Source organism: Bradyrhizobium sp. 521_C7_N1_3 (assembly GCF_052075975.1).
Lineage (GTDB): Bacteria > Pseudomonadota > Alphaproteobacteria > Rhizobiales > Xanthobacteraceae > Bradyrhizobium > Bradyrhizobium japonicum.
This window is the reverse complement of the sequence record NZ_CP197232.1, coordinates 6,307,963-6,418,858: the sequence shown is the minus strand read 5'-3', so window position 1 is coordinate 6,418,858 and position 110,896 is coordinate 6,307,963. Positions and strand designations below refer to the sequence as shown.

115 protein-coding genes, 1 tRNA gene and 1 pseudogene (2 of these 117 running past the window's edge) are annotated in these 110,896 nt (G+C 64.6%); 62 read left to right on the top strand and 55 right to left on the bottom strand.

Annotation, left to right across the window (positions count from 1 at the left end; genetic code table 11):
- The 3 genes from AB7008_RS30105 to AB7008_RS30095 form a co-directional block, all read right to left on the bottom strand.
- Positions 1-211, bottom strand: partial view of an MFS transporter gene (locus tag AB7008_RS30105; RefSeq protein ID WP_441259975.1) — the start only. The gene continues 1,076 nt to the left of window position 1, outside the view; the window shows 211 of its 1,287 coding nt (coding positions 1-211); the start codon lies at positions 209-211; its stop codon lies off the left edge, out of view.
- A 68-nt stretch (positions 212-279) separates the two neighbouring features.
- On the bottom strand, positions 280-720 hold the full coding sequence (locus AB7008_RS30100; protein WP_304490203.1) for an EamA family transporter: 441 nt from the start codon (positions 718-720) through the stop codon (positions 280-282).
- Positions 721-730: 10 nt separating this feature from the next.
- Positions 731-3,208, bottom strand: coding sequence for a PAS domain S-box protein (locus AB7008_RS30095; RefSeq protein WP_304490202.1), 2,478 nt, complete (start codon positions 3,206-3,208; stop codon positions 731-733).
- Positions 3,209-3,422: 214 nt separating this feature from the next.
- On the opposite strand from AB7008_RS30095, the gene AB7008_RS30090 reads away from it, so the two are divergent.
- The 4 genes from AB7008_RS30090 to AB7008_RS30075 all read left to right on the top strand — a co-directional run bounded on the left by AB7008_RS30090 (position 3,423) and on the right by AB7008_RS30075 (position 8,006).
- Positions 3,423-4,493: a zinc-binding metallopeptidase family protein gene (locus AB7008_RS30090; RefSeq protein WP_212099136.1), complete on the top strand. Its 1,071-nt coding sequence runs from the start codon at positions 3,423-3,425 to the stop codon at positions 4,491-4,493.
- Between the two features lie 176 nt (positions 4,494-4,669).
- Positions 4,670-6,685: an acetyl-CoA carboxylase biotin carboxylase subunit gene (locus AB7008_RS30085; RefSeq protein ID WP_304490201.1), complete on the top strand. Its 2,016-nt coding sequence runs from the start codon at positions 4,670-4,672 to the stop codon at positions 6,683-6,685.
- Between the two features lie 158 nt (positions 6,686-6,843).
- Positions 6,844-7,710, top strand: a complete 867-nt coding sequence (locus AB7008_RS30080) for an isocitrate lyase/PEP mutase family protein (RefSeq protein WP_441259974.1) — start codon at positions 6,844-6,846, stop codon at positions 7,708-7,710.
- Positions 7,707-8,006 carry an acylphosphatase gene (locus AB7008_RS30075; RefSeq protein WP_014494616.1) on the top strand — a complete coding sequence of 100 codons (300 nt, stop codon included), beginning with the start codon at positions 7,707-7,709 and terminating at the stop codon, positions 8,004-8,006. Before AB7008_RS30080 ends, AB7008_RS30075 begins: the two co-directional genes overlap by 4 nt.
- 137 nt (positions 8,007-8,143) lie before the next feature.
- Here the strand turns inward: AB7008_RS30075 and AB7008_RS30070 are convergent, their stop codons facing one another.
- Positions 8,144-9,664 carry a PAS domain-containing sensor histidine kinase gene (locus tag AB7008_RS30070; RefSeq protein WP_028154974.1) on the bottom strand — a complete coding sequence of 507 codons (1,521 nt, stop codon included), beginning with the start codon at positions 9,662-9,664 and terminating at the stop codon, positions 8,144-8,146.
- Between the two features lie 151 nt (positions 9,665-9,815).
- On the opposite strand from AB7008_RS30070, the gene AB7008_RS30065 reads away from it, so the two are divergent.
- From AB7008_RS30065 to AB7008_RS30055, 3 genes are read left to right on the top strand one after another with little or no spacing between them, the layout of a single operon-like run.
- Complete coding sequence (locus AB7008_RS30065; protein ID WP_028153219.1) at positions 9,816-10,373, top strand: GbsR/MarR family transcriptional regulator; 558 nt, start codon at positions 9,816-9,818, stop codon at positions 10,371-10,373.
- A gap of 16 nt (positions 10,374-10,389) precedes the next feature.
- Positions 10,390-11,055: a DUF4166 domain-containing protein gene (locus tag AB7008_RS30060; protein ID WP_304490198.1), complete on the top strand. Its 666-nt coding sequence runs from the start codon at positions 10,390-10,392 to the stop codon at positions 11,053-11,055.
- Positions 11,052-12,488 (top strand): TIGR01777 family oxidoreductase, encoded by a 1,437-nt coding sequence (locus AB7008_RS30055; RefSeq protein WP_441259973.1) that lies wholly within the window; start codon positions 11,052-11,054, stop codon positions 12,486-12,488. The genes AB7008_RS30060 and AB7008_RS30055 overlap by 4 nt, the downstream gene beginning before the upstream one ends.
- 415 nt (positions 12,489-12,903) lie before the next feature.
- On the opposite strand, the gene AB7008_RS30050 is transcribed toward AB7008_RS30055, so the two are convergent.
- On the bottom strand, positions 12,904-13,761 hold the full coding sequence (locus tag AB7008_RS30050) for a LysR family transcriptional regulator (protein ID WP_441259972.1): 858 nt from the start codon (positions 13,759-13,761) through the stop codon (positions 12,904-12,906).
- A gap of 113 nt (positions 13,762-13,874) precedes the next feature.
- Here AB7008_RS30050 and AB7008_RS30045 point away from each other — a divergent pair, with 113 nt between their 5' ends.
- Entirely contained in the window at positions 13,875-14,297 is a 423-nt protein-coding gene (locus AB7008_RS30045) for a tautomerase family protein (RefSeq protein ID WP_028154980.1), read from the top strand.
- A gap of 44 nt (positions 14,298-14,341) precedes the next feature.
- Here the strand turns inward: AB7008_RS30045 and AB7008_RS30040 are convergent, their stop codons facing one another.
- Positions 14,342-15,055: a DNA helicase gene (locus tag AB7008_RS30040; protein ID WP_441259971.1), complete on the bottom strand. Its 714-nt coding sequence runs from the start codon at positions 15,053-15,055 to the stop codon at positions 14,342-14,344.
- Between the two features lie 200 nt (positions 15,056-15,255).
- The gene (lipB, locus tag AB7008_RS30035; protein WP_441259970.1) at positions 15,256-15,993 is read right to left on the bottom strand and encodes a lipoyl(octanoyl) transferase LipB; all 738 of its coding nucleotides are present in this window, start codon (positions 15,991-15,993) and stop codon (positions 15,256-15,258) included.
- An 80-nt stretch (positions 15,994-16,073) separates the two neighbouring features.
- Here lipB and AB7008_RS30030 point away from each other — a divergent pair, with 80 nt between their 5' ends.
- Positions 16,074-16,316 carry a FliM/FliN family flagellar motor switch protein gene (locus AB7008_RS30030; RefSeq protein ID WP_028154983.1) on the top strand — a complete coding sequence of 81 codons (243 nt, stop codon included), beginning with the start codon at positions 16,074-16,076 and terminating at the stop codon, positions 16,314-16,316.
- Between the two features lie 239 nt (positions 16,317-16,555).
- Positions 16,556-16,640: transfer RNA gene (locus AB7008_RS30025), tRNA-Leu, on the top strand.
- A gap of 23 nt (positions 16,641-16,663) precedes the next feature.
- Here the strand turns inward: AB7008_RS30025 and AB7008_RS30020 are convergent.
- Positions 16,664-17,026 carry a hypothetical protein gene (locus AB7008_RS30020; RefSeq protein WP_441259969.1) on the bottom strand — a complete coding sequence of 121 codons (363 nt, stop codon included), beginning with the start codon at positions 17,024-17,026 and terminating at the stop codon, positions 16,664-16,666.
- A gap of 159 nt (positions 17,027-17,185) precedes the next feature.
- On the opposite strand from AB7008_RS30020, the pseudogene AB7008_RS30015 reads away from it, so the two are divergent.
- The 6 genes and pseudogenes from AB7008_RS30015 to AB7008_RS29990 form a co-directional block, all read left to right on the top strand.
- Positions 17,186-17,332: pseudogene (locus AB7008_RS30015) on the top strand (amino acid ABC transporter substrate-binding protein); the annotation flags it as partial.
- A gap of 187 nt (positions 17,333-17,519) precedes the next feature.
- Positions 17,520-19,154 carry an L-lactate permease gene (locus AB7008_RS30010; RefSeq protein WP_304490193.1) on the top strand — a complete coding sequence of 545 codons (1,635 nt, stop codon included), beginning with the start codon at positions 17,520-17,522 and terminating at the stop codon, positions 19,152-19,154.
- Positions 19,155-19,166: 12 nt separating this feature from the next.
- A complete protein-coding gene (locus AB7008_RS30005) occupies positions 19,167-19,388 on the top strand; it encodes a hypothetical protein (RefSeq protein WP_014497171.1) in 222 nt (73 codons plus the stop codon).
- A gap of 101 nt (positions 19,389-19,489) precedes the next feature.
- The gene (gene ggt, locus AB7008_RS30000) at positions 19,490-21,148 is read left to right on the top strand and encodes a gamma-glutamyltransferase (protein ID WP_441259968.1); all 1,659 of its coding nucleotides are present in this window, start codon (positions 19,490-19,492) and stop codon (positions 21,146-21,148) included.
- Between the two features lie 143 nt (positions 21,149-21,291).
- The gene (locus tag AB7008_RS29995; RefSeq protein WP_441259967.1) at positions 21,292-23,106 is read left to right on the top strand and encodes an SLC13 family permease; all 1,815 of its coding nucleotides are present in this window, start codon (positions 21,292-21,294) and stop codon (positions 23,104-23,106) included.
- A 52-nt stretch (positions 23,107-23,158) separates the two neighbouring features.
- A complete protein-coding gene (locus AB7008_RS29990; protein WP_304490190.1) occupies positions 23,159-23,395 on the top strand; it encodes a hypothetical protein in 237 nt (78 codons plus the stop codon).
- Between the two features lie 761 nt (positions 23,396-24,156).
- Here AB7008_RS29990 and AB7008_RS29985 read toward each other — a convergent pair.
- The 5 genes from AB7008_RS29985 to AB7008_RS29965 all read right to left on the bottom strand — a co-directional run bounded on the left by AB7008_RS29985 (position 24,157) and on the right by AB7008_RS29965 (position 27,755).
- Positions 24,157-24,978, bottom strand: coding sequence for a DUF2182 domain-containing protein (locus tag AB7008_RS29985; RefSeq protein ID WP_304490189.1), 822 nt, complete (start codon positions 24,976-24,978; stop codon positions 24,157-24,159).
- A gap of 43 nt (positions 24,979-25,021) precedes the next feature.
- The gene (locus AB7008_RS29980; RefSeq protein ID WP_304490188.1) at positions 25,022-25,651 is read right to left on the bottom strand and encodes a DUF1326 domain-containing protein; all 630 of its coding nucleotides are present in this window, start codon (positions 25,649-25,651) and stop codon (positions 25,022-25,024) included.
- 224 nt (positions 25,652-25,875) lie between these two features.
- Positions 25,876-26,061, bottom strand: coding sequence for a hypothetical protein (locus AB7008_RS29975; RefSeq protein WP_304494328.1), 186 nt, complete (start codon positions 26,059-26,061; stop codon positions 25,876-25,878).
- On the bottom strand, positions 26,058-27,272 hold the full coding sequence (zigA, locus tag AB7008_RS29970; RefSeq protein ID WP_441259966.1) for a zinc metallochaperone GTPase ZigA: 1,215 nt from the start codon (positions 27,270-27,272) through the stop codon (positions 26,058-26,060). Before zigA ends, AB7008_RS29975 begins: the two co-directional genes overlap by 4 nt.
- A gap of 225 nt (positions 27,273-27,497) precedes the next feature.
- The gene (locus AB7008_RS29965) at positions 27,498-27,755 is read right to left on the bottom strand and encodes a hypothetical protein (protein ID WP_174770120.1); all 258 of its coding nucleotides are present in this window, start codon (positions 27,753-27,755) and stop codon (positions 27,498-27,500) included.
- A gap of 215 nt (positions 27,756-27,970) precedes the next feature.
- Between AB7008_RS29965 and AB7008_RS29960 the strand changes: the two genes are divergently transcribed.
- Positions 27,971-28,345 (top strand): hypothetical protein, encoded by a 375-nt coding sequence (locus AB7008_RS29960; protein WP_014494631.1) that lies wholly within the window; start codon positions 27,971-27,973, stop codon positions 28,343-28,345.
- 3 nt (positions 28,346-28,348) lie between these two features.
- Here AB7008_RS29960 and AB7008_RS29955 read toward each other — a convergent pair whose 3' ends face one another.
- Positions 28,349-29,674 carry a polysaccharide deacetylase family protein gene (locus AB7008_RS29955; RefSeq protein ID WP_304490186.1) on the bottom strand — a complete coding sequence of 442 codons (1,326 nt, stop codon included), beginning with the start codon at positions 29,672-29,674 and terminating at the stop codon, positions 28,349-28,351.
- Between the two features lie 161 nt (positions 29,675-29,835).
- The gene (locus tag AB7008_RS29950) at positions 29,836-30,642 is read right to left on the bottom strand and encodes a polysaccharide deacetylase family protein (RefSeq protein WP_304490185.1); all 807 of its coding nucleotides are present in this window, start codon (positions 30,640-30,642) and stop codon (positions 29,836-29,838) included.
- Positions 30,643-30,724: 82 nt separating this feature from the next.
- On the opposite strand from AB7008_RS29950, the gene mgtE reads away from it, so the two are divergent.
- The 4 genes from mgtE (at position 30,725) to AB7008_RS29930 (ending at position 34,707) form a co-directional block, all read left to right on the top strand.
- Complete coding sequence (gene mgtE, locus AB7008_RS29945; protein WP_212099170.1) at positions 30,725-32,146, top strand: magnesium transporter; 1,422 nt, start codon at positions 30,725-30,727, stop codon at positions 32,144-32,146.
- A gap of 222 nt (positions 32,147-32,368) precedes the next feature.
- Positions 32,369-32,704 carry a helix-turn-helix domain-containing protein gene (locus AB7008_RS29940; RefSeq protein ID WP_304490184.1) on the top strand — a complete coding sequence of 112 codons (336 nt, stop codon included), beginning with the start codon at positions 32,369-32,371 and terminating at the stop codon, positions 32,702-32,704.
- Between the two features lie 145 nt (positions 32,705-32,849).
- Entirely contained in the window at positions 32,850-33,668 is an 819-nt protein-coding gene (locus AB7008_RS29935; protein WP_304490183.1) for an aldo/keto reductase, read from the top strand.
- 49 nt (positions 33,669-33,717) lie between these two features.
- Complete coding sequence (locus tag AB7008_RS29930) at positions 33,718-34,707, top strand: hypothetical protein (protein ID WP_304490182.1); 990 nt, start codon at positions 33,718-33,720, stop codon at positions 34,705-34,707.
- Positions 34,708-34,960: 253 nt separating this feature from the next.
- Here the strand turns inward: AB7008_RS29930 and AB7008_RS29925 are convergent, their stop codons facing one another.
- Complete coding sequence (locus tag AB7008_RS29925; protein WP_304490181.1) at positions 34,961-35,359, bottom strand: hypothetical protein; 399 nt, start codon at positions 35,357-35,359, stop codon at positions 34,961-34,963.
- Between AB7008_RS29925 and AB7008_RS29920 the strand changes: the two genes are divergently transcribed.
- The gene (locus tag AB7008_RS29920; protein ID WP_304490180.1) at positions 35,349-35,498 is read left to right on the top strand and encodes a hypothetical protein; all 150 of its coding nucleotides are present in this window, start codon (positions 35,349-35,351) and stop codon (positions 35,496-35,498) included. The genes AB7008_RS29925 and AB7008_RS29920 overlap by 11 nt on opposite strands.
- A gap of 147 nt (positions 35,499-35,645) precedes the next feature.
- Positions 35,646-35,840 (top strand): hypothetical protein, encoded by a 195-nt coding sequence (locus tag AB7008_RS29915; protein ID WP_152621447.1) that lies wholly within the window; start codon positions 35,646-35,648, stop codon positions 35,838-35,840.
- 183 nt (positions 35,841-36,023) lie between these two features.
- On the opposite strand, the gene AB7008_RS29910 is transcribed toward AB7008_RS29915, so the two are convergent.
- Complete coding sequence (locus AB7008_RS29910) at positions 36,024-36,740, bottom strand: DUF599 domain-containing protein (RefSeq protein WP_028154997.1); 717 nt, start codon at positions 36,738-36,740, stop codon at positions 36,024-36,026.
- 124 nt (positions 36,741-36,864) lie between these two features.
- On the opposite strand from AB7008_RS29910, the gene AB7008_RS29905 reads away from it, so the two are divergent.
- From AB7008_RS29905 to AB7008_RS29885, 5 genes are all read left to right on the top strand, one after another.
- Entirely contained in the window at positions 36,865-37,527 is a 663-nt protein-coding gene (locus AB7008_RS29905; protein WP_304490179.1) for a glutathione S-transferase family protein, read from the top strand.
- 89 nt (positions 37,528-37,616) lie between these two features.
- The gene (locus AB7008_RS29900) at positions 37,617-37,985 is read left to right on the top strand and encodes a YidB family protein (protein WP_304490178.1); all 369 of its coding nucleotides are present in this window, start codon (positions 37,617-37,619) and stop codon (positions 37,983-37,985) included.
- 205 nt (positions 37,986-38,190) lie between these two features.
- Positions 38,191-38,382, top strand: coding sequence for a hypothetical protein (locus AB7008_RS29895; protein WP_014494643.1), 192 nt, complete (start codon positions 38,191-38,193; stop codon positions 38,380-38,382).
- Between the two features lie 156 nt (positions 38,383-38,538).
- Complete coding sequence (locus tag AB7008_RS29890) at positions 38,539-39,531, top strand: hypothetical protein (RefSeq protein WP_304490177.1); 993 nt, start codon at positions 38,539-38,541, stop codon at positions 39,529-39,531.
- 42 nt (positions 39,532-39,573) lie between these two features.
- Positions 39,574-40,014 (top strand): DUF1489 family protein, encoded by a 441-nt coding sequence (locus AB7008_RS29885; protein WP_028155001.1) that lies wholly within the window; start codon positions 39,574-39,576, stop codon positions 40,012-40,014.
- 9 nt (positions 40,015-40,023) lie between these two features.
- On the opposite strand, the gene AB7008_RS29880 is transcribed toward AB7008_RS29885, so the two are convergent.
- Together AB7008_RS29880 and panC are read right to left on the bottom strand one after the other, a co-directional pair.
- The gene (locus tag AB7008_RS29880) at positions 40,024-40,773 is read right to left on the bottom strand and encodes a hypothetical protein (RefSeq protein WP_441259965.1); all 750 of its coding nucleotides are present in this window, start codon (positions 40,771-40,773) and stop codon (positions 40,024-40,026) included.
- 77 nt (positions 40,774-40,850) lie between these two features.
- On the bottom strand, positions 40,851-41,702 hold the full coding sequence (panC, locus tag AB7008_RS29875; RefSeq protein WP_441259964.1) for a pantoate--beta-alanine ligase: 852 nt from the start codon (positions 41,700-41,702) through the stop codon (positions 40,851-40,853).
- Positions 41,703-41,983: 281 nt separating this feature from the next.
- Between panC and AB7008_RS29870 the strand changes: the two genes are divergently transcribed.
- The 4 genes from AB7008_RS29870 to AB7008_RS29855 all read left to right on the top strand — a co-directional run bounded on the left by AB7008_RS29870 (position 41,984) and on the right by AB7008_RS29855 (position 45,784).
- Complete coding sequence (locus AB7008_RS29870; RefSeq protein WP_014494648.1) at positions 41,984-42,907, top strand: division plane positioning ATPase MipZ; 924 nt, start codon at positions 41,984-41,986, stop codon at positions 42,905-42,907.
- 342 nt (positions 42,908-43,249) lie between these two features.
- Positions 43,250-44,110 (top strand): alpha/beta fold hydrolase, encoded by an 861-nt coding sequence (locus AB7008_RS29865; protein ID WP_014494649.1) that lies wholly within the window; start codon positions 43,250-43,252, stop codon positions 44,108-44,110.
- A 145-nt stretch (positions 44,111-44,255) separates the two neighbouring features.
- The gene (locus AB7008_RS29860; RefSeq protein WP_441259963.1) at positions 44,256-44,999 is read left to right on the top strand and encodes a VWA domain-containing protein; all 744 of its coding nucleotides are present in this window, start codon (positions 44,256-44,258) and stop codon (positions 44,997-44,999) included.
- A 59-nt stretch (positions 45,000-45,058) separates the two neighbouring features.
- Positions 45,059-45,784, top strand: coding sequence for a DnaJ domain-containing protein (locus AB7008_RS29855; protein WP_028155005.1), 726 nt, complete (start codon positions 45,059-45,061; stop codon positions 45,782-45,784).
- 218 nt (positions 45,785-46,002) lie between these two features.
- Here AB7008_RS29855 and AB7008_RS29850 read toward each other — a convergent pair whose 3' ends face one another.
- Entirely contained in the window at positions 46,003-47,853 is a 1,851-nt protein-coding gene (locus AB7008_RS29850) for a serine hydrolase (RefSeq protein WP_441259962.1), read from the bottom strand.
- A 388-nt stretch (positions 47,854-48,241) separates the two neighbouring features.
- On the opposite strand from AB7008_RS29850, the gene AB7008_RS29845 reads away from it, so the two are divergent.
- A complete protein-coding gene (locus AB7008_RS29845) occupies positions 48,242-48,580 on the top strand; it encodes a phasin family protein (RefSeq protein WP_014494653.1) in 339 nt (112 codons plus the stop codon).
- Positions 48,581-48,726: 146 nt separating this feature from the next.
- Here the strand turns inward: AB7008_RS29845 and AB7008_RS29840 are convergent, their stop codons facing one another.
- Entirely contained in the window at positions 48,727-48,978 is a 252-nt protein-coding gene (locus AB7008_RS29840; protein ID WP_244464208.1) for a hypothetical protein, read from the bottom strand.
- A 449-nt stretch (positions 48,979-49,427) separates the two neighbouring features.
- On the opposite strand from AB7008_RS29840, the gene clpS reads away from it, so the two are divergent.
- The gene (gene clpS / locus AB7008_RS29835; protein ID WP_014494655.1) at positions 49,428-49,760 is read left to right on the top strand and encodes an ATP-dependent Clp protease adapter ClpS; all 333 of its coding nucleotides are present in this window, start codon (positions 49,428-49,430) and stop codon (positions 49,758-49,760) included.
- A gap of 291 nt (positions 49,761-50,051) precedes the next feature.
- Entirely contained in the window at positions 50,052-52,466 is a 2,415-nt protein-coding gene (gene clpA, locus AB7008_RS29830) for an ATP-dependent Clp protease ATP-binding subunit ClpA (RefSeq protein ID WP_014494656.1), read from the top strand.
- 71 nt (positions 52,467-52,537) lie between these two features.
- Here clpA and AB7008_RS29825 read toward each other — a convergent pair whose 3' ends face one another.
- The 5 genes from AB7008_RS29825 to AB7008_RS29805 all read right to left on the bottom strand — a co-directional run bounded on the left by AB7008_RS29825 (position 52,538) and on the right by AB7008_RS29805 (position 57,160).
- Complete coding sequence (locus AB7008_RS29825; RefSeq protein WP_092193127.1) at positions 52,538-52,996, bottom strand: PEGA domain-containing protein; 459 nt, start codon at positions 52,994-52,996, stop codon at positions 52,538-52,540.
- Positions 52,997-53,118: 122 nt separating this feature from the next.
- Complete coding sequence (locus AB7008_RS29820; RefSeq protein ID WP_441259961.1) at positions 53,119-54,540, bottom strand: MFS transporter; 1,422 nt, start codon at positions 54,538-54,540, stop codon at positions 53,119-53,121.
- Between the two features lie 185 nt (positions 54,541-54,725).
- Positions 54,726-55,751: an aldo/keto reductase gene (locus tag AB7008_RS29815; RefSeq protein ID WP_304490171.1), complete on the bottom strand. Its 1,026-nt coding sequence runs from the start codon at positions 55,749-55,751 to the stop codon at positions 54,726-54,728.
- A 116-nt stretch (positions 55,752-55,867) separates the two neighbouring features.
- The gene (locus AB7008_RS29810) at positions 55,868-56,104 is read right to left on the bottom strand and encodes a hypothetical protein (RefSeq protein ID WP_041959454.1); all 237 of its coding nucleotides are present in this window, start codon (positions 56,102-56,104) and stop codon (positions 55,868-55,870) included.
- A gap of 99 nt (positions 56,105-56,203) precedes the next feature.
- Positions 56,204-57,160 (bottom strand): helix-turn-helix domain-containing protein, encoded by a 957-nt coding sequence (locus tag AB7008_RS29805; protein ID WP_041959640.1) that lies wholly within the window; start codon positions 57,158-57,160, stop codon positions 56,204-56,206.
- Positions 57,161-57,355: 195 nt separating this feature from the next.
- On the opposite strand from AB7008_RS29805, the gene AB7008_RS29800 reads away from it, so the two are divergent.
- A complete protein-coding gene (locus AB7008_RS29800; RefSeq protein WP_028155012.1) occupies positions 57,356-58,372 on the top strand; it encodes a carbon-nitrogen hydrolase family protein in 1,017 nt (338 codons plus the stop codon).
- 28 nt (positions 58,373-58,400) lie between these two features.
- Entirely contained in the window at positions 58,401-59,441 is a 1,041-nt protein-coding gene (locus tag AB7008_RS29795) for a phenylacetaldoxime dehydratase family protein (protein WP_441259960.1), read from the top strand.
- Here the strand turns inward: AB7008_RS29795 and AB7008_RS29790 are convergent.
- On the bottom strand, positions 59,438-60,076 hold the full coding sequence (locus AB7008_RS29790) for an HAD family hydrolase (RefSeq protein WP_028155014.1): 639 nt from the start codon (positions 60,074-60,076) through the stop codon (positions 59,438-59,440). The genes AB7008_RS29795 and AB7008_RS29790 overlap by 4 nt on opposite strands.
- Before the next feature lie 89 nt (positions 60,077-60,165).
- Here AB7008_RS29790 and AB7008_RS29785 point away from each other — a divergent pair, with 89 nt between their 5' ends.
- The 4 genes from AB7008_RS29785 (at position 60,166) to tsaA (ending at position 62,835) form a co-directional block, all read left to right on the top strand.
- Positions 60,166-61,116: a transglycosylase SLT domain-containing protein gene (locus tag AB7008_RS29785; protein WP_441259959.1), complete on the top strand. Its 951-nt coding sequence runs from the start codon at positions 60,166-60,168 to the stop codon at positions 61,114-61,116.
- A gap of 108 nt (positions 61,117-61,224) precedes the next feature.
- A complete protein-coding gene (locus AB7008_RS29780) occupies positions 61,225-61,965 on the top strand; it encodes an AzlC family ABC transporter permease (RefSeq protein ID WP_441259958.1) in 741 nt (246 codons plus the stop codon).
- Positions 61,962-62,312 (top strand): AzlD domain-containing protein, encoded by a 351-nt coding sequence (locus AB7008_RS29775; RefSeq protein ID WP_028169893.1) that lies wholly within the window; start codon positions 61,962-61,964, stop codon positions 62,310-62,312. The genes AB7008_RS29780 and AB7008_RS29775 overlap by 4 nt, the downstream gene beginning before the upstream one ends.
- A 31-nt stretch (positions 62,313-62,343) precedes the next feature.
- Positions 62,344-62,835 carry a tRNA (N6-threonylcarbamoyladenosine(37)-N6)-methyltransferase TrmO gene (gene tsaA, locus AB7008_RS29770; RefSeq protein ID WP_441259957.1) on the top strand — a complete coding sequence of 164 codons (492 nt, stop codon included), beginning with the start codon at positions 62,344-62,346 and terminating at the stop codon, positions 62,833-62,835.
- Between the two features lie 117 nt (positions 62,836-62,952).
- On the opposite strand, the gene AB7008_RS29765 is transcribed toward tsaA, so the two are convergent.
- From AB7008_RS29765 to AB7008_RS29750, 4 genes are read right to left on the bottom strand one after another with little or no spacing between them, the layout of a single operon-like run.
- Positions 62,953-63,378, bottom strand: a complete 426-nt coding sequence (locus tag AB7008_RS29765; protein ID WP_441259956.1) for an HIT domain-containing protein — start codon at positions 63,376-63,378, stop codon at positions 62,953-62,955.
- A 51-nt stretch (positions 63,379-63,429) separates the two neighbouring features.
- Entirely contained in the window at positions 63,430-64,671 is a 1,242-nt protein-coding gene (locus AB7008_RS29760) for a GNAT family N-acetyltransferase (RefSeq protein ID WP_441259955.1), read from the bottom strand.
- 47 nt (positions 64,672-64,718) lie between these two features.
- Positions 64,719-65,471, bottom strand: coding sequence for a glycerophosphodiester phosphodiesterase (locus tag AB7008_RS29755; RefSeq protein WP_441259954.1), 753 nt, complete (start codon positions 65,469-65,471; stop codon positions 64,719-64,721).
- Positions 65,472-65,487: 16 nt separating this feature from the next.
- On the bottom strand, positions 65,488-65,955 hold the full coding sequence (locus tag AB7008_RS29750; RefSeq protein ID WP_027547222.1) for a RidA family protein: 468 nt from the start codon (positions 65,953-65,955) through the stop codon (positions 65,488-65,490).
- A 233-nt stretch (positions 65,956-66,188) separates the two neighbouring features.
- On the opposite strand from AB7008_RS29750, the gene AB7008_RS29745 reads away from it, so the two are divergent.
- A complete protein-coding gene (locus AB7008_RS29745; protein WP_304490164.1) occupies positions 66,189-67,034 on the top strand; it encodes a cell envelope integrity EipB family protein in 846 nt (281 codons plus the stop codon).
- A gap of 72 nt (positions 67,035-67,106) precedes the next feature.
- Positions 67,107-67,508, top strand: coding sequence for a RidA family protein (locus tag AB7008_RS29740; protein ID WP_014494674.1), 402 nt, complete (start codon positions 67,107-67,109; stop codon positions 67,506-67,508).
- 38 nt (positions 67,509-67,546) lie between these two features.
- Here the strand turns inward: AB7008_RS29740 and AB7008_RS29735 are convergent, their stop codons facing one another.
- Positions 67,547-67,948 (bottom strand): ACT domain-containing protein, encoded by a 402-nt coding sequence (locus AB7008_RS29735; protein ID WP_441259953.1) that lies wholly within the window; start codon positions 67,946-67,948, stop codon positions 67,547-67,549.
- A gap of 202 nt (positions 67,949-68,150) precedes the next feature.
- On the opposite strand from AB7008_RS29735, the gene AB7008_RS29730 reads away from it, so the two are divergent.
- Positions 68,151-68,306, top strand: coding sequence for a hypothetical protein (locus AB7008_RS29730; RefSeq protein ID WP_014494676.1), 156 nt, complete (start codon positions 68,151-68,153; stop codon positions 68,304-68,306).
- Positions 68,307-68,322: 16 nt separating this feature from the next.
- Here the strand turns inward: AB7008_RS29730 and AB7008_RS29725 are convergent, their stop codons facing one another.
- Positions 68,323-69,615: a DNA polymerase IV gene (locus tag AB7008_RS29725; protein WP_441259952.1), complete on the bottom strand. Its 1,293-nt coding sequence runs from the start codon at positions 69,613-69,615 to the stop codon at positions 68,323-68,325.
- Positions 69,612-69,923 carry a DUF3572 domain-containing protein gene (locus tag AB7008_RS29720; RefSeq protein ID WP_028155025.1) on the bottom strand — a complete coding sequence of 104 codons (312 nt, stop codon included), beginning with the start codon at positions 69,921-69,923 and terminating at the stop codon, positions 69,612-69,614. The genes AB7008_RS29725 and AB7008_RS29720 overlap by 4 nt, the downstream gene beginning before the upstream one ends.
- 228 nt (positions 69,924-70,151) lie before the next feature.
- Here AB7008_RS29720 and AB7008_RS29715 point away from each other — a divergent pair, with 228 nt between their 5' ends.
- Together AB7008_RS29715 and AB7008_RS29710 are read left to right on the top strand one after the other, a co-directional pair.
- Positions 70,152-70,517, top strand: coding sequence for a response regulator (locus tag AB7008_RS29715; RefSeq protein ID WP_008566616.1), 366 nt, complete (start codon positions 70,152-70,154; stop codon positions 70,515-70,517).
- 14 nt (positions 70,518-70,531) lie between these two features.
- On the top strand, positions 70,532-71,905 hold the full coding sequence (locus AB7008_RS29710) for a PleD family two-component system response regulator (RefSeq protein ID WP_014494679.1): 1,374 nt from the start codon (positions 70,532-70,534) through the stop codon (positions 71,903-71,905).
- A gap of 319 nt (positions 71,906-72,224) precedes the next feature.
- Here the strand turns inward: AB7008_RS29710 and AB7008_RS29705 are convergent, their stop codons facing one another.
- Positions 72,225-72,827 (bottom strand): TetR/AcrR family transcriptional regulator, encoded by a 603-nt coding sequence (locus tag AB7008_RS29705; protein ID WP_441259951.1) that lies wholly within the window; start codon positions 72,825-72,827, stop codon positions 72,225-72,227.
- Between the two features lie 129 nt (positions 72,828-72,956).
- Between AB7008_RS29705 and AB7008_RS29700 the strand changes: the two genes are divergently transcribed.
- Together AB7008_RS29700 and AB7008_RS29695 are read left to right on the top strand one after the other, a co-directional pair.
- Positions 72,957-74,195, top strand: a complete 1,239-nt coding sequence (locus AB7008_RS29700) for an MFS transporter (protein ID WP_014494681.1) — start codon at positions 72,957-72,959, stop codon at positions 74,193-74,195.
- A gap of 464 nt (positions 74,196-74,659) precedes the next feature.
- Positions 74,660-76,087, top strand: a complete 1,428-nt coding sequence (locus AB7008_RS29695; RefSeq protein WP_441259950.1) for a DUF1254 domain-containing protein — start codon at positions 74,660-74,662, stop codon at positions 76,085-76,087.
- A 170-nt stretch (positions 76,088-76,257) separates the two neighbouring features.
- Here the strand turns inward: AB7008_RS29695 and AB7008_RS29690 are convergent, their stop codons facing one another.
- The 4 genes from AB7008_RS29690 to AB7008_RS29675 form a co-directional block, all read right to left on the bottom strand.
- A complete protein-coding gene (locus tag AB7008_RS29690; protein ID WP_014494682.1) occupies positions 76,258-76,665 on the bottom strand; it encodes a hypothetical protein in 408 nt (135 codons plus the stop codon).
- Between the two features lie 541 nt (positions 76,666-77,206).
- Positions 77,207-78,748, bottom strand: a complete 1,542-nt coding sequence (locus AB7008_RS29685; protein WP_441259949.1) for an OprD family outer membrane porin — start codon at positions 78,746-78,748, stop codon at positions 77,207-77,209.
- Complete coding sequence (locus AB7008_RS29680) at positions 78,745-79,593, bottom strand: SDR family NAD(P)-dependent oxidoreductase (protein ID WP_441259948.1); 849 nt, start codon at positions 79,591-79,593, stop codon at positions 78,745-78,747. Before AB7008_RS29680 ends, AB7008_RS29685 begins: the two co-directional genes overlap by 4 nt.
- Before the next feature lie 384 nt (positions 79,594-79,977).
- On the bottom strand, positions 79,978-80,304 hold the full coding sequence (locus tag AB7008_RS29675; RefSeq protein WP_028155033.1) for a BA14K family protein: 327 nt from the start codon (positions 80,302-80,304) through the stop codon (positions 79,978-79,980).
- Between the two features lie 1,077 nt (positions 80,305-81,381).
- On the opposite strand from AB7008_RS29675, the gene AB7008_RS29670 reads away from it, so the two are divergent.
- From AB7008_RS29670 to AB7008_RS29655, 4 genes are all read left to right on the top strand, one after another.
- The gene (locus tag AB7008_RS29670) at positions 81,382-81,624 is read left to right on the top strand and encodes a hypothetical protein (RefSeq protein ID WP_441259947.1); all 243 of its coding nucleotides are present in this window, start codon (positions 81,382-81,384) and stop codon (positions 81,622-81,624) included.
- Between the two features lie 114 nt (positions 81,625-81,738).
- Positions 81,739-82,467 carry a gluconate 2-dehydrogenase subunit 3 family protein gene (locus tag AB7008_RS29665; protein WP_441259946.1) on the top strand — a complete coding sequence of 243 codons (729 nt, stop codon included), beginning with the start codon at positions 81,739-81,741 and terminating at the stop codon, positions 82,465-82,467.
- 1 nt (position 82,468) lies between these two features.
- Positions 82,469-84,247 carry a GMC family oxidoreductase gene (locus AB7008_RS29660; protein WP_441259945.1) on the top strand — a complete coding sequence of 593 codons (1,779 nt, stop codon included), beginning with the start codon at positions 82,469-82,471 and terminating at the stop codon, positions 84,245-84,247.
- A complete protein-coding gene (locus tag AB7008_RS29655) occupies positions 84,240-85,490 on the top strand; it encodes a c-type cytochrome (protein WP_441259944.1) in 1,251 nt (416 codons plus the stop codon). Before AB7008_RS29660 ends, AB7008_RS29655 begins: the two co-directional genes overlap by 8 nt.
- A gap of 93 nt (positions 85,491-85,583) precedes the next feature.
- Here the strand turns inward: AB7008_RS29655 and rpmG are convergent, their stop codons facing one another.
- From rpmG to AB7008_RS29640, 3 genes are all read right to left on the bottom strand, one after another.
- On the bottom strand, positions 85,584-85,751 hold the full coding sequence (rpmG, locus tag AB7008_RS29650) for a 50S ribosomal protein L33 (RefSeq protein ID WP_007603295.1): 168 nt from the start codon (positions 85,749-85,751) through the stop codon (positions 85,584-85,586).
- A 207-nt stretch (positions 85,752-85,958) separates the two neighbouring features.
- The gene (locus AB7008_RS29645) at positions 85,959-87,284 is read right to left on the bottom strand and encodes an LLM class flavin-dependent oxidoreductase (RefSeq protein WP_441259943.1); all 1,326 of its coding nucleotides are present in this window, start codon (positions 87,282-87,284) and stop codon (positions 85,959-85,961) included.
- A 207-nt stretch (positions 87,285-87,491) separates the two neighbouring features.
- Entirely contained in the window at positions 87,492-88,829 is a 1,338-nt protein-coding gene (locus AB7008_RS29640) for an amidohydrolase (RefSeq protein ID WP_441259942.1), read from the bottom strand.
- A 161-nt stretch (positions 88,830-88,990) separates the two neighbouring features.
- Between AB7008_RS29640 and AB7008_RS29635 the strand changes: the two genes are divergently transcribed.
- Together AB7008_RS29635 and AB7008_RS29630 are read left to right on the top strand one after the other, a co-directional pair.
- Complete coding sequence (locus tag AB7008_RS29635; RefSeq protein WP_441259941.1) at positions 88,991-89,533, top strand: hypothetical protein; 543 nt, start codon at positions 88,991-88,993, stop codon at positions 89,531-89,533.
- A 77-nt stretch (positions 89,534-89,610) separates the two neighbouring features.
- Positions 89,611-90,969 carry a metallophosphoesterase family protein gene (locus AB7008_RS29630; protein ID WP_441259940.1) on the top strand — a complete coding sequence of 453 codons (1,359 nt, stop codon included), beginning with the start codon at positions 89,611-89,613 and terminating at the stop codon, positions 90,967-90,969.
- Between the two features lie 24 nt (positions 90,970-90,993).
- On the opposite strand, the gene AB7008_RS29625 is transcribed toward AB7008_RS29630, so the two are convergent.
- From AB7008_RS29625 to topA, 4 genes are read right to left on the bottom strand one after another with little or no spacing between them, the layout of a single operon-like run.
- Complete coding sequence (locus tag AB7008_RS29625; protein WP_304490145.1) at positions 90,994-91,743, bottom strand: NUDIX hydrolase; 750 nt, start codon at positions 91,741-91,743, stop codon at positions 90,994-90,996.
- A gap of 32 nt (positions 91,744-91,775) precedes the next feature.
- Positions 91,776-92,216: a DUF983 domain-containing protein gene (locus AB7008_RS29620; protein ID WP_028155044.1), complete on the bottom strand. Its 441-nt coding sequence runs from the start codon at positions 92,214-92,216 to the stop codon at positions 91,776-91,778.
- The gene (gene rnr, locus AB7008_RS29615; protein ID WP_441259939.1) at positions 92,210-94,567 is read right to left on the bottom strand and encodes a ribonuclease R; all 2,358 of its coding nucleotides are present in this window, start codon (positions 94,565-94,567) and stop codon (positions 92,210-92,212) included. The genes AB7008_RS29620 and rnr overlap by 7 nt, the downstream gene beginning before the upstream one ends.
- A gap of 19 nt (positions 94,568-94,586) precedes the next feature.
- Positions 94,587-97,334 carry a type I DNA topoisomerase gene (topA, locus tag AB7008_RS29610; RefSeq protein WP_441259938.1) on the bottom strand — a complete coding sequence of 916 codons (2,748 nt, stop codon included), beginning with the start codon at positions 97,332-97,334 and terminating at the stop codon, positions 94,587-94,589.
- Positions 97,335-97,561: 227 nt separating this feature from the next.
- Here topA and AB7008_RS29605 point away from each other — a divergent pair, with 227 nt between their 5' ends.
- Positions 97,562-97,801, top strand: a complete 240-nt coding sequence (locus AB7008_RS29605; RefSeq protein ID WP_014494703.1) for a hypothetical protein — start codon at positions 97,562-97,564, stop codon at positions 97,799-97,801.
- A gap of 248 nt (positions 97,802-98,049) precedes the next feature.
- Here the strand turns inward: AB7008_RS29605 and AB7008_RS29600 are convergent, their stop codons facing one another.
- A complete protein-coding gene (locus AB7008_RS29600; protein WP_441259937.1) occupies positions 98,050-98,541 on the bottom strand; it encodes a flavodoxin family protein in 492 nt (163 codons plus the stop codon).
- 3 nt (positions 98,542-98,544) lie between these two features.
- Between AB7008_RS29600 and AB7008_RS29595 the strand changes: the two genes are divergently transcribed.
- The gene (locus AB7008_RS29595) at positions 98,545-98,751 is read left to right on the top strand and encodes a hypothetical protein (protein ID WP_441259936.1); all 207 of its coding nucleotides are present in this window, start codon (positions 98,545-98,547) and stop codon (positions 98,749-98,751) included.
- A 24-nt stretch (positions 98,752-98,775) separates the two neighbouring features.
- Here the strand turns inward: AB7008_RS29595 and AB7008_RS29590 are convergent, their stop codons facing one another.
- On the bottom strand, positions 98,776-99,243 hold the full coding sequence (locus AB7008_RS29590) for a winged helix-turn-helix transcriptional regulator (RefSeq protein WP_264621253.1): 468 nt from the start codon (positions 99,241-99,243) through the stop codon (positions 98,776-98,778).
- A gap of 121 nt (positions 99,244-99,364) precedes the next feature.
- Between AB7008_RS29590 and AB7008_RS29585 the strand changes: the two genes are divergently transcribed.
- Complete coding sequence (locus tag AB7008_RS29585; RefSeq protein ID WP_212483237.1) at positions 99,365-100,138, top strand: SDR family oxidoreductase; 774 nt, start codon at positions 99,365-99,367, stop codon at positions 100,136-100,138.
- 175 nt (positions 100,139-100,313) lie between these two features.
- Positions 100,314-100,496: a hypothetical protein gene (locus tag AB7008_RS29580; protein WP_248878267.1), complete on the top strand. Its 183-nt coding sequence runs from the start codon at positions 100,314-100,316 to the stop codon at positions 100,494-100,496.
- Between the two features lie 58 nt (positions 100,497-100,554).
- Here the strand turns inward: AB7008_RS29580 and AB7008_RS29575 are convergent, their stop codons facing one another.
- Entirely contained in the window at positions 100,555-101,163 is a 609-nt protein-coding gene (locus tag AB7008_RS29575; RefSeq protein WP_028155051.1) for an FMN-dependent NADH-azoreductase, read from the bottom strand.
- A gap of 84 nt (positions 101,164-101,247) precedes the next feature.
- Here AB7008_RS29575 and AB7008_RS29570 point away from each other — a divergent pair, with 84 nt between their 5' ends.
- On the top strand, positions 101,248-101,658 hold the full coding sequence (locus tag AB7008_RS29570; RefSeq protein WP_441259935.1) for a winged helix-turn-helix transcriptional regulator: 411 nt from the start codon (positions 101,248-101,250) through the stop codon (positions 101,656-101,658).
- 231 nt (positions 101,659-101,889) lie between these two features.
- Here AB7008_RS29570 and dprA read toward each other — a convergent pair whose 3' ends face one another.
- Together dprA and AB7008_RS29560 are read right to left on the bottom strand one after the other, a co-directional pair.
- Positions 101,890-103,032: a DNA-processing protein DprA gene (gene dprA, locus AB7008_RS29565; protein WP_248878265.1), complete on the bottom strand. Its 1,143-nt coding sequence runs from the start codon at positions 103,030-103,032 to the stop codon at positions 101,890-101,892.
- A 106-nt stretch (positions 103,033-103,138) separates the two neighbouring features.
- On the bottom strand, positions 103,139-103,564 hold the full coding sequence (locus AB7008_RS29560) for a DoxX family protein (RefSeq protein ID WP_028155053.1): 426 nt from the start codon (positions 103,562-103,564) through the stop codon (positions 103,139-103,141).
- 312 nt (positions 103,565-103,876) lie between these two features.
- Between AB7008_RS29560 and AB7008_RS29555 the strand changes: the two genes are divergently transcribed.
- On the top strand, positions 103,877-105,121 hold the full coding sequence (locus AB7008_RS29555; RefSeq protein ID WP_441259934.1) for an amidase: 1,245 nt from the start codon (positions 103,877-103,879) through the stop codon (positions 105,119-105,121).
- Here the strand turns inward: AB7008_RS29555 and AB7008_RS29550 are convergent.
- From AB7008_RS29550 to AB7008_RS29535, 4 genes are all read right to left on the bottom strand, one after another.
- Positions 105,113-106,309, bottom strand: coding sequence for a patatin-like phospholipase family protein (locus tag AB7008_RS29550; protein ID WP_441259933.1), 1,197 nt, complete (start codon positions 106,307-106,309; stop codon positions 105,113-105,115). The genes AB7008_RS29555 and AB7008_RS29550 overlap by 9 nt on opposite strands.
- 200 nt (positions 106,310-106,509) lie before the next feature.
- A complete protein-coding gene (plsY, locus tag AB7008_RS29545) occupies positions 106,510-107,106 on the bottom strand; it encodes a glycerol-3-phosphate 1-O-acyltransferase PlsY (protein ID WP_039156855.1) in 597 nt (198 codons plus the stop codon).
- A gap of 47 nt (positions 107,107-107,153) precedes the next feature.
- Positions 107,154-108,455 (bottom strand): dihydroorotase, encoded by a 1,302-nt coding sequence (locus AB7008_RS29540; RefSeq protein WP_028155057.1) that lies wholly within the window; start codon positions 108,453-108,455, stop codon positions 107,154-107,156.
- Between the two features lie 5 nt (positions 108,456-108,460).
- The gene (locus AB7008_RS29535) at positions 108,461-109,408 is read right to left on the bottom strand and encodes an aspartate carbamoyltransferase catalytic subunit (RefSeq protein WP_014494716.1); all 948 of its coding nucleotides are present in this window, start codon (positions 109,406-109,408) and stop codon (positions 108,461-108,463) included.
- Between the two features lie 250 nt (positions 109,409-109,658).
- Between AB7008_RS29535 and AB7008_RS29530 the strand changes: the two genes are divergently transcribed.
- Together AB7008_RS29530 and AB7008_RS29525 are read left to right on the top strand one after the other, a co-directional pair.
- Positions 109,659-110,417 (top strand): M15 family metallopeptidase, encoded by a 759-nt coding sequence (locus AB7008_RS29530; RefSeq protein WP_441259932.1) that lies wholly within the window; start codon positions 109,659-109,661, stop codon positions 110,415-110,417.
- A 54-nt stretch (positions 110,418-110,471) separates the two neighbouring features.
- A protein-coding gene (locus tag AB7008_RS29525) for a CPBP family intramembrane glutamic endopeptidase (protein ID WP_028150653.1) crosses the window boundary here: on the top strand, positions 110,472-110,896 show its 5' portion. 340 nt of this gene lie beyond the right edge of the window; only the first 425 of its 765 coding nucleotides appear in the window; its start codon is at positions 110,472-110,474; the stop codon falls past the right edge of the window.

Below are 110,896 nucleotides of genomic sequence, written 5' to 3'. Positions count from 1 at the left end.
CCGGCGTCTGCGCCACGATGCCGGCAATGGTCGCAATCGACATCACGAGGCCGATGCGTGCCTCGTCCCAGTGCTGCTCGGTGAGGAGATAGACGGCGAGATAGGGCCCAAGCCCGTCGCGGACGTCGGCGAGGAAGAAGTTGGCCGCGTCCAGCGCGCGGCCGGCGCGTCTCGTCTGGCCGGTGGGGTGATGGGAGGCCTGGCTCGACATCGGTCTCTCGATCGAGGCTGGGAAGCGACCCGCCAGAAACCGATCTCACGCCACCTTTGTTCCGCCCTTCAAAACTTCACGGCCAGCAGGACCGCGCCGGCGCCGATCATGGCGATGCCGAGCCAGCCCTGTGCGGTCGGACGCTCGCCGAGAAAGGCGAAGGCGAAAAGGGCTACCAGCACGACGCTGAGCTTGTCGATCGGCGCCACCAGCGTCGCGGGGCCAAGCTTCAGCGCACGGAAATAGCACAGCCAGGACGCGCCGGTCGCAAGCCCGGACAACACCAGGAACAGCCAGGTCTTCGACGAGACCGCCGACGGCACCGCGAACTGGCCGGTGAAGAACAGCAGCACCGAGAAGGCCAGCAGCACCACGATCGTGCGGATGAACGTCGCCAGATCCGGATTGACGTTCTCGACGCCGACCTTGGCGAAGATCGCGGTGAGCGCCGCAAAGCAGGCCGAGAGCAGAGCCCAGGTCTGCCAGGCGGTGAAGAGGGCGGGTTTCATCGATTATCTCTCACCTTGCCGCCGCCAACTTCTCCGTGATCGCCTTGCGCAAAATGCGCGACAGCGACTCCACCGAATACGGTTTCTGGATCAGCTCGAACCCGCGATGCGCGTTCTCGGCGAGGACGTTGCTGTAGCCGCTGGTGAGCACAACGGGCAGGCCCGGATAGCGCTCGCGGATGACGCCGGCGAGCTCGACTCCGTTCATGCCGGGCATGATGACGTCGGAGAAGACGAGGTCGACGGCGAATTCGTTCTCGCCGAGAATGCCGAGCGCCGCATTGGCGTTGGCGACCCGGCGGACGACATAGCCGAGATCTTCCAGCAGCTCGGTCGAGAACTGGCCGACGTCGTCATTGTCCTCGACCACGAGCACGCGATAGCCGCGCCCGGTGGTGGCGGCCTCGCTGGTCAGTGCCGCAGCGTCCTTCTCCGCGGCGGGACTGTGCGCCTGCGGCAGGTAGATGGTGAAGGTCGCGCCTTCGCCGTGCGTGCTCGTCACCGCGATGTCGCCCTCGGACTGCTTTGCGAAGCCGAAGGCCTGGCTGAGGCCGAGGCCGGTGCCCTTGCCGACCTCCTTGGTGGTGAAGAACGGCTCGAAGATGGCGTCGATGTTTTCAGGCGCGATGCCGCTGCCGGTGTCCGCGACCGAGATCGCGACGTAGTCGCCGCCGCGTGCCGACTGCGCCCGCAGGCTCGGGATGCCCGCGACCTTGCGCACGGCGATGGTGAGGCGGCCTTCGCCATCCATGGCGTCGCGGGCGTTGATGGCGAGGTTGATCAGCGCGGTCTCGAACTGCGCGATGTCGGCCACCGTGAAGCAGTCGGCATCGTTCACCTCGACGGCGATCTCGATGCGGCCGCCGACCAGCGGCCGGATCAGCTGCGCCACGGCCTCGACCTGGCTGCCGACGTTGAAGATCTGCGGCTTCAGCGGCTGCCTGCGCGCAAAGGCCAAAAGCTGAGCAGTGAGCTTGGAGGCGCGCTCCACGGTGTCGGAGATGGCGTCGACATAACGGCGGCGGCGTTCTTCCGCCAGCTCGCGGCGGCGCAGGAAGTCGGTCGCGGAGCGGATGATGGTGAGGAGGTTGTTGAAGTCGTGGGCGACGCCGCCGGTAAGCTGGCCGATCGCCTCCATCTTCTGCGACTGCCGCAGCGCTTCCTCGCCGCGACGGCGCTCGGTGATGTCGACGGCCTCGGGCACCGCACCGGTGATGTTGCCGTGGCGGTCGAGCACCGGACGCATGCCGAAGTCGAAATCGCGCTCGCCGATGGGCAGGCGCAGGCGCATCTCCAGCCGTACCGCTTCGCCTCTGAGCACGGTGTCGAAGGCCTTGCGCACGGTTGCGCTCATGCCGTGGGTGCCGGTGAACCAGGGCGTGTCCCAGAACGGCTTGCCGATCACGTCCGCGGCGCTCGCCCCGATGCCGTCGAGCGCGGTCTTGTTGGCATAGAGCAATTCGCCCTCGAGGTTGACCAGGCCCTGATACTGGTTGCTGGTCTCCAGGATGGCGCGCAGCCGTGCCTCGTTGGATTCGAGCTGGGCGGTGCGCTCCACGATACGCTCTTCCAGCGTCTCGTTGAGTTGCCGCAGCTCGATCTCGGCCTGCTTGGCGACGGTGATGTCGTGGGCGACGCCGATGAAGCCGATATGCTTGCCGGTCGGGTCCCAGCGCGGCTGCGATTCCGAGCGCAGCCAGCGCCATTCGCCGGATGCGTCCCTGTAGCGCGCCTCCAGCACGAACGGTTTCAGGGACGCTTCGCCCTGGACCGATTGCTGCAGCACATGCGGCAGGTCGTCGGGATGCAGCACCTTGCGCCAGTCGAAGGCGATGGCCTGGTCGTAGGGCAGGCCGACGAAGTCCACATAGGCCTGGTTGGCGAAGGAGCGCGTGCGGTCGAGCTTCGTGACCCAGATCGGCACCGGCGCGCTGTTGGCGATCAGCCGGAAACGCTCCTCGCTCTCGCGCAGCGTCTCGCGCGCGAGCGCCTGGGCGGTGATGTCGATATGGGCGCCGACGAGGCGAATGGCGCGGCCGTCGCTGTCGCGCTCGAACTTGGCGACAACGCGGATCCAGCGGGTCTCGCCGTCGTTGGGGCGGATGATGCGGTATTCGGCGGTGTAGTCTTCGTTCGTCCCGGCCAGCGCATCAAGGAAGTGCTTGACCGCCGCGTCGCGATCCTCGGGATGGATGCGGTTGACCCAATCCTCATGCGACTCGTCGGCGGCATCTGCCGACAGCCCGTGGAGCATCAGATATTCCGGCGAGCGGCGGTTCTTGAAGCCTTCGCGGAAGTCGACCTCGAGGCCGCCGACCTTGCCGATCCGCTGGATACGCGCCAGCTCTGCCTCGCGCTCCTGGAGCGCGTGATAGGCGTTGTCGCGCTCGCGCGCGATCTCTTCGAGGTGCTGGCGCAGCCTTTCCGCGGCGGTGGTATCGGGCAAAGGATCGTTCAAGGTGTCGGCCGTTGTGATGCAATAGCGCACGTGCCGGGCCGATATTCACACAGACAAAGCGTGATAGCCATTGCTCAAAACGGAATAAGGACGGAAAGGCGCCACCGATCGCAGGGGCGGGTATGAACGAACGTCGGGTCTGGCTATTTGTTCCCGAATGTTGGAACGATGAGCCCCCCGTGCGCGTATTTGCGAGGCGCCGCAACTCTTAATCATAAAACTCTCTTCCCGAAGAGGCTAAATCTTGAAGCTCTTTGTCTGCCAGGACTGCGGTAACGTGCTCTATTTCGAGAACCGCGCCTGCGAACGCTGCGGCCACCGCGTCGCGTTCCTGCCGGAGAAGGAGACGATGTCGGCGATCGAGCCCGACGGGGAGGCCTGGAAGATACTGGCCGACAAGGGCGAAAGCCGTATGCTCTGCCGCAACGCCGAGTACGACGCGTGCAACTGGCTGACGGATGCGGGCGATACCACCGGCTATTGCCGCGCCTGCCGCCACAACGGCATCGTGCCCGATCTGTCCGATCCGGTTCAGCTCGCCGGCTGGCGCGAGTTGGAGGTGGCGAAGCACCGGCTGTTCTATTCCCTGATCCGCTGGAAGCTGCCGCTCCAGACGCGGCAGGAAAATCCCGAACATGGGCTGATCTTCAATTTCCTCGCCGACGATCCGAACAGCGGGCAGAAGATCATGACGGGCCACGATAACGGCCTGATCACGATCGCGCTGACCGAGACCGACGAGATCGAGCGCGAGCGGCGCAGGCTCGAGATGGGCGAGCCCTACCGCACGCTGCTCGGGCATTTCCGCCACGAGGTCGGCCATTACTTCTGGGACGTGCTGGTGCGCGAGGGCGGCAGGCTGGAGCAATGCCGCGCCGTGTTCGGCGACGATTCCGCCGATTACGGCCAGGCCTTGCAGCTCCATTATGCCGAAGGCGCGCCGCCGGACTGGCAGCAAACCTACGTCTCGGCCTACGCCACCACGCATCCCTGGGAGGATTTCGCCGAGACCTGGGCGCACTACCTCCACATCGTCGATACCCTGGAGATGGCCTCGGAGTTCGGCATGGAGGTGCGCCCCAGGGTCGATCGCGACGGGGAGTTGACGGCGCGCATCCGTTTCAACCCCTATGAGACGAGGGACGTCGAGGCGCTCGTCAACGCATGGCTGCCCTTCACCTTCGCCATCAACAGCGTCAACCGCGCCATGGGGCTGCGCGATCTCTATCCGTTCATCCTGTCGCCGGCGGTGGTCGGCAAGCTGGGCTTCATTCACGACTTGGTCAGGGACGTGGCCAAGGCCGCGAAGCCGTAGGTCCGCTCATGGGCTCACCGGGCCCATTTCGGTCTTGCGCTGGTACGCCAGAGGGCCCCGGATTTAGACCGTTGCCTCCGGCCGATTTTGATGTACCACGGGGGCCACACGGCCCGTCCCCGCAGGCCCCAACGGCCAGGGAAGGGTCCCGCCCAAGGTCGAGACTCAAGAAAAGCATGTTCAAACGCATTCTGATCGCCAATCGCGGCGAAATCGCCTGCCGGGTCATCAAGACCGCTCGCCGCATGGGAATTCAGACGGTTGCGGTCTATTCCGAGGCCGACCGCGATGCCCTCCATGTCGAGATGGCCGACGAGGCCGTCCTGATCGGCCCGCCCGCGGCCGCCGAGAGCTATCTGGTGATCGAGAAGATCGTGGAGGCCTGCCGCAAGACGGGAGCCGAGGCCGTGCATCCCGGCTACGGCTTCCTGTCCGAGCGCGAGGCGTTTCCGCGCGCGCTGGAGGCCGCCGGCATCGTCTTCATCGGCCCGAACCCGGGCGCGATCGCCGCGATGGGCGACAAGATCGAATCCAAGAAGGCCGCAGCTAAGGCCAAGGTCTCGACCGTGCCGGGCTATCTCGGGGTCATCGAGGACGACAGGCACGCGGTCAAGATCGCCGACGAGATCGGCTATCCCGTCATGATCAAGGCCTCCGCCGGCGGTGGCGGCAAGGGCATGCGCATCGCGCATTCGAAGGCCGAGGTTGCCGAGGGCTTCAACCTTGCAAAGGCCGAGGCGAAGGCCTCGTTCGGCGATGACCGCGTCTTCGTCGAAAAGTTCATCGTCGATCCCCGCCACATCGAGATCCAGGTGCTGGGCGACAAGCACGGCAACGTGATCTATCTCGGCGAGCGCGAATGCTCGATCCAGCGCCGCAACCAGAAGGTCATCGAGGAGGCGCCGTCGCCGCTGCTCGATGAGGCCACCCGCCGCAAGATGGGCGAGCAGGCCGTCGCGCTGGCCAAGGCGGTGAACTACGACTCCGCCGGCACCGTCGAATTCGTGGCGGGGCAGGACAAGAGCTTCTTCTTCCTCGAGATGAACACGCGCCTTCAGGTCGAGCATCCCGTCACCGAGCTCGTCACCGGCGTCGACCTCGTCGAGCAGATGCTCCGCGTCGCCGCCGGCGAGAAGCTCGCGATCAGCCAGAAGGACGTGACGCTCACTGGCTGGGCGGTGGAATCCCGCCTCTACGCCGAGGATCCGTTCCGCAACTTCCTGCCCTCGATCGGGCGCCTCGTGAAGTACCGCCCGCCGGCCGAAGCCAGCCAGGACGGCATCACCGTGCGCAACGACACCGGCGTGCAGGAGGGCGGCGAGATCTCGATCCATTACGATCCGATGATCGCCAAGCTCGTCACGCATGCGCCGTCGCGCGCGGCCGCGATCGAGGCGCAGGCCACCGCGCTGGATTCGTTCTATGTCGAGGGTATCAGGCACAACATCCCATTCCTGTCGGCGCTGATGCACCATCCGCGCTGGCGCGAGGGACGGCTCTCGACCGGTTTCATCGCCGAGGAATTCCCCAAGGGCTTTGCCGTGCGCGTGCCCGAAGGCGAGGTCGCGCGGCGGATCGCGGCGGTCGGCGCCGCCATCGACCATGTGCTAGGGGAGCGCAAGCGGCAGATCTCGGGCCAGATGGGCGGCCGCGTCGTGCAGCGCGAGCGTCGCCGCGCGGTCTGGCTCGACCGCCAGGAGATTTTGCTCGAGGTCGGACGCGAGGGCGAGGCGATCGCGATCCGCTTCGTCGATGCCGAAGGCAAGGCCGGCAACGCGCATCTGCTGCAGTCGTCGTGGAAGCCGGGCGATCCGGTCTGGCAGGGGACCATCGACGGCCATTTCGTCGCGGTGCAGGCGCGCCCGATCGCCAACGGCATCCGTCTGGCGCATCAGGGCGTCGAGGTGCCGGTCTATGTCTGGACCGAGGCGGAAGCAGCCTCGGCGCGGCTGATGCCGGTGACCACGGCTTCCGACAGCGGCAAGAAGCTGCTTTGCCCGATGCCGGGCCTCGTGGTCTCGATCGCGGTGACCGAAGGGCAGGAGATCAAGGCCGGCGAGACGCTCGCGGTGATCGAAGCCATGAAGATGCAGAACGTGCTCCGCGCCGAGCAGGACGGTACGGTGAAGAAGATCCACGCCAGCGCCGGCGCGACGCTCGCCGTGGATGCGCTGATTCTGGAGTTTGCGTAAAAGCAAGTGAGTGGGGCCCTCACTGGCCCCACCAACACCGTCATTGCGAGCGCAGCGAAGCAATCCAGACTGCCTCTGCGGAAAGATTCTGGATTGCTTCGCTGCGCTCGCAATGACGGAGTATGTTGCGGCTGCGTCGCAACAGTTGAGAGGGCACCATGGCCTTTCGTTCCCGCCGCGAAAAACTGCGTTCGATCCTGACCGGCTCGGCCTGCGTTCATCCCGGCTCGGTCTATGATGCGATCTCCATCCGCATCGCCGAGGATCTCGGCTTTCCGCTCGGCATGTTCGGCGGCTCGGTGGCCTCGCTCGCGGTGCTCGGCGACCCCGATGTCACGCTGATCACGCTCACCGAGCTCGCCGAGCAGATGCGGCGGATGTCGCGCGCGGCGATGCTGCCGGTGCTGGTCGATGCCGATCACGGCTATGGGAATGCGCTCAACGTGCGCCGCACGGTGCAGGAGCTGGAGACCGCGGGCGCCGCCGGCCTCACCATCGAGGACACGCTGTTGCCGGCCGCCTTTGGCGAGGCGAAGACACAACTGATCTCGCTGGAAGAAGGCGTCGGCAAGATGAAGGCGGCGCTGGATGGCCGCAGCGATCCCTCGCTCGTCATCATGGGCCGCACGGGAGCTGCCTCGGTCACCTCGATCGAGGATGCGATCCGCCGCGCCAGGGCCTATGAGGCGACCGGCGTCGACGCGCTGTTCTTCACCGGCATCAAGTCGCGCGCCGAGCTCGAGGCGATTGTCGCCGCTACACGCCTGCCGATCGTGCTCGGCGGTGCGCCGGACGAACTGAACGCGATCGACTATCTCGCGAACCAGCGCGTGCGCATCGCGCTTCAGGGCCACGCGCCGATCGCGGCTGCCACGCAGGCCGTCTACGAGACGCAGAAAGCGTTGCGCGAGGGCACGCCGCCGAAGAACCTCAAAGGACTTCCGTCGCCGGACTTGACCAGCCGCGTCATGCGCGAGGCCGACGTCAAGGCACGCAGCGCCGGCTTTCTCGGGCTGAAGAAATGAGCCGGGCGATCCTCCAGGTCATGATCCGCGGCCGCGTGCAGGGCGTCGGCTACAGGGCCTGGGTCGAGTACCAGGCGACAACGAGTGGCCTCGAGGGCTGGGTTCGCAACCGCCGAGACGGCAGCGTGGAAGCACTGTTCGCAGGCACACCGAAGCATGTCGCCGACATGGTCGCGCTATGCCGCCACGGCCCGCCGTCATCGCGTGTGGATAGCGTGACCAGCGAGACGGCCGGTGCGGATGAGTTGAACCTGCGTAGGGCAGGGGAAGCGTTTTCGGTGTTGCCGACGGTGTAGGTGCGTTCCGTGAGGTCGTCATGCCCGGGCTTGTCCCGGGCGTCCACGTTCTTCGTGCGACGTGGCTAGGCGTGGATGGCCGGGTCAAGCCCGGCCATGACACGGTGCGGGCGGGGCGAGGTGAGGAGACCATCGCCTCACCTTGGCAGCTTCGAGATCGCCTCGCTCAGTTCGTGGATCTCGTAGGGCTTGCGCAGGATCGGGAAGTCGCCGCGGACGTCGGCGGCGGCTTCGCTGTAGCCGGTGGCGAGCAGGATCGGCAGGCCAGGGTGGATCTGGCGCAGATGATGGGCGAGACCGAGCCCGTCCATCTTGCCGGGCATCACGATGTCGGTGAACACGAAGTCGACGCCGTTCTTCTCGAGCTCGCGCAAGGCGGACTCGGCGTCGGCAACCCGGTGCACGCGATAGCCGAGCTGCTCCAGCAAGCCGATGCTGACGATCGCGACGTCGGGATTGTCCTCGACCAGCAGCACGGTGCCGCTGCCGGGAACCGGCACCGGTTCAGGGATATCGATTGGTGCGGTCGCGCTTTCGCGCGGCAGCAGGATGGTGAAGGTCGTGCCCTTGCCGAGCTCGCTTGCGACCTTGACCGTGCCGCCCGCCTGATGAGCGAATCCGTGCACCTGCGACAGGCCGAGGCCGGTGCCTTTTCCGACGGGTTTGGTCGTGAAGAACGGTTCGAAGATCTTGTTGACGACGTCGGAGGGGATACCAAGCCCGGTATCGGCGACGGTGATGGCGACGAACTCGCCGCGGTGGAGCGGATCATCCAGGACGACGTTGCGTGCGCCGACCGTCACGGTACCGCCGTCGGGCATGGCATCGCGAGCGTTGATGACGAGATTGAGCAGCCCCGTCTCGAGCTCGGAGACATCAGCCTTGACCGACCAGACCTCGCGGTCGATGTCGAAGGCGAGACGAACGGCGCTTCCGACGCCGGCGTGAAGCACTTCGCGGATCGCCTCGATGCGGTCGCCGAGGCGGATCGCCTGGGGATTGACGCTCTGCCGCCGTGCGAAGGTCAGGAGCTGGCTGGTCAGTGCGGCGCCGCGCTTGGTTGCGGTCTCGATCGCGGACATCGCGCGCTGAACCTTGGCCTCGTCCTCATCGCGCTTCTTGAGGATGTGAAGGCTGCCGCTGATGATCATCAGGAGGTTGTTGAAGTCGTGCGCGACGCCTCCGGTGAGCTGTCCGAGCGCATCGAACTTCTGCGACTCGGCAAGCTGCCTCTGCATCGCTTCGAGCTTGAGCTGCGCATTGCGCCGCTCGGTGATGTCGCGGGTGATCTTGGCGAAGCCGACCAGGGCGCCGTGCTCGTAGATCGGATCGATGATGACGCTCGCCCAGAAGAACGTGCCATCCTTGCGGACGCGCCAGCCTTCCTCCTCGTAGCGGCCGTGGTCCCGCGCAATGCCGAGGGCACGCGCGGGCTTGCCGTTGGCGCGGTCGGTCTCGGTGTAGAAGCGCGAGAAATGCTGGCCGAGGATCTCTTCGGGCGAATAGCCCTTGATCCGCTCGCCGCCGATGTTCCAGCTCGTGATGATCCCGGTGGGATCGAGCATATAGAGCGCGTAGTCCGCGACTCCTTCCACCAACAGCCGAAAACTGCGCTCGCTTTCGAACAAGTCTCTCTGTTGACTGGACTTTGTCGTCATTCTCAACCCGCCTGGAACCGGGGCAAACGCCCCGGAGGGCGTTTGGTTCCCGTTCTCTGGGCCGTTTTTAGGCAAATACGACGGACGGTATACAGGACGCAAGCCGCCGAGCGCTCTTGACAATCAGTCGCGCTCGTCAGATATTTCTGTTATGACAGAAATAACCGGAAAGAAGAAACTGCCCGCCGCCGTCGAGCGCTTCATCCTGCATTGGGGTGACATGGGGGACGGGTGGGGCGTCAACCGCTCGGTCAGCCAGATCCACGGGCTGCTCTATCTCGCCGAGGCGCCGATGACGGCCGAGGACATCGCTGACACGCTCGGCATGGCGCGCTCCAATGTCTCGAACTCGCTGAAGGAGCTGCTCGCCTGGAATCTGATCCGGCGGGTGCCGATCCTCGGCGACCGCCGCGACCATTACGAGGCCGAGACCGATATCTGGGAGGTTGCGGCCCGGATCGCGGCGCGGCGCAAGGAGCGGGAGCTCGATCCGGCGATCACGGCGCTCCGGGCCTGCGTGTCCGATGCCGCCGACGATCCGACCATCAATCCGGTCGCAGCCAAACGGCTGAAGGAGATGCTCGCCTTCACCGAGCTCGCCGACCACTGGTTCATGCAGATGCTGAAGGTGCCGCGACCGCGGCTGGTCGCCCTGATGCGGCTTGGCGAGAAGATCGCCAACCTGCTGCCGCTGGGCAAGGCCAAATAGCGATGAGGAGGGTGCGATGACGTCGGCTCGATTGTCAGGCTCCAGCGCATCTCCCTCCGCTCACGTCAAACTCCTCGACGACCGCCGCTTCCGCACGTTGCTGTCGGACGAGGATTGGGGCCGGCTGCCGCTCGCGACCTGGCGGCGCTTTTCGAAACGCGTCGCTGACGGCGACAGCGTCGTCTATGTCGGCGTAGTCGATGAGGTCTCGTTCAGCGACATCGGCTGGTGGTTCGCGCAAGCTGCCCGCCTGATCGGCGGACCGCTGCCGACCGGCCGCGACACCGGTGTCCCCATGATTGTGACCGTCACCGAGGACGGCGCGACCGGCGGCCAGACCTGGACCCGCATCTGCGCGCGCAAGCGCGGTTTTCCGCAGGTGATCCATTCCGCCAAGCGTTTCGCCGGCCCGACCGGGCTCGAAGAGTATGTTGGCTTCGGCGTCTCGATGGCGCTCCGCATCGCGGTCGAGGGGCAGGCGCTGACCTTCCGTAGTGCCGGTTACGGACTCCAGCTCGGACGCTTGTGGATCCCGCTGCCGCAATGGCTCACGCCCGGCGATCTCACGGTGACGCATAGCGATCTCGGCGAAGGCGCCTTTCGTTTCACCCTCGATGTCACTCACCCGCGTTACGGCGCTCTGATCCACCAGTCCGTCGTCTTCAGGGAGGCCGTATCATGACGCCGCTGTTGTGGACCCTCATCGCCATCCAGATCGTGATGGGCGTGTTCGACACCTTCTATCACCACGAATTCACCGAGCGCCTGGCCTGGCGCCCGTCGCAGCGCTTCGAGCTGAAGCTGCACGGCATCCGCAACATGCTCTATGCGCTGCTGTTCCTTGTGCTCGGCTGGCTCGAAGTCCATGGCGTGCTGGCACTGCTGATCGTGGCAGTGCTGGTCGCCGAGATCGTCATCACGCTGATGGATTTCGTCGAGGAAGATCTGAGCCGAAAGCTGCCGCCGAGTGAGCGGATCAACCACACGCTGCTCGCGATCAACTATGGCGCCATCCTGGTGCTGCTGCTGCCGGTGCTGATCGATTGGGCGATGCAGCCGTTCGGCGTGAGTGTCGTGTATCAGGGCCTGCTCAGCATCGCCGCCACTGCCTGCGCAGTCGGCGCAGCGCTCTGCGGCGTCAGGGACTTTGCGGCGATGCGCCGGCTCGGCCGCATGAAGAGCGTGCCGGCGCACGGGCTGGTCGAGAAGGTCCCCGGCCGCAAGACCGTACTGATAACAGGCGCCACCGGCTTCATCGGCAGCCGCCTTGCCGCGAGCCTCAGCGGGGCAGGGCACGACGTCATCGCGCTGATCCGCAACCCCGCGAAGGCCGAGATGCTGCCGCCGCCAGTCACGCTGATCACCAGCCTTGATCAGCTCGCCGCGGACACGCCAATCGACGCCATCGTCAATCTCGCCGGCGAGCCGATCGGCAATGGCCTCTGGACCGAGGCGAAGCGCGCGAAGATTCTCGGCTCCCGGATCGACATGACCGGCGAGGTCGTCAAACTGATCGCGCGGCTCGACCGCAAGCCGGAGGTGCTTGTGAGTGGCTCCGCGATCGGCTGGTACGGCCTCTGGGCCGACCAGGTGCTGACGGAGTCGGCCAAGTCGCATGCCTGCTTCAGCCACGAGCTGTGCGCGGCGTGGGAGAAGACGGCGCGGCCGGCCGAGGAGCTCGGCGTCCGCGTGGTGTACTTGCGCATCGGCCTGGTGCTGGGCACCGAAGGCGGCTTCATCACGCGGATGCTGACGCCGTTCGAATTCGGGCTCGGCGGGCCACTCGGCACGGGCCGGCAATGGATGTCCTGGATCGAGCGCGACGATCTGATCCGGCTGATCGCCTATGTGATGGCGACGCCCGATCTCACGGGGCCCGTCAACGCGACCGCGCCGATCCCCGTCACCAACGCAAAATTCACCGAAGAGCTCGGCCGCCGCCTGCACCGGCCTGCGGTGTTTCGTATCCCCGGCGGCCTGCTGCGCCGGATCGGTGGCGGCTTTGCCGACGAACTCCTGCTCGGCGGCCAGCGCGTGCTGCCGAACAAGGCGCTGAGCCGCGGTTTTGTGTTTCGGCACGAGACGCTGCGCAGTGCGTTCGAGGCGATCTTGTGAGGTGATGTCATGTCTTGCGCTGCATGCCCTCGTGCTCTGAACGGCTGGTTTCGCGGATGCCTGGCGGCAACCGCGACATTGGGTGCGTTGCCAGTCCTCGCCGCAATTCTATCTCTTCCAGATCGAGGCTTTCCCGAAGGACTGGCTCCCATCGTCCCCCTGGTCTTGATTGTCCTGCCTATCACATTGATCTTCACGTGCCTGCTTAGCGGGATGCCATCCGCGCTTGTGATATGGCTCGGTGAGTCACTTCGAATTCGCTCGGTGCTGTTTTATGCGGCCGCTGGCGCTGCGATCGGAGCCTTGATTGCGAACGGCATCTTCGGGACGCTCTTTGAGATGGATGCGCTGTTTGCGTTGGCTGGATGTCTGGCCGGGGTCGCTTATTGGTCCGCTGCAGGAAAGGACGCGGGCGCTAGTTAGCTCCCGCGGCGCTCCGAAACGTCGCCGCCACCGCGCGCAGCGCTGCGAGCTTGGTGGGATCGCTGACCTTCGAATGCAGCATCACCTTCGATCTGCCGAGCTTCGGCAGCTGGTGTGCAGGCCCGATGTCGATCAGGCCTGCCGGCGCAATCCGCCGCGCGAGCGGCGCGATTGCGAGCCCGGCAAGCGCGGCCGCGACCACCGCCGTAACGCCGCCGCCGACAAAGCGTTCGCGCCAGGCGAGGCCGGCCTTGTCGAGCCCGCGGACGGCGACGGCGCGGACGCCGCAGGGCGGGGCGAGGGTTGCGAGCGGCAGCGGCTCACCCTTCGGCAGGGTGAAGCGTCGCGACGCGAACCAGCCGAACTCGTCTTCGGCCAGCTTCTCGCCGCCGCGGCGGCTGCCTTCCTGGCGCACGATCACGGCATCGAGCTGACCTGCGTCGTAAGCGTCCTGCATCTCGCGCGAGAAGCCGATGGTGACGGCGAGGGTGAGGCTTGAGGACATCGCGTGCAGTCGTTCGAGCAGCGGCACGAGTTCAGGGCCTGCGGCGTGATCGGAGATGCCGAGCGAGAGCGACTGTGCGGCCGGCGCCTCGCCTGAGAGTGCACGGTCATGCGCCTCCATCAGTGCGCGGGCGCGATCGAGGAACGCGGCGCCGTCGGCGGTGAGCCGGACCGCCCGCGGCGAGCGTTCGACGAGGCGCTTTCCCAGCAGCGCCTCGAGCCGCTGCAGCTTCAGGCTGACGGCGGCCTGCGTCGTGCCGAGCGCTTCGGCGGCACGCGTAAAACTCTGGAGGTCGGCGACCAGCAGGAAGGCCTTGATGGTGGCGATGTCGAGGGTTTCTGTCATTACGTATCGTTATCACTGGTATCAGAAGAGATAAGATACCAAAATGACGGGGCAAGGTCTAGCTTCCTACCAACGCCGCGCAAACTCCGCGCAGCATCTTGAGGAGAACGACCATGCCGCTGATCACCGTGTCCTACACCACCTCCCGCCAGTCGCCCTCGCTGAAGGCCGATATCGCCAACGCCGTGTCCGAGCTCACCGCAAAGATCCTGCACAAGGATCCCAAGGTGACCGCCATCATCGTGAAATCGGTCGACGCAGGCGACTGGTTCGCCGGCGGCAAGTCGCTCGCCGAGCAGAAGTTGGCCAGCTACTGGATCGACATCCATGTCAGCGAAGGCACAAACACCAAGGACGAGAAGGCGGCCTATCTCGCCGCGATGTTCAAGCGCATGGCCGAGATTTTGGGCCCGCTGCATCCCGAGACGTATTTGCACGTCGACGAGGTCAAGGGCGATGCCTACGGTTTTGGCGGCCTGACCCAGGAGCGGCGCTACATTGCCGGCAAGCTCGAAGTTGCGTTGCAAGCGGCGTGAGGTCGCAAGCCGCGGGTGAAAAACTCACCCGCGGCCTGAAGCCATCAGCTCGCCGCGCGGAACTGGACTTCGGAATTGTTGATGAAGCACGTCTTGTCGAACAGCTTGAGGTCCAGCGGGTTCGGCAGCCTGACGTCGTCGAGGTCGGGGCAGGGCTTCATCGACGGATCATAGGATCGGTCGATCTGCGAGATGAAGACGACGATCAGCCCCGCGTCGCGCGCGAAGGATTTCAGTGCGCGCACCTGAACAGCGAGATCAGGATTTTCCCGCCTCTGGTCGAGCAGTTGCAGATAGTCGATCACCACGACCGTGCCACTGGGCGCCGCGGCCATCTGCTTGACGATGTAGTCGGCGCTGATGGCGTCGGAGCAGTCGATCTCGAACATCTCAGCGAATTGCGTGGGGTCCACGCCAATCGACCGCAAGCGGTCGAAGACGTCCTTCTCGGTGTATTCGAGCGAGAAGAACGCGGCGCGATGGCCCGACTTCATGGCCTCCACGGCGAGTTCGAGGCTCATCAGGGTCTTACCCTGACCGGGGCGCGCGCCCACCAGCACTAGATCACCCGGCCGGAATTGTGGGAACAGGCGATTGGCGGGCGTCAGTGCGGCGGCCTTTGCCGCGAGCATGCTCCAGGCGGAAAACCCTTCCGTCGCAGCGATGCGGTCAAGCGCGTCGTGGAGCGGAATGCGTTCCTCGCGCGACAGGCGCTTGGCTCGTCGCTTCAGATGATAGATCGGCGCAGAGAGTCTCATCGTCAAAACCTCCCATTGCGAGCAGAAAGCGCAATCCCTCCTTATGCCAGGCGCTCGAACAGTCGGTCCGATGGTCTCATCGCCCGGCATGAGGTCTGCTTTCCCGGCGGAGGGGGGAGGCGTGGGCGGCACCGGAAGCAAGCATAGCCGATTCCGCCGCAAGCGGAGAATATGCGCCGGTCGGGCTCGAACAGGAAAAGTTAGACGGCCGCTTCCGCCACCAGCGCGCGGGTCGGCCCGAACAGCTCCTCGAACGCCTGGCGCAGCGCGACATCGACATCGGCGATGGTCACGAGCTGGCCGAGATCGACCAGCGAGGTGACGTCGTAGCGGGGGTCGGCGACGCCGCAGGGTACGATGCCGGCGAAATGCGACAGCTCCGGCTCGACATTGATGGCGATGCCGTGGAACGAGACCCAGCGCTTCAGCCGGACGCCGATCGCGGCGATCTTGTCCTCGTGCTCGGGCCCCTTGTCGGGCCGCTTCACCCAGACGCCGACCCGGTCCTCGCGCCGCTCGCCGCGGACGTTGAAGGCGGCGAGCGTCCGCAGGATCAATTCCTCCAGGCTCGCGACATAGGCCCGGACGTCCGGCCGGCGCCGCTTGAGGTCGAGCATGACATAGGCCACCCGCTGGCCGGGCCCGTGATAGGTGAGCTGCCCGCCGCGCCCGGTGGCGAAGGTCGGGAAGCGGGGATCGAGCAGGTCGGTTTCCTTGCCCGAGGTACCGGAGGTGTAGAGCGGGGGGTGCTCGAGCAGCCAGACCAGCTCGGGAGCCTCGCCGGCGGCGATCTGAGCGACTCGCGCCTCCATGGCGGCCACGGCCTCCGGATAGGGCACCGGCGCGTCCGAGATCCGCCACTCCACGGGCTCGCCGGTGGAGGCGGAAAACGACGTCAAATCGAGGTCTTGGCGGGGGTTTTGAGGCGAATTAACCATTGGCTAACCATAACGTGGTGATCATCTGGGGAGCAAATGCCAAGTCCTTTGGCTTGTCCCAAGTTGCGGCGGTCCTGACAGTGCCCACTCTCGATAAAGTCACCGTGGATCTCATGGTCGTCCTCGGGACGACCACCATGCCGATCCATCAAGTATTACGTCTTTCCCGCGGCGCCATCATCGAACTGGACGCGACCGAGGCCGACGAGGTCAAGGTTCTCGCCAACAATCTGCCGATCGCCTCCGGCGTCGTGCTGGTCGACCGCAACCGGATCGCGGTCGAGGTCAAGCAGATGCTGCCGCGCACGACGGGCACGCGGTAGCGGCCCCGGCACGCGGTAGCGCACGACGGGCACGCGGTAGCGGCCCCGGCACGCGGTAGCGGCCGCGGGTACCCGGCAAGGCCGGGGGACTCGATAGGGCCGATCCGGGCAGGGGTCCGGATTTTTCCTGCCAAGCTTGTGGAATTCTGGGCCTTTGCAGGCTTGTACCCCTCTGATGGATTTGTTAGATCGGCGCCGTTGATCCGGCAGGCCTCAAGCCCTAAGCCGGCATCCCCAAAGCGCTCGTGGCGGAATTGGTAGACGCGCTGCCTTGAGGTGGCAGTGAGTAAAATCGTGGGGGTTCGAGTCCCTCCGAGCGCACCATACCCACGCCTAATCTATTGAAATTACGGCATTTTTCTTCCAAAATTACTGCGCAAAGTTACTACTCTGTTCTCGGTCGACGTTCCGGACCTGTTCGCGCCAGGTAAAGCCATGATATCGTTAAATGACTGGCTCTGATCGAACGCAACGATCTTCTCCATGCCGCTGATTCCGAGTTTTTCTCGGTTTGCCTTGGCGATGTAGTGCGCCGGCATCTTTGGGGCAGTCCAGCCGAACATCGCCATCATCTGGCTCTCGGTACAGTCGGCGTAGGCCGCGACCTCGGCGCGGGCCTTCCGCACCCCATGGCAGCTTTTCTTCGGCTCGTTGACGCCCGCCTTGACCGCGTACTTCTTGAACTTCGCCGCCCACGCTTTCTTGTTCATCGGTAGCACGCGGCCCTTCACGATCTTCCCGGTGAAAACGTCAGCGCCGACGATCCCGGCCGTACGCGCCGCGCGGAGGTATCTGCAAACTCCGGATGCACCGGCACCGTGACGGTCCTGTTGCCACGGCTTTTTTGGTTGAGATCTGCACCGCCATCTTGGGTCGCGCGCATCATTCACCACGTCGGCAATTATGGCGAAGTCTATGATCGCAGCTTGGGCACCGGCTCCCGGCTCGCGATCCCGCGCGGGCTCAATCGGCTATGGACCGAGGGCGGCCTGCGATACGCGCCGCCGATGCGGTGACGTTTCCCTTCGGATGCCCTTGGGACGTCTAAGGCCCACAAACTTCCGAGACGCTCGGAGTTGAACTCTTAACTCGGACCCGTCGAGGAACTTCTCACATGTTGCTTTCAACTTGGCGTGGTGTGAGTTAAACTATACGCGTTGAGCTATCGGCCTGCGGCCACGCGCCGTAGCTGAGGAGGAGCGCATGGCGACCACTCAGGTCCCTGTCGACCTTCTGCACTGGGTGCTGGCGATATTGCCGATCGTCGCGCTCTTGGTATTCCTTGTACCTTTGCGTTGGCGCGCCCCGGAAGCAGGGCCGATGGCAATGTTTACTGCCGGCATCGTGGCGCTCCTCGCCTTCCGCACACCATGGAACACGCTGGCGGTCGCCAGTGCAAAAGGCGTTTGGGACGCCATCTTCATTCTCTATGTGATCTGGCCTGCGCTCCTTCTATATCAGATCACCAAGCAGGCCGGCGCATACGATGCGCTGCGTCAAGGGATCTCCAGGTTCAGTCGGAACGATCTTTTCATCATTCTGGCGCTAGCCTGGGTGTTTGCGTCGTTTCTCCAGGGCATCGCGGGCTTTGGTGCACCCGTCGCAGTCGTCGTGCCGCTGCTGATCACGGTAGGTGTGAAACCGGTCTACGCTGTAGCCATGGGCGTTCTCGCACACGCTTGGGCGCGGTTCTTCGGCACTCTTGGAGTCGGATGGCTGGCACTGCTGAGGGTCTCCGAGGTGGAAAACGTCGTCAGGACCGCCTTTGAGTCGTCGCTACTGATTCTCATACCGACCTATCTGGGTGGTTTCCTCATCGTGTGGGTTTACGGCAGGGGACCAGCCGTGCGCCATGCCTGGCCGCTGGTGCTGATCCTCGGCACGATCCTCGGCGTCGGACAACTCCTGGTCGCGTTGTTCAGCCCCGAGCTGTCGACCTTCCTGGCTGCTGCTGCGGCGCTTCTGGCGCTCTACCCGTTGTCCCGCTGGAAGAAATACGGCGAGCCGATTCCGATAGAGGAGATTCCCGAACGGCCGGCCATGACGCAGACACGAGCGAACGAACAAAAAGAGGCGGCGCCAGTCATGAGCCTCGGGATGTCGTGCCTGCCGTATATCGTGCTGACGATCGTGACGCTCGGTGTGCTGTTAATCCCGCCGCTCAATGCAGTGCTGCGGCAGGTTCAGATCGGACTGCCGTTCCCAGCCGTCGAAACCGGCTTCGGCGTCAAGAATGCGGCGGTCGCACGTTATGCGCCGATCAGTGTGTTTACCCATCCCGGGATGATGTTGCTCGTCACCTCGATCTTAGTCTGGATTGTGTATGGCGCGGGCGGTTACTACCGCGCCTGGGCGGACCGACACACGCCCGAGAGAATTTGGTCTGCACTGCTCATCGATGCGGTGCCCGCTTCGGTCCCGGTGATCGCATTCCTGGTGACGAGCCGCATCCTGGATCATAGCGGCCAGGTCTTGACCCTCGCCTACGGCATTGCCGCCGCCTCGCCGCCGCTCGTGTACGCGGGCATCGCGAGCGTCATCGGCGCTCTTGGCGCCTTCATGACGTCCAGCAGCACTGCCTCCTGCGTACTTTTCGGAGGTGTCCAGAGCAGCGTGGCTCAGCTGCATGGGATGTCCCGAGAAACCATCATTGCCGCGCAAGCGGCCGGAAGTGCCTACGGTAATGCCATCGCTCCCGCCAATGTCGTGCTGGGCACAAGCATCGCGGGAGTCAAAGGCCAGGAAGGAGCGGTTCTGCGCATCACAATGCCTTGGACCGCTCTCGTTGCGGTCCTAACAGGTCTCGCAACGGTCGCGCTCGTGGTTTTTGCGCGATAGACGGAGCGCATCATGGATAAAAAGCTAAAGGCTGAGACCCTCGCCCTCTTACTCCTGATCGCAGCATTCCCCATCACGAGCTGGGGCACGACAGCAGGCTACTACTTGGTGTGGTCGATCGGCTTCATCAGCCTTATCGCCGGCGGCGTCGTGCCGGTCATGACGCGCTACATGGATCATTCCGGCGACAAAATCCGGGATGTCGGCATGGAGTATGATGACCGAACTTCCTAACCCCGCAGCTGACACGCTCGCGTCGGCTCAAGTCTCTTAAGAGCGCAAGCCGACGTCGCCGCGCTGGGTTTGGCGGAGGTAAGCAGAGTAAGGAGGCGATCATGAGTAGCCCGAACGGTCCGCGCACTGGCCGCCCTTCGACGCGCGCACCACGCGGCATCGTATCGACGCCGCACTATCTCGCCAGCGCCACGGGACTGGAGGTTTTGCAGCGCGGAGGCAGCGCAGTCGACGCCGCCATCGCCGCCAACGCCGTGTTATGTGTCGCCTACCCACACATGGCCGGCTTGGGCGGCGACGGCTTCTGGCTGATCGCCGAGCCAAACGGCACCGTGCATGGCCTCAATGCCAGCGGCCCGGCTGCGCGTCTCGCGACGTTCGATTACTATCGGCCGCGAAGCGAGAATGGGGAAATTCCGGCTCGCGGCCCTCTCAGCATCCTGACCACTCCCGGCGCGATCGATGGCTGGCACGTGGCGCATGAACGGTTTGGGCGGATGCCCTGGAGCGAGCTGTTCGATGCCGCGATCGTCTACGCGCGGGATGGTGTCCCGGTCCCCCGCTCGCTGGCCGATTGGCTGGCCCAGGATGAACCCATCCTAAAAAAATATCCAGCGACGGCGGCCATTTTCCTGCCGGGGAAAGGCGTACCGCGCGAGGGCCAGCGCCTGCTGCAGCCCGATCTCGCCCGCTCGCTGGAATCCATCGCCGGCAAGGGCGCACGCGCCGGCTTCTACGACGGCGCGATCGCCGAAGGCGTCTGCAAGGCATTGCAGGCCCAGGGCTCACCGCTGCGTCCGGACGACTTTGCCAACTATCACGCCGAGTGGGTTGAGCCGATCACATCGACCTACCGCGGCTACGCCGTCTACGAGCTGCCGCCGAACACGCAGGGTTTCACGCCGCTGCAAATCCTCAACATGATCGAAGGCTACGACGTCGTCGCCTGGGGCGACGGCAGCGCCGACTATTATCATCACATGGCTGAGGCGGTTAAGATCGCTTTTGCGGACCGCGAGGAATGGCTGACGGATCCGCGCTTCGTGAAGATCCCCGTGGAGCGGCTGATCGAGAAAGGCTATGCCGATGAGAGGCGCAGGCTGATCGATCCGGAACGCGCCCAGGACATTGCCAAAGTGCCGGCCGGCATTCCCTATGAGCATCAGCACGCGCGCCGCGCGCCGGATGGCGACACCTGCTATTTCTGCGCGGCCGACCGGGACGGAATGGTCGTGTCGCTGATCCAGTCGATCTATCACGACTTCGGCAGCGCCGTGATCGCCGGCAACACCGGCATCCTGATGCAAAACCGTGGCGCCTTCTTTGCGCTCGACGAGCATCATCCAAACCATTTGCTGCCCGGCAAACGGACGTTCCACACGTTGATTCCCGCGTTGCTCCTGCGGAACGGCAAGCCCTATCTCGCCTTCGGATCAATGGGTGGCGAAGGTCAACCGCAATCACAGGCCGCGCTGGTCACTCGCATTGTCGACTTCGGTTACGACGTCCAGCAGGCGATAGAAGCACCGCGCTGGCTGATGGGCCGCACCTGGGGAACGCGATCACGCAACCTGTCGCTTGAAGGTCGCATCTCCGATGAGGTCGTGCGTGAGCTCAAACGCCGGGGACAGCCGGTGCAGATGGTCCCCGACTGGAACGACAACATGGGTCACGCGCACGCGATCCGCGTCGATCACGAACAGGGGCTCTTCGAGGGCGGCGCCGATCCGCGCGGCGACGGTGCTGCAGCGGGCTACTGAGAGTGAGGAAAGGACATCATCACGGAGCAGAAAGGAATGCACCATGGAGCACGTTTAGGCCGGGTGAATACTGAACGCGTTGCGCGTTGTCGTTCTCATAAGGAGAGCCGTGCAGGTCACTTCGCTTTTGTCCGGGCAATCCCATGAACGACATTGCGATCACGCTGTCGATCATTGGCCTGGCGCTGGTGCTGTTCGCCTGGAACCCGGTGCCTGCGATCGTCGTCGCGGTCGGTGCCTCCCTGGCGCTCTACTTCACCGGCGTTCTCACCATGCCAGAGGCTCTGACCGGCTTCGGTGACCCGGTGGTGGTCTTGATCGCCGCGCTGCTTGCCATCGCGGTGGCAGTCGAGACGACTGGGATCGGCGCTTGGGCAGGCCAACTTCTCGTGCGTCTCAGCGGTGCCAACGAAACCACGCTGCTGGTCGCACTCATGATCGTCGCCGCGATCTTCAGCGGGCTGATCGGCATGAACGGAGCCGTCGCCGCCCTGTTGCCGGTCGCCGTCATCATCGCAGTCCGGACAGGGATATCGCCGTCGCAGCTGATGATCCCGCTCGCACTGGCGTGCCTGAAGGGTGCCAAGCTCACCATGCTCGGTTCGCCGGTCAACGTCATCGCCGCCACGCAGGCCGAGGAGTTCGGCGCCGGCCATATCGGCTTCTTCGCCTGGTCTGTCCTCGGCATGCCGCAGCTCATCGGGTCGATCATCATTGTCATCTTCCTCGGCCAGCGGTTGCTGCCCGAGCGGAAGAGCGAGTCGATCCCGGCCGACTTCAGCGGTCACGCCCACACGCTTGTGCAGCACTACAACCTCGAGCACGGACTGCACCAGTTGGCGGTGCCCGCGAACTCACCCCTCGTCGGTACGTCGCGCAAGGCGCTCGACATCAGCGCGTACGTCGGTGTGCGCGCTGTCGCTTTCCTCGATCACGAAGATGACCGACCGCTCGAGCGCGACCGGCTCGAGGCCGGCGACCTGATCCTCGTCCGCGGCGACGGCCACGAGGTCGACCGGCTGGCTGCCGACCTGCGGGTAGAGGTGCGCGAGCACGGCGAGAAAGCGGCGCTGGGCGACGTGCTCCTCTCGCGGGACTCCGGGTTGGCCGAAGTCGTCGTCCCCGAGCGGTCGGCTTTGATCGGGAGCACCGTCTTCCCCGGTATGACCAGCGAAGACCATGAGGTGATGATACTGGCTGTACAGCGCGGCGGGGCCGAGCTGGTCCGCCCGCGGCTCACCCTCCGCTCGGGCGACCACCTGCTGCTGCAGGGCAGCTGGCCGGCCCTGGAGCGCTACCTCTCCAGCGCCCAGGTGCTAGTTATCGACTCGCCCGACCAGGTTCGTACCCAGGCGGTGGCGCTCGGCCGGGGCACGAAGCGTGTCTTCGCGATCCTGGCGCTGCTGGTCGTGCTCCTGGTCTTCAACGTCACGCCGGCGCCGATCGCGTGTTTCCTCTGCGCATGCCTCATGGTGATCACGGGCGTTGTGCGCCTGCCGCAGATCTATCGCGGCATCGACTGGAACACCGTTCTATTGATCGGCGCCATGATCGCGCCAGCGCGCGCCATGGAAAAGAGCGGCGCCGCCGAGATGATCGGCAATCAGATCGTCAACCTGCTCGGCGACTTCGGTCCGATCGCCGTGCTCATAGGTCTCTTCATGGCAGCGACCCTGATCACGCAGTTCATCTCCAACACTTCGACGGCCCTGGTGATGATGCCGATCGCGTTTGCGGCGGCCGGCGACATGGGCGTGTCGGCTCTGCCGATGGTGATGAGCGTGGCGATGGGAGCGAGCGCATCCTTCCTGACTCCGTTCGCCAACGGTGTGAGCCTGATGGTTTACGGGCCGGGTGGCTACAAGTTCGGTGACTTTTGGCGTCTCGGCTTGGTCGTCTTGATCTGGACACTCATCGTGACGGTTATTGTCACCCCGCTCTATTGGCCGTTCCACTAAATAGTCGCGCGCTTCCTCGGCAATCTCCTGTCAACCGGCGTTCGCATGCCGAATGACGTCAATCGCGCCGCACTTCATCAACGAGACGACATACACGGTCGAACCGACGATCCTGTCGTATCAATTGACCAGCGAGTGCATTCACTCGCTGTCGGCGGTGCTTGTCGGATTGATCGCCGCCGGACTGCTGCCTTTCGAAACGAATCCACTCCTTCTTCATTTGGAAATGGCCGACAAGCTATTGATATTGCTGCAGGGTATTTGGGCCGTTCTTCCAAATGCGCCTTGAAATCATTGCTTAATCGAGCAGGTTTTGATTCCGCCATTCTGGATTCGCTCAAGCCGCACGTTGGCGCTGGACATCTAAGATCTTGCGGCCGCTTCAATTGACGCATTTGGAAGCCAGGCATTTACAAAAGCATTAGGCGGCCCTCCGTCTGGAAAACAGCGCTTCGGAATTGGCGCGACTATCGTTGTCGCCGATCACTGACTCATCCGCAAAAGCCCTCGGTCTGCTATTCGGCATTCCGAGAGAAAAATCCGATTGCCGCTTCAGTGGTGCTAGAGCAGGCGACTGTCGGCGATAGCACGCGTCTCTTGATTACGGGGCGCGCACCGCCTCTCCGAACGAAAAGTGCACGTATCTGGTGCGGTTTCTGGTGCGGTCGTCGCGCCGAGGCCCACGAAGACCAACCAAGATACTGATGTTCTTGGTGGGCCCGGCATGACTCGAACCTGCAACCAGACCGTTATGAGCGGTGGGGCTCGCATCGGACAGGGCCGTATGACTTCGACTTGGCCAAAGGCACTTTTGAGCGCGAAATGCACCAAAACTCTTTGTCTGGCCCCGTAACCCGTTGAAATCACAGCAAATGGGGTCGCCCTCCGAGCGCACCACCCTCGAAAGCCGATCGATGGAGAGACCGGCTCAGGCAGCCCCGGTCTTCGCCGTTCGGCCGTCCCGGTCTGACGGTGAGCGTAGGGCCGGCGGCTCGGCGTGATCGCCGTTTGCAGCAGGGCACTCGAACTGAACATCAAGCAGGTTGCTCATCACCGCGGCGACGACACCAGTAGCCAGACGCCGGCGGCCGCACACGCAATGCCGGCGGCGCGCGCGATCCATCGTCCGATCGGCGTAAGTTTCTCCAACAGGACGAGCAGGGCCAAGAGCGCAATCCAAAGCACGTTCATCACCCCGCCTACGAACAAAAGCGCCATCAAGACCCAGCAGCAGCCGACACAATAGCCTCCGTGCTGCAGCCCCAGCAGCAGGCAGCCTCGCACGCCGTCGCGAAAGCCGCCGTGGCGCATCAGGAACAGAAGTGGTGACTGGCATTGGGCGAGACAGACGTCCTTGAGCGGTGTCCATTGATAGACTCCCGCTGCGATCAGCACGATTGCACTGAGCAGATTGCTGGCGATCGTCATCCGGGAATCCAGCAGGACTGCCCGCTCGATCGCCCATTGGAGCAGGGTTGCTGCGAGCGAAAAGCTGCCCCAGGCGAGGAGATAACCGGCCGCAAACCAGCCGGTCGCAGCGAACGGCTTGCCCTGCGCTTTCCCCTGTCGACCCACGCGGGCGTACATGAGGATCATCGGCGCTGCCGAGGGGGCCATCATTCCGACCATCATCACCACCCACATCAGCAACACATACGCGAACTCGATCGCTCGCCATGGCTCGCTCGCCGGCAACATGATTCCGATCCCGGCCGGGATCATGCGGAACCCGGTCATGTCCATGCCGCCCATGTCCATGTCCTCGGCGAGCCAGAGCACATAGGCCCATGCCAGCGCGACGATGATCCCGATCGCGCCGCCGACGATCCAGCGATCGCGCCGCAGCACGGTTTCCAGGGGGCCGTCGGTCATTTGCAATTGCCGGTCTTCTCGCAAGGCCGGATCAGGATTTGCATCACGCCTGGTTCGACCAGCGGATCGGCGCATAGAGGCCGTTCTTGCCGGAATTGTCCCAGCGCATGCCATGATCGCTGAACGTATTACCGGCTGCGCCGACCGCCATCACCATCCCGTCAGGGCTGACTGGATGGCCGATGTTGGCCCACATTTCCCCGCTCGGATGCATGGTCGGCAACGGGTCGACGGACATGTGCAGAATGCCAGGGATTTCCGCGGACCGCGTTTTGCCCTCGATTCGGAATGTGATCGGGACCTTGCGAACCCCCAGGTTCTTGCTGATCAGCGGCGTGAACGCGGCCATCGGACCACCGGCGGCGCCGGTGAAGATCGCAGCTAGAGCCTCGGTCTGCTCATCGTTGGCGCGCTGGTCGATATAGGCGGCCACCGACCAATCTCCGTCTGCCATGATCCCCGGCGCGTGGAGGATAACCAGGACATTGAGTCCATCGAGCTCGATGTTGCCATAGCGGCCGCTCTCGACGTGGAAGATCAGCGGTACGTTACAGAAGCCCTCGGTCGGTCGCGAGGTCAGCGGGGGAGCCGCCGACACGAGGCAGGGACACACGATGCTGCAACTGCAATTCTCGAAGTAGTCGCCGGAAAGGTGCCATGGGACATCCGCCATCGCTATCTCCCGCTAGGCCGAACCCGTCAGATTACTTTCGAATGAGCTACGTGGGGTTGAAAGTTACGCTGCGTGGCGAAGTCCCGCAAGCTATTGTGAGGCTCGGTCAATCGACTGGAAAATGCACCTATCAGCTGCAGATCCACCCAATCTCTTTGCCCATTTCCGCAAGCCATTGAAACTTCAATAAATGCGAACGCCCTCCGAACGCGCCACCTTCAGCCTCACCGTTGTTTTGGTTGGCTTTCGGCGACCGCCTCGGGCGGCGCAGTTTGGCCTGAGCGATCATCCGCTGGCCCGTCGCACACGGTAACCGGCGGGAATATGCTGTCGTAGATCGCACGCGCCTCACGGATGAGGCGCTGCCGCTCGAGCTCGGATTTCGGAACGAATCGAACGACGTTGGTCATTCGCGTTCCGCGGCTTCGTCAGCGCGGCGCCAGACCGGGAAGGGGTCTGCGAGCTTCGCCCATTCCGTGACGTTCATCGCCGGCTTTCCCGGGACGAGGCAGGCGTCCAGACGGGCGCGGAGCGAACCTTCATCCATACTGGTGCCGATGAACACGATTTCCTGGCGGCGATCGCCGTAGATGTCGTTCCAGTTCGCGCGCAGCTGCTTCCGCCAGGACGGATCATCCGGCCATCTTTCCGCGGGTACGCTTGCCCACCAGAAGCCAAGCGCCTGCGTGCGCGTGATCGTGCCGGCCTGGCTGATCTCGCCAAGCCATTGCGGCCGCGTTGCTAGCCAGAAATGTCCCTTGGCGCGAATGACGCCGGGCCAGGGCTCCCTGACGAACTTGTCGAACTTTTCGGGATCGAACGGCCGGCGCGCGCGATAGACGAAGTTCGTCACGCCGTATTCCTCGGTCTCCGGCACGTGATCGGCAAAGCCGTAGAGCTCCTTGAACCAGAGCGGATGCTGCTGCGCCCGCTCGACGTCGAACCGGCCGGTGTCGAGAATGCGATCGAAGGGGACCCGGCTGTGGTTGGCTTCGATCAGATCCGCTTCCGGATTGAGCGCGCGGATGATTTTCCGGGCTGCCTCGCGTTGTGCGGGCGACGCGTCATCGACCTTGTTGAGAACGATGACGTCGGCAAATTCGATCTGCTCGACGAGGAGATCGACCAGCGTCCGCTTGTCGTTCGCCAGCGCTTCGCCGCGCTGATCGAGAAAATCCGTCGACGAATAGTCTTTGAGCAGGTTCACGGCGTCGACCACGGTGACCATGGTGTCGAGACGCGCCACATCCGAGAGGCTTTCGCCGTCTTCGGAACGGAAATCGAAGGTCGCCGCAACCGGCAGCGGTTCGGAGATGCCGGTGGATTCGATCAAGAGATAATCGAAGCGGCCGTTCTCGGCGAGGGCGCGCACCTCCTTCAGGAGGTCGTCTCGTAGCGTGCAGCAGATGCAGCCGTTCGTCATCTCGACGAGCTTCTCGTCAGTCCGGGAGAGGTTCGCACCGCCATCGCGAACCAGATCCGCATCGATGTTCACCTCGCTCATGTCGTTGACGATCACCGCCACCTTCAGGCCGTGCCGGTTGTTCAGGACGTGGTTCAGCAAAGTGGTCTTTCCAGCCCCGAGGAAGCCGGACAAGACGGTGACGGGGAGTTTTTGCATGGAGATCGAAGAGCCTTTTCAAGGGGATAGGGCGGCGACGCTTGGGGAGGGGCATTGGGACCAAATATGTAATGTTATAACATTACATTCGTTGACGGCGCCGACGTCAAGTCGTTTCGCGGCTCAGCTCAAATTCACGCGAACATTGAGGTGGATGATCGTTGTAGCGATCGGCCGCCGCTCAGCTCCAGGCAGCACCGCGCTCGAAGGACCGGCGCGGGCCACTCAGCCGTATTCGTCGCCGATCCCGTATTCGCGGTAGATCTCGAGCGGGTCCGTGTCCGGAAACAGGCGGCATTTGGCCTGGGCGAGATGCAGGCTCACCGCCGACGGCTCCTTGCCGTTCGCCAGCATCTTGCGGATGTCGTCCATATGCGCGCTCGGCTGGTGTTTTGGTTCGAGCTGCTCCAGCGCGACGAGCGCGGTCGCCAGGGCCTCGGTCAGCACCCAGTCGTCGTGGCCCGTGATTCCCTTCTTCGGCATCGGCAGACCCCACATGCGGTGGCTGTTGCAATGTACCGTAGCTTCCGGCGAATCTCCATCGCGCAGCTGGCAACCTCGCGTTTACGTGGAACACGCAGGCCCCGGTACTCTCGCTTGCATTATGAACGCCCGTGGCTAAAAGGCGGCCGGCGATCGTATCTTTGTCGAAATAAAGATGGCGTAGACGGGTCGCACCGCTCAGGGCTGGAGCCAGCATGGTCTTTCTTAGCTTCGTCTACCGCTTCGTGACGAACTTCGCCTTCATGGCGATGGTCTATTTCAGCCTGAATTTCATGGAGAAATACCAGAACCGGGCGATCCTCGCGATCCTGGTGCTGGTCTATGCCGGCATGCGCGCGGCCTCGACGCTGCGTGCGTTCTATTTCTTCCAGAAGATCGAGAAGCTCGAGGCGGAGACCAAGCGCCTGCAGGCTCCGATCAATGACGGTTCGGGCGCAACGAACGCGCGCAAGCAGGTCGTGGCCGACGTTGCCCGGCTGCGCCGCGACGGCGAGCTCAAGTCCTATATGGACCTGTTCTTCCTGGCGCTGATCGTGCTGCTCTGCGTCGCCAACATCATGCGGCAGTAGAGCTTACTGCGCGCGCTTCTTCAGGCTGGCGACGCGGGTCGGATGCGTCACGGCACTCTTCGGTGCCGCGCCCTTGGGGGCGGTGCTCTTGGCGTTGCTCTTGGGGACAATGCTCTTGGGGGCGGTGCCCGTAGCCTGCGCGGTGTGCTTCGCTCCGGCCGGCGCCGCGTGTGCGGTCCGATGGCCGCGCGACTTGCCGGCCTTGCCCCTGGCTGCACGGGGCGTCTCGGCCGCCATCGCCAGCCGCGTCGCGGCGCGCCGCGACAACGTCGTCGACAGCAGGACCTCGACCGAGCCCTCCGGGATGGCAAAGAGATCGCGATCGGGCACGGGCAGGGTCGCCGCGACATTCGCCAGCGCCACGGTCTTGCGCGGCAGCAGCGGCTGATGCTCGGTCTGCGCGTTGAGGTCGGCAAGCGAGGGCGCCGGCAGCGTCCCTGTCTGCGCGAACACGAAGTTCGGCACGGACGGCCAGCGTGCGATCGGCACGGTTTCGGTCGGTGGATGCAGCAGCCATTCCACCGGCGTGGTCGCCGTCGCCGGCCGGTCGGCGGTCGCGGGCACCACATGCACGATGCGATAGCCGCGCGCCTTGAGGTCGCGGATGATCTTCGGCAGCGCCGCCACCGTGCGGGGCTGGATGTCGTGCAGCAGCAGGATGCCCTTGCCCTTGGCCTCCAGTCGCTGGATCGCGAGCTGATAGACGCGGTCGGACGACACATGGCGCCAGTCGTCGGCGGGGAAGTCGGCGCTCCAGACCTGGATGCCGCGCGAGATCAGGAGATTTTCGACGCCTTCGGCGCGCATCAGGCCGGGAATGCGGAAGAACGGCGCAAGCTTGGACGGATCGGTCATCGCGGCCGAGGTCCACTGGATGCCGCCGTTGATTTCGGCTTCGGCCTTCTCGATCGGCATCCGGTCGAACGTCAGCGGATGGTTCATGCTGTGCGTGCCGACCGTGTGGCCCGCCGCCACCAGCTTGCGCACGCCTTCCGGGTTTGCCTTGGCCTGCTCGCCGATAATGAAGAAGGTCGCCTTGATGCACTCGTCGTCGAGCATCTTGAGGATCTGGTTCGAATATTTCGGCAGCGGACCGTCGTCGAAGGTCAGGACGACTTCATGGTCTTTCAGCGGCAGCGTCTCGCGGTACTGCATGGTGCCGATGCGCGGATGCTCGCGCGGATCGACCACGAGGGTGCGGGAGGTCCCGAGCGCGTCCGGATGGCCGGGACAGTCCGCGGCAAGGGCCGCCGGTGAACCGACGACCAACAGCCCCAGACAGAGGACGATCCACGATCGCGTCCGAACAACAACGCTACTTCCGATCATGAACCTCGTGTGCCTCCTTGCGCGACGGCCGCCTTGATTGGTCGGAGACGCCCAGAAACGGTTCAGGCGCAATACCTTCTGCATCTTTGCATGCCGTAGCATGAACAGACTGTTAATAGGGCCTAAATCACCCCATTTTGCGCCGCCGTGACATTACGGCATCAATGCGCATCGGCGCTCTTCTGTGACGTGCCCGCCGGCACGATGTGGACGACGCGATAGCCGTTGTCCCTGAGGTACCGCAGGAAGGCCGGCATGATCGCGGCCGTGCGTGCCTTGGGGTCGTGGAAGAGGATGATGCCCTTGCCGGCGGCGGCGAGGCGCTCGGTGACGAGCTTCAATTCCTGCTCCGGCGTCATCTCGTTCCAGTCGCTGGCCCAGAGGTCGGCCCCGAACACGACGATGCCGCGCGACTGGAGCAGGTCGAGCTGCGCTGGCGTCCCCTCGAAATAGGGGAAGCGGAAGAACGGCGTCGAGGGCGTCGTCGTCGACACGCCTTTGAGCGCCATCTCGTCGGCTGCGATGCCGCGGTCGATCTCGCTCTTCGCCTTCTCGAACGGGATCCGCGCCATGAACGGGTGCGACCAGGTGTGGTGGCCGATGGTGTGGCCCTCGCGCGCGATGCGCTTGACCATGTCAGGATGTTCGGAGGCGTGCAGGCCGATCAGGAAGAAGGTCGCGCGCACGCATTCCTGCGCCAGCGCCGCCAGCACCTTCGACGTCGTCGGCGGATGCGGGCCATCGTCGAAGGTCAGCACGACCTCGTGATCGGCGAGCGGCAGCGTCTGCGGAAAGCTCTTCAGGCCGACGCGCGGCGTGGTCTTGGCGTCGACACTCAGAACGCGCGAGGTGCCGAGCGCGTCCTTGCGCGGGCAGTCCGCGGCCTCCGAAGAGGCGATGCCGGCGAGCCCCGCGAAGAGCGCGCCCACCGAGATCGACATCCATTTCAGCCGAAGCATCTTTGCCATTGCGCTCGCAGTTCGCTTGTGGGTATTGCCTGACCGTCAGCTCAGACCACTCGTTCCAACCTGTCAAACGGCGAGGCGCGCCATGGATGAACATATGGACGGTGCCCCATCCGCCGAGGCCTCGGTACTCGACCACGTTCCGATGCGCAATGAAGACGGCGAAATTCGTCACGAATTCGTCGAGGAGGTTGCCCATGCGATCGAGGCCGGCGACAGCGCCGCGCTGCGCGCCTGCGTCGCCGAACTGCATGAGGCCGATCTCGGCGATCTGATCGGAGCTCTCGCGCCCGACCATCGCGTTCGCCTGGTCGAGCTGACCGGGCGCGACTTCGACTTCTCGGCACTGAACGAGCTCGACGAGGGCGTGCGCGAGGAGATCCTCGAGGAGCTGCCGCCGGAGACCGTTGCGGAAGGCGTCCGCGAGCTCGAATCCGACGACGCGGTCGAGCTGCTGGAAACCCTCGACGAGGCGGAGCAGGAGGAAATCCTCGAGAAGCTGCCGTTGCAGGAGCGCGTCGCGCTCGAGCGCAGCCTGCTTTATCCCGAGAATTCCGCCGGCCGCCGGATGCAGACCGAGTTCATCGCGGTGCCGCAGGATTTCACCGTCGGCCAGGCGATCGACTACATGCGCGAGACGCCGGATCTGCCCGACCGCTTCTACGAGATCTACGTCGTGGACAAGGACCAGCACTGGCAGGGTGCGGTCTCGCTCGACGTCCTGCTCCGCGCCCGCCGCCCAGTCGCGCTTGCTGAGCTGACCGATGAGGATCGCCGCCGCGTCTCCGTCCTGGAGGACCAGGAGGAGGTGGCGCGCATGTTCGGCAAGTACAATCTCGTCGCAGCACCCGTGCTCGACACCCAGGATCGCCTGGTCGGCGTCATCACCGTCGACGACGTCGTCGACGTGATCGAGGAGGAGGCGGACGAAGACCTCAAGGCGCTCGGCGGCGTCAACAGCGACGAAGAACTCTCCGACACCGTGTTCACCATTGCGCGGGCGCGGTTCAACTGGCTGCTGGTCAATCTCGCCACCGCCTTTCTTGCATCCTCGGTGCTCGGCCTGTTCGAGGGGCAACTGGAGAAGATGGTCGCGCTCGCGGTGCTGGCGCCGATCGTCGCGAGCCAGGGCGGCAATGCCGCGACCCAGACCATGACGGTCGCGGTGCGCGCGCTTGCGACGCGCGAGCTCGGCTCCTCCAACGCCTGGCGGGTGGTGATGCGCGAAGGCCTGGTCGGGCTCGTCAACGGCCTTGCCTTCGCCTTGATCACGGGCATCGCGGCGGTGGCCTGGTTCAAGATCCCGGGCCTCGGTATCGTCATCGGGCTTGCGATCGTCTGCAACCTCGTCGCCGGCGCGCTCGGCGGCATCCTGATCCCGATGGCGCTCGAACGTGTCAGGGCCGATCCGGCCGTGGCCTCCGGCACGTTCGTCACGACGGTGACCGACGTGGTCGGCTTCTTCTCCTTCCTCGGCATCGCGACGCTGTGGTTCGGATTGAGGTAGGGGAAGTGCGGCAACCACGCTCTCGTGTCCCGGGCGCGCTGCAACGCCTTAGCGTTGCTGCGCAGAACCGGGGCCCAGATGGCGAGGCAGACTCCGCGGCGAGATGGGCCCCGGCTCTGCGGCGCACCGCCGAAGAGGCGCTGCGCCGCGTCCGGGGCACGAGACAACGATCTTTAATCCGAACTTAAGCGACCTGCCGCATCATTGCCCGTGCTTGGGGGAATGAACATGCGGTTGCGGCTGAAGGCGGACGGACGGGTCGTCGAGTTGCGGGATGGGCAGGAGCTTCCGGTCCAGTCGCTTCCGGTCCAGCCGTTGCCGGCCGAGCCGGCGGCCAATGCCGCCCCTGGCGATGATGCCAGCTCGCTCGCGGTGCGCGCTCTGCGCCGCCGCGCCTGCCTCACCCAGATGGAGTTCGCCGCCAAGCTCGGCGTTCCCGTCGAGACCATCCGCAACTGGGAGCAGGGCAAGCGCGCCCCGCGAGGACCCGCCCGCGCGCTGCTCGCCGTGATCGCGCATGCGCCGGACACCGTGTTCCAGGCGCTCGCAAAGGCCTGACGTCAAGGCCAGGCGCGAACCTCCCGTTAGCATTGCCCTGAATATCCGGCCCGGCGCCGGCGTCGTCCGTTGGCACTGTCACGGGCCGGGTCCATAATGGCGCCCGGATGATGTTTTGAGGCGATCGCAACAGAGAGGATTCCTCATGCTGTTCGTCGAGGCCAATGGCGCAAGGATACCGGCGATCGGGCTCGGGACCTGGGAGCTGAGCGGGCGCGCTTGCGGCCGCGTGGTCGAGCAGGCGCTGCGGCTCGGCTATCGCCACATCGACACTGCGCAGGTCTACGACAATGAGCGCGAGGTCGGTGACGGCCTGCGCGGCTCAGGCGTGCGCCGCGACGACATCTTCCTCACGACCAAGGTCTGGACCAACCATTTCGCGCCTCACGATCTCGAACGCTCGGTCAAGGAGAGCCTCGCCCGGATGCGGCTATCCTCCGTCGATCTCCTGCTGCTGCACTGGCCCAATTCGCACGTGCCGCTGGAGGAGACGCTGGGTGCGCTGTCGAATGCCAAGCGCATGGGCCTGACCCGCCACATCGGCGTTTCCAATTTCACGGTGGCGCTGATCGAGCAGGCCGTGGCGCTCTCGCCGGAGCCGCTCGTCTGCAACCAGGTCGAATATCATCCTTATCTCGACCAGACGAAGGTGAGGGCGGCCTGCGACCAGCATGGCCTCGCGCTGGTCGCCTACAGCCCGATCGCCAAGGGCCGCGTCAAGGCCGACCAGACACTCGCCGGGCTCGGCCGCGCGCATCGCAAGACGCCGGCACAAATCTGCCTGCGCTGGCTGGTGCAACAGAATGTCGCCGCGATCCCGCGCACCTCGCGCGTCGAACGCCTGTCGGAAAACATCGATATTTTCGATTTCGAGCTCTCGGACGACGAGATGGCCCGGATCACCGCACTGGCAAATCCCAAGGGCCGCCTGACCAATTTCGGCTTCGCGCCAAAATGGGATTGAGAGGGGGCAGCTGTATGCTAGGACCGGCGTGGCAACCCAAGATCGATCGATGGAACTGCGGAAGATCATACGGACGGACATTGCAGCGTCGGCGGTCGCGCATCTGACGCTGGTGGCGCTGATCATCCTGATCAGCGAAGTCCATCCGTTTCACGCCGCGGCGCCGGAGACTGTTTCGGTGGACATCGTCACGCCGGAGCAGGTGAAGCAGGAGGAGGCCAAGGCCGAGGAGAAGGCTCAGGAGCAGGCGGAGAAGCCGCCGGAGCCGCTGCCGGACCTGAAACTGCCGAAGCTTGATTTCACCGACAAGGACAAGACGGAGGCCGCGCCGAAGCCTGCGACCAAGCAGCAGGCCGCGGCGCCATCGCCGTCACCGCAGGCCTCGCCTGAACCGCAGCAGAAACAGCCGCAGCCGCAACCCTCACAGGCACCGAAGCAGCGGGAGGCCAATGTGCAGCCGCAGCCTCAACAGCCGCAGCCGTCGCAACAGCCGCCTCCGCAACCCCAGCAGCAACCGCCGCCCCAGGCGATGCCCCAGCCGCCGTCGCAACAGCCGCCGCCACAAGCGATGCAGCAGCCACAGGCCGCGCCGCCCGCCTATCAGGCGCCGGAGCCTGACGTGACGGTCAAGTACGGCGTCATGCTGGGCCTGCCGCCGGAATTGCCGCTGGAACTGCCGAAAGACGCCGCCAAGGACGATGGCGGCGATGCCAAGGATTCAATCGCAGCCAAGCTGCCACCCGAGGTCATCGCCGCGCTGCGTCGCCACCTGAAGAGCTGCGCAAAACTGCCGGCCGGGGTCGACCCGACCGACAACGTCAACATCAAGTTGCGCACGGTGTTCGCCACCGACGGCACGCTGGCGCGCCCGCCGATCCTGATCGAAGCTCCGCCATCCGCGAAGGGCGTGGCCATCGTGAAATCCGCGACGGCCGCGCTTCAGGCCTGCCAGCCCTACAAGATGCTGCCGGCCGACAAGTACGGCGAATGGAAGATCTTGGACCTGCCGTTCTCGCCGCGGGATTTTGGCGGAGGGTAGCCGGCTCGCTCCACTCTACCCATCCTGCGAGCTAAGGCCGTCCGGTGCGCGGCTTCAGCCATGCCATGATCACGGCGTGCGGCGTTCTCCGGCTGCGTGGCAAGCTATGTCTTTCGATGGTGCGCCGTGCAAACGCGCCGGCCTGCTCGGCGGAGCGTCGCTGCGCCGGCGCGAGAGCCATCCACTCGCGAATGACGGCGCGTCGAATTTTCGATTTTGGCATCGGATCAAATCCATGAGTTCCGGCGGATGTTCACGCGGCCTGCCGAAGGGGGATGGCCTCCGAGCGCCGCGCCAGAAGCACGCTGCCGCAGGGATGCTCGGCGCCCTGCAGGACGACGAAGCCGCGCTTCATCACTGCGGCACGAAGACTGTCCTTCGCAGCTGCCTTCTGCGCATCGAGCCAGATCACCAGCACGGCGCGGGAGCTCAGGAAGTCGTCGAGCCAATCCACTGTCGCATCGAGTGCGTGAAGCGTGCGTCGCCGCCAATCCACGAGCGCGACTTCATACTGACCTGCCGGCCGGCCGCAATTGCCTGCCGCCGCTGCCAGCAGGTAACCGCGACGATGCAGCTCAATCACCAATTCCATGCTCTTCGCGCCGACCACGACGATGCGCTGCCGCGTCGAGCAGTTCGCGATGGCCATCATCGGATCGATGATCCTGTCGCTGACCCCTGAATTCGACATCATTTCACCAATTCGCTACGCCGCGCGAGCTTGCGCGACGGAGCGGATATGGTGCCGGATGCTGTATGATTTCGAGATTGGCGCGATCGCGGTTGCATAGGATCGGCATAGGACCGGCCTCGGCCGCGCGCTGCCGGCAGCTTATGCCGCGCTTATAAACAGGCGATGCGCTCCCCATCGCATTCAAATGCCGTCAGCGCCATTCTTCCGGCCCGCGCTTGCTATCGCGCCTTGCCTGGAGACAAAAATGTCCGCTTACCGTGCATTGATCGTGGGACTGCACGATCGTCCCATCAGAATGATCCACATGGATTGCATCGATGATGAAGCCGCGATCAGCTCCGCGGAGCGGCTCGTCGACGGTCGCGACGTGGAGCTCTGGCAGATGGATCGGCCTGTGGCCAGATTCGATTGCCGGTCCGGGACGGTGCGCAGGAAGTAGGCCGGGATATCACCGAGTGGGCAGGCCTCGCGTCTTGGGATGACGGAGCCAGTCGTGTCGTCATCGCGAACATAGCGAGGCAATCCAGACTGTCACCGTGAAAAGATTCTGGAGTGCTTCGCTGCGCTCGCAGTGACGGTGTGGAGAACACGCGCCACCCTTCGTTCGCGCGCAGCAGATGCCTCAGTAGCCGCGCTTCCGCGTCTCCGTATCATCCGTCTCCTCCGGCGCCATCGCCGCCCATGCGCTCGATGCGAACTGCCTTCGCCAGGTGACGATCACCACCGCCGCCGTCGTTACGAACAGCACCCAGGGGCTGACGAACCAGCCGAGATAGCCGAGTGCGAAGAAGAAGGCGCGCTGGCCGCGGTTGAAGTGGCGGCCGGCGGATTCGAACAGGCGCGAGGTGCGGATGACATGGGCCTCGGCCTCGGGCGTATCGCGCCGGTCAGCCGGCGGCATGCCGCCGAACAGGATCGCGACATAGTTGAACAGGCGATAGGCCCAGGCGAATTTGAAGAAGGCGTAGACGCAGATCAGCACGAGGCCGACGCATTTCAGCTCCCACATTGCGGGCGAGGTGCTGAGGTCGATCGGCAGCTTGCTCAGGATCGTGATGGCGTCGTTGGTGGCGTGAAGCAGTGCCAGCGCGCCGCCGAGCGCGAACAGGCTGGTGGACGCGAAGAAGGCGGTGCCGTTCTGGAGCGAGGCCATGATCTGCATGTCGACCATCCGGGTGTCGCGGTCGAGCAGGCGGCGGACCCAGACCTCGCGATAGCGGTTCATGCGCGCCGACAGGCTGTCGCGGCCATAGGCCGAGTGCTCCAGCGTCAGGGCATAGACCAGCCATTCGATGATGAAGAAGCCGACCGCGGTGATGTCGACCCAATGCCTGCCCATGTCTCACTCCTCGCGAAGATCGCAACGATTGCCATGCGCGGTCGGGTGCGGCAACGATTGATTGGCGGCAGGCGATGGCGCTAAAAGCAGCCGCATCCAGAGGACTCAGGGAAGGACCAGCGACATGGCCGCGCTCAAGCTCGCGATCGGAAACAAGAACTACTCGTCGTGGTCGATGCGGCCATGGCTCGCACTGCGCGCCAATGACATCCCGTTCGTCGAGACCGTCATTCCGCTCTACACGGATAATCCCGCCGACAAGGATCAGATCCTGTCATTCAGCCGCGCCGGCAAGGTGCCGGTGCTGGTCGACGGCGACATCACGGTGTGGGATTCGCTCAGCATCATCGAGTACGTCGCCGAGCGCTATCCGGAAGCGAAGCTGTGGCCCGACGATGTCGCCGCCCGCGCATACGCCCGTTCGGTGTGCGCCGAGATGCATTCCGGCTTCATGGCTTTACGCAACGAATGCGGCATGAACCTGCACCGCCCCGTGGGCGCCGTGACGCTGTCGGCGGACGCCAAGGCCAACGTCGCCCGCGTGCAGGAGATCTGGCGGGAGTGCCGGGCGCGCTACGGTGCCAAGGGACCGTTCCTGTTCGGCCGCTTCGGTGCGGCGGATGCGATGTACGCCCCGGTCGTGCACCGTTTCCGCACCTACGCGATCGAGGTCACGCCGGAGACCAGGGCCTACATGGACACGATGATGGCGTTGCCGGCGTTCCAGGAATGGACCCGCGACGGGATCGCCGAAACGCTCGTCATCGAGAAATTCGAGAAGGTCTAACCCGCGAATGTGATTGGGCGCCGCTTGACGATGCGCAGGCTGGCGGCGCTCAATCGCGGTGGAAGGACCGCTTGGGAGAGGGCACGGGCATGGGAATTCTGGACTCGCTGGAAAACAACCCCGCGCTTCGCAGCGCGCTCGGCCAGCTCGGCGCCGCGGTCCTGCCGGCGGTGTTGAACGAGGTGCTCGGCAGCAACAACCAGGGCGGCCTCAGCGCAATCGTCGCCAAGCTCCAGCAATCCGGCTTCGGTGACCAGGTCAAATCCTGGCTCGGCAATGGCCAGAACCTGCCGATCTCGGCCGACCAGCTCCGTGCCGTGCTTGGCAGCGACACCGTTCGCCAGCTCGCGGCGCGCTACAACATCCCGGTCGACCAGCTCGGCCAGATTCTGGCCCAGGAACTGCCCAAGGCCGTGGACCGGGCAAGCCCGGAGGGGCATCTGCCCCGCACCGCCTGAGGGAGCCGGTTCCAGCGGTATCCTCCACTCACCGGTTCCCACACTATCGTCCTGAAAATACTGCCGGATCGGCCTATTTGGCATGCCTGTATACCGCTGGCCAAAACGCCGCATTGCGTGCTATATGTCACACCGGGTTTTCAGCCGGTCCGTCGCAGTGGGACCCTGGGCACGGCCGGCGCTGTTTGAGTCATGGAGATGGGCGTTGAAGCATAAATTCCCCGTGGGAACGCGCGTATTGTTCACTGCCAGCAACGTCGCGCGCCCGGCTGCGAGTGGCTCATACGAGATCATCCGCCTGCTGCCGACGGATGGCGACGACTGCCAGTACCGCATCAAGAGTTCGACTGAAGCGTTCGAGCGCGTCGCCAAGGAAAGCCAGCTCGCACAATCCTGACGGATGACGGTGCCGCGCGTTGACGTCGCGGATGAATTCGCTTCGCTCGCCGTCAAAAGGCCCCCTTCGCCTCGACATGGTGCGCCGGTGGGAGTTGCCGACTCGCGGGGGTTCGTTTGACCATTCGCTCTTTGCTCGCGTGAGGGGGCTTCGCGCATGAATTGGGCATGGGCCACTTCGTTCGACCAAATGTGGCGTTCGCAGGCCTTTCCGATGTGGATGATCCTTGTAGCTGCCGGCTTCCTGGGACTGATTCTCCTGATCACGCTGTTGCGCGCCGAAAGGTCGGTTGCCAACGGCGCGCTGACGGTCATCACGCTGCTTTCGATTGCCATCGCGGTAGCTGCCACCGTGCGCGTCTATGGTCCCGCGGAGGAGGCGGCCCCAAGCGAGGCCCGCGCGCAGAGCGCGGTCGTCGCCAGCTTGCCGGCGCTGTCCTGTCTCGACGATCTCGCCGGCAATGCCGTGGCGATTGGTTGCGAGAAGGCGCTGTTCGGCTCGCCTGACGCGGCGGCTGCGGCCGTCTCCTACACCGCCGCGCGGATCGACCGGCTCACCGCGCTCGGCGATGCCGCGACCGCCGAGAAGAGCCTGACGCTGGACATGAAGGTGCTGCGCAAGGCGCTGGAGCGCGACCGCTACGGCCTCGTCGCGCAGGTGCTGGTCGCGCGCGACGGCTGCACGCAGTTCGACTGCCCCGCCTTCCGCTCCCTGACCGATCAGCAGCGGGTCGCCGCCAACATGGATTCCCATCTCTACGACACGCTGGTCGCACGCTATTCGCCGGGCTGGAACGCGCCCGCAACGGCGCCGGCGCTGCCGGCCACCGCGGCGCTTGCCGGGATGCCGCCATCGATGCCGACGGGCAGGCCGACCAATGCGGAGTTCCCGAGCGCGTCATCGACGCCGCCGGTGAGCATCATGAATCCGGAGCCGCCCACGGCGGCGGTGCGACAGGCTGCGCCTGCCGGAGGCGCAGCCTCGGCGCCGCGCGCGCCCGCTCCGACCTCGGCGCAGGCCGCTGCTCCAGCGGCGCCGGCTGCGAAGAAGCCGCCGGCACCGAAGGCCGCGCGTGCGCCGGCCGCAGCACCGGTTCCGCTCGCCCCGCCGGCCCCGGCCCCGGCTCCTGCGGCTGCGGATAACGAATAGTTCGGCATTCCAAATGCGTGGCTGCCCGGCTAATGCTGGGGCATGCCGCTCCATCTGATCAAGCTCGCCGTCGGCTGCGACTCCGTCAAGGAATTGAAGGGGTGGGTCGCCGAACGGATGCAGACCGCCAAGAAGAAGGGTCTGCCGCAACATCACATCCACATCACCCGCATGGTGCCCAAGCGCGACGCCGAGATCCTCGCGGGCGGATCGCTCTACTGGGTGATCAAGGGCGAGATCGCCGCGCGTGAAAAGATCATCGGCATCGAGCCGTTCCGCGACAAGGACGGCATCGGCCGTTGCCGGATCGTGATGCAGCCGAAGGTGATCTCGGTATCGCCGCGGCCGATGCGGCCGTTCCAGGGCTGGCGCTACCTCAGCGACGATTCCGTGCCGCCCGATCTCGGCAAGTCGGCCGCCGGCTCGATCGCGGCGATGCCAGAGCCGATGCGGCGCGAGCTGCGCGATCTCGGACTGCTCTGACGCGGCCGCTCATGGCGACGTGACGATGTGCAGCCGGGCCCAGTCGGACGGCGGCATCACGACCGGACGTCCGCCTTCGCCGATGGCGTCGATGATGTCGACCAGTTCGGGCTCGACGCCCATCTCGTGCAGGTACTTGCGATACTGCTCGCCAAAGATCGCCGTCAGGCTCTCGCGCTGTTCGGGCGCGACGTTGGGCGCGCGGCGATTGCGGATGGAGCGGCCGGCCAGCACCACCGTCGCACCTTGCGGGAGGCTGCGATGCACCCCGCCGGCGAGCATGAGGACGCACGCGAAATCGCACGCCGGATCCGGCAAGGACACCTTGGCATCGAGCGGTCCGCCCGGGCGCTTCAGCGCAAAACAATCCGCCTCCGGCTTGCCGGCGCAGGCCTCGACCTCGGTCGCGCCGGCGGTGGCATCCAGGCCGCGGTCGCGCAGGATGCGGCCGATGCTGACCGCAACATTGAGGTTGGAGCCGCCCCAGCTATGGATGACGAGCGGCAGCTTGTGTCCGGCCTGGCGATCGAGAATCGCGATCAGCCGCTTGTAGCTGTCCCATTGCACCGTGCCCTCGGCGGCGATCCAGTCGGAGCAGCCCGGTCCGCAGGCCCCGGCGGCGCCATGGGCGACGTAGAAGATCATCGCATCCGGCGGAGACCCGTACAGGCCGATCGGCGGGCGCTGTTGTGCCTCGGCGGCAGTCGCGGCGACAAGCGCCAGCACGCCGTTCACGATCATCGTGCGGATGAATGACATGCCCCTGCCGGTCGGCTCGTTTGCTCGCCCCGATCATCCATCCGGGCGAGGCAACGCGCAAGATCGACCCTGGCGGGTTACACCGCGATATTGTCGATCAGCCGGGTCTTACCAAGCTTGGCCGCCACCAGTATCCGCAGCGGGCCGTCCTTGCGCGAGGTGACCGGCGCGAGCGTCTCGGCATGGCGCGCCTCGAAATAGTCGAGCGCAAAGCCGGCCGCCGTGATCATCCCGGCGCCGCGCGCCATCGCGGATGCGATCGCTTCGCCGGCGCGAATGCGCCCGGCGCTGTCCTTCATGGCGCGGTACAGCGTGGTCGCGGTCTGCCGCTCCTCCGGCGAGAGATAGACGTTGCGCGAAGACATCGCGAGCCCGTCGCGCTCGCGCACGGTGCGGGAGCCGGTCACCTTGACGCCGAGGTCGAGGTCGCGCGCCATCTGCGTCACCACCCGCAACTGCTGAAAGTCCTTCTCGCCGAAGATCGCGACATCCGGCCGGCACTGCGTGAACAACTTGCCGACAACGGTGGCGACGCCGCCGAAGAAGTGCGGCCTGAAGCGGTCCTCGAGGCCGGCCAGCGCCGGCCCCTCCGGCACGATGCGGGTGGCAAAGCCTTCCGGATACATCGCCTCGGCGCCGGGGTGCCAGACGATGTCGACGTCCTCGGCGGCGAGCTTGGCGAGATCGGACTTCCAGGTGCGCGGATAGGCACCAAAGTCCTCGGTCGGGGCGAACTGGGTCGGGTTGACGAAGATCGACACCACGACGCGACTCGCGCGCCGCTTGGCGAGGCGCACCAGCGACACATGCCCGTCATGGAGGGCCCCCATGGTCGGGACCAGCGCGATCGTGGCCTTTCGCTTGCGAAGATTTTCGACGGCGCGTCGCAAGGCGGGGACCGTGCGGGCGATCAAGGGGCTTCGTGACATCAGGACTCGACAGGGTTGGGAATGGGAAGCGGGCGCGTCCCGGCGCCCGGCCGGCTAACCTTAACAAGCGCCGATCGTGGACGCCATGCATTCGGATGCGGCACAGCATCCCGCGCGAGGCCGCGAACGATGTCGCGACATGGCTGAATCGCAGGCGAGAGATGGCGCCGTGATTCATGTCGAACAACGGCGCGCTGCGATTTGCATTTACTGTCACGCATTTCACTTGACCGCAGACGCGGCCAACTCGAAGATATTCATCAGGGGTGTTGAGGATCGCTATGCTTGTGCAGGCTAGCCAAGGCCAATCCGGCTCGGCGCATGTCGTCGTGCTCGGCAACGAAAAAGGCGGCTCCGGCAAGTCGACCACCGCCCTGCACATCGCTGTCGCGCTGCTGAAGGCCGGCCAGCGCGTCGCCACTATCGACCTCGACTGCCGTCAGCAGAGCTTTACCCGCTACATCGGCAACCGTTCCGCCTGGGCGCGCCGCACCGGGCTCGGCCTCGAGCTGCCGGTGCATCGCTGCATCAAGCTCGGCGAGACCATGCAGATCGCCGAGAACGAGAATTCCGAGTTCCTGCAGTTCATGGAGGCGGTCTCGGCGGTCGAGAGCAATTTCGACTTCATCGTCATCGATACGCCCGGCACCGACAGCTATCTGATGCGCCTGGCGCACTCGATGGCCGACACGCTGGTCACGCCGATCAACGACAGCTTCCTCGATTTCGACGTGCTCGGCACCGTCGATCCCGCCAACTACGCAGTGACGGGCGAGAGCCACTATGCCGAGATGGTGCGGGATGTCAGGCGCAAGCGCCGCCAGCTTGACGGCTCCAGCACCGATTGGATCGTCGTGCGCAACCGCCTGTCGATGCTCGGCTCCCGCAACAAGCAGCTCGTCGCCGAGGGCCTCAAGGATTTGTCGCTACGGCTCGGCTTCCGCTACGTCGACGGCTTCGCCGAGCGCGTCGTCTACCGCGAATTTTTTCCGCGCGGCCTGACCGCGCTCGACGAGATCGACGAGGCCACGCTCGGCATGCGGCCCAACCTTGGCCATCTCACCGCGCGGGAAGAGGTGACGGGCCTGCTCCGCCAGCTCAAGCTGCCGCTCGACGAACGCGGACGCCGCCGTGCGGCAAATCGCGCCGAGTGGTTCAGCCAGGTCGACAAGCCGCTCGAGGTCCACGACATCCTCGGCGCCTGAGGCAGCGGTATATCGCTACTTCCAGCCGATTGAAGCTGCCGGCTCTCGACGGAATCGAGGGTGGACTTAGCCGTTTCACCCTGTGTTTACCGTGAAATAGAACCAAATCGAGACCGGTTGCGCCGGATGGTGGCCTGCACCTGACGTAGCCGCCTGAGAACGGGATGCCCAAGAAACGTGTGCGCCGCACAATGAAAGGGCTGACGGATCACAATATTTAGCCTTCCTGTCACGCGGCTGTGACATATATTAGGGAATAGGCGACCAGGGGCCGAAGAGCTCCGGAAGAACACGATTTTCAACAGGGATTCAGGCCGCAAGAGCCTGAGGCTGAGGACGAAAATGAAGCGTGGAATTGCCGTTCTGGTTTCGGTCAGTGCCCTCTGCGGCGTCGCCTATTTCACGGCGAGCAAGTGGGCGATCAAGCACGAGACCATCACCTTCTACGACGCCTCGCGCGACAACCGTCCCGTGCCTGTCGATATCGCGGTTCGCCGCGACAAGGAAATGCAGGCCAATGCCGGCATGATCACGCTGCCGGTTGCCGTGATCAATCACGGCAACACCGTCAAGAATACCGAGTACGGCTTCCTCGCCAACATCTTCGCGGCGCGCGGCTACATGGTCGTGAGCCCGCAGCATGATTTGCCGACGGATCCTCCCATGGTGACCAAGCCCGGTGAGCTCTATGTCGGCCGGCTGCCTCAGATCCTGCGCGGCGTTGCCAACATCCATCTCGCCATGCAGGAGATGAAGAAGGTTCAGCCCAACGCCGATTACGACAGGGTGACGATGGTCGGCCACTCCATGGGTGGCGACATCACGATGTATTTCGCCAAGCAGTATCCGGATGAGGTCAAGAAGGTCGTCACGCTCGACAATCTGCGCGTGCCCTTCGTCACTGCCGGCAAGTTCAAGATCCTGTCGTTCCGTTCGCAGGATCCGCAGTTCAAGACCGACGCGGGTGTCATTCCGACCGACGAGGAATGCGAGAAGGCCGGCATCCAGGTCGTGAAGACCGAATTCCAGCACAACGACATGCGCGACACCGGTCCGGATGCGGCCAAGAACTCGATCCAGGGCATGCTCGACAAGTTCCTGACCGATACCGACAGCGGCGTGGCGCCGGTCGATACGCGCTCGGCCCCGCCCAATATCCTGGAGCCCGGTCCGGTCGCTCTGATGGCGCCTGCCAAGAGCTGACGCCGACACAGGCTGACACCGACGCTGCTCCGATCGTCTGCACGACCTGCAAAGCCTCCGCCGGCATCCGCCCGCGGAGGCTTTGCACATTGACCGGGCCGCAGGCGCTATCCACATTAGCCGCTCACGCAAGAAGCGAGCAGGGATGCCCGGCGAACCCGTCAAACCGCGTGGCCATGATGCCGTATCGAGCCAAACCGGCGGCACGCTGCCTCAAGCCAGCACCGCGGAGGACATCGCCGCGTTCGTCGCCGAGGCGCGTGCGCTGTCGCCGCATGCCCCCGGCGCGAAGGGGCGGCTGATTTTCGCGCTCGATGCGACGATGAGCCGGCAGCCGACTTGGGACATGGCCTGCGCGCTCCAGGCGGACATGTTCCGCGAGGTCGCAGCGATCGGCAGCCTCGACATCCGGCTCGTCTACTATCGCGGCTTGAACGAGTGTCGCGCCACAGGCTGGATCTCCGACAGCGCCAAGCTCGCGACGCTGATGAGCAAGATCGACTGTCGCGGCGGCGACACCCAGATCGGCAAGGTGCTGAGCGACGTGCGGCGCGAGGCGGTCGCTTCCGGCGTGCGTGCGGTCGTCTTCGTCGGCGATGCCATGGAGGAGAAGGTCGACGAGCTCTGTGCGAAGGCCGGCGAGCTCGGCATGCTCAAGGTGCCCGTGTTCGTGTTTCAGGAAGGCGCCGACCCGGTGGCCGAGCAGGCCTTTCGCGAGATCGCGCGGCTGACCGGCGGGGCCTGGTGCCGGTTCGATCCCGGCGCAGCGGCGCAGCTCCGCGAGCTGCTGCGCGCGGCCGCGGCTTATGCCGCCGGCGGCCGCGAGGCGCTGTTGAAACTCGCCAAGAGTGCGAGCGGTGCGGCCAAGCTGATCGGGCAGATGAAGTAGCGGTCCGCGTCGAAGACGGACGCCATGCATTTTGCCGTGAGGGCGACTATATTCCGGCCATGACCCTGATCGCCGGCGCCGTCGCCGTTATCACGCTTTATCTGCTGCTCCAGATGTTCCGCTCCGCCAATCCGGCGGTGCTGGCGCGCACCATCAAGTTCGGTGGCGGCGTGGTGGCGCTCGCGGTTGCAGCGTTCACTGGCCTGCGGGGCGAGCTGGCGGTGGCGATCCCGCTCGGGATTTTCGGCGCCGGGCTCCTGGGCTGGACGCCGCTGGCGAATGCCGGCTTCGGCAATATCGGCGGGCTGTTCGGCGGTGGCGCAACGCGCCCGGCCGGACAGGCCTCGCGCGTACGCTCGCAATTCCTGGACATGCGGCTCGACCACGATTCGGGTCAGCTCGCGGGCCAGATCGTCGCCGGCCCTCACGCCGGGCGCAATCTCGACGAGTTCGATCTCGCTGGCCTGCTGGCGATGGCTCCGGCGTTCGACGCCGAGAGCGTGGCCCTACTTGAAAGCTATCTGGACCGCAGGTTTCCCGCTTGGCGTCAGAACGCGCAGGGCGATGCGGCAGGGCGGCAGCGCCGCACGGCGCCGAGCGGCAAAATGACGGCGGAGGAAGCCTATCAGATCCTTGGCCTGCAACCGGGCGCGGGGCGCGACGACATCAGCCGGGCGCACAAGTCCCTGATGAAGAAACTCCATCCCGACCAGGGGGGCTCGACGTATCTCGCTGCCCGTGTGAACGAGGCCAAGGATACTCTGCTTCGCACGCATAACGGCTAACTCCGGCACTACGCTACAAACGCCCGTACCGCGTAAGCTCCGCTTGCTCTGTCTGCCGTCGCCCCGATGCCCGCCTTTGTCGGCGTGGTCGATCCCTTGAGTAAAGTTTTAACCGTAAATCCTTGACGAGAGGTTGTCGCGGAACGGGCATCGCCGCATCCCCCAAACAAAAATGCCCGCGCAAGGCGCGGGCATTTTGATTGGGGCGGTACGATACATCAGTTGCGGACGGTGATGCAGGAGATGTCGGCGCGCTTCAGGGCGCGGCAGACGGCTTCGGCCTGGTCCCGCTCGAGCCCGGCGAAACGGGCCCGGTAAAGCTTGCGATTGTCCTTGGCGAGGACCGGCTCCGTGAACGGGTCGGCCTTGCTGAGCAGGCCGCGGGCCGAGCTGCGCGCGGCGTCGATGCGCTGCTGGGCTTCGTTCTCGCTCTCGAGTGCGCCGACCTGGACGATCCAGCCGCTATGGGTGACGACCGGCTTGGTGGTGGCGCTCATCTGGATCGGCTGAGGCACAGGATCGGCCGAAGCGAGCTTCGCGGCAGCCGGAGTGGGCGCGGCGGCCGTTGTGGCCGGCAGCACACCGAGGATGCCATTGCCGGTACCGAAGCCCGCCGGCTGACGGGGCATCTCGGTGCGGGCGAACTCGGCCTTCGGCGCTTCCGGTTGGCTCGCCATCTCGGGCTTGTTGATGAGATCGGCGCGGGCGACGACGGCGCCGGAGGTCTCCGCGACGTCGGAGCGGGCCGCAATCGTGCTGGTGACCTGCGGTGTGACCTGAGCCGGGGCGGCGGAGGCGACCTTCACGGTGCCGGCCTTGACCTGAACAGTCTTCACCCGGACCGGCTTCATCGGCTCGGACGAGCCGGGGATGATGGAGAGCGGCTGGCTCGAGATCACGCCATTGGTGAGCGGCGCGGGCTCTATCCTGGATTCGGTCGGCCTAACCTCGGGCTTGCTGGTGTCCGGCCTGGCTTGAGCCGGCGGCATCGCGGCGGTCGCAGCCGCCAGCGCTGAAAGGCGCGAGGCGAGGCGCTGCGGGGCTGTTTCGGGGGCAGGGGCGGCCGCAGCCTGCTGGACCTGCGGAGCGGGACGGGCCGGGGCCTCCGATGCATCGGCGACATCGGTATTGGCGTCTGCGCCGTTGCGCTCGGTGACGGCGACGACGGTGCGAGTGGTCGCGCCCTTCTCGAGGTTCTCCGCGAGCAGGTTGCGCATGATGGCGTCGCGCGAGCCGCCGCTGCGGCCGCCGAGCACCACGCCGATCAGGTGGCGGTTGCCACGGCGCATCGAGGTCACGAGGTTGAAGCCGGAGGCGCGGGTGTAGCCGGTCTTGATGCCGTCCACGCCCTCGACGCTGCCGAGCAGGTGGTTGTGGTTGCGGATCGACTGTCCGCGCCAATTGAACGTCGAGGTCGCGAAATAACGGTAGTAGCGCGGGAAGCGCTCCTGGATGGCGCGGCCGAGCGTGGCCTGGTCGCGCGCGGTCGTGACCTGCTCGTCGTTGGGAAGGCCGTTGGCGTTGCGGTAGACCGTCTTGGACATGCCGAGCGAGCGCGCCTTGCGCGTCATCATCGTGGCGAAGTCGTCCTCGTCGCCGGCGATCGCTTCGGCGATCACCACGGCTGCGTCATTGGCGGAGCGGGTGACGAGACCCTTGATCGCGTCCTCGACGCGGATGGTCTGGCCGGCACGCAGGTTCAGCTTGGTCGGATCCTGATCGGCGGCGTGCTGCGACACCGGCATCTCGGTGTCGAGCTTCATCCTGCCGGACTCCAGGCGCTCGAACAGCAGGTAGAGCGTCATGATCTTGGTGAGCGAGGCGGGGTGGCGGATTCCGTCGGGGCTCGTTGCCTGGAGCACGGAGCCAGAATTGCCGTCGACGATGATCGATGCGAATTTCGGGCTGGAGCTCTCGGACACATCGCGCTGCACCCGGTGCTGCGCGTAATGGCGCCGGTGACGCCGTGCCTCGGCAGCATCGGTGAAGATGACTACGGCGGTGACCGTAAGAAGCCCGAAAACGCCAACCCGCGCCAAGCGCGAGGAAGACAAGTTTTTACGAAGCATGAAACCCCGTCCCCGTTTCTGACTTGATCACCGGCCGGTGAGGCGAAATTGTGCCCACTCGACCCGGGATCATTACCTGCTCAGGCTGTCCCTCCGCTGGTGTTCACTGCGGGAAACGTTGGGCCTGAGCCGCTGTTCTGGCTAAGGTGATGTTCTCAAACGGCTTTAGACCGTTTGCGGAAGCTGAACACGTCCAGGGAATCAGGGTAGGGGTCCGCGGTTTCTAAAAGCTTAAGGAACCCTTGCGGGAAACCCCGGGAATCTCAGCGACTTGCATCTAGTTTTGTGCGTCGCACAATATTGTTGACATTTTTGTGCGTTGCACTATTTTTAGGCGGAGTCAGGGAGCCGGGGCTTCCGGACCAGAGCCAGGGAAAAGGATTCCGAAATGTTCAAGGTTGAAGACTTTCAGAGCTACGGGAAAGAGCAGTTCGAGCAGTGCGTTGCTTCCGCGACCTCGATGCAGCATGGCCTCCAGGCGATCGCCAGCGCGTATGGCGACTACACCAAGAAGTCGTTCGAAGACACCAAGTCCTTCGTCGAGAAGCTGTCCGGCGTGAAGTCGCTGGACAAGGCCGTGGAAGCGCAGACCGACTTCGCCCGTTCCAGCTACGAGACCTTCGTTGCGGAATCGCAGAAGATCGCCGGCCTTTACAGCGACCTCGCCAAGCAGGCGTTCAAGCCGGTCGAGACCATCGTTTCGAAGTTCACCCCGGCTGCCAACTAACGTCCTCTGGAACTCCTGGAATCGAAAAGCCCGGCTGGTTCAGCCGGGCTTTTTTGTTGTCGCGACAGAGATCCGGTTCAGCGCGCCACGCGCAGCTTCGACAGCGACGTACCGACGTCAACCCCACACGGTCTGACTCGCCGACATCACCGGACAGAACGTGTCGATGCCGCTCGCGCAATGCTCGCCGCCTCGGCGTCGTCGCGCAGCTTCTTCCGCCGCGTGCCGATCTGCGAGGCATCGCTGTACCACCAGCGATTCTGCGCATCGAGACCGCCGGCGAGGAGTGCGAGGCCACTGATCTGATCGACCAGGTTCTTCGCGGCCGTCTGCATCGGCGGCATCTTGCCGTCCTGGGCCATCGAGCCGGCGTTGTCGAGCCGCATGGCGACGCGCATGCGCACCAGGCGCCACGCGGTTGAACGGCAGCTCGATGGGACCGTAGAAAACCGGAGGGATTCCCGCCGCTGCCGCTTAACGGCCGGGTTCCTGGTCAAGATGTTCTAAACGGTGTGGGCCGAAACTTTTGTCAAATCGGTCCGGATTGACTAACCTTGGTCTGGATCGCCGGACCGGGAATCGGGACTGCCTCGACCATTTTGGCCAGACCGTTGCACGCTTGCGGCGAGCCGGGGGCGGGCCCATATTCCCTACAATCGAGCCGGGCTTGACCGGACCGGTTGGAAGCGGTGATCCAACAAGGCGGCGCGCCCGTGCAAAGCTCCGAAGGGCGGGGCCGCGCGGCTGACCGTCACTCGCTTCTGTGGGGAATTTGAACGCCTGAGCCATGCCGCACCTGACTTTCAGACTAGACCTGTCCGCGCAAGCCGCTGCCCACGCTCCTCGTATGAGCAATGACGAGAACCGTTCGGGCGGACCGACCGGGCCGAATACGTCTGTCATCACCAAGGTCAAGCCGAAGACTAAGCGGCCGAACCTGTATCGTGTGCTGATCCTGAACGACGACTACACGCCGATGGAATTCGTCGTCCATGTGCTGGAGAAGTTCTTCCAGAAGGACATCGAGGCCGCGACCAAGATCATGCTGCATGTCCATCATCACGGCATCGGCGAGTGCGGCGTATTCACCTACGAGATCGCCGAGACCAAGGTGACGCAGGTGATGGACTTCGCCCGCAAGCACCAGCATCCGCTGCAATGCGTGATGGAAAAGAAATAACGGCGCGCTTAAATCCAGAGTTATTTAGATCGGTTCTGTTCGTGCGGTCTGTGACGGCAGCACATCCTGCTGCGTGATCCCGCGAAAATCAGCGGCGTCAATCCTGCCCAACTGGGTAGTTCTGCCCAAATCGGAACGGGTTTTGCATCGAGCATGCCGTGGGCGCGTAATGCCCATTTGAGTCGCGGAACCGGTCTTTCGCCGCGGTCTTGTATAACTATATGTGACAAAGGTTGTTGTTGCCTGACCGGGCGATGGCGATCATGATGGTGGGGGCCATAGAGGACGCGAATGCCGACTTTTTCCCAAAGCCTTGAACAATCCCTGCATCGTGCGCTGGCGATCGCAAACGAGCGTCATCACCAATACGCGACGCTTGAGCATCTCTTGCTCTCCCTGATCGACGACTCCGATGCAGCCGCCGTCATGCGCGCCTGTAGCGTCGATCTCGACAAGCTCCGCACGAGCCTCGTCAATTATCTTGAGACCGAATTCGAGAATCTGGTGACGGATGGCGCCGACGACGCCAAGCCGACCGCCGGTTTCCAGCGCGTGATCCAGCGCGCGGTGATCCACGTGCAGTCGTCCGGCCGCGAAGAGGTGACCGGCGCCAACGTGCTGATCGCGATCTTCGCTGAGCGCGAGAGCCATGCCGCGTACTTCCTGCAGGAGCAGGACATGACGCGCTATGACGCCGTCAACTACATCAGCCACGGCATCGCCAAGCGCCCGGGCGTCTCCGAGGCGCGGCCGGTGCGCGGCGTCGACGAGGAGACCGAGGCAAAGGGTACCGAGGACGCCAAGAAGAAGGGCGAAGCGCTTGAGACCTATTGCGTCAACCTCAACAAGAAGGCGCGCGACGGAAAGATCGATCCGGTGATCGGACGCAATTCCGAGATCAACCGGGCAATCCAGGTGCTGTGCCGCCGGCAGAAGAACAACCCGCTGTTCGTGGGCGAGGCCGGCGTTGGCAAGACCGCGATCGCGGAGGGCCTGGCCAAGCGCATCGTCGACAGCGAGGTGCCGGAGGTTCTTGCGGCTGCGACCGTGTTCTCGCTCGACATGGGCACGCTGCTCGCGGGTACCCGCTATCGCGGCGACTTCGAGGAGCGCCTGAAGCAGGTGCTGAAGGAGCTCGAAGCGCATCCCAACGCCATCCTGTTCATCGACGAGATCCACACCGTGATCGGTGCGGGCGCGACGTCGGGCGGGGCGATGGATGCGTCGAACCTGCTCAAGCCGGCGCTTGCTTCGGGCACGATCCGCTGCATGGGCTCGACCACCTACAAGGAATACCGCCAGCACTTCGAGAAGGACCGCGCGCTGGTGCGGCGCTTCCAGAAGATCGACATCAACGAGCCGACGGTCGAAGACGCGATCGCGATCCTCAAGGGTCTCAAGCCTTACTTCGAGGACTACCATCGGCTGAAATATACCAATGAGGCGATCGAGGCCGCGGTGCAGCTCTCCTCGCGCTACATCCACGACCGCAAGCTGCCCGACAAGGCGATCGACGTGATCGACGAGTCAGGTGCGGCGCAGATGCTGGTCGCCGAGAACAAGCGCAAGAAGACCATCGGCATCAAGGAGATCGAGACCACGATCGCGTCGATGGCGCGGATCCCGCCGAAGAGCGTGTCAAAGGACGATGCCGAGGTGCTCAAGCATCTCGAGCAGACCCTGAAGCGCACCGTGTTCGGCCAGGACAAGGCGATCGAGTCGCTCGCCGCTTCGATCAAGCTGGCGCGTGCCGGCCTGCGCGAGCCGGAGAAGCCGATCGGCTGCTATCTGTTCTCGGGTCCGACCGGCGTCGGCAAGACCGAGGTCGCAAAGCAGCTCGCGGCGTCGCTCGGCGTCGAGCTGTTGCGCTTCGACATGTCCGAATACATGGAGCGGCACACCGTGTCGCGCCTGATCGGCGCGCCTCCCGGCTATGTCGGCTTCGACCAGGGCGGTCTGCTCACTGACGGCGTCGACCAGCATCCGCATTGCGTGGTTCTGCTCGACGAAATCGAGAAGGCGCACCCCGACCTCTACAACGTGCTGCTCCAGATCATGGATCACGGCCGGCTCACCGACCATAACGGCAAGCAGGTCAACTTCCGCAACGTGATCCTGATCATGACCACGAACGCAGGTGCTTCGGATCTCGCCAAGCAGGCGTTCGGCTTCACCCGCTCGAAGCGGGAAGGCGACGACCACGAGGCGATCAACCGGCAGTTCGCGCCGGAATTCCGCAACCGTCTCGATGCCATCGTCTCGTTCGGCCATCTCAGCGTCGAAGTGATCGGTACGGTCGTGGAGAAGTTCGTGCTGCAGCTCGAGGCTCAGCTCGGCGATCGCGACGTCACCATCGAACTGTCCGAGCCCGCCAAGACCTGGCTGGTCCAGCATGGCTACGACGAGCAGATGGGCGCACGGCCCATGGCCCGCGTCATCCAGGAGCACATCAAGAAGCCGCTGGCCGACGAGGTGCTGTTCGGCAAGCTCAAGGGTGGCGGCCACGTTCGCGTCGTTCTGGTCAAGGACGAGGCCGACGAGACCAAGGACAAGATCGGGTTCGAGTTCCTCGACGGTCCGATCACGCCGAAGCAGGAGAAGCTGCCCGGCGCCCGCAAGCGTCCGCCGGGCAAGTCCAAGCCGGGCGGTGGCGGCTCCGGCGGCTCGAAGGGGCCGACCTCGAAGGGCCCGCTGGTCAAGGCTTGATTGCGAGCGATATGAATTGAAAAGGCCGGCTGAAAAGCCGGCCTTTTTGTTGGCGTGGCCGTTGCGAGGCGCTAGGTGCCGGTGTCGGGTGCAGGTGCCGCCGGCGGCCGCGGCTTCTTCGGCGCGGGCGGCCGTGCGCGGGCAGGAGCTGACGGCTGCATGGTCACGATGACAGGATTCGGCTTGTGATCGGTTGCCGCGCCGGTGGCAGCATCGACGCCCATGCCGACGACACCGCCGAGCAAAAGATTTCCCGCGAAGCCTGCGGCCCCGGAGGTCGGTATGTCTCGGCTGAGCGGCACGATCTGCGGTTCATAGCCTTCCTTCTGGAAGGTGATCGAGATGTCGGCGTTCCGCTTGACCACCACCGAGCACGGCGTCGTGCAGGTGGTCGGAACTTCCATTCCGCTGACGACGGCTTCCACGCCCGACGGTGTCGATGAGATGCTGATGTTTTCGGTCGTGCCCCGCGTGACAGACGCGCAGCCGCCCAGCATGACGCTGAGCGCCACAATTCCAAATGAACGCATGAAATGCCCCTTATTCCCCGCGTCAATGAAGCGCAACCATAGCGGGAGGGCAATACGTCATTGGTCCAGATAGTTAAGCCACGCACAAGTTGCGCGCGAGAACAGCCGAACCTGGACGTGAGCTATTCGCCGCGCAGGCGCTGGTCGTCCTGCACCCGGACGTGCTCGGCGCCGCGCGCGCCCGCGGGGGACAGCCGCAGCATGCTCAGCACTGCACCGCACAGCGCAAATCCGACGCCGACAAGGAGCGCGATCCTGGTTCCCTCGGTCGGATAGCGGCCGAGCAGCAGCGCCACCAGCGCTGCGCCGGTGGTCTGGCCGAGCAGGCGCGCCGTGCCCAGCATACCGCTGGCGCCGCCGGCGCGCTCGCGCGGGGCGGCCGCGATCATGGTGCGGTTGTTGGGGGTCTGGAACAGGCCGAAGCCGGCCCCCGCCAGCGCCATCCGCCAGATCACGTCGAGTGGTGTCGGGCTTGCTGGCAGGAAGGCGAGTGCGCCGAGGCCGCAGGCAAACAGCGTGAGCCCGATGCCGCCGAGCAGGCCGGCCGGATAATGCTCGACCAGGCGGCCGGCGAGCGGGGCCGCGAACGCCACCGCGATCGGCCAGGGCGTGATCAGGAGCCCCATATGCACCGCCGAATAGCCGAAGCGGCTCTGGAGGTAGAAGGGGATCGCGACGAAGGCCAGCATCTGTCCGCAGAACGAGGCGATCGAGGTCGCTATCGACAGCGCGAACACCGGGATGCGCAACAGGTCGACTGGCAGCAGTGGCGAGGTCATGTGGGTTTCGCGGTAGATCAGCAGCGCGCCCGCGACAATGGCGATGGCGAATTGAACGAGACAGGTGATCGCGGCCTCGCCATGACCGACGCTGTCGACGGCCGCGATGCCGACGCCGAAGGTGATCGCGGACAGGCCTGCGCTTTGCCAGTCGAAGGAACGGCCGGCGGGTTTTGTGTGCGGCAGGCTGCGCAGGCCGAGCACCAGCGTCGCTGCACCGAGCGGGACGTTGATGGCGAACAGCCAAGGCCAGGTTCCGACCGCCAGGATGCCCGCGGCGAGCGTCGGGCCGACCGCGGCCGAGAAGGCGACGACGAGCGCGTTGATCCCGATGCCGCGACCGAGCTGGCTGCGCGGGTAGGTGAAGCGCACCAGTGCCGCGTTGACGCTCATGATGCCGGCCGCGCCAAAACCCTGGATGATGCGCGCGATCGTGAGCAAGGGCAGCGTATGGGCCAGCGCGCAGAACGCGGATGCGAGCGTGAAGAGTACGAGCCCGGCCAGATAGACGCGGCGATATCCGACAATCTCGCCGAGCGATGCCAGCGGCAGCAGCGAGATCGTGATCGCGAGCTGGTAGCCATTGACGATCCAGATCGAGAAGGCCGGGCTCGCATCGAGGTCGGCCGCGATCGTCGGCAGCGCCACGTTGGCGATGGCGCTGTCGACCACCGCCATGATGATGCCGAGCGCAATCGTCAGCACCGCCTGGTTGCGCTGCGGCTGCGGCAGGCCGTCGGCATGCTCGATCGGTGCAGACGACATGATGGAGGCGCGCCTGATTGGAGCCGTGATTCATCCCCGGATTAGGAAATTGCAGGATGGATCGCAACCCGGCAGGACCCGGACGGTTCCTGTGCCGGAAGCGGGCCTTCCGGCACAGGAAAACGAGGGTCGGGACCGCTTTCGCGAGGGCTCAGGGAGCCGAGCGGTCGGGCAGTTGGCCGTCTCTACACCGCCGGCGGATTGCGGTCGGAGAAGGTGCCGCGCTGGTGCCAGTACGGATAGGGCAAGGTCACCTTGCTCGCGGCATCGAGCTTTGCGATCTGGTCCTTGGTCAACGTCCAGCCGACCGCGCCGAGATTTTCGCGCAGCTGCATCTCGTTGCGCGCGCCGATGATCAGCGTCGAGACCGTCGGACGCTGGAGCAGCCAGTTCAGCGCGATCTGCGAGACGCTCTTGCCCGTCTCCTTGGCGACCTCATCGATCGCCTCGACGACGCGATAGACGTGCTCATCGGGCACGGGCGGGCCGAAATCGGCGGTCTTGGGCAGGCGACTGACCTCGGGCTTCGGTTGACCCCGTCGGATTTTTCCGGTGAGGCGCCCCCATCCGAGCGGTGACCAGACCACAGCGCCGAGCCCCTGGTCCACGCCGAGCGGCATCAGCTCCCATTCGTAGTCGCGCCCGATCAGTGAGTAGTAGGTCTGGTTGGCGACATAGCGCGGGAAGCCATGCTTGTCGGCAACCGAGAGCGACTTCATCAGGTGCCAGCCCGAAAAGTTGGAGACGCCGACATAGCGGATCTTGCCGGCGCGCACGAGCACGTCGAGAGTCGCAAGCACCTCTTCAGGCGGGGTGAACGCGTCGAAGCCGTGAAGCTGGAACAGGTCGATGTAATCGGTGCCGAGCCGGCTCAGCGAACCGTCGATCGCCGCGAGCAGATGCTGCCGCGACGAGCCGATGTCGTTGGGCCCGTCGCCGAAGCGGAAGGTGGCCTTGGTCGAGATCAGAACCTTGTCGCGGCGACCCTTGATGGCCTCGCCAAGGACGCGCTCGGATTCGCCGAGCGAATAGACGTTGGCGGTGTCGAACATCGACACCCCGGCATCGAGGCAGATATCCAGAAGGCGCCGCGCCTCGGTCGCGTCCGTCGTACCCCACGCAGCAAGGCGGCCGACGCCGCCGAAGGTGCCCGTTCCCAGGCTCAAAGCGGGCACCATGAGGCCGGATCGGCCCAAGCGTCGGTATTCCATCGATATGCTCCTCGGCTGGCCGCTGGTTGATCGATGCGGCCTTGGGGTGCGATGGTAATGCAAGCGCGGGCCGCGTCCTATCACGCGCTCACATACCGGCCTTGCTCGGGAATGGCCTAGTCGTGCAGGCGCATGTCATCGAATGCTGCATCGGCAACGCGCGCGCCTGGCGTCTTCAGCGATGACCGAACCTCGACCCTGGTTGCGGGCGAGGGGAAGCAGGTGACTTCGCCGTCACGCGCCTGCCGCGGCAGCAGCGTCAGGCCCCAGCCCACCAGGACCAGCACCGCGAGCCTGATCGCGATCACACCCAGCAACAGCTCCGATCCGCTTATGGTGGCGTGAGTCCTCATGGACGCCAGCCTGATGCGCGCAGCCGGACAAGGCAATCTGGAATTGACGAGCCTTGCCTTCGTCAGCAGCGAAGGCTCGAAGTGATAGCTGGCCGGATGTCAGTGCCGCAACTGGCTCTGCCTGAAGTCGCGCGGCGACATTCCGAAATGCTCGCGGAAGACGCGGCCGAAATGCGAGAGGTCGTTGAAGCCCCAAGCGAAGGCGATCTCGCTGACGTGGCGATGGGCCAGCACGGGCGAGGCGAGGTCACGCCGGCATTGGGCGAGACGCTCGGCAAGCACATGGCGCTGGAACGAGGTATCCTCGTCGGCGAGGAGATCGTTCACATAGCGCGGCGAGATGCCGAGTGCAGCCGCGGCCTCCGACAGCGAGAGGTCGGGATCCGCCAAATGAGCGCGGATGTGGGCCTTCAGGCGATAGAGCAGGGCGGAGCGATGGGTGGAGGACGGCAGCGATGTCTTGCCGAGCCGTTCGCTCAGCGCCATCGCGAGCAGATCGACGGCCTGCTCCGACAACGCCGCAGCGTTGTCCGGGGCAAGTCGGTCCGCGCTCTGGCAAAGCCTGAAGATGAAATCATAGGCGAGCCGTTCGAGCGGCACATCGGCGCCGAACGACATCGCGGTGAGCGTCTCGGTGGCGCCGAGCCGGCGCTGCAGCATTTCGCGGGGCACCTTGAAGATGGTCTGCGTGAAGGCGTCGTTGAACTTCAGCTCATAGGGACGCGTCGTGTCGTAGAGCGCGAACTCGCCGGGATGGATCACGGTCTCGCGGCCGTCCTGTACCACGCCTCCGTCGCCGCGATTGCCGAGCGCGACCAGGACAAAGTCCTGATCCGAACGCGCGATGCGGGACGGCGTCCGGAACACGTGCTGGCGATCGGAGCAGACCTCGGAGCACACGGCCCTGCCGAGCGGGGCCTGCGTGACCGAGCCGCGAAAGGCGCTGCCGAGGTCGGACTTGCAGTCGAGCCCGACGAAGACGTCGCAGACGATGTCCTGCCACAGCGCCAGCCGCCGGTAGCCGGGGCTGCCGTCTGTCGTGAACTGGATTGGCATCTGGACAGCCTCCCTTTCACATCCCGCAAACTGCATGTCGGCGCAGATCAGCCTGACCGAAGGCAAATCCCGTACCCGTCGGGGATCCCGGCCAGTCGAGTTTTTGTTCCGCCGCGGTCGAGCGCCCGGCCGGGTGGCTTGGCCAAATAGACTGCATCGGACGTGGCTTCCGATCAACCGGCAATGGAGGCGGCAATGGGCATCGAACATCCGAAATACAAGGTCGCGGTGGTACAGGCGGCGCCCGCCTGGCTGGATCTCGACGCCTCGATCGACAAGTCGATCGCGCTGATCAGGGACGCGGCCGAGAAGGGCGCCAAGCTGATCGCCTTTCCCGAGGCCTTCATCCCCGGCTACCCCTGGCATATCTGGATGGACTCGCCGGCCTGGGCGATCGGCCGCGGCTTTGTGCAGCGCTACTTCGACAACTCGCTGTCCTATGACAGTCCGCAGGCCGAGCGGCTTCGCGACGCCGTACGCAAGGCAAAGCTCACCGCCGTGCTCGGCCTGTCCGAGCGCGACGGCGGCAGTCTCTATCTCGCGCAATGGCTGATCGGGCCCGACGGCGAGACCATCGCAAAGCGCCGCAAGCTGCGGCCGACCCATGCCGAGCGCACGGTCTATGGCGAGGGTGACGGCAGCGATCTCGCCGTGCACGCAAGGTCGGACATCGGCCGCATCGGTGCATTGTGCTGCTGGGAGCATCTCCAGCCACTGTCGAAATATGCGATGTACGCCCAGAACGAGCAGGTGCATGTCGCGGCCTGGCCGAGCTTCTCGCTCTACGATCCCTTTGCGCCGGCGCTCGGCGCCGAGGTCAACAATGCCGCCTCGCGCGTCTATGCGGTGGAAGGCTCCTGCTTCGTGCTCGCGCCGTGCGCGACGGTTTCGCAGGCCATGATCGATGAGCTCTGCGACCGGCCCGACAAGAATGCGTTGCTGCATGTCGGCGGCGGATTCGCCGCGATCTACGGCCCCGACGGCAGCCAGATCGGCGACAAGCTGGCACCGGACCAGGAAGGGCTGCTGATGGCCGAGATCGATCTCGGTGCCATCGGTGTTGCCAAGAACGCTGCCGATCCCGCCGGGCATTATTCGCGGCCCGACGTGACGCGGCTCCTGCTCAACAAGAAGCGATACCAGCGCGTCGAGCAGTTCGCGCTGCCGGTCGACACCATTGAGCCCACGGACATCGCGGCGGCGGCGAGCTGATCGCCGGGATCAAGGGGAGGGAACGATCATGGAATCCGCAATTCCTCTGCATCTCGAGACCCAGCGCACGCGCCACAAGCGCGTGCCGGACGATTACCAGCCGCCATATCCGTCGTTCGTGGCGCGCTACAAGCCCGCCGTAAGCCGCGTCGTGATGGCCTATTTCGGTGTGCAGTATCGCGGCGCGGCGCCGGTGGCTGCGACGGCGGCTCTCGCCGAGATCGCGGCGCGATTTGCTGCCGAGGGCGGGCCTTCGCATTGGGATCGCGCCCGCTACCTCGACCGCGCCGGTTATGAGACCGTCGTGTCGGTTGCCTATTGGGACGACGTCGCGCGCTTCGACGCATGGTTCGCGCCGGCACGCGAGGCGTGGACTGTGAAGGCGCGCGAGGGCATCGGCACGTTCATCGAGGTGCTGCGACCCGCCGTGGCCCGGCACGAGACGCTGTTCTCCTCGCTCGACCGGCCCGAGGGCGTCGCCGCAATCGCCGACGGCATGAGCGGCGAGGTGCAGGAGCACGCCTATTGGGGCGGCATGCGCGATCGCATTCCGCTGTCGCAGACCGATCCGATGACGCCGGGCGGCGCGCCGGAATTGATCTGCGACGGCGCGCGGCTGCGGGTGAAGGCGCACGACAATCTCTGCCTGATCCGCTCCGGGCAGGACTGGAGCGATACGGAGGCATCGGAGCGAAAGCTCTATCTCGACGACGTCGAACCGGTGCTGCGCGAGGGAATGGATTTCCTGCGCGACGACGGGCTAGCGATCGGATGCTACGCCAACCGCTACATGCAGGTGCTCTCCGCCGACGGCAGCGTGAGCGACAAGTCCTACGGCCAGAGCTGGTGGAAGAGCCTCGCCGCACTTGAGCGCTGGGCGGAGTCGCATCCGACCCACGTCAAGATATTCGGCGCAGCGATGAAATACCTGTCGACGCTCGGGCCGTCGGCAAAGCTACGGCTCTATCACGAGGTCACGGTGGCGGCCGCGGACGAGCAGTTCTTCGAATATCTGAACTGCCATTCGAAGACCGGCATGCTGGCAGTGGTCGAGACCGTCAGCGCCTAGGCTGCGCAATGGCCGAGCAACTCGGGATGCGCGGCGCAGATGTGATGCGCGCCGGCATCCCGCAGCTCGGCCTCGCTGCCATAGCCATAGAGCACGCCGATCGCGGTCATGCCGTTGGTGCGGGCGCCGATCACGTCGTGGCTGCGGTCGCCGATCATGATCGCGCTGCCGGGATCGACCTTCGCTTCGTCGAGCGCGTAGCGCAGCAGGTCGCGCTTGTCGACACGCGTGCCGTCGAGCTCGGAGCCGAACACGCGCTCGAAATACGGTTTCAGGCCGAAATGATCGACGATGCGGGTGGCGTAGACCGCGGGCTTGCTGGTCGCCACGAACATGCGCTGGTTGGTTGCGGCAATCGTCGTCAGCGTGTCGATGATGCCGGCATAGGCCTCATTCTCGAACAGGCCGATATCGCTGAACCGCTCGCGATAGAGCAGCAGCGCGCGGTCGGCGAGCTCCGAGCTGCCGGTGAGCTTTTCCAGGCTGGCATGCAGGGGCGGGCCGATGCACCAGACCAGCTCATCCTCGCTCGGCACCGCGACGTTCAGCCGCTCCAGCGCGTACTGGATCGAGCGGGTGATCCCGGGCTTTGGGTTGGTCAGCGTGCCGTCGAGATCAAAATAGATTGTAACCATCAGGGCGGGACCGGCGTTGATATCGTCGCCCGTTGCTAGTTGGCTGGGCCCCCAAGTCAAGGTCCGATTTGTCCGGTATAGTGGAGGCCATGCGCTTAGCCCGGGTTCTCGCTGTGTTGTGCCAGGCCGTCGCGGCGTGGCCGGCGCTTGGCCAGGAGGCGCCGAACCGGTTCGTGCATCCGAGCGTCGAGGAGCTCGCGATGCCGCCGGAGAAGCCAGCTGCACGCGAGAGCGATACGCGGGAATCGATCTGCCTGATCGTCGAGGCCGCCGCACGGGATGCCAATCTGCCGCTGGAATTCTTCGCCCGCGTGATCTGGCAGGAGAGCCGATTCCAGGCCGATGCCGTGGGGCCCATGACGCGCAGCGGCGAGCATGCGCAGGGGATCGCGCAGTTCATGCCGGGCACTGCCAGCGAGCGCGGGCTGCTCAATCCCTTCAATCCGGTACAGGCGCTGCCGAAGTCGGCCGAATTTTTGAACGAGCTGCGCAACCAGTTCGGCAATCTCGGCTTGGCCGCAGCCGCCTATAACGCCGGGCCGCGCCGGGTGCAGGAATGGCTCGCCGGCACCGGCGGCATGCCGGAGCAGACCCGCAACTACGTCTATGCCATCACCGGCACGAGCGTTGACGCGTGGGCCAAGGCGGGAGCGACCGGCAAGGGCCCGCCGAGTTCGCCACCGACGAGCTGCCGTGATCTCATGGCGCTTCTCAAGCGCGCACCGAATGCCTTTGTCGCCGAGCTCGAGCAGCATGTCGAGCTCGCCGCCGCAAAGGTCTGGGGCGTACAGCTCGCTGCCGGATTCGACCGCAACCGGGCGCTGGCGATGTATTCCCGCGCCGTCACGCGGCTGACCGCGGTGATCGGCGAGCGCGATCCGAGCCTGCTGAGCTCGGTGATGCGCAGCCGCGGCACGCGTGCGTTCTACCAGGTGCGCATCGGCGCCGACACGCGCAGCGAGGCGGATGACCTGTGCAACCGTATCCGCAAGGCCGGCGGTGCCTGCTTCGTGCTGAAGAACCGGGGTGTGAGCGGGTAGGCGCGTCTGCCCGCGCGCGCATGCCAGCCCCGCCGCGCGCTTCCTTGACGCCGGTCACGGCATTGCCCGTTATGCGGGCACGATTCCGCAATCCGGCCAAAGACTCCCGTGGCGCTTCCTCCGCTCGATTCCCCTCAATGGCAAAGCTCCTGGCGCGCGTTTGCGTGGGGACTGCGTTCGATCACGCAGACGATCCTCACGCTCGTTCTGTTCGCGACCTATCTCGGCATCGGCGCGCTCGCCCATGACACCCATTTCAGCCTGCTCTGGGCGCTCTGCTCGACGCTGTTCGTGTGGGCGGGGCCGGCGCAGATCATCCTGATCACCACACTCGGCTCGGGCGCCACCATCATCCAGTCGGCGATCGCGGTCACCGTCAGTGCGATCCGGCTGTTCCCGATGGTGGTCTCGGTGCTGCCCCTGATGCGCACGCCGACGACCAAGCGGCGCGAGCTGTTCTTCGCCGCGCATCTTACAGCGGTGACACTGTGGGTCGAATGCCATCGCTTTCTGCCGCAGGTGCCGCGCGAGCGGCGCATCGCCTTCGTCAACGGACTTGGTTTTGGTCTGGTCTCCGTGTGTCTCGCCGCCAACACGGTCGGCTATTTCCTTGCCGCCAACCTGACGCAGACGCTAGGGGCCGCGATCCTGATGCTGACGCCGCTGTCGTTCCTGTTCTCGACCGCGCGTAACAGCCGGGAGGCCGCCGACGTCGTCGCGCTGACGCTCGGGGTTCTGCTCTATCCGTTAGCCGCGAAGATGAACTCCGGGCTCGACATCCTCGTCAGCGGTTTGGTGGCCGGCACGATCGCTTATGGCGTGCATTGGTGGCGGGAGGTGCGCGCATGAGCTTTGCGCAGCTCATCGGCGACTGGCACGCGCTCGTCGTGCTGTTCGTCGCCGGCGTTGTTCCCAACCAGATATGGCGCATGCTGGGCCTGTGGTTCGGCGGCGGCATCGACGAGGGCTCGGAGCTGCTGGTCTGGGTGAGGGCGGTTGCCACCGCCATCCTGGCGGGCGTCATCGCCCAGATCGTGGTGGAGCCGCCGGGGGCGCTCGCCAGCGTGCCGGACGTCTTGCGCTATGGCGCGGTCGGCGCAGGCCTAATCGTCTTCCTGCTGACCCGCCGCTCGATCTTCGCGGGCGTGGTGACAGGCGAAGTCTTCATGCTGGCCGGCAAGTGGTGGTTAGGCTAAAACCACCGGCGAACAGCAAGGAACGGGAAATATGGTTCGCGAAAACGAGCTCCGCGAGGGCGAGGTCGCCATCGAGCTGCCGTCGACGGAGGATGCCGGCCTCGTCTTCATCGGCCGCATCCGCACGCCCTGGACCTCGCGGATGGAGACGCCGCGACAGGGGCGTCAGGACGGCCCGGTGTGCCGGCTCGAGATCTTCGAGCCGTTCGTGCCGGCCATCAAGGGCGTCGATTTCTACAGCAGTCTTGAAGTGCTCTACTGGCTCGACAAGTCGCGCCGCGACATCGTCCTGCAAAGCCCCAAGAACAACGAGAAGACCCGCGGCACGTTTTCGCTGCGCTCACCGGTCCGGCCCAACCCGATCGGCACCTCGATCGTCAAGCTGGTCGGCATCGAGGGCAACGCCATTCTGGTGCGCGGGCTCGACTGCATCGACAACACGCCTCTGATCGACATCAAGCCGGATCGTTGCGAATTCACGCCGCTGGCCGCGCCGCAAGCAGGCGATTTTCAGACGGAGTGAAGTCTCTCCTCCGTCATTCCGGGGCGACGCGAAGCGTCGAGCCCGGAATCCATTGTGCGGCAGAGACAGTGGATGAATGGATTCCGGGTTCGCGCTTTGCGCGCCCCGGAATAACGATCAGCTCTTCAGCGCCGCGATCAGCTTGGCCGCGTTCTCTTCCAGGACCTTGACGTCTTCCTTGCGGCTGGCCGGCGGCAGCATGGCCACGCCGTCGTGGCGCGGCATCACGTGCATGTGGAGATGAAACACCACCTGGCCGCCGGCGGGCTCGTTGAACTGCTGCACGGTGATGCCGTCGGCCTCGAACGCCTTCATCGCAGCGGCCGCGATCTTGTGCGCGCCCCTGGCGACGTGGGCGTAGTCATCAGGCTTGATGTCGAGGATGTTGCGGGCAGGGGCCTTCGGGATCACCAGCGTATGGCCCGATACCCGTGGCATGATGTCGAGGAACGCAAGCACATGCTCGTCCTCATAGACCTTGTGGCAGGAAAACTCGCCGCGCAGGATCTTCGCGAAGATGTTGTTGGGGTCGTAGGCGGTCATGGCGGCGGCTCCTCGAATTTTGCGCTTACTGTCACCAGCCACGGCAAACCGTCAAGGCGCCTCGTCGACGCCCTTGCGGAACGGGCCGAGCTCGGCCAGCTCCCGCCCGGCCTCGGCGACATAGGCGCGCTCGCGCTTGAGGTAATCGTCGATGGCGCGGCGCAAGCCGGGATCGGCGATGAAGTGGGCGGAATGGGTCGTCCGTGGCAGGTAGCCGCGCGCGATCTTGTGCTCGCCCTGCGCGCCGGCCTCGACGTTGTCGAGGCCGTGTTTGATCGCGAAATCGATCGCCTGATAGTAGCAGACCTCGAAATGGAGGAACGGATGATGCTCGACCGCGCCCCAGTTGCGGCCGAACAGCGTATCCGAGCCGATGAAGTTGATCGCGCCCGCGATCCAGCGGCCGTTGCGGCGCGCCATCACCAGCAGCACGTCCTGGCTCATGGTCTCGCCGATCAGCGAGAAGAATTCGCGCGTGAGATAAGGCCGGCCCCATTTGCGCGAGCCGGTCTCCATGTAGAATTCGAAGAAGGCGTCCCAGGCATCCTCGGTGATGTCGCTGCCGGTGAGCCAGTGGATGGTGATGCCGGCGGCAAGCGCATCGCGCCGCTCGCGCTTGATCGACTTGCGGTGACGCGAATTGAGCGTGGTGAGGAAATCGTCGAAGGTCGCAAATCCCTCGTTGCGCCAGTGGAACTGCTGATCGGTGCGCTGGAGGAAGCCGTGCCCGGCGAGCCGTTTCCACTCCGCCTCACGCGCGAAGGTCACGTGCACCGAGGAGGCCTTGCTGACGCCGCACAGCGCCACGAGTCCGCTCGCCAGCGCCTCCGCGATGCGCTCGCGATCGACGCCGTCGCGGACCAGCAGCCGGGGCCCTGTGGCCGGAGTGAAGGGAACCGAAACCTGGAGTTTCGGATAGTAGCGTCCACCGGCGCGCTCATAGGCGTCCGCCCAGCCGCGGTCGAAGACGTACTCGCCTTGGGAATGCGATTTCAGATAGCAGGGCACCACCCCGGCGACGCGGCCATCGACCTTGGCCACCAGATGCCGCGGCCCCCAGCCGGTGCGGATGGTTGCTGAACCCGATTTCTCAATTGCGGATAAAAACGCGTGCGAGACGAACGGGTTATAGGCGGGCTTTGAGAGGTCGAGGGAATCGCCTGGAAGCCCGGATGAAGTTCCCGCGCCATGCCCGTTGCAGGCCTTGTCGGGATTGGCACAGGCGTCCCAATCCTCGGCAGATACCTCGCCAATCGAGGGTACGGCCTCGAGTGTGATTTCAGATGATGCCATCGCGCCCAAGATCGTGCATTGCAGCAGCGACTTCAAGGGTGGGAACATCATGCCTGCGGCACGAACCCCTCAAAGATCATCTGATCCGCATATTGTCCGACCCGCGTCCGCTGTTCCGGGGTGCGCACGGTCCAGCCGAGCAGGGCGCAGCCGAGGACGTTGCGGGCGATCCAGGGGGCGGGGGCCGGCAGGTGGTCGACCTTGAAGGCGACGAAATGCGGCTGGGTCTGAAAGCCGTGGCGCAGATACAGCATGCTGTCGCGCTGCGCCTGCGTCAGCTTCGCCCAGTACTCGTCCTCATAGGTCCGCTGCGCAACGATGCCGCGTGGGCGGGAGGGGAGCAGCTCACGCAGCGCCAGCACCTGGTCGGGATCGAACGACATGCCGACGGCGGGGCCCTGATAGGACGCCAGCACCTCGGCCATCCGCTTCACCAGCTTGCGGTCGCCGCCAAAATGGCTCTTCACCTCGATCACCAGCGGCACGCGCCCGGCGACCATGGCGCACAGGTCGGACAGCGACATCATCCGCTCGGCCGTGTCCTTGAACTTGACCGCCTTCAGCTCGGCCGCAGTCTTCGACACCACCTCGCCGGTGGCCTCGGTGAGACGGCCGAGCGCATGGTCATGATGCACCATCGCCTCGCCGTCGGCGGAGAGCTGGATGTCGACCTCGATCGAGAAATTGCCCACGATCGCAGCCTGCACCGCGCCCGGCATATTTTCTACGACACCGCGGGAGATGTCATGCAGGCCACGATGGGCGACCGGCCGGGCTGTCAGCCAATCAGGAGCGCGCAACGCCGTCAGCTCCGTGTCAGGCGACCTCGAACACGCCTTCGACTTCGACCGCCGCATCCGCGGGCAGCGAGGCGACGCCGACGGTGGTGCGGGCGTGGCGGCCCTTGTCACCGAAGGCGGCAACCATCAGGTCGGAGGCACCGTTGAGCACCTTCGGCCCGTCCAGGAAGTCGGGTGCCGAGTTGATGAAGCCGCCGAGGCGCACCACGCGCGCGACCTTGTCGAGGTCGCCGAGCGCCGCCTTGACCTGGGCCAGCAGGTTGACGGCACAGCCGCGCGCCGCCGCGGCACCGTCCTCGATCGAAACGCCGGCACCGAGCTTGCCCTTGGCGATCAGCTTGCCGGCGGGGTCGAAACAGACCTGGCCGGAGACGAACAGCAGGTTACCGGTGCGCACGAACGGCACGTAATTGGCGACAGGGGTAGGGGCCTCGTGCAGCTTGATGCCCTGTTCCGCCAGCTTCTGCTCGACCGTGCCCGCCATGTTCGACCTCGTTGTCCAATTGTCATCCGCCCGGCTACGTCCATTTGGAGGCCGGTCGCGCCCTGTTTCGCCCATCGTGCCGCCACATGCAAGCAACCGGAGCGACTGCATTTTGTTGTGGCCAGGCAGCAGGTTCAAGGCGGGGGCCGCAACTTTACGTGAAACGGCCTCAGTTGCGACGCAATGGAACGGTCATTAAAATGTCGAATCTGCGCTTTCCCCAGGGATGACACATGGTGCACCTTTTCCGGACTTCGCTCGGTGTGATGGCGTTCGCGGCGGCTGCTTTCGGCGCAGGCGGTGGAGCGCAGGCGGCCAGCGGTCCGTTCCTTGCGCACCAGGCGCTCTATGACCTCAGCCTCGTCAAATCGCGCTCCAATTCGGTCAACAGTGCGCGCGGCCGCATCCTCTACAATTTCACGGGAAGCTCGTGCGAGGGCTACACCTCCGAATTCCGCCAAGTCTCCGAGCTCGACAGCGGCGAGGGCAAGATCACGCTGAGCGACCTCCGCTCGAACTCCTGGGAAGACGCCGCGGGAAAAAGCTACCGCTTCAAGATCGAGACGCGGATGAACGAGACCGATGCCGGCCGGGTCGACGGTTCGGCCGAGCGCGACGGTGACCACATCAACGTCAAGCTGAAGCTGCCGGCGCCGAAGAGCTTCACCCTCGACGGCAAGATCGTGTTCCCGACCGAGCAGATCCAGCACATCATTGCCGCCGCCAAGGAGGGCAAGTCGCTGCTCGAGCTGTCGGTCTATGACGGCTCCGACGACGGCCAGAAGGTCTACAATACGCTGACCGTGATTGGTCAGCCGGTCCCTGCCGACCGCACCGCTTCGCCGGATGCATCGACGTCGGACGAGCACATGAAGTCGCTCAAGCGCTGGCCGGTCACCGTGAGCTATTTCGACCGCGACGCCCAGCAGAAGGAAGGCGAGCAGACGCCGGTCTACGCGATGGCGTTCGAGCTCTACGAAAACGGCGTTTCGCGCCAGCTCGTGCTCGATTACAACGATTTCGTGATTTCCGGCGCGATGGGCAAGTTCGACGCGAAGGACAGCAAGCCCTGCAATTGAGGGCCGAGGCTAGCCCTCCGCTCGCTCTCCAGCTACGCTCCCTCCCAACCACAAGCCCGGGAGGCAAGCACAATGCCCAAGCTCGACCATCTCCGCCCCAGCGGCCTGCATCACAATCCGGCCTATTCCCACGTCGTGACCGCTTCCGGTGCGCGCACGATCTACATCTCCGGCCAGGTGTCGGTGGACGAGGAGGGGCGGATCGTCGGCGAGGGCGATATTGCCGCGCAGACGACGCAGGTGATGCAGAATCTCGGCCATGCGCTGAAGGCGGCCGGCGCGACCTACGCCAACATCGTCAAGATCACGACCTTCGTCGTGAACTACAAGCCGGAGCTGCGCCCAATCATCGGCAAGGCCCGCTCTGCCTTCTTCGAGGGTATGGAGCCGCCGGCCAGCACGCTCGTCGGCGTCTCCGCGCTCGCTGCGCCGGAATGGCTGATCGAGATCGAGGCGGTGGCGGTCGCGGATTGAAACGACCATAGGATGGGTAGAGCGAAGCGAAACCCATCCTACTTTGCTGCGGACATAGCTCGCAAAACAGTCATCGCTTCATCGGCCCTGTCGGCAGGTACGAACAGGTGATCATGGTGGAAGGCCGACACCGCATTCACGCTGATGCCGGCTTCGCCCAGTCGCGCCGTGACTGCAGCCAGGAAGCCCACCGCATCGAGTGCGGAGTGAACCGTCAGGGTGATCAGGCGCAAGGCGAACGCGTAGCGTAAGCCTGACGCCTCGGCTTCTTCGCGCAGGATCACCAGCGTGGTTCCTTCCTGCTCGCGGAACGTCAGCAGCGGGTTGACCCCTGCGGGAATGGGCTCGCCGGGTGGGATCGTGCAAAACACGAAGGTGCCGTCCAGCAGTTCCGGCTTCATGTTCCTCAACAGCGCGTCGAGGTCGCGTTCGCCTGTCACGATGGCCAGCCTCTCAGCGCGTTCGGGTGCGTACAGCCCTTGCGAAACCCATCAGCGCTGGAACCCGACGGGGGCCTCGCCAACATACCTTTGTATATCTGCTCTAATCCTTCTCATACGCTGACCTTACGCTGGTACAATTGAGCGACGGCGGGAGATTCTTACAATTTGAGTCTACTCGGGTCACCGCGAGGAAGCTCAAATGAACGTCATGATTGGAAGGCTCAACGGCCTGTGGCATCTCATCGTCGGGTCTTGTCAGATCCGAACACCGTTCCTGGCGAGTCAGGATCGGCAGTTGGTCATTCAGTATGCCCGGCGTGTCTATCCGGGTGCACGGATCTTCGAACGCGACTGAATTGAGCAGGACTCGATCATTCCTGCTGTCCTGTTTCAGGGCCATCATACGCGATGCCGCGAATGACGGCGGAGTTGCCGAACTTCTTGCGCAGACTGTCCACCGCGCGTTCGGCGTGCGCAGCACGGCGGTCAAGCATATCGGTGTCGTCGGCAGGCGAGCCCTCGCGCAGCGCGCTGACGCCGGCGCCCATCAGGCGGAAGGCGGTGCCGTCGATCTCCTTCGCCAGCATCTCGCGGCAGATCGAGAAGATCTTGGCGGCAAGCTGCGTCGGGCCTGCGATCGACTGCGAGCGGGTGCGCTGGCGGAAATCGGCGGTCTTCAGTTTCAGCGTCACGGTCGAGCCGGCAAGCTCGCTGCTCTTCAGCCGCGACGACGTCTTCTCGCAGAGCCGCCACAGGATCTTCTCCAGCGTCGCGAAGTCGCGGATGTCGGTCTCGAAGGTGGTTTCGCTCGAAATCGTCTTGGCGCCCCGATCGGGCTCGACGCGGCGGTCGTCGATGCCGCGGGCGAGCCGCCACAGCCTGCGGCCCTCGCTCGGAAACTGCCGCATCATCTCGATCTCGTCGGCCTTTTGCAGGTCGGCGATGATGCGGAAGCCGCGCTGCACCAGGCGCTCCTGCGTGGCCGGGCCGACGCCGAAGATGAAGCCGACCGGCTTCTCCGCCAGCATCGAACGGGCTTCCTCCTGATCGAGCGCGGCAAAGCCGCGCGGCTTGTCGAGGTCGGAGGCGATCTTGGCCAGGAACTTGTTGCAGGACAGGCCGACCGAGACGGAGATGCCGATGTCGCGCTCGATGTTGCGCGCGAACCGCGCCAGCACCTTGGCCGGAACCATGCCGTGCACCCGCTCGGTGCCAGAGAGATCGAGAAAGGCCTCGTCAATCGAGAGCGGTTCGACCAGCGGCGTCAGCGCCTGCATGGCCTGGCGCACCTCGCGGCCGACGCGGACGTACTTTGCCATGTCGGGCGGGATCACGGTCGCGTGCGGGCAGGCCTCGAGCGCCCTGTACATCGGCATGGCCGAGCGGACGCCATAGGTCCGCGCGATGTAGCAGGCGGCCGACACCACGCCGCGCTTGCCCCCGCCGATGATGACGGGCTTGTCGGCGATGTCGGGATTGTCGCGCTTCTCGACCGTCGCATAGAAGGCGTCGCAGTCGACATGGGCGATGGTAAGGCCTGCGAGCGCGCGGTGGCGGACGAGGCGAGGGGAACCGCAGGCGGAGCAGCGCCGCACGCCCATATCCAGATCGGTCAGACAATCCCGGCAGAAGCAGCGGGGTCCGGTCGTATCGGGGATGGTCACGGCACGTCGCGCTCCCAGGAGGGGTCGCCGAGCGCGTCGCCCAGCACCTGCCGCGCCGCAGCAACGTTGGTCGGATGCAGCTCCACGGCCTTGGCGAAGGCCGTCACGGTGGCATCGTCCCGCATCACGAAATCGAGCACGCTGAGGAGGAAATTGGGGTTCGAGGCGGCGTTCCGCAGGGTCTCCGGACCGACCCCTGTCTCAGCCAGGAACAGACCCAGCCGCTCGGGATCGCCGGCGACGAAAGACAGCGCCTGAATTGCAACGATTTCAGCGACTTCGCGAGGGTTGTGAACAGGCTTTTTCAATGGCGCAATTTGCCTTTCCATTAACTTTCGGTGTCTACTTTGAAGCCATCATGCCCGAGTCTCAAGACTGCCGACAAGCAACTGGAAACCACATCGCAGAAAGTCGGCCCTCGGGTTTAACGAAACTCAAGCGAATCTGAGGCTAGTTTGAATCCAGTTTTCGAAGCGCCGGCGAGCGGCGCCTGAGGCGTCACATGTATACGGCTTCGTGCCAATCAGGAGGGCGGGATGGCTAAGACCGTCCTGATCGTGGAAGACAACGAGCTCAACATGAAGCTCTTCCGCGACCTGTTGGAGGCACACGGTTACCAGACCTCCGGCACCAGCAACGGCTACGAGGCGCTCGACCTCGTTCGCAAGATGCGGCCCGACCTCGTGCTGATGGATATCCAATTGCCGCAGGTGTCGGGCCTCGAGGTCACGCGCTGGATCAAGGACGATCCGGAGCTGCGCGCCATTCCCGTCGTCGCGGTCACGGCGTTCGCGATGAAGGGCGACGAAGAGCGCATCCGCGAGGGCGGCTGCGAGGCCTATTTGTCCAAGCCGATCTCGGTCGGCAAATTCATTGAGACGGTCCGGCGTTTTATCGGATAGGAAGTGAGTTCAAAGTGTCCGCGCGTATCCTGGTTGTCGATGACGTTCCCGCCAACGTCAAACTCCTCGAAGCTCGCCTGTCCGCCGAATATTTCGACGTGATGACCGCCTCGAACGGCACCGAGGCGCTGGCGCTGGCCAGCCGCGCCGAATGCGACATCATCCTGCTCGACGTGATGATGCCCGACATGGACGGCTTTGAAGTCTGCCGCCGTCTCAAGACCGATCCGGCGACGCACCACATTCCCGTCGTGATGGTCACCGCGCTCGACAGCCCGGCCGACCGCAATCGCGGCCTGGAAGCCGGCGCCGACGATTTCCTCACCAAGCCTGTCTCCGACGTCGTGCTGATCGCGCGCGTGCGCTCGCTGACGCGGCTGAAGATGATGACCGATGAGCTGCGCATGCGCGCCATCACCTCGCTCGAGATCGGCATGCAGGCGCCCGAGCGCAGTGCCGTGGCCGACACCGGCCGCGGCGGCCGCATTCTGCTGGTCGATGACCGTCAGTCCTCCTATGAGCGGCTGGCGACGATCCTCGCCGCGGAGCACACCATCGACGTCGAGCCGAACCCGACCGAAGCGCTGTTCCACGCCGCCGAGGGCAATTACGACCTGCTGATCGTCTCGCTCGACCTCAACAATTTCGACGGGCTGCGGCTGTGCAGCCAGGCGCGCTCGCTGGAGCGCACGCGCCACGTGCCGATCCTGGCGATCGCGGACCCCGAGAACTCGACGCGGCTGCTCCGCGGCCTCGAGATCGGCGTCAACGATTACCTGCTGCGCCCGATCGACAAGACCGAGCTGCTGGCGCGCGCCCGCACGCAGATCCGCCGTCGCCGCTACACCGACCACCTGCGCGACAACGTGCAGAACTCGATCGAGATGGCGATCACGGATGCGCTCACCGGCCTGCACAATCGCCGCTACATGGAGAGCCATCTGGCGACGCTCGCCGAGCAGGCCTCGACCCGCGGCAAGCCCCTGGCGCTGATGATTCTGGACATCGACTATTTCAAGTCGATCAACGACAATTACGGCCACGACGCCGGCGACGACGTGCTGCGCGAGTTCGCGGTGCGCGTGCGCAAGTCGATCCGCGGCATCGACCTGGCCTGCCGCTACGGCGGCGAGGAGTTCGTCATCGTGATGCCGGAGACCGATCTGCACGTTGCCGGCATGGTCGCCGAGCGCCTGCGCCGCTCGATCGCGGGCGAGCCGTTCGCCGTCCACAAGGGCACCAAGCGCATCGAGGTCACGATCTCGATCGGCCTCACCACGCTGGAGCAGAAGGGCGAGGCGGTCGCCGACGTCCTCAAGCGCGCCGACACCGCGCTCTACCGCGCCAAGCACGATGGCCGCAATCGCGTGGTGTCGCAGGCGGCGTGAGGCCGCCTGCAACTAAAAATGCGAAAACAACCCCATGCAAAGTAGCCGTCATTAGTCGGATCAATGGCTTATGCGTGGGGCATGACGGTCGATGCCAGTTGCCCCGGCATTTGACACGTCGGGCAAAACAGGAGCATTTTGGCAGGATCGGGCAGGGCGCGGTTGTTGCGCGAAGTCCTCTCCCCAAACTCCGCTGTCATTCCCCGCGTAGGCGGGGAATCCAGTACGCCGCGGCTCCTCGGTTCAATCACAACCGCCTCTGGAATACTGGATCACCCGCTTTCGCGGGTGATGACACCGAGTGATGCGGCAGCAGTGCTCAGTGTGGCGTGCGTTTGCCTGCCGTTGCCGCCGTCGCATCACCCACATCCACCCCCGCATTCCGCAGCAGCACCTTGGCCGCTTCCTTCGCGGCGCGGGCCATCGCGGGGTCGTCGCGCACGAGGTCCTGCGCGATTGAGCCGTCGACCAGGAGCACGAGTTGCGTCGCCAGGGCCTCGGAATCGGCGACGCCGAGCTCGTTCAACCGCTCGCGAAACCAGACGCGGCGGCTTTCCTTGAAGGCGATCGCGATCTTCTTCACGGCGCGGTCCTTTGGCCCGAGCTCGGCGACCGCATTCACGAACGGACAGCCGCGAAAATCCTTGGCCGCAAAGCGCCGCTCCAGCGAATCGAAGGTGCCAAGAATCTGCTCGGCCGGCGGCTTGTCGGAGGGGCGCGGCTTGACGAAGCGGCGCTCCAGATAGGCCGCGATCAGCGCGTCCTTGGAGGGGAAGTGGTTGTAGAGCGTGCGCTTGGAGATGCCGATCTCGGCCGCGATGGTGTCGACGCCGATGGCGCGAATGCCTTGCAGATAGAACAGCTTGTCGGCGGTCTCGAGGATCCGCTCCTTCATCGTCTGTGGTGTGGGCGGGGGAGCCATGCGGCAGCGTGCGTCCTGTTCGCTTGACAGCGTGCACCTTTCATAGCCTAAGTACACAGGTCTGTGTAACCAAAAACATCGTGAATTGCAGACGCCGGCGCGCGCGTCGCGCCGACGAGGGAGAAAATTATGCCCCTTTTGCAGGTCCTGCGTCCGACATTGCCCATCCTGATCGGCGCCTCGATCATGCTGACACTGAGCATGGGGCTGCGGCAGAGCCTCGGCATCTTCATGCAGCCGCTGACGCACGACATCCACATCTCGATCTCGGATTTCACGCTGGCGCTCGCGGTGCAGAACCTCGCCTGGGGCTTTCTGCAGCCGCTCGCCGGCGCGATGACGGTGCGCTACGGCTTCCGCCCGATCATGATCGTGGGCGCGCTGATGTACATCGTGGGCCTCATCCTGATGGCGACCGCGAACGGACTCGTCAGCATCATGATCGGCGCCGGCGTGCTGATCGGCACCTCGCTCGCCTGCACCGCGGCGGCGATCGCGATGTCGGTGGCCGCGCGCGCCGTGCCCGAGACCGTCCGCTCCACCGTGCTCGGCATCGTCTCCGGCGCGGGCTCGCTCGGCGCGCTGCTGTCGGCGCCGATCGGGCAGTTGCTCAACGAAGGATTTGGCTGGCGCGTCGGGCTCGCCGGTTTCGTGATCATGTCGGTGCTGATGATCCCCGCGGCCTGGTATGCCGGCCGTGTCGACCAGGTCCCGCTGCCGAAGCCGGCCGCCGACGATATCGGCGATGCCACGGCCGCGTCCGTCGCGAAGGCGGCGTTCGGCAACGCGTCCTTCGCCGTGATGACCTGCGCCTATCTCGTTTGCGGCATGCAGCTGGTGTTTCTCACCACGCATCTGCCGTCCTATCTGGCGATCTGCGGCCTCGATCCGATGCTGAGCGCGCAGACGCTCGGCATGATCGGCGGCTTCAACGTGCTGGGCTCGCTGTTCTTCGGCTGGGCCGGCCAGCGCTGGAACAAGCTGGCATTGCTGGGCGGCATCTACATCCTGCGCTCGCTCGCGCTCGCCTGGTACTTCATGCTGCCGGCGACGTCGTTCTCGACGCTGCTGTTCGGCGCGATCATGGGCTTCCTCTGGATGGGCGTCGGCCCGCTGGTCGCCGGCGCCGTCGCCGAGATGTTCGGCCTGCGCTGGCAGGCGATGATCCAGGGCCTCGCCTTCATGAGCCACCAGATCGGCAGCTTCCTCGGCGCGTACGGAGGAGGGGTGCTCTACGATTCGCTCGGCTCCTACACCATGGCCTGGCGCATCGGCGTGGCGCTGGGCCTGGCCGGCGGCATCATCCAGGTCGCGTTCGCGCTGATCCGGCCGTCGCAGCCGCCGGCGCCGGTGCTGCGGACGGCGTAGCGGGGCGGTGCTCGCCTTCGTCAGCTTGGGAGCTTACGGCGGACGCCGTGCTGCTTGGTCGTGATGGCCGCTTTTGACCCAAAGTGGAAATTCAATGCGCTGTCACCTTACCTCGTCAGCGCGGGGCGGGAACAATACGGGACTTTTCTCGCACGCGCGCGGGTCTACCCAATGTGCGCCAGTTCACGCTCGCGCTCCGGCATACTGAAGTCCGCCAACGACGTTGGTGAAGTTGGGTTTTCGTCTCTGATCAATCTCTGCTGCTGGCCCATTGCGTTGGTTGGCACACCGAAGTGACATGTCTGGAACGAGAGGTAGAGCAGAAGTCGTCTCACTCAAGGCCGACCGCCGCCTTTGACCCATACCGGACAGCCCTTGATCTGAATCAATGGGATCTGCTCGGTGGCGCCGTTGCATTAGGGCGTGCCTCATCCCATTTGGCTGCTGCAGCAAAAAGGTGCTTCATGAGTGTGATTAATCGACGTCTGGTCCTCGCTATTGGCTTGACTTGCTTCACAGCGATCCCACCCGCAAACGCGCAATCCATATCGCCGACCGAAGCACAGCAGATTGCTGAGGATGCCTACGTTTATGGCTATTCACTCATCACAACCGAAGTTACGCGGGTGCAGATGAGCAACGTGCCAAAAGTAGAAGGCTTCACAAGCCCGACCGGACAGTTCGTCAACGTTCCCCGCTATCCGCCGGCGGATTATCGGGGCGTTTCCGCGCCCAATGCCGACACACTCTATTCGGTTGCTTGGCTTGATCTCACCGAGCCGCAAGTGTTCAGTCACCCGGATATGGGCGACCGCTTCTACCTCTTCGAGATCACTGATCTCTGGATGTCGGATTCCACGGACTCGCCGAGCAAGCGGACAGCCAGCGGAAAGGCCGCCAATTACTTGTTCACTGGCCCGGGCTGGAAGGGCGAGGTGCCGGCGGATATGAAGCACTTCCCAATGGCGACGCGCTACATGGTCATTCTCGGCCGCACCTACGCCGATGGTAGCGAGGCTGACTACAGGGCCGTCAACGCGCTGCAGGCGCAGTACAAGATCACGCCGCTTTCTGCTTGGGGCAAGCCGTTCGCGCCGGTAGCGCCGCCGGTAAATCCTAATCCTGGCTTCAGCATGACCGACAAGCCGCAGACGGTCATTCTCGGCATGGGAACGGAGGGATACTTCAACCTGATGGCCCAGCTGATGGCTGCGGCAGCACCCGCGCCAGCGGCGGATGCACCGATGCTCGCGAGCATGGCAAAGATCGGCATCGCGCCCGGCAAGCCGTTCGAGATGAGCAAGCTTGATCCAGCAGTGCAGCAAGCTCTGAAGGACATTCCCCAGGCCGCTCTGAAAAAGATCGAGGCCAACAAGGAGAACCTCGGTGGCGTAGTCGACGGCTGGTCGATCACAAAAGGTCTCGGTAGTTACGGCCCCTCCGACTACATGAAGCGAGCAGTGGTGGCAGCCTTTGGCTGGCCCGCCAACCAGGAGCGCGACGCGGTCTATCCGAATACCGAAAAAGATTCGGCGGGACAGAAGCTGACCGGTGCGAACAACTACACCTTGACTTTTCAGAAGGGGGCGACACCGCCCGTCAACGGCTTCTGGTCCTTCACAATGTACATGATCGATCAGGGCTGGTGGTTTGTCCCCAATCGACTGAACAGGTTCACCGTCAGCATGCGTGATAACCCGAAGTTCAATGCCGACGGCTCACTGACCCTCTACTTCCAAAGCGAGTCGCCGGGCGCAGACAAAGAAGCGAACTGGCTGCCGGCGCCGAAGGGCGACTTCGTCCTGATGCTGCGGATGTACTGGCCGAAGGACACTCCGCCTTCGATCATCGATGGGAGCTGGAAGGTGCCGCAGGTAGTCAAGGTCAACTGAATTCGGGCTGCAGTTTCGTGAAATGGGTTCCCGCTCACGGGTGGGGCTGCTTGGCGCGCGGACGAACTTTTCTTCGGCTGTGACATTGCAACAATCCATGATCCTGCAGGCGGATGGCGCGTCGTCGCGTGCGCCATCCGCTCCTCCTCATGGGCCTTAAGTCATGGGCCTTAAGCTTTCAGGTCCGTGATCCGCATAATCGCGACCACATTCCCGTCGTTGTACGCCTGCTCTTTTGTTTCCTTGTTGCAGGTCCAGACAAAATTCTTCTTACCCGTAAAGGTCTTTCCGTCCTGCTCAAGCCGAAGCTCCCCTTCGGTGATATGGCAGATCATGGCATTCATCATCGGGGGTCCCATGGTCTTCGCCCCCGGCTGCATGATGACATCGCGCATAGAGACGGTCTTAAAGCCTGGGATCAGGGATGGTGTCTCGCCTTCATATTCACGCACCACGACACCTGGCCAAGGCGTCATATCCTTGTAGCCTGTGGCTTGAGCGGCGGCTGGTTTGACCATGGCAGCCGAAGCCGCTGCCAACGCGATTCCCAGTGCGGACCTTCGATCGATCTTGCTCATCGCTTTCTCCCGACGTTACCGAACGAGCCGCCGCATAAGCAGCGCGCAAAGTTCGTGGTGAACGGTGGTACGAAACCGAAAAAAGAACGGCTTCTAAGAGAGCGTGCTTGCCGATGGCACCAGTGCTGCTCGTTTGCCCAGACGGTGATTTCGGCACATCCCACTTAAGGGCAATGACATTCTACGTCGCCTGACGAGTCTGGGGAACAGGTGAAACGAAGTCTCTGCCTGGCCCATGGGAAGGTCCGGATTTGGCCCTGAGCGGTCGACCCGGCATGTCCGCTAGATGTCCGCTCCTTGGGGCTGAAGCAGACTTGATATGCTCAGCCCGAGTTCTTCGGGGTGTGACCCGAAGCGGTTATGCGGACGCCGGCGCTCGCGCGTAATTTCATTGTCGTCGTGGATCTCAAGCTGAATTGCACCCTGCAGAAAGTGACATCATTGGCGCAAAGCGTTACGAGGTACAGAACATCGCCGTCATTCAATCCGACGACGAACACCCGGCACCCGACATGCGAACCTTCGTCGTCCTCGTCGATACTCACTTCGGTGGCGGCCGGAACAGCACCGTGTAGTCGACGATGAAGCGCAGCTCCGGCTGCATCTCGCGCACATTGCCCTGCTGCCAAAGGCTCGAATACTGCGTCTTGAACCGGAAGCCCTTCATGGGGCCTTCGGTCGGACGATACTGCAGCCAGACGTCGAGTTCGCGACGGTCGGGAATCGCCGACAGGGTGACCGGATCGAGGGCGCCCCATCCCTGCGTGAACCAGGCGCCGGTGCTCACGCCGTTCAGTCCGAACGAATGGCCGAAATCGTAGGCGACGCTGCCGCCGAAGGCCTTTTCCCCGGCGTTGTCGAAGGAGACTTGCTGCATGTCGGTATAGGTCGGCTTGGTGCCAAACGGCGAGAAGATGTTCGATTCGTTGCCAGTGAACGACCCCGCCGCGAACAGGGTCCAGCCCTCGTAGGTCATCTGCGCCTTCGCCGAGCCTTGGTGGGTCGAGAAGGGGGCGCCAGTCAGCAGGTTGGCCCCGACGCTCTGCTGGGTGATGATGTTGGCGCCGAAGATCCAGTTCGGCGTCCCCTTGGGCCGCTTGAGATCGTATTCCACCTGCGCGAAGCCCGCGTTCAGATAGTCCTGGATGTTGTAGTCCATGAACACGGTCGACAGCCCGGCCACCGGCCGCCACCGCACCATGCCGAACGCGGCACCGTGATTGATGGCGTCGCCCGCCAGCGCGTCCGACATCGGAATGAAGTCGTTGGAATCCCGCTGCTTGACGTTCCACAAGTAGCCCAGCGCGTAGTCGTAGCTGCGGTCCTTGTCGGGCAGCGAATCCAGCGTGATACCGCCGAACGTGTTCGGCACCATGCGGGTGTCCTGCGGATTGATGAGCGGGGTGTCGACCAATTGGTAGCCGCCCCGGAACTCCTGGTCTCCGATCTGCGCCCGGCCGTAGATCTGGCCAAGTGTGCCGATCGAGTTCTGTCCGGGCGCTAACAGTTTCGTTCCGTCCTGGTCGGGCGGACCGAACAGTTTCTGCGAGGTGTAGAACGCCGCCTGCAGGCCGAACAGGTCGCCGACCAGGCCGGAACGGACTGCCAGCCAGCCGCCCGCCGCCCATGCCTGCGACCGTGACCCGTCGGCATTGTCGCGCCCCAAATAATATGTGCGGGCGACGTACTGCACGAGTGAATCTCGGAAGAACGCCGGCGTGTCGTCCGGCATCTGCCAGTAGATCTCCTTCATGTAAGGCTGCGGCTTGATCTTCTGCACCGTCCACGACGACAGCCGCTCTTGGTCCGCGGTCTCCTGCCGGTCGGCCGGCAGAAGCGACGAGGTTCCGCTCACGTCCTGCGCCGCCGCGGGTGTAGTCACCGCCCATCCTGCCGCCGCGACGATGGCGTAGGCCACGAGACGCCCCAGCCCTACGGCCGGGCCGATGCCTATCTTCAGATCGCCCATGTCCGCTTCCCACACTTCTTTGGCCGCCTTCCCTGGGAGCGTTCCGACCTTCAATGGATCAAGGCTACATATTCGTCTTAGCTGCCAAGGCTGGTGGAAGGGCTGCGCGCTCAATGTTTCGGGGGGCGGCCGCGGATGTGGTCAAAGCCTTGCTTGATTGCGGCGAAGCGCGCTTCGATCATCGGCTCGAATTCGAGGTCGGTGAAGATATAGGGCAGGTCCTTTTCGACGCCTTCGCGGACGAGTTCACCGACATAGTTGGGGTCTATGCCCTGAGAGATCCGTTCTCGGAGCATATTGATCCACTCGGCACGTGGGCCCGAAGTCGGCAGGGCAGGGAGCCCCCCCTCGAAGCGCTTGGGGAGATTGCGTCTTGAGTTCATGATTTGAGTGCGGATGACCCCTGGACACAGCACCGATACGCCAATCCCTCGGGGCGCGAGTTCACGCCGCAGGCCCTCGGACAGCGCGACAACGCCGTACTTGGAGACGTTGTATGCATTGCTCTCTCCCGAAATGAGGCCAGCGATCGAGGCTGTGGAGACGATGTGTCCACCCTCGCCATGCTGCTCGATCAAGGGCCCGAAAATCTCGATCCCCCAAATGGTCGCCATCAGGTTGACGCCCATGGTCCAGTTCCACGACGCCTCGGTCCAGGCGCCATAAGGCCCACCGCCGCCGACGCCCGCGTTGTTGACGAGGATATGCACCTTGCCATAGCGGGCAGTCGTGGCTTCGGCGGCCGCCACGAGTTCGGCTTTGAGTGAAACGTCCGCTTTCACGCCGTCGACATCGACGTTGGTGAGCCTCAGTTGCTCGAGCGCTGCGGACAGAGCCGCTTCTTCAATGTCGCAAAGCATGACTTTCGCGCCTGCCTGGGCGAAGGCGGTCGCGATCCCCAGTCCAATGCCTGACGCTGCACCGGTCACGAACACAGTCTTTCCAGCGAGTTCCTTCACGCGCTTTCTCCCCGTGCAATCGGACACCCTTGCCCCAAGACGCCAAGTGTCTCCGGACGCCATATGACCCCGTTCTCGAGCGATTGGGAAGCGTGCCGGATGTCCGTTTGTGACGCATCGGTGGCATGGATCGACCAGGTATCAACGTCATCTTCTTCTGCGCTCGTGCCTTGGACGCAACGCGGCGCTTCCGCGACGGGGCGCTGTACGAAGCGCTCGGCTCCTGCACGATGGCCTGGCTCATCGGCGTGCCGCTGGGCTTGGCCGGCGGCGGCATCCAGATGCCACGACGTTCACCTTGGCCGATGCGGGCAGCGGAAGGCGCAGCCCGCGGGCCAGCGTTGGCCGTTTCGATGCGGGCTGCCTTCGCGCTGCGGCTTTGCGTTACCTGCAAATATGGCGGTTGCCGTCCCACCCGAGATAGGTGCCCGTCGCCGGATCGTAGGACCGATAACGCTCCGCGCAGGAACGTGAAGCAGTGCCATCCGCGCGAGCCATGGCGCTGTCCGCGCCTTGCGCAGGAGCTGCGCCGTCCGGCAACTCGAGGCCCTGCCGACCGGCCGGCGTCAGCGTGCCGTTCAGGTTGCGATTGGGGTTCTCGGCCTCGTACGTATCGGGATGGCTGCTCGCAAAGCCGGATTGCGCGTAGGCGGCGCTTGCGGTCAGGCCCGACAACAAAGCCACGGCAGCGAGAATTTTAAGTCCAGTCATGGTCCATCTCCATCATTGCCCGGTGCAATCGTGCTGCCGGTGCGACAGGAGTTGGATCGACATCTGCGCCGAACAAGCGCGCTTGATCGCATACCCGCGACCTGGCGCGATCTCGCCGTTCAAATGCAGAAAGGATCGTTTGCTTGTGGAACGCGAAGAATGGTCCGCCGCCGCCGGGAGCGCGCCTGTCTTTGCTCTCGTGCCCCGGGGCGCAGCGCAGCGTCACCACGACGGTGCGCTTGCGCGCGACCGGCGGGAGACGCTAGGCTTGCTGCGGCCAGCGCTGGCCGACATCGGGTCCAAGTTCAACTGAAACAGAAAGCCAGCGGGCGGTATGGACTAGCGACGTCCTGATCGCTTGAGTTCGGCGACCTTAAACCTGTTGCCGGCCTGCAGGCTGCTGCAAAACCAGTGGGCCCTGTTTCGGTTGTCGCCCAGGAACACCTTGGTTTCAACGCAACCCTCGTAGGATGTATGGGTGATGGTGTCTCGGCACGTTGGCGAGAAAGGTCCATAGTTCAGACCGCCGCCCGACTCGCTGCATCCAACCCAGGGATCTTTGCCGCTTCGGAAGCTTGTTGCACAGCCACCGTTGCAGCTGCTGGCGACTTTCTCCAGGCTGGCGAGCCTCGCCATCGCCGAACCCGGCGCATACGATGGCGTGCTCGCGGTTGACGTTCGAGCGGTTGACGCAGTCCGACGCGGCGCCGTTGTGTTTGCTCCCCGCTCCGACACGCGCGGCTTTGCCACCTGTTTCGGCGCGTCGACCGTGACAGGGGGGATCGTGGCGGCGGAGCCAGTCGGGATTTGCGACGCTGCCGGGGCGCACAGCAAGGCCGTTGACAAGACAGCGATGGCAGAGGGCACGACAAAGCCTGACGAAAATTTCATGAGCATGTCCTTCCCAAATGCGGGACGGAGATGCCGCCCCGGTAAATGCACGGTAACATACATTTCGGATTGGGCAACCAAGGGTTGAGGGAACGTCTGCCTATAAACTCGTCATCCACACAAAGCGTGGCGCTCGGCGGAACGACGCTGGATTGCTCCGTCGCAAGAGCTCCTCGCAACGACGGCGTGGAGAAGGAGCAGCGCGCCAGTCGCGTGCCCCGGACGCAGCGCAGCAGCGTTGCGCACTGCAGCGCATCCGGCACACAGGAGACTTGCCGCGAGATTCCGCTGCCTGCCGCAGCAATCGGCTCCGTGTTTTTTTCGAAAAGCGCCGGCTTCGTGAAATACGCGATCAATTTGCGATCGTACAACGAGAAGCCGCTGGCCGAGAGCGGTGAGGTGTTCACGGACGATTGTCGTCGATCATGACCGATAGATGCAGGTCGTGAGCGACGTGGAGGCGTTTCACTTCTCCGAAGCTCATCGAAGTTCCAGCGCGGTGGACCGACGAGGAAGAAAAAAATCAAACAGGGGACGCCCACAATGATCGGACTGCGACGCAGGGAGTTTCTTGCGGGGACGGCCTTGCTGCTGTTCAGCGCGACGACCGTCAAAGCCGCCACGATTGCAGGGAGGTTGCCCTGGGCTCCAAATGCGGGAAATCCGCCGCCGCCAATCAAGCTTGGGCCGTGGGAGTTCTTCAACGGCGAAGAAGGCAGAGCCATGGAGGCACTCGTTGATTGCATCATCCCGCCGGATCCGGAGACGCCGGGCGGCAAGGATGCCGGCTGCGCCGTGTTCATCGACCGGCAGCTGGCTGGGCCTTACGGCCGGCAGGAGGGATTGTATGTGCGCCCGCCGTTTCAGGCCGGCCTGAAGAATCAGGGCCATCAGTCGGCGAACGGTCCGGCACAGGATTATCGGGACGGTCTCGCTGCATTCGATCATGCGTGCAAGCAGCACAGTGGTGGAAAGCCCTTCGCCGAGCTCTCCGGCGACAACAGGATCGCGCTTCTGAAGGCGGTCGAGAAGGGCGAGCTCAAGCTCGACGGCGTCGACGGCAAGGCGTTCTTCACGCAACTCGTCAAGGACGCGCAGATGGGGTTTTTCGCGGACCCGATCTATGGCGGCAACCGCGACATGGTCGCGTGGAAAATGATCGGCTATCCGGGCGCGCGCTACAACTATCTCGATTGGGTGAACCGCCACAACGAGCGCTTTCCGTTGCCGCCGGTCGGCATGACCGGCAACGCGCAATGGACGAGGTCGTAGCATGTCCCGAAGGCTTCCCAGGAAAGACGTCGTCATCGTCGGTTTCGGCTGGACCGGCGCGATCATGGCTAACGAGCTGACCGACGAGGGGCTCGAGGTGATCGCTTTCGAGCGCGGTCCATGGCGCGACGCGCCGACGGATTTTCCGCCGGGCTACATGCAGGACGAACTTCGTTATCGCATCCGGCACGAGCTGTTCCTGCGTCCGGACCAGCTGACGTTCACGTTCCGCAACAAGATGGACCAGACGGCGCTGCCGATCCGGAGCTGGGGCGCGTTCATGCCGCCGAACGGCGTCGGCGGCGGGGGCGTGCACTGGAATGCCGAAATGTGGCGGTTTCTCCCGTCGGATTTCGTGCTGAAGACACATCTGACCGAACGCTATGGCGCGGCGTTCCTGCCCCCGGATATGACGATCCAGGATTGGGGGATCACCTATGAAGATCTAGAGCCGCATTACGATCGCTTCGAATATCTGTGCGGCACGTCGGGGACGGCCGGAAATCTGCGCGGCAAGATCATGGACGGCGGCAATCCGTTCGAAGGGCCGCGGTCCCGTCCTTATCCAACCCCGGCGCAGGCCCAGCCGTTCAGCCATACGCTGTTCGGGAGGGCCGCGCGTGAGCTTGGTTACAAGCCGTTCCCGCAGCCTTCGGGCAATCTCTCGCAAGCCTATACGAACCCGCTGGGTATGCGCCTTGGCCCCTGCACCTATTGTGGCTTCTGCGAGTGGTTCGGTTGCGGCAATTATTCCAAGGCTAGCCCGCAAACAACCATCCTGCCGCATCTCATTCGAAAATCGAACTTCAGCCTCCGCGACAATTCAGAGGTTGTCAGGATCAATGTCGATCGTTCGGGCAAGCGCGCCACCGGCGTGACATTCGTCGACTCCAGCGGCGAGGAGTGGGAACAGCAGGCGGATCTCGTGATCCTGTCGGCTTACACGATGTTCAACGTCCAGCTTCTCCTGCATTCGCAAATCGGACAGCCCTACGACCCCGTCACCAACACCGGGGTCGTTGGCCGAAACTACACCCACCAGACGATCTCGTCGGTCAACGGCTTCTTCGACAGCAAGAAGTTCAACTTCAACCCGTTCATCGCGTCAGGCTCGATCGGGATGTGCGTCGACGAGTTCAACGGCGACAATTTCGATCACGGGCCGCATGGTTTCGTGGGCGGCGGCTATGTCGGCCAGGTGCAGACAGGTGCTCGTCCGATCGAAAGCACCCTGGTGCCGCCGGGAACGCCGGCATGGGGCGCCGACTGGAAGAAAGCGGTGAAGGACAATTATCTCAGCACGGTCAAGCCCGGTACCGGTGTGCATGGCAGCTTCTACGCCTACCGCGACATCTACCTGGATCTCGACCCCGCCTATAAGGACCGGTTCGGGCGTCCTCTGATGCGGATCACGATGGATCTCAAGGAGAACGAGATCAAGCAGAACAAGTTTCTCACCGACAAGTTCGCCGAGATCATCAAGGCGATGGGCGCTGAAAAGCTCGCCGTGCAGTATCGGACCGCGCCATACGACATAACGACCTACCAGACGACGCATCTCAACGGCGGTGCGATCATGGGGGCCGATCCCAAGACAAGCGTCCTCAACAAATATCTGCAGAGCTGGGATGTCCCGAATCTGTTCGTGATGGGGGCAAGCGCCTTTCCGCAGAACGCCGGCTACAACCCAACGCTCACGGTCGGCGCACTCGCTTATTGGTCGGCGGCCGCGATCCGGAACCAGTACCTCAAGAATCCCGGAAAGCTGGTCGATGCGTAGGATTCCTCGCGTACGCGCGCTCGTTTGCGCAGCGCTCGTTTCGGCGTCGCTGGCTGGCCGCGCGCATGCCGGCTCCGCAAACATGCAAGAGTTCACCCAGATCGAACGCGGGCGCTATCTTTCGATCCTCTCGGACTGTGCCGGCTGCCATACCGTTCCCGGCGGCAAGCCGTTTTCGGGCGGGCGGCCGATCGAAACGCCGTTCGGCAACATCATATCGCCCAATGTCACGCCCGATCTCGAAACGGGCATTGGAGCCTGGAGCGACGATCAATTCGATGCCGCGGTGAGAAAGGGTATCGGACGAACCGGCGCGCATCTCTATCCGGCCATGCCTTACAATGCGTACACCCGGATGTCGCGTGACGATGTGATGGCGATCCGGGCCTATCTGACTTCGCTGGAGCCGGTCCGAAGTTCGCGCAACGCGGATACGCTTCCGTTTCCATTCAATATCCGCTCAACGATGATCGTGTGGAACGCGCTCTACTTCACGCCAGGTGAATACAAGCCGGAACCGACCAAATCCGCCGAATGGAATCGCGGCAAGTTCATCGTCGACGGGCCAGCGCATTGCGGAGCCTGTCACACGCCGAAGACGCTGCTCGGAGGCGATCGAACCGATCAATATCTGCAGGGAGCAAATCTCCAGGGCTGGTCGGCGCCTGACATCACCGACAACCGGCGGACAGGACTGGGCAGTTGGACGGCAGACGATGTCGCGCTCTACCTCAAGACGGGGCACAATCGCGCTACCGCTGCGACAGGGCCGATGGCGGAGGCCGTCGAGCTGTCGACGTCCAGGATGAAGGATGAGGATACGAAGGCTATTGCGACGTATCTGAAATCATTGCCGGGCAACAGGGATGAGGCGAGGCTTGCCCCGGTGGATGCGAACGTGATGGCGGCCGGGGGCGCGATCTACCGAGACCAATGTTCCGCCTGCCACGGGATCGAAGGCAAGGGCGTTCCACACCTGTTTCCCGCCCTCGCAGCGTCCACGATGGTGCACTCAAATGATCCCACAACGGCAATCCGAATGGTGCTCCGTGGTGCGCGAAGCGTCGGCACCAAGGCCGAGCCGACGGCACCCGGCATGCCGTCCTACGGCTGGCAGCTCGATGATCGCCAGGTCGCGGCGGTGCTCAGCTTTGTCAGAAATAGCTGGGGTGGTGCCGCTGCCCCGATCGATGCAGCCGAAGTGACGCGTGTTCGGTCCGACACAGCGTTACGCAACGATTGAGTAGGCCGTCCGAGACGTGAGCGGCAAAATAAAACGGGGCCGTGAGGCCCCGTCAAAAGTCCGTAGCTTATTCCGCGATCTTACTTGATCTTCTTACTTGATCTTGGCTTCGCGGAATTCGACGTGCTTGCGCGCGACCGGATCGTACTTCTTCTTGACCAGCTTGTCGGTCATGGTGCGCGAATTCTTCTTGGCGACGTAGTAGAAGCCGGTGTCAGCCGAGGACACGAGCTTGACCTTGATGGTGACCGCTTTGGCCATGTTCAGAACCTCAGGAATGAAGGGAATCTGGAGCCGGCCAAACGGCCCGCGTTGGCCGGCAACCTAGCCAGAAACCGCCTGATGTCAAGGTTTCGAAGCGTTTTCGAGCGAAGTGGGCACCGGTTCGCGTCAAGAAAACGCGTCAAAAACAACAACCTAGAGCCCCGAACGGGGCTCTAGGGCGGAAAACCACCCAAAACGGTCCCATTACGCCTCGAAGAACCGGTTTTTCGGCCGCGGCAGGCCCAGATTCTCCCTCAAAGTGGCCCCTTCATACTCTTTGCGGAAAATCCCGCGCCGCTGCAGCTCCGGCACCACCTTGTCGACGAAATCGTCGAGGCCGGCGGGCAGGAATGGGAACATGATGTTGAAGCCGTCGGAGCCGCGCCCGACCAGCCATTCCTCCATCTGGTCGGCGATGGTCTTGGCCGTGCCGACGAAGGACAGCCCGCCATAGCCGCCGACGCGCTGGGCGAGCTGGCGCACGGTGAGCTTGTCGCGCCTGGCGAGGTCGACCATGCGCTGGCGGCCGCTCTTGCTGGCGTTGGTCTCCGGAATCTCCGGCAGTTGCCCGTCTGGATCGAAGCCTGAGGCGTCCGTGCCGAGGATGACCGAGAGCGAGGCGATGGCGCTGTCGTAATGCACGCGGCTGTCGAGCAGCGCGCGCTTCTCCTTGGCCTCATCGACGCTGTCGCCGACCACGACGAAGGCGCCGGGAAGAATCTTGAGATGTTCGGGATCGCGACCGATCTTCTCCATGCGGCCCTTGATGTCGGCATAGAGTTTTTGGCCGTCGGCGAGGGGGCCGCCGCCGGTGAACACGGCTTCCGCCGTCTCCGCCGCAAGCTGCCTGCCGTCCTCCGATGCGCCGGCCTGCACGATCACCGGCCAGCCCTGCACGGGCCGCGCGATGTTGAGGGGGCCGCGCACCTTCAGATATTTGCCGTTGTGGTCGAGCACGTGCATCTTCGCGGGGTCGACGAACACGCCGCTTTCGACGTCGCGCACGAAGGCGTCGTCGGCGAAGGAATCCCACAAGCCCGTGACCACGTCGTAGAACTCGCGGGCGCGCTTGTAGCGCTCGGCATGCTCCATGTGGTCGTCGAGGCCGAAATTCAGCGCCGCGTCCGGATTCGAGGTGGTGACGATGTTCCAGCCCGCGCGCCCGCCGCTGAGATGGTCGAGCGAGGCGAAGCGGCGCGCCACGTGGTAGGGCTCGTCAAACGTCGTCGAGCCCGTCGCGATCAGGCCGATGCGCTCGGTGACGGCGGACAGCGCCGACAGCAGCGTGAACGGCTCGAACGAGGTCACGGTGTGGCTGCGCTTGAGCGCGTTGACCGGCATGTTCAGCACGGCGAGGTGATCGGCCATGAAGAAGGCGTCGAACTTGCCGGCCTCGAGCTTCCGGATCAGCGTCTTGATATGGCCGAAGTTGAAATTGGCATCCGGCCAGGCCCCCGGATAGCGCCAGGCGCCGGTGTGGATGCTGATCGGGCGCATGAACGCGCCAAGCTTGAGTTGCCGTTGTGCCATCGCCCCGTATCCGTTCTGGGTGTCGTTAGGGAAGACATAGGGACGCCTAGGAGCTCCGCCATCGGGGGAGGCGGGAAGATTATTTTGTTTTTTGATCGACTCTCAGCATGTTCGCGTCATTCCGGGGCGCCGCGCGGAGCGGTGAGCTCAGATGCGCAATCGCGCATCTGAGAAGCCCATCAAGCCGCAGACACTGATGCGAGGAAGCTACTGCCCTCGCGCCCTTTGATCGAAGGCGCTCAGCACGGCGAGCGTCATCGCGGTGACGCCGGTCTGGATGGTCGGTTTCGGCACCGGGGCGAATTGCGGCGAGTGGTTGCCGGGAAGCGGCGGGCCGCTGCCGTTACGCGCGGCGGCGACGCGGTCGGGCTCATAGACGCCGATGTTGAAGAACATCGAAGGCACGCCGGCGTTGACATATTCTGAATAGTCCTCGCTGGTCGTGTTTGCCGGGCTGACGTTGAACTTGTCGCCGAAGGCCACTTTCAGCACCCGCTCGGCCTGGCCGACGACAGCGGCATCGTTCATCACCGCCTTGGTCCCCTCGTCGAGATGGATTTCGGGCGCCGGCGCATCCGCCATCGCCGCCACCGCCTTCGCCGTCCGCTCGATCCCAGCCAGCATCCTGGCGCGCACCTGCGGCTTGAAGCTGCGGATCGTGCCGATCACCCTGGCCTCGTCGGGAATGATGTTGCCGGCGGTGCCGGCGTGGATCGCGCCGATGGTGACAAGGCCGAATTCGGTCGGGTCCTTTTCGCGGCTGATCACGCTCTGCACGTCGACGACGAAGCGGGATGCCATCATCACGGGATCGATGGTCGCCTGCGGTATCGCACCATGGCCGCCGCGGCCAACGAATCTGATGAAGAGACCGTCAACATTCGACGATCCGACCCCGACCCTATAGCTCACGGAGCCGTAGGCTCCACTGCCATCGTGCAGGGCAAAACCCGCGTCGGGCTTCGGAAAGCGGGTGAACAGGCCATCGTCGATCATCGCCTTTGCGCCCGTTACCTCTTCCTCGGCGGGTTGCGCGATGAACATCAACGTACCGTGCCACTGGTCCTTTATGCCGACCAGGGTCTTCGCCGTGCCGACCCAGCTCGCCATGTGGATGTCATGGCCGCAGCTATGGGCGACGAATGTCTCGCGGCCCTGCCAGATCTGCTTGTCGCGGCTGGCATAGGGCAGGCCGGTCTTCTCCTCCATCGGCAGCGCGTCGAGCTCGGTGCGAACCATGATGGTGGGACCGTCGCCGTTCCTGTAGATGGCGACAAGGCCGGTCTTGCCGACGTGCTCGGTGACCTCAAAGCCAATCGCACGCATCTCGGCAGCGAGTTTCGCCGCGGTCTTCACTTCCTGGTAGGCAACCTCGGGATGGGCGTGGATGTCCTTGTAGAGCGCGTCGAGCTTCGGGTATTCGCTCTCGAAGGAGGTCTCGATCGTTTGCTTCAATCTGGCGACGTCGAGCTCCGCATGGGCGGGCGCCGAGAGCAGGCCGCACAAAGCCACGGAAGCGAGCAGAGGCCTTACCAACCACGTCATCCGATTCTCCAGTCGTTTAAGCGCCCATTTCCCCACCTAGCACATCTCGTCGCATCTTGCCGCGACAGAAATGGAAGAACGGCACCGGCGCATCGGGGCGTCTCTTCGAACCAATCCGCCTCTCGCTTCGACCAAGCCATGACCTCGTGAGGAGACCCGACATGGCCGGCGCAATGACCGTGGACGGCGGCACCGTCCGCATCGACCGGCCCATGCCCTGGGTCGGCCGGCTATTGTCGCTGCCGCTGCTGGCCGCGAGCGGCTATCTCTTGTGGAACGTCGCGCTCGGCCTGCGCCAGGATTTTTCCGGTTTCGGCCGGCTCGCCGATGATCTCGTGCCTGTGCTGGTGTTCACGGGGTTGGGACTGCTCGTCGGCATCCCCGGAATCATCTTGCTGACGTTCCGTACTTTCGTCGTGCTCAACGAGACGCTGCGCCAGATCGTCATCACCAGGCAGTTCGGCCCGTTCAATATCCGCAGTCAGCGCGATCTCGCGGACTATCACTTCGTCAGCATCACCGACGATTATGATACGGATCTGACGACCTACGACGTCAATCTCTGCGGCAACAGGGGCACCGAGCCGATCACGCTTCAGAGCTTCACCAGGCGCGAGGAAGCGGACGAGCTCGCAAGCGAGATCGGCCGCGTCCTGAAACTGCCGGCGCGCGACTATGTCGGCACCGAGCCTGATGTGGACTGATCGAGGTCCAGCCAGGGCCTGTTGCGACCCGTTGCGGAAATTGCCATCCTCGCGGCCGAACACCGCGATGGAAGGCCATGACCTCAGCGAATAACTCCATTCCCGCGCTTCTACCGCGCGGCAAGGGCCACCAATTCCTGTTGTATGGCGACTCCTGTTCGGGCGTGCCGGGTGCGTTGCACGAAAAGACCTTCGCCTCGGTCAATGCGGTTGCTCAACGCCTGAGACCGCAGCCTGAGTTCGTTCTCTTCCCGGGCGATGAAATCATCGGACTGACGCCGGATCCGGACGCGCTGCGCGCGCAGTGGCGCTATTGGCTGGATACGGAAATGGCATGGCTCGACCGTGCGGCCATTCCGATGTGGCACACAACCGGCAACCACACGACCTATGATTTGATGAGCGAGGCGGTGTTTCGCGCCGTGCTCGAACTGCCGAAGAATGGGCCGCCGGGACAGGCGGGCCTCTCCTATTTCGTGCGGCGCGGCGACCTCCTGATGGTGTTCGTCAACACGCTCTGGAGCGGCCTGGGAGGTGAGGGCCATGTCGAGCTCGGGTGGCTGGAAACAACGCTCAAAGAACATGGTGATGCCCGACACAAGCTCGTCCTTGGCCATCACCCGGTGTTTCCGATCAACGGCTTTACCGGGACGTATCAGCGCGAGATCGGCCACGAATATGCTCGCCCGTTCTGGGACATCCTGGTGAACGAAAACGTGCTTGCCTATCTGTGCAGCCACATCCTCGCCTTCGACGTCCAGGCGCATCGCGGTGTCCTGCAGATCTGCACCGCGGGCGCGGGAACGGCTCACAGGATGCCGGAGGGCGTCGAGTATCTGCATTGCGTTCAAGCCGCGCTTGATGAGCAAGGCCTGCGTTATCAGGTGCTCGATATCGACGGCGTTGTAAGGGAGAGGATGGAATGGCCGCTGCGCGATCCTGATCCCGCTAGTTGGAGGGAGCTGCCGCTCGGTGAAATCGAGGCGCCGTTCAGCGGATGTGTGGAGAGCGGGCGGCGGATCGAGCTGAGGCTCGTGGGGCAAAGCGCTGCGACCGATGTCGCATCAGCTCAGACGATATTCACGGCCTTCGCGCCTGGTTCGATCGCGCCGTTCTGGCTTGGTCTCAGGGGACCGAAGCAAACTCTGACAGCCATCGTGGGGCGTGAGCCCGGACGTAGTCCATCCTATTGGCTTGGACCTGACCTTCCGGCGGGCGACGGTTTCGATATTCGCGTTACGCTCTATCCGGACATGGGCCCCGGCGGTCTCCTCTACCGCGATCACGGCGCCCCGCGTTGGTCGTCCTTCGCTTCCGCGACGGCGCGAGGGCTGGAGCAGCTTTCGTGGCCGCAGCACTGGGCGATCGGCCACGGCCAAAGTGGCAGCGAAGACCGCGCCTTCAGAGGTGCCGCGCTGAGTTTGCTGATCGCGTGAACGAGCCTGGAGAGATCGGTTCGCTCAGCTCAAGATATCCTTCTGCATCTTGCCGCCGTAGAAATGGAAGAACGGCACCGGCGCGTCGTGGCGGAGCGGGCCGGTGGCAAGGCGGGTGTCGAGCTCGTTGAGCACGTTGCGCGTCATCGGATGCAGATCGGCGAGCGGCTTTGAGCCGAGCTCGACCCAGACCAGTTCGACCAGCTCAGCATCCGCATGGATCACCCCCTCGACGTGGTGGGTGATCGCGGAGGCGTCCGCCGTGAAGAAGCGGGTATCGAAGCGCTTGACGCGGCCGGGCGGGGTGATCGCGCGTGCGATCAGGAACAGGCTGGAGGGGTCGGGCAGCAGGCCCGCATCCGCGAACGGCTTCCAGGCACCCTCGAGTTTTGCTTTCCCCTCGGTCTTGCGTCCGAGGCAGAGGCCGGTCTCTTCGCAGGCCTCGCGGATCGCGGCAATCGCCAGCGATTTGGCGCGCGAGGCCGGGGTCTTCGGGCTGCCCTTGGCGAGATTGGCTTCCAGCTCGGCGGTGATGGGGGCAGCGACCGGCACGCGGTAGTCGTCCTTGTCGACGCGGCCGCCGGGGAAGACGAACTTTCCGGGCATGAACACCACCTTGTCGTGGCGCTTGCCGACCAGGACTTTTGGAATGTTGCCGCTGCGATCGACCAGGATCAGCGTCGCCGCATCGCGGGGGCGGAAATAGGGATGGTGGTCGGCTTCCTTGCCCTCGTGGATCTTGGCCTTCTCGGCTGCCTGCGACGTATCCGTCATGTCCTCACCCAAACCGCTTTTTGATTATTTGCTTAGACCGGCGGAATACCATCCGGAGGGTTGTCGTCAAAGCCGTGCATGCGCAGAGCCCATTGCAGGCCGACCACAGCTCCCTTGACCGGCTGGAGCAGCGCGAGCGAGGCGACGAAGGTGAAGGGCAGATAGGCCGCGAAGCTGAGCCAGACCGGCGTGGTGTAGTTGGTTTCGATCCAGAGGATCGTGGGCACCACGATGTGGCCGACGATGACGATCACGAGATAGGCCGGCAGATCGTCGGCGCGATGCGGCGTGAAGTCGAGGCCGCAGACCGCGCAATTGTCCGCGGTTTTGAGGAAGGCACGGAACAGCTTGCCCTCGCCGCAGCGCGGGCAGCGGCCGCGGAAACCGCGCTTCATGGCCGTCCAGACGTCGCGCTTCTCGACGAGGCCGGTCTCGCGCGTCCAGATCTTTGGGGCCGTGCTCGTCGTCACCATGCCTTGCCCTTCTGACCCCCGCCTTTTCCTTTGTTCTTGCCCTTGCCCTTCTTGGGTTTGCCGGACTTTTGCTTCGGCGGCTTGCGTTTTTTATCCGGACTGCGTCCAGGATGTGTCTTGAACGAGGGGCGGCGTTGTGGGCCGGGACGCCTGCGGTCGCGCGGTGCGGTCTCGCTGGAGGACGACAGGAGCTCGAAGCGCAGCGCGCCCGCGATGGGGGCCGCTTCGATCAGGCGGACGTCGACGACGTCACCGAGCTGATACATGGTGCCGCTGCGCGTGCCGACGAGCGCGTGCCGGCTCTCGTCATAGTTGAAATATTCCGTGCCAAGGGATCTGATCGGGATCAGGCCGTCGGCGCCGGTCTCAGCGAGCTTGACGAACAGGCCGGCGCGGGTGACGCCGGAGACGCGGCCCTGGAAGCTCGCGCCGATGCGGTCGGCGAGGTGATGGGCGATCAGCCGGTCGACGGTCTCGCGCTCCGCCTTCATCGCGCGCCGCTCGGTCACCGAGATGTGGGCTGCGACCTCGCCGAGGCTTTCCGGCGTCTCGCTGTCGGGCAGGGCGCCTTCGCCGAGACCGAGCGCGCGGACCAGCGCGCGGTGCACGACGAGGTCGGCATAGCGGCGGATCGGCGAGGTGAAATGCGCGTAGCGGCGCAGGTTCAGGCCGAAATGACCGTAATTCTCGGCGGAATATTCGGCCTGGGCCTGGGCGCGCAGCACGACCTCGCTCACCAGCGGGAAGTGGTCGTGGCCTTCGAGCTGCGCCAGCACGCGGTTGAACAAGGCGGGCCGCAGCGCGCCGCCTTTCGCGAACGGAACGTCCAGCGTCTCCAGAAACTCCGCGAGCGCGTGGACCTTCTCCAGCGTCGGCTCGTCGTGCACGCGGTAGATCAGCGGGAGCGACTTCTTCTCCAGCATCTCGGCCGCCGCGACGTTGGCGAGGATCATGAATTCCTCGATCAGCTTGTGCGCATCGAGACGTTCAGGCACGACGACGCGATCGACCGTGCCGTCGCTCTTCAAGAGGATCTTGCGCTCAGGCAGATCGAGATTGAGCGGATCGCGCTCGTCGCGGGCGCGCTTGGCGCAGGCATAGGCGGCATAGAGCGGCCGCAGGATCGGATCGAGCAGGGGGCCGGTGGTGTCGTCGGGCCGGCCGTCGATCGCGGCCTGCGCCTGCGCGTAATTCAGCTTCGCCGCCGAGCGCATCAGGATGCGGTGGAAGCTGTGCGAGCGCTTCCGCCCGTCAGGGCCGAGCACCATCCGCACCGCGAGCGCGCCGCGCGGCTCGCCCGGCACCAGCGAGCAGAGATTGTTGGAGATGCGCTCGGGCAGCATCGGCACGACGCGGTCCGGGAAATACACCGAGTTGCCGCGATCGAGCGCGTCGCGGTCGAGCGCGGTGCCCGGCCGCACGTAGAAGCTGACATCGGCAATGGCGACATCGACGATGAAGCCGCCTCGGTTGTTCGGATCAGGATCGGGCTGCGCATGCACCGCGTCGTCGTGATCCTTCGCGTCCGGCGGATCGATGGTGACGAGCGGGATATCGCGCCAATCCTCGCGGCCCTTCAGGGTCGCCGGCTCCGCCGCTTCGGCTTCACGCTCTGCTGCGGGCCGGAACTGCAGGGGAATGTCGTGCGCGTAGATCGCGATCAGGCTGATCGCCTTCTCCGATTTGACCGAGCCAAGCTTCTCCTTGACGCGGCCGGAGGCCAGCCCAAAGCTGCGGGTGCGGACGATATCGACACTGACGAGGTCGCCGTCCTGCGCGCCGTGCGTGTCGGCCGCGGCGATGTTCAGCTCGCGGTCGGCGGACTTCTTGTCGACCGGGACCAGCCGTCCGCCGCCTTCGGGCAGACTGCGGAACACGCCGAGGATGCGGCTCTTCGTCTTGTCGAAGACCTTGATGATGTGGCCGCGATAGGCCGGGCCTTCGTTCTCGTCCGAGCGCTCGACGCGCAGCAGCGCGCGATCGCCGATTCCAGCCGCGGTGCCGGGCTTTGGCCGGCGTGGCATGACGATGAGGATTTTTGGCGGTTCGCCGCTTTCGACCTCGTCCCATTCGGCGGGGGAGGCGATCAGCTCGCCGTCGCTGTCACGGCCGGTGATGTCGGCAACCAGCGTCGACGGGAGCGCGTCCGGCTCGGAAACCTTGTGGCGTTTCTTCTTGATGGTGCCGTCGTCGGCGAGCTCGCGCAGCATGCGCTTGAGCTCGATGCGATCGGCGTTCTTCAGGCCGAACTCGCGCGCAATTTCGCGGGTCCCGACCTTTCCGGGATTTGCCTTGATGAAGGCGACGATGGCGCTCCGGTCGGGAAAGCCACGGTCATTCTTGCGTTTCACTTAACCTCTAATTCTTGATCTAGGTCTTGCCGGCACTCTTCTTGGCCGGAGCCTTGGGGGCGGCGGCCTTGGTCGGCGACGTTTTTGCGGTCGACGACACGGCGGCGCGCGCCTTGCTGGTGGATTCGGATTTGGGTTTGGCCGCCTTCTTCGCGGCCGGTTTCTTCGGCTTCGGCGCGGCGTCATCGCCGTCCGCAGCCTTCTCCGCAGCCTTCTTGGCCTTGGCCGGCTTCGCGGCTTTCTTCGCCTTGGTCTTGCCGCCGCCCTTGGCCGCGCGTTCGTCGATCAGCGCGATCGCTTGCGGCAGCGTGACGGTGTCCTTTTCGAACTCGGCCGGGATCGTCGCGTTGACGCCGCCTGCCGTGACATAGGCGCCGTAACGGCCGCTCTTCACCGTGACGGTGCCCAGCGTCGGATGATCGCCGATCGCCTTGCCGGGGTCGGCGCCGAAGCGACGGCTCGGGCCCTTGGCGACCTTTTCCGCGATCAGCGTCACCGCGCGGTTGAGGCCGATGTCGAAGACCTCGTCGCCGCTCTCGAGGCTGGCGTAGGTCTTCTCGTGCTTCACGAACGGCCCGAAACGGCCGAGACCTGCCGTGATCGGCTGACCGGTCTCCGGATGCTTGCCGATCTCCCGTGGCAGCGACAACAGCTTCAGCGCAAGCTCGAGCTCGACATCGCCCGGCGAGGTGCCCTTCGGGATGCCCGCGCGCTTCGGCTTCTCGCCTTCCTCGTAATCCTTGGACTCGCCGAGCTGGATGTAGGGCCCAAAGCGGCCGGCCTTGACCCAGACATCGCGACCCGTATCGGGGTCCTGGCCGAGCGAACGGTCGGCGGTGGTCTCGCTGTCGGCGGCGAGCTGGCGGGTGTAGCGGCATTCCGGATAGTTCGAGCAGCCGACGAAGGCGCCGAACTTGCCGGCCTTGAGATTGAGCCGGCCGTTGCCGCAGCTCGGGCACTGCCTGATATCGCCGCCATCGGCGCGGGGCGGATAGATGTGCTGGCCCAGCATGTCGTCGAGCACGTCGAGCACCTGGGCTACGCGCAGATCCTTGATCTCGTCGACGGCGCCGATGAAGCCGGTCCAGAAGTCCTTCAGCACCTGCTGCCAGGAGATCTCGTTGTTGGAGATGCGGTCGAGCTGCTCCTCCAGATTGGCGGTGAAGTCGTATTCGACGTAGCGGCTGAAGAAGCTTTCGAGGAAGGCGACCACGACGCGGCCCTTGTCCTCGCCGTGCAGGCGCTTCTTCTCCAGCTTGACGTAGCCGCGGTCCTTCAGGACCTGGAGGATCGAGGCATAGGTCGAGGGACGGCCGATGCCGAGCTCTTCCATGCGCTTGACCAGCGAGGCCTCCGAGAAGCGCGGCGGCGGCTCGGTGAAGTGCTGGGTGACGGCGAGCGACTGCCGCTTGAGCGCGTCGTTCGGGCTCATCGCGGGCAGGCGGCGGGAGTCCTCGTCCTCCTCGTCGTCGCGGCCTTCCTGATAGAGCGCCAGAAAACCGTCGAACTTGACGACCTGACCCGTCGCACGCAGCTCCAGCGTTCGGGAGCCTGCCTTCGCGGTGATGTCGACGGTGGTGCGCTCGAGCTCGGCCGATTCCATCTGGCTTGCGATGGTGCGCTTCCAGATCAGCTCATAGAGTCGCGCCTGGTCGGCGTCGAGCTTGCGGCTCATACTGTCGGGGCGGCGCGACATGTCGGTCGGACGGATCGCTTCGTGCGCTTCCTGGGCGTTCTTGGCCTTGGCCTGATACTGGCGCGGGGCCTCCGGCACATAGGCGTTGCCGTAATCCTCGCCGATCACCTTGCGTGCCTGGGTGATCGCGGACGGATCGATCTGCACGCCGTCGGTACGCATATAAGTAATGAGTCCGGTGGTCTCGCCGCCGATGTCGATGCCTTCATAAAGGCGCTGGGCGATGCGCATCGTGTGCGCCGGCGCAAAGCCGTATTTGCGGCTGGCTTCCTGCTGCAGCGTCGAGGTGGTGAAAGGGGCCTGCGGATTGCGCCGGGCCGGCTTCGCATCGACCGCGGTCACGGCATAGGCGGCTGCTTCCAGCGCCTTCTTGAAGTCTTCGGCTTCTACGCCGCTGCCGACGTCGAGGCGCTGGATCTTCTTGCCGTCGGCGCCGACAAGGCGCGCTTCGAAGGCGTCGCCGCGCGGCGTCAGCAGGGTCGCGATCAGCGACCAGTATTCGCGCGGCACGAATTTTTCGATTTCGAGCTCGCGATCACAGACCAGCCGCAGCGCCACCGACTGCACGCGGCCGGCCGAGCGGGCGCCCGGCAGCTTGCGCCACAGCACGGGGGAGAGGGTGAAGCCGACCAGATAGTCCAGCGCGCGGCGCGCCATGTAGGCGTCGACCAGCGCGCCGTCGATCTGGCGCGGATTCTTCATCGCATCCGTGACCGCCTGCTTGGTGATGGCGTTGAACACCACGCGCTCGATCTTCTGATCCTTCAGCGCGCGCTTTTCCTTCAACACCTCCAGCACGTGCCAGGAGATGGCCTCGCCCTCGCGATCAGGGTCGGTCGCCAGAATCAGGCGGTCGGCGCCCTTCAGGGACTTGGCGATATCGTTGAGCCGGCCGGCCGCCTTGGGGTCGACCTCCCAGATCATCTTGAAATTTGTGTCCGGATCGACGGAACCGTTCTTCGCCGGGAGGTCGCGGACATGGCCGAACGAGGCCAGAACCTCGTAGGACGAGCCCAGATACTTGTTGATCGTCTTGGCTTTCGCCGGCGACTCCACAATGACGATATTCATGTAGTTCCAGTAACTTACGGGGAAATTACGAGCCGCTTGCGATGAGATTCGGATCGGCCGTTTCGACCCGAACATGGGTGGTGAGACCCTCGCTGTCAAATCGAGGGGTGTTGAAAGCACCTCGAATGGGAAAAGTTTCATATCGAGAAAGTTGCAAAATACCACCTTGGAGTTGCGGTCAATGTCGGCGTAGAGTCCTCCCGGGGCATGGATTCGGGTGGGGTCTGGTGACTAAGCCAGGAAAGAAACGGGCGCGCGCCGCATCAGGCGCGCCGGGGGGCTCGCGCGGTGAGGAACCAGGGGAGGGCGGCGTCGATGAGGCCGTCGCCTTCATCGCCGAGCAGGTGGGCGCGTTGCGCAAGCTCGCCGAGCGCCACAAGCTCGATGTGCTGCATTATCTCCTGGGGATGACCAAGCTGGAGGCCGACGAGCACTTGCGGCTGCGGAGCAAGCGCAAGCTGTCGTAGCGGCGCTCACTATCCAATCCGCCATGCTGAGGTGCTCGCGTAGCGAGCCGCGAAGGTTGAGCGGCCGAGATGCCGCAGCCGGGCCGTCGCCCTTCGAGGGCCGCTGAAGAAGCAGCCACCTCGGGGTGACGGCGATATATGGAGGCGCGCTGCATCAACCGCGTCATTGCGAGCGCAGCGAAGCAATCCAGAGTCTTGCCGCGGTGGGATTCTGGATTGCTTCGCCACGCTCGCAATGACGGATGTGGTTAGCCGTTGCGCTTTGCCAATTTGGCCAATCGCTGGCCGAGATATTCGGCCGTGTTGAGGTCGCTCTGCGGCAACGCGCCGTCGACCAGATGTGTTGCAAGGCCGAGCTGGCTGCCCAAACGATTCCGGCCGCCCGGATCCTCGCCTCCGGGAATGTCGAGGCCGCACCAGAGCATGCCGTGTTGGGCGGCCAGAATGGAAAAATAGGTCAACGTGTGCAGTTGATCGCCGCCTGCGCAGGCACCCGTCGTGAATCCGGCCGCGATCTTGTTGGCCCATCGTTGCTGGGTCCATCGGTCGCTTGAAGCGTCTGCGAAGGCTTTGAACTGGGCCGCCGGGCCGCCCATGTAGGTCGGGCTGCCGAATGCGACCGCGTCAGCGCGGTCGATCGTTTCCAACAAGCGTTCATCCTGAAAGCGGCCTGACACGATGTCGTCGCCGGTGATGCGACAAAGCGCGACGTCCGCTGGGTCATCCGCGCCGCGCGCCACCGCATGCGCCAGCTTCTCGGTGGTGCCGGTGATGGAAAAATAGACGATGGCGAGCAGGGGCATGGCGGTGCCACTTTAGAGTGTTCAGCCATCTTTGACGCCGTCGATATTTTGTACAAGTCCCCCCAACGCAGTCATTGCGAGCGCAGCGAAGCAATCCAGAATCCCTCCGCGGTGAAATCCCGGATTGCTTCGCTGCGCTCGCAATGACGGTGTGGCGGCAGTTGTGCGTCGTCACGCCGACCGCCTGCGCGGCGGCGGCCGTAGCTTCACCATCGTGTCCGCGGGCGTGAGCAATCGCCCGTCCTCGGCGCGCATTTCGAGCTTCCGGATCGGGCGGCCTTTCTCGCGATCGACCAGAACCGTTGTGATCTGCTCGGGGTGATCGTCGAACTCCTCGCTCCATTGCCGGAGCGCCACCAGGATCGGGAAGGTGCCGCGGCCCTTCGGCGTCAGCACATATTCCTGATAGGCGCTGCCGTCGGAGGCGGGGGCGGTGGCGAGAATGCCGTGGTCCACAAGCGAGCGCAGCCGCACGGCCAGAATGTTCTTGGCCATGCCGAGCTTGCTCTGAAACTCGCCGAAGCGGCGCAGGCCGAACAGCGCCTCGCGGATGATCAGCAGCGACCACCAATCGCCGATCGCTTCCAGCGACCGCGCGATCGGGCAGGAATCGCCCTCGAAGCTCGTTCGTTTCACCATCGTCCTGGTCCTGTCGCGTTCGCCCGATTTCGGCGCCGATCACGCGTTTGTGTGGTTGCATCATAAAACCATATGCCCTAGATGGCAACATAGTTTTATGATGCAACCACTGGAGACGATCGTGAGACTGAAGAACAAGACGGCATTGATTACGGGCGGCAATAGCGGCATTGGCCTGGCGACGGCAAAGCTGTTCGTGGCCGAGGGCGCGAAGGTGATCATCACCGGGCGCAACAAGGAGACGCTTGAGGCCGCGGCGAAGGAGCTTGGCCCGAACGGGTTCGCGGTCGCAGCCGACGCCACCGACATTGCCGCGACCGAAGCTGCAATCAAGAAGGGCGCCGAAAAATTCGGCAAGCTCGACATCGTGTTCGCCAACGCCGGCATTCCCGGCGGCACACCGCTCGGTTCGGCAACGCTGGAGGTTTTCGAGAAGGTCATCAGCACCAACCTCACCGGCGTGTTCTTCACGGTGCAGTCGGCGCTGCCTTATCTCAACGACAATGCCTCGATCATCCTCAACGGCTCGGTGATCTCCGTGCTCGGCATTCCCGGCTATTCGGCCTATGGCGCCGCCAAGGCCGGCGTGCGCGCGATGGCGCGGATCATGGCGTCGGAACTGTCGCCGCGCGGGATTCGCGTCAACGTCGTCGCGCCCGGCGCGATCCGCACGCCGATCTGGGGCGCCGCGATTGCAACGCCTGAAGCCGAGAAGGCGTTCGAGAAGCGCATTGGACTGTCCACGCCGCTCGGCCGCATTGGTGAACCGGATCACATCTCGAAGACGGTGCTGTTCCTTGCGTCGGATGATGCCGCGCACATTCAGGGCCAGGAGATCTTCGTCGATGGTGGCGCGGTTGCCTCTCCCGCGGGCGCGCCGATCTATCGCGGCTGATCAACGTTTGCGAAAATTGAATCGGTCGGCGCGGCGACATCGGTTGCGCCGGCCGGTTCCTGCACCTTGATGGCTGTATTCCTCTGAACCTTCCGTGAGGCGTTGAACCTTCGCTTGCGCTGCCGAGACACTTTTGCGGGCAGGGGTCATAAGACTCACTTTCAGGGAGCCCGCGATGTCAAAGGCAGCTCGTATTTCTTCGTCGATTTCAGAACCGCGTATTTACACCGAAGATTCCGCCATTCCCGCCAAGCACTCCGACACGTCCGAGTTCATCGGGGTGGCACTTTTCTCAGGCATCGGGCTTTTCATTTCGCTCGTCGCGGTCATTCTTGGCGTTCAGGGCGCCTGGTTTTAGCGCTGTCGAATTCTCAGCCGCCGCCGGAGTCCGGCAGCGGCTGGCGTCGGCGTAAGTGTTACGCCGCCTGGAGGCTGGTGGCAGCCTGAAGCGCTCCGGCCAGCGCTTTCTCGCGATGCTCAGGGCCGACCTGGATGCCGTCAGCGACAATGAATTCGGGGCTCGTGATGCCCATGAACGCGAACACGCCGCGCAAATAGGTTTCGAGGTGCTCGAGCGAGGCGGCCGGCGTGCCCGGGCCGTAATAGCCGCCGCGCGAGATCGCCACGATCACGCGCTTGTTGCCGGCAAGGCCCTGCGGGCCGTTCGCATCGTATTTGAACGTTTTCCCCGCCACGAGGACGCGGTCGATCCAGGCCTTGAGCTGGCTCGGGATCGTAAAATTGTACATGGGCGCGCCGATCACGACGATATCGGCATCGAGGAACTCGTTGAGCACAGCCGCGCTCGCGGCAAGGTCGGGTCCGAGTTCCGCCGGCGCGGGCGCGCCTTGCGCGGCCGCGAGGTGCGAGCCGGAGAGGTGGGCGAGCGGGATCTGCGTCAAATCGCGATAGACGAGGTCGAGCGACGGCGTTGCCTGCATGAGGCGGTCGACGATGGCGGCGGAAACCTGTCGTGAGACGGAGTGGGGACCGAGCACGCTGGAGTCGATATGGAGGAGTTTCATTGGGGTTCACCTATGGTATAGATTTGTAACCCGCACTACATGAGTGACTGTCAAATTCCCCGCAAGAACGCACATTTTTGAGCCATGGGCACATCTTTGAGACCTGCACACACCGATTTTCCTGCGCCCCAGATGCCGGATCGCGACCACGCGGACTGCCGCGGGGTCGCCTCGATCCTTGCGCGCGTCGGCGACAAATGGAGCGTGTTCGTCATCATGATGCTGAGCGACGGGCCCAAGCGCTTCAATGAACTGAAGCGGATGATCAACGGCATCTCGCAGCGAATGCTGACCTTGACCCTGCGTGGGCTGGAGCGCGACGGCCTGGTCACGCGCACGATCTTCCCGACCATTCCGCCGCGCGTGGACTACGAGCTGACCGATCTTGGCCGCGGGCTCCAGCAGCCCGTGATGGCGCTCGGGCTATGGGCGAAGGAGCACCAGGCGCAGATCGCGGCGGCACGAACGCGCTTCGACGAGCGCAACGGGGACTGAAGCGGAGAATAATTAGACGCGATACTCATGCCGCGCGGCCGGTTTCACCCTCCCCTGGAGGGGGAGGGTCGGCTCACATGAAGCGCAGCGGAATGTGAGACGGGGTGGGGTGGCGGTCTCTCCGCCTCCAACGGTCCCCGAGTTGAGAGATCACCCCCCCCGCTCGCGCTTCGCGCATCGACCCTCCCCCTCCAGGGGAGGGTAAGACTTCGAGCCTCATTTCATCATGCATTAGAGCAGCGACACCAATCCGCCGCCGTGGCGTTCGAGCCGCCCGGCAAGCTCGAGCTCCAGCAGCACGGTCCGGACGATCGCGGGCGAGGCGCCGGACATCCGCACGAGGTCGTCGATCGAGATGGGGGCAGGGCCGAGCAGGCCGGTGATCTGGTCGCGGTCGTGTGATTGCGGATCGCTCTCGAACGGTTCGCTGTCGGGTTCGCTCGCCGGATGCATCAGCGGCCGCTCCATGATCGGTGCGACAGCGTTGATGATGTCGGACGCTTCGGTGACGAGCGTTGCGCCCTGCTTGATCAGATCGTTGGTGCCGGCGGCGCGCGGGTCGAGCGGCGAGCCGGGCACCGCGAACACCTCGCGGCCCTGTTCGGCCGCCATGCGCGCGGTGATCAGCGAGCCCGAGCGATACGCGGCCTCGACCACGACCACGCCGAGCGCGGCGCCGGAGATCAGCCGGTTGCGACGGGGGAAGTCGCGGGCGCGCGGCTCGTGGCCGAGCGGCATCTCCGAGATCGCAGCGCCCGCGTGATCGAGGATCGCGGCGAGCAGGTCGCCATGCTCGGGCGGATAGATGCAGTCATGTCCGCCGGCGAGCACGGCGATGGTGCCGCTGTCGACACTGGCGCGGTGCGCCGCCTGATCGACGCCGCGGGCGAGCCCCGAGATGATGATGAAGCCGGCTTCGCCGAGCTCACGCGCGAGCTGACCGGCGAATTTCAGTCCCGCGCCGGAGGCATTGCGCGAGCCGACGATCGCGATCATCGGACGCATCAGCGTCGTGGTGTCGCCGCGCACGGCGAGCAGCGGCGGCGCATCGTCGAGTGTCGCTAGCCGCGCCGGATAACCGTCCTCGCCGGGCGCGAGCCAGGCGATGCCGAACTTGCGGCTTGCGGCGAGCTCGGCCTTCGCCTCGTCCACGCTACAGATGCGCCCCGATCGCTGAGCACCGCCGCGGCGCGCCAGATCGGGCAGGCGCTCCAGTGCGGCGCGCGGGCTGCCGAAATGATCGACCAGCGATTTGAAGGTGCGCGGCCCGACATTGTCGGAGCGGATCAGCCGCAGGCGGTCGATCCGCTCTAGCTCGGTCAGCTCAACGCTCGGGTTGATGGCGTCCACGGCGTCTCCTTGTGGAAGCAGCATGGAACAACCTGAGGGCGTGGGCAACAGTTGCTTGCGCTTGATCGGGCTTCAAAGGCGCTGCCGGAAGACCCGACGTGGTCGACGGGTCTTCCGCAAGGTCGTCGATTCAACGCGCGTGCGCTGCCTGAGCGACAGCAATGCCGCTCCGCGAGACGCGAGCGTCAAGGCTGAGCGCACCGGCACCGAAGGCAAAGATCTGGAGCAGGCCGCCTGCCATCATCACGTTCTTGAGGAAGTGGATCATCTGATTCTGGTCGGCAAAGTTGTTGTGGAACGAGACTGCCGCGGCCAGCGAGAATATGGCGAGCGCCAGCGCGACCGAGCGGGCTTGATAGCCCGCGATCAGCAGGAGACCGCCACCGAGCTCGACGAGAACTGCGATCGCATATGCCAACGGGGGCACCGGCAATCCCGCAGAGGCGATGTAAGCGGTCGTCGCACCATAGGCGGTGAGCTTGCTGAAGCCACTCATTGCAAACGGGAGGCCGATCAGCAGCCGGCCAACGAGGGAAGCATAACGGGTCGTATCCATGGTCATCGCTCCTGTGCTTGGTTGAGGTCCGACGGCGGTGACGCACCAGGCGTTTGTGGTCCGTAAGAGGGTGCGCGCCGCAGGGCCCTGTGTTGCGAGCTCAAACTGGCCCGTTTGAATTGCGATAAAAATAGAAATAATTGAAATATACTGTTTCCATTTTTGATCTCATCGGCGCGGCGCCCGCGGAGGCGAATGCTCTGGTCGAGCCGCTGGTCCCGGTCGACTGCACGCATGGATCGACCGCGTCCACGTGCGCTTGCGCGACCTCGTCCCGATGCTAAAAGCGATGGCAATAAGAAGGGTGTTGCCATGATCTCACTTGCCGACCTCCAGCGCCGCATCGAAGCGGGCAAGCTTTCGCCCGATGACGCCATTGCCCAGTCGCACGCGGCGATCGAGGCCAGGGAGAAGGACGTCCGCGCCTTCGTCCGCCACGACAAATCCGCGAAGGCGCAAGCCTCCGGCCCGCTGCGCGGCATCGCCGTCGGCATCAAGGACATCATCGACACCGCCAACATGCCGACCGAGATGGGCTCGGAGATCTATCGCGGCTGGCAGCCGCGCTCGGACGCGCCGGTCGTGATGATGCTGAAGCGGGCAGGCGCCACCATCATCGGCAAGACCACCACCACGGCGTTCGCCTCGCGCGATCCGACCCCGACGCTCAATCCGCACAATCTCGGCCATACGCCGGGCGGCTCGTCCTCGGGCTCGGCCGCGGCGGTCGGTGCCGGCATGATCCCGCTGGCGCTCGGCACCCAGACCGGCGGCTCGGTGATCCGTCCCGCCGCCTATTGCGGGGCTGCCGCGATCAAGCCGTCGTTCCGGATGCTGCCGACCATCGGCGTGAAGTGCTACTCATGGGCGCTTGATACCGTCGGCCTGTTCGGATCGCGCGCGGAAGATCTCGCGCGCGGGCTGCTGGCGATCACCGGCCGCACTGAATTCGATGGCATTGCCGCGGCCAAGGCGCCGCGCATCGGCGTGGTAAGGCAGGAGTTTGCCGAGGCCGTGGAGCTGGCGGCGGAAGAGGGCTTGCAGGCTGCGATCAAGGCGGCCGAGAGGGCCGGTGCCAGTGTCAAGACCATCGATCTGCCGGAGTCGCTGCAGGAAGCCTGGCGCATCCACCCGATCATCCAGGACTTCGAGGCGCATCGCGCGCTGGCCTGGGAGTTTTCGGAGCATCACGACGAGATCGCGCCGATGCTGCGTGCCAGCCTCGATGACACCGTCGGCTTGACGCCGAAGCAATATGACGACGCGCGTCGGATCGCCCGCCGTGGCCGCCGCGAGCTCGGCGAGCTGTTCGAGGGTTTTGACGTGCTGCTGACCTATTCGGCGCCGGGCACCGCGCCGGCCAAGGAGCTCGCCTCGACTGGCTCGCCCCGTTACAACCGGCTCTGGACGCTGATGGGCAATCCTTGCGTCAACGTGCCGGTGCTGAAAGTGGGCGGCCTGCCGATCGGCGTGCAGGTGATCGCGCGGTTCGGCAACGATCCGGGCGCGCTTGCGGCGGCATGGTTCCTGGAGGACGCGCTGGCGAAATCAGGCTAGCGCAGGCTCAGTGGCGGGCAGCGCGCGTTCGGCCTCGGCGCCGGTCGCGCCTTGTCCGAGCCAACGCTCGGCGGCCTCGCGCCCGCTCCGGTGCAGCGTGCGAATGAAGCCGCGGCCGAGATCGGTGGATGAGCGCTGCGCCAGACCCTCAACGGAGTCTTCGGCCGCGATCCTGGAGAGCCGCAGCGAAGGTGCAGCCGTGGCTCGCGCCCATTCCAGCGCCGCGATCTCGGCGTTGAGGGCGGCGTTGGCCGCGATCTGGTCGAGCCTGCGGTCGATCGCGGCGAGCGTGATCGGCACGTAGCTGTCGCGCGTGGGCGTAACCTGGACGAGCAACAGGTCGGAGGTTGTCGACTCCTGCGCCAGGCGCACCAGCGGCGGATTGCCGCCAATGCCGCCGTCCCAATAGGCCTCGCCGTCGATCTCGACGGCGCAGTGAACCAAAGGCGGGCAGGTCGAGGCCAGCGCGACGTCGGCGGTAATGCAATCGTTGCGGAAGATCTGCTGCTGCCCATCGCGGATTCGCGTCGCGGCGATCAGCAGTTTTGGGCAGGCCGCGTCGCGCAAGGCGGCAAAATCGATGTCGCGCGACAGCGCCAGCCGCAGCGGATCGAGATCGAACGGATCGAACTGGCCGGAGCGCAGCGTCGGACCGAACGCGACCGAGCTTCCCGCCGGCGAGAATCCGCCGACCAGCATCAAGGAGCGGAACGAGGCTTCGTGCATCAGGCGGGCCCAGAACCGGTTCAACCGCGAACGGGCGCCTTCGCGTCCGCCTTCGGCAAGGCCGGAGGCAAGCAGGAGCGCGTTGATGGCGCCGGCGCTGGCGCCGCTGACCGTGTCGAATTCGATCGACGGCTCTTCCAGCAACCGCTCCAGCACGCCCCAGGTGAAGGCGGCAAAAGTGCCGCCGCCCTGAAGGGCCAGCGACACTCTTTGCGGAGGCCATTGGTCGGAGTGCGGCTGCGCGGGCGCGACCGGCGCGGCAATGGTCGCAATCTCGACTCGCGCGGCGGCTCGCGCGACCGGCGCAGGCTGAGTCACTGGCGGGAGAACGGCAGCAGGTTCGTGGGCGGGCGAGGGCGCATCGGACCAGACATTGGTCATCGAGAGCAGCCGGCTTGCCGCGGTGCTGGAAGCACCTTGCAAACCACTCCCGTCATGCGTGCCGACAATCTTCTCGCTCATTCTGAGCAACCGCGTAACGCCATCTTCTCTGTCAGGATGACAGGCATGGAACCTGTTCGCCACTCCAGGCGAGAGTTGCGAACAGGATTTGGCAGATAATGCGGAAGGGTTGCGGCGGTATCCGGACTTTTTCCGGCCTTGGATTTTGTTTTGACGCGTTTTCTTGACGCGAACCGGTATCCACTTCGCTCGAAAACGCTCTAGGCCTTCTCGCCGATCCGGCTTTCCTTGCCGGATTGCAGGCGCTTGATGTTCTCGCGATGCGCGTAGAACAAGAGCAGCGTCAGCGCGGCGAACAGCGATGCGAGCGCGAGATGCCCGAACCACCACAGGAAAATCGGGGTGATGAACGCCGCCACCAGCGCGGACAGCGAGGAGTAGCGGGTGGTGAAGGCGGTGGCGAGCCAAAGCAGGCAGAACACGACTGCGCCGGGCCAGAACAGGCCGAGCAGGATGCCGATATAGACGGCGACGCCCTTGCCGCCTTTGAACTTCAGCCAGACCGGGAAGAGATGGCCGAGGAAGGCGCCGAGCCCGGCCACCATGGCGGCATTGGGCCCCGCGATGTAGCCGGCGATCACCACCGCGACCGTGCCCTTGAGCGCGTCGAGCAGCAGCGTGCCCGCGGCAAGGCTCTTGCGTCCCGTGCGCAGCACGTTGGTGGCGCCGATGCTGCCGGAGCCGATCGAGCGAATATCCTGGGTGCCGGCGAGCTTGGTCAGGACCAGCCCGAACGGAATCGAGCCGAGCAGGTAGCCGATGACGAAGGCCACCGGCAGGAAGGCTTCAAGCCCCATGGCCGCATCCCCATGCTGAACCGCGACGCCACGCATGAATTTGCCCGTCAGACATGCTCGTACACCGTCCGTCCGCCGACAATGGTGCGCACCACGCGGCCTGTAAAGCGGGCCTCGTCGAACGGGGTGTTCTTGCAGGGCGATTTGAGGTCGGCGGGATCGACGATCCAGGGCACATCGGGGTCGATCACGATGACGTCGGCCGGGCTGCCCGTGCGCAGGGTTCCACCCGGCAGACCCAGGATCTCGGCCGGGCGCGTCGACATGGCCCGGATCAGCGTCTTCAGCTCCAGTTCGTCATTGTGCACGAGGCGGAGGCCCGCCGGCAGCATGGTCTCGAGCCCGATGGCGCCGGGGGCGGCTTCCGCGAACGGCAGGCGCTTGACCTCGACGTCCTGCGGATTGTGGTCGGACATGATGACCTCGACGAGGCCGGAGGCGACCGCTGCGACCAGCGCGCGCCGGTCGTCCTCGGTGCGCAGCGGCGGCGACAGCTTCAGGAACGACCGGTACGGCCCGATGTCGTTCTCGTTGAGCGCAAGATGATTGATCGAGACGGAGGCGCTGACGGCGAGCCCGGCGTCGCGGGCGCGCTTCAGCACGTCGAGCGAGTCGATGCAGGACAGCGAGGCCGCGTGATAGCGGCCGCCGGTCAGCGCGACGAGGCGCATGTCGCGTTCGAGCATCACGGCTTCCGCCGCGTTGGGAATGCCCATCAGGCCGAGCCGCGAGGCGAACTCGCCCTCGTTCATCACGCCTTCGCCGACCAGGTCGGGATCTTCGGTGTGATGCACGATCAGCGCGTCGAAATCGCGCGCATAGGTCAGGGCCCGGCGCATCACCTGGGCGTTGGTGACGCTTCTGTCGCCGTCGCTGAATGCGATGGCGCCTGCGGCCTTCAACAGGCCGAACTCGGTCATCTCCTCGCCGCGCATGCCCTTGGTCAGCGCCGCCATCGGCTGGATGTTGACGATCGCGGTGTCGCGGGCGCGGCGCATCACGAAGTCGACGGTCGCCGAGTTATCGATCACCGGAGACGTGTCGGGCTGGCAGATGATGGTGGTGATGCCACCGGTCGCAGCCGCCTGGCTCGCGGAGGCAAAGGTCTCGCGGTGGCTGAAGCCGGGCTCGCCGACGAAGGCGCGCATGTCGACCAGGCCGGGGGCCACGATCTTGCCGGCGCAGTTGACGACGTCGGTGCCTTCGGGGACGCCGGCCGCTCCGATCCCGCGGCGGGTCTCGCGGATGATGCCGTCGGCAATCAGGACATCGCCGGGGCCGTCGAAATCCCTGCTGGGATCGACGACGCGGGCGTTGGCAAGCAGGATGGGACGGCGGTCAGTCAGCATGAGCATCACGCGTTCGGCAAGTTGCGGGCGAGCGCTTCGAGCACGGCCATCCGTACCGCAACGCCCATCTCGACCTGTTCGCGGATCAGCGATTGCGCGCCGTCGGCGACCGCGGTGTCGATCTCGACGCCGCGGTTCATCGGGCCGGGATGCATGACGAGAGCGTCTGGCTTGGCGTAAGCGAGCTTTTTCTGGTCCAGCCCGAAATAGTTGAAATATTCGGAGGTCGACGGCACGAATGAGCCGTTCATGCGCTCGCGCTGGAGCCGAAGCATCATGACGATATCGGCGCCGTTGAGCCCCTCGCGCATGTCGCGCGCAACCTCGACGCCCATCCGCTCGATGCCGGGCGGCAGCAGCGTGGAAGGGCCGACGACGCGGACGCGGGCGCCCATGGTGTTGAGCAGGATGATGTTGGAACGGGCCACACGCGAATGCAGCACGTCGCCGCAGATCGCGACCACGAGGCCCTCGATCCGGCCCTTGTTGCGGCGAATGGTCAGGGCGTCGAGCAGCGCCTGCGTCGGATGCTCGTGTGCGCCGTCGCCGGCATTGATCACGGAACCGTCGACCTTGCGCGCCAGCAGTTCCACCGCGCCGGACGCGTGATGGCGCACCACCAGGATATCCGGATGCATGGCGTTCAGCGTCATCGCGGTGTCGACCAGCGTCTCGCCCTTCTTGATGGACGAGGAGGAGACCGACATGTTCATGACGTCGGCGCCGAGCCGCTTGCCGGCGAGCTCGAACGAGGACTGGGTCCGGGTGGAGGCCTCGAAGAAGAGGTTCACCTGCGTCCGTCCACGCAGGACGGTGCGCTTCTTGTCAACCTGGCGGTTGAGCTCGACATATTCTTCGGACAGGTCGAGGAGGCCGGTGATGTCGGCCGCGGAAAGGCCCTCGATGCCCAGCAAATGCCGGTGGCCGAGGACGAAGGTCGATTTCGATGTCATTAAAACGAGAGCTATAGGCGGGGATGGCGGGGGGAGCAAGGGCCAATGCCGGGGCGGGGAGTTATCCCCTGATCTGTCAGGTTCGTCGCTCTGGCGTGGCCTGTCGCCAGTATCTCCGCCATGCCCGGGCTTGTCCCGGGCATCCACGATCTTCTATCGCATTTGAGGCAAAAGGACGTGGATGGCCGGGCATAGGCGAGCGGAAGCGACGCCGTCCTTCAGACGGCTATGCCCGGCCATGACGATGGGGATGGATCACGTGAAGTTAATCCGAATTGTGATTGCGCTGACGATGATAACGGCCGAAGCCCACGCCCAATCGCTCCCCGGCGGCTTCGTCTATTTGCGCGACATCGATCCCGGCATCATCCAGGACATCCGCTACGCCAGCTCGAACAATTTCGTCGGCCGTCCGCTCGCCGGCTACGGCGCCGGCGAATGCGTGGTGAAGCGGGAGGTGGGGCTGCGGTTGAAGGCGGCCCAGCAGGAGCTGGCGGCGCAAGGCCTGTCGCTGAAGATGTTCGACTGCTACCGCCCGGCGCGGGCCTCGCTCGACATGGTGAAGTGGTCGCAGAACGGCCACGAGACGGCGGCCGAGCGGCGCTACAATCCGAAGATCCCGAAGACCGAGCTGTTCCGTCTCGGCTACATCGCGAGCCGCTCGCAGCATTCCACGGGCGCGGCGCTCGATCTCACTCTGGTCGATCTCAAGGCTGACAATTCCGCCAGATACGATCCGTCAAAAGCCTATGCCGATTGCACGGCGCCGGTCGAGGCACGATTGCCGGAGGGCAGCGTCGACATGGGCACGGGCTACGACTGCACGGACGCGAAGGGGCACACTGCGGCACCGTCGATCAATCCGGACCAGCGCGCCTGGCGCAAGCGGCTGGTGGCCGCGATGGCGAAGCAAGGCTTTGTGAACTATGCGAAGGAGTGGTGGCATTTTTCCCTGCCGGGGGCGGGCGGGGCGGCCTATGATTTCCCGATTCCGCCGCGAACGAAGTAGATCGTCGTGCGAACGGCCCCGGAATGACGGTGCCGTCCCAACGAAAGCGCTTGAATGGACTCCCTCAATCCCGATCTCCCGCCGATGACCGTGACGCCGGCCGCACCGCGCGTCTGGAAATTCTGGGGCACGGCGGTGTGGGGCCTGCTCATCTTCGTCGCGATGTTCCTCGGCCAGGTCGGTGCCATCCTCTATCTGGCCTGGGACCGTGGCGACCCCCTCGACCTGATGTCGATCCAGCGTGTCGGTCGCGAGCCCGCGGCGCTCGCGCTGTCGGTGACCATGGGCCTGCCGGCGACGCTGGCCGCGGTGTGGCTCGCCATCCGCATCAAGAAGGCCTCGTTCGTCGACTATCTCGCGTTGCATTGGCCGTCCTGGAAGCAGATGCTGTTCGGCGCCATCGGGCTTGTCCTGATCGTGGTCGCCTGGGAGACGATGTCGCGGAGCCTCGGCCGTGAGGCGACGCCGGGCTTCATGAC

Coding starts and splice junctions, on each gene's coding strand:
- AB7008_RS29905 (WP_304490179.1), top strand. CDS start 36,865: ATGGCCGCGCTCAAGCTCGCGATCGGAAACAAGAACTACTCGTCGTGG.
- rpmG (WP_007603295.1), bottom strand. CDS start 85,751: ATGGCCAAAGCGGTCACCATCAAGGTCAAGCTCGTGTCCTCGGCTGAC.
- AB7008_RS30100 (WP_304490203.1), bottom strand. CDS start 720: ATGAAACCCGCCCTCTTCACCGCCTGGCAGACCTGGGCTCTGCTCTCG.
- AB7008_RS29980 (WP_304490188.1), bottom strand. CDS start 25,651: ATGGCGGATGTCCCATGGCACCTTTCCGGCGACTACTTCGAGAATTGC.
- AB7008_RS29815 (WP_304490171.1), bottom strand. CDS start 55,751: ATGGAATACCGACGCTTGGGCCGATCCGGCCTCATGGTGCCCGCTTTG.
- dprA (WP_248878265.1), bottom strand. CDS start 103,032: ATGCTGCTTCCACAAGGAGACGCCGTGGACGCCATCAACCCGAGCGTT.
- plsY (WP_039156855.1), bottom strand. CDS start 107,106: ATGGGGCTTGAAGCCTTCCTGCCGGTGGCCTTCGTCATCGGCTACCTG.
- AB7008_RS29845 (WP_014494653.1), top strand. CDS start 48,242: ATGTTCAAGGTTGAAGACTTTCAGAGCTACGGGAAAGAGCAGTTCGAG.
- AB7008_RS29530 (WP_441259932.1), top strand. CDS start 109,659: ATGGATCACGTGAAGTTAATCCGAATTGTGATTGCGCTGACGATGATA.
- AB7008_RS29825 (WP_092193127.1), bottom strand. CDS start 52,996: ATGCGTTCATTTGGAATTGTGGCGCTCAGCGTCATGCTGGGCGGCTGC.
- AB7008_RS29730 (WP_014494676.1), top strand. CDS start 68,151: ATGAACGTCATGATTGGAAGGCTCAACGGCCTGTGGCATCTCATCGTC.
- clpA (WP_014494656.1), top strand. CDS start 50,052: ATGCCGACTTTTTCCCAAAGCCTTGAACAATCCCTGCATCGTGCGCTG.
- AB7008_RS30005 (WP_014497171.1), top strand. CDS start 19,167: ATGGATAAAAAGCTAAAGGCTGAGACCCTCGCCCTCTTACTCCTGATC.
- AB7008_RS29935 (WP_304490183.1), top strand. CDS start 32,850: ATGCTGTTCGTCGAGGCCAATGGCGCAAGGATACCGGCGATCGGGCTC.
- AB7008_RS29645 (WP_441259943.1), bottom strand. CDS start 87,284: ATGGCACAACGGCAACTCAAGCTTGGCGCGTTCATGCGCCCGATCAGC.
- AB7008_RS29765 (WP_441259956.1), bottom strand. CDS start 63,378: ATGACCGCCTACGACCCCAACAACATCTTCGCGAAGATCCTGCGCGGC.
- AB7008_RS29745 (WP_304490164.1), top strand. CDS start 66,189: ATGGTGCACCTTTTCCGGACTTCGCTCGGTGTGATGGCGTTCGCGGCG.
- AB7008_RS29990 (WP_304490190.1), top strand. CDS start 23,159: ATGACGTCAATCGCGCCGCACTTCATCAACGAGACGACATACACGGTC.
- AB7008_RS29795 (WP_441259960.1), top strand. CDS start 58,401: ATGGAATCCGCAATTCCTCTGCATCTCGAGACCCAGCGCACGCGCCAC.
- AB7008_RS30010 (WP_304490193.1), top strand. CDS start 17,520: ATGGCGACCACTCAGGTCCCTGTCGACCTTCTGCACTGGGTGCTGGCG.
- AB7008_RS29570 (WP_441259935.1), top strand. CDS start 101,248: ATGGGCACATCTTTGAGACCTGCACACACCGATTTTCCTGCGCCCCAG.
- AB7008_RS29660 (WP_441259945.1), top strand. CDS start 82,469: ATGTCCCGAAGGCTTCCCAGGAAAGACGTCGTCATCGTCGGTTTCGGC.
- AB7008_RS29675 (WP_028155033.1), bottom strand. CDS start 80,304: ATGACTGGACTTAAAATTCTCGCTGCCGTGGCTTTGTTGTCGGGCCTG.
- AB7008_RS29535 (WP_014494716.1), bottom strand. CDS start 109,408: ATGACATCGAAATCGACCTTCGTCCTCGGCCACCGGCATTTGCTGGGC.
- AB7008_RS29595 (WP_441259936.1), top strand. CDS start 98,545: ATGCGCCAGCTTCTCGGTGGTGCCGGTGATGGAAAAATAGACGATGGC.
- AB7008_RS30055 (WP_441259973.1), top strand. CDS start 11,052: ATGACGCCGCTGTTGTGGACCCTCATCGCCATCCAGATCGTGATGGGC.
- AB7008_RS29915 (WP_152621447.1), top strand. CDS start 35,646: ATGTCCGCTTACCGTGCATTGATCGTGGGACTGCACGATCGTCCCATC.
- AB7008_RS29775 (WP_028169893.1), top strand. CDS start 61,962: ATGAGCTTTGCGCAGCTCATCGGCGACTGGCACGCGCTCGTCGTGCTG.
- AB7008_RS29640 (WP_441259942.1), bottom strand. CDS start 88,829: ATGACGTGGTTGGTAAGGCCTCTGCTCGCTTCCGTGGCTTTGTGCGGC.
- AB7008_RS30040 (WP_441259971.1), bottom strand. CDS start 15,055: ATGAGACTCTCTGCGCCGATCTATCATCTGAAGCGACGAGCCAAGCGC.
- AB7008_RS29630 (WP_441259940.1), top strand. CDS start 89,611: ATGACCTCAGCGAATAACTCCATTCCCGCGCTTCTACCGCGCGGCAAG.
- AB7008_RS29665 (WP_441259946.1), top strand. CDS start 81,739: ATGATCGGACTGCGACGCAGGGAGTTTCTTGCGGGGACGGCCTTGCTG.
- AB7008_RS29920 (WP_304490180.1), top strand. CDS start 35,349: ATGGCCATCATCGGATCGATGATCCTGTCGCTGACCCCTGAATTCGAC.
- AB7008_RS29800 (WP_028155012.1), top strand. CDS start 57,356: ATGGGCATCGAACATCCGAAATACAAGGTCGCGGTGGTACAGGCGGCG.
- AB7008_RS29925 (WP_304490181.1), bottom strand. CDS start 35,359: ATGATGGCCATCGCGAACTGCTCGACGCGGCAGCGCATCGTCGTGGTC.
- AB7008_RS30020 (WP_441259969.1), bottom strand. CDS start 17,026: ATGAACAAGAAAGCGTGGGCGGCGAAGTTCAAGAAGTACGCGGTCAAG.
- AB7008_RS29885 (WP_028155001.1), top strand. CDS start 39,574: ATGCCGCTCCATCTGATCAAGCTCGCCGTCGGCTGCGACTCCGTCAAG.
- AB7008_RS29580 (WP_248878267.1), top strand. CDS start 100,314: ATGTCAAAGGCAGCTCGTATTTCTTCGTCGATTTCAGAACCGCGTATT.
- panC (WP_441259964.1), bottom strand. CDS start 41,702: ATGTCACGAAGCCCCTTGATCGCCCGCACGGTCCCCGCCTTGCGACGC.
- AB7008_RS30085 (WP_304490201.1), top strand. CDS start 4,670: ATGTTCAAACGCATTCTGATCGCCAATCGCGGCGAAATCGCCTGCCGG.
- AB7008_RS29760 (WP_441259955.1), bottom strand. CDS start 64,671: ATGGCATCATCTGAAATCACACTCGAGGCCGTACCCTCGATTGGCGAG.
- AB7008_RS29850 (WP_441259962.1), bottom strand. CDS start 47,853: ATGCTTCGTAAAAACTTGTCTTCCTCGCGCTTGGCGCGGGTTGGCGTT.
- AB7008_RS29785 (WP_441259959.1), top strand. CDS start 60,166: ATGCGCTTAGCCCGGGTTCTCGCTGTGTTGTGCCAGGCCGTCGCGGCG.
- AB7008_RS30050 (WP_441259972.1), bottom strand. CDS start 13,761: ATGACAGAAACCCTCGACATCGCCACCATCAAGGCCTTCCTGCTGGTC.
- AB7008_RS29715 (WP_008566616.1), top strand. CDS start 70,152: ATGGCTAAGACCGTCCTGATCGTGGAAGACAACGAGCTCAACATGAAG.
- AB7008_RS29555 (WP_441259934.1), top strand. CDS start 103,877: ATGATCTCACTTGCCGACCTCCAGCGCCGCATCGAAGCGGGCAAGCTT.
- clpS (WP_014494655.1), top strand. CDS start 49,428: ATGAGCAATGACGAGAACCGTTCGGGCGGACCGACCGGGCCGAATACG.
- AB7008_RS29940 (WP_304490184.1), top strand. CDS start 32,369: ATGAACATGCGGTTGCGGCTGAAGGCGGACGGACGGGTCGTCGAGTTG.
- AB7008_RS29575 (WP_028155051.1), bottom strand. CDS start 101,163: ATGAAACTCCTCCATATCGACTCCAGCGTGCTCGGTCCCCACTCCGTC.
- AB7008_RS29840 (WP_244464208.1), bottom strand. CDS start 48,978: ATGCGCGTCGCCATGCGGCTCGACAACGCCGGCTCGATGGCCCAGGAC.
- AB7008_RS29855 (WP_028155005.1), top strand. CDS start 45,059: ATGACCCTGATCGCCGGCGCCGTCGCCGTTATCACGCTTTATCTGCTG.
- ggt (WP_441259968.1), top strand. CDS start 19,490: ATGAGTAGCCCGAACGGTCCGCGCACTGGCCGCCCTTCGACGCGCGCA.
- AB7008_RS29890 (WP_304490177.1), top strand. CDS start 38,539: ATGAATTGGGCATGGGCCACTTCGTTCGACCAAATGTGGCGTTCGCAG.
- AB7008_RS29625 (WP_304490145.1), bottom strand. CDS start 91,743: ATGACGGATACGTCGCAGGCAGCCGAGAAGGCCAAGATCCACGAGGGC.
- AB7008_RS29695 (WP_441259950.1), top strand. CDS start 74,660: ATGAGTGTGATTAATCGACGTCTGGTCCTCGCTATTGGCTTGACTTGC.
- AB7008_RS29910 (WP_028154997.1), bottom strand. CDS start 36,740: ATGGGCAGGCATTGGGTCGACATCACCGCGGTCGGCTTCTTCATCATC.
- AB7008_RS29705 (WP_441259951.1), bottom strand. CDS start 72,827: ATGGCTCCCCCGCCCACACCACAGACGATGAAGGAGCGGATCCTCGAG.
- AB7008_RS30080 (WP_441259974.1), top strand. CDS start 6,844: ATGGCCTTTCGTTCCCGCCGCGAAAAACTGCGTTCGATCCTGACCGGC.
- AB7008_RS29965 (WP_174770120.1), bottom strand. CDS start 27,755: ATGCCGAAGAAGGGAATCACGGGCCACGACGACTGGGTGCTGACCGAG.
- AB7008_RS29820 (WP_441259961.1), bottom strand. CDS start 54,540: ATGTCGTCTGCACCGATCGAGCATGCCGACGGCCTGCCGCAGCCGCAG.
- lipB (WP_441259970.1), bottom strand. CDS start 15,993: ATGGTTAATTCGCCTCAAAACCCCCGCCAAGACCTCGATTTGACGTCG.
- mgtE (WP_212099170.1), top strand. CDS start 30,725: ATGGATGAACATATGGACGGTGCCCCATCCGCCGAGGCCTCGGTACTC.
- AB7008_RS30075 (WP_014494616.1), top strand. CDS start 7,707: ATGAGCCGGGCGATCCTCCAGGTCATGATCCGCGGCCGCGTGCAGGGC.
- AB7008_RS29560 (WP_028155053.1), bottom strand. CDS start 103,564: ATGGATACGACCCGTTATGCTTCCCTCGTTGGCCGGCTGCTGATCGGC.
- zigA (WP_441259966.1), bottom strand. CDS start 27,272: ATGCAAAAACTCCCCGTCACCGTCTTGTCCGGCTTCCTCGGGGCTGGA.
- AB7008_RS30045 (WP_028154980.1), top strand. CDS start 13,875: ATGCCGCTGATCACCGTGTCCTACACCACCTCCCGCCAGTCGCCCTCG.
- AB7008_RS29635 (WP_441259941.1), top strand. CDS start 88,991: ATGGCCGGCGCAATGACCGTGGACGGCGGCACCGTCCGCATCGACCGG.
- AB7008_RS29985 (WP_304490189.1), bottom strand. CDS start 24,978: ATGACCGACGGCCCCCTGGAAACCGTGCTGCGGCGCGATCGCTGGATC.
- AB7008_RS30065 (WP_028153219.1), top strand. CDS start 9,816: ATGACAGAAATAACCGGAAAGAAGAAACTGCCCGCCGCCGTCGAGCGC.
- AB7008_RS29590 (WP_264621253.1), bottom strand. CDS start 99,243: ATGGTGAAACGAACGAGCTTCGAGGGCGATTCCTGCCCGATCGCGCGG.
- AB7008_RS29750 (WP_027547222.1), bottom strand. CDS start 65,955: ATGGCGGGCACGGTCGAGCAGAAGCTGGCGGAACAGGGCATCAAGCTG.
- AB7008_RS30060 (WP_304490198.1), top strand. CDS start 10,390: ATGACGTCGGCTCGATTGTCAGGCTCCAGCGCATCTCCCTCCGCTCAC.
- AB7008_RS29810 (WP_041959454.1), bottom strand. CDS start 56,104: ATGAGGACTCACGCCACCATAAGCGGATCGGAGCTGTTGCTGGGTGTG.
- AB7008_RS29540 (WP_028155057.1), bottom strand. CDS start 108,455: ATGCTGACTGACCGCCGTCCCATCCTGCTTGCCAACGCCCGCGTCGTC.
- AB7008_RS29865 (WP_014494649.1), top strand. CDS start 43,250: ATGAAGCGTGGAATTGCCGTTCTGGTTTCGGTCAGTGCCCTCTGCGGC.
- AB7008_RS29550 (WP_441259933.1), bottom strand. CDS start 106,309: ATGAGCGAGAAGATTGTCGGCACGCATGACGGGAGTGGTTTGCAAGGT.
- AB7008_RS29700 (WP_014494681.1), top strand. CDS start 72,957: ATGCCCCTTTTGCAGGTCCTGCGTCCGACATTGCCCATCCTGATCGGC.
- AB7008_RS29690 (WP_014494682.1), bottom strand. CDS start 76,665: ATGAGCAAGATCGATCGAAGGTCCGCACTGGGAATCGCGTTGGCAGCG.
- AB7008_RS29995 (WP_441259967.1), top strand. CDS start 21,292: ATGAACGACATTGCGATCACGCTGTCGATCATTGGCCTGGCGCTGGTG.
- AB7008_RS29975 (WP_304494328.1), bottom strand. CDS start 26,061: ATGACCAACGTCGTTCGATTCGTTCCGAAATCCGAGCTCGAGCGGCAG.
- AB7008_RS29860 (WP_441259963.1), top strand. CDS start 44,256: ATGCCCGGCGAACCCGTCAAACCGCGTGGCCATGATGCCGTATCGAGC.
- AB7008_RS29880 (WP_441259965.1), bottom strand. CDS start 40,773: ATGTCATTCATCCGCACGATGATCGTGAACGGCGTGCTGGCGCTTGTC.
- AB7008_RS29805 (WP_041959640.1), bottom strand. CDS start 57,160: ATGCCAATCCAGTTCACGACAGACGGCAGCCCCGGCTACCGGCGGCTG.
- AB7008_RS29960 (WP_014494631.1), top strand. CDS start 27,971: ATGGTCTTTCTTAGCTTCGTCTACCGCTTCGTGACGAACTTCGCCTTC.
- AB7008_RS30070 (WP_028154974.1), bottom strand. CDS start 9,664: ATGACGACAAAGTCCAGTCAACAGAGAGACTTGTTCGAAAGCGAGCGC.
- AB7008_RS29790 (WP_028155014.1), bottom strand. CDS start 60,076: ATGGTTACAATCTATTTTGATCTCGACGGCACGCTGACCAACCCAAAG.
- AB7008_RS29955 (WP_304490186.1), bottom strand. CDS start 29,674: ATGATCGGAAGTAGCGTTGTTGTTCGGACGCGATCGTGGATCGTCCTC.
- AB7008_RS29740 (WP_014494674.1), top strand. CDS start 67,107: ATGCCCAAGCTCGACCATCTCCGCCCCAGCGGCCTGCATCACAATCCG.
- topA (WP_441259938.1), bottom strand. CDS start 97,334: ATGAATATCGTCATTGTGGAGTCGCCGGCGAAAGCCAAGACGATCAAC.
- AB7008_RS29930 (WP_304490182.1), top strand. CDS start 33,718: ATGGAACTGCGGAAGATCATACGGACGGACATTGCAGCGTCGGCGGTC.
- AB7008_RS29900 (WP_304490178.1), top strand. CDS start 37,617: ATGGGAATTCTGGACTCGCTGGAAAACAACCCCGCGCTTCGCAGCGCG.
- AB7008_RS29950 (WP_304490185.1), bottom strand. CDS start 30,642: ATGGCAAAGATGCTTCGGCTGAAATGGATGTCGATCTCGGTGGGCGCG.
- AB7008_RS29870 (WP_014494648.1), top strand. CDS start 41,984: ATGCTTGTGCAGGCTAGCCAAGGCCAATCCGGCTCGGCGCATGTCGTC.
- AB7008_RS29655 (WP_441259944.1), top strand. CDS start 84,240: ATGCGTAGGATTCCTCGCGTACGCGCGCTCGTTTGCGCAGCGCTCGTT.
- AB7008_RS29620 (WP_028155044.1), bottom strand. CDS start 92,216: ATGGTGACGACGAGCACGGCCCCAAAGATCTGGACGCGCGAGACCGGC.
- tsaA (WP_441259957.1), top strand. CDS start 62,344: ATGGTTCGCGAAAACGAGCTCCGCGAGGGCGAGGTCGCCATCGAGCTG.